Origin of the sequence: Anaerobiospirillum thomasii (assembly GCF_900445255.1) — a bacterium.
Classification (GTDB): Bacteria; Pseudomonadota; Gammaproteobacteria; order Enterobacterales; family Succinivibrionaceae; genus Anaerobiospirillum_A; species Anaerobiospirillum_A thomasii.
Window position 1 is genome coordinate 105,001 of the sequence record NZ_UAPU01000006.1, and the last position, 82,500, is coordinate 187,500.

Here is an 82,500-nt window from a genome sequence, read left to right on the forward strand (position 1 = left end):
TCTACAATTAAAACATCTATAGTTAACTTATTGTTTTCATTATATTTTGATTTACTGCTGCGCGGCATGACACCAATTAATGAGTGTATGGTGCAGGCCTCGGTTGGAATCTTGTCTATAAGAGTCAAAAGTGCACTGTCATCTTTAAAACTGTATTTTAAATAATTAAGACCTAAGACAATAGACTCTTTCATTCGTCCTGCTGCCTTGCCTGTAGGCGCACACAGACGTATATCAAGGTTCTGTCCCTGATTTAGATAAAGATGTAAAAATAAAAGTTTTAATACAGTTGTGGTTTTGCCGGTACCAGGTCCGCCTGAGATTATAGAAAAACCCTGATATATAGATAAAAGAGCACACAAAAGCTGATAGTTAAGCTCGCCTTCTCTTATATTAAAAAGCTTTGGCAGAATACCCTGAATTTTAGCTTCATCTATATATCTGTTTTTTTTCTTGGTGGCAATATACTGTGCAATATAGCTTTCATACAGATAATTGCGTCTTATATACAGGCGATTAAGACTTAAAATCAGAGGACATTCCTTATCTGTGCTGCTGTTATTATCCTCACAATCACGATCAACTGCTTTGAGGGCACTATCTTGTGTATCAGTGATGGCTTGTGTAGCTGCCATCTCTTTTATATTATCAGCAGCAGATGCAAAGCTTGCACTGTCTATAAGATTACTGTCTTTATATTCAATGCACTCAAGTAAAGAGTGACTTATTCTTTGTATATATCCCTCAAAGAGCTTTTTATCAAAATGCACAGCTCTAAAGTGTTTTTTATCCTGCGGGTAGGAGAGAGCGTAAAGTCTTATACTCTCCTTTTCATAGGCTTTGTAGGTATCAAGCACACCACCTGGTGTAAAAATGCTTTCAAGATTTAAACATACATCCTTGTTATCAAGATTGTGACAGAGCATTAAAATAAGGTAGATGGTATACAGACAGTCAAGCTCACGATCGCAAGCTACATGCTGCAACTTATTGTTATCAATAAGTTTTACATCGCAAAAGTACTTTTCATAGATAAAAGAGGCAATACATTTGGCACTGCCTGAGGCATAGCCAAAGTGTTTTTCTATCTGCTGTACATAATATAGTGTATTGTGCATTGTCTCTACTCCTTAGGATACAGCAGCTGTTCAATCTGCAGCACAAGATCATAATCAACTTTAGTATGAAAGACACCATGCTCATTATCATGGCCCATGCCTCTGACAAAGAGATATAAAACGCCTCCCATATGCCTGTCATAGTCATAATCCTTAAGGCGCAGCTTTAAATAACGATGCAAAACTACAGTATAGATAAGATACTGCACATCATAGCGATGATGTTCATTAAACATGACTCTGCCAATATTCTGCGCTCTGTAGTCAGACAAAGATGAGCCAAGATAATTTGACTTGTAGTCAAGCACAAAGTATTTGTATTCATTATCAATTTTAAAGCGCAGCACAAGATCCAGTGATCCGTTTAAATAACCGTCTATTATCTGTTTTTGCAAAGCCATGCCCTCAATAAAGGACTTGTCAGGGCAATCTTTGAATACCCTTAAGGCTTCCTTTTGACACAATCTGTTAAAATCCTCAATATCAAAGGCACTGCAGGGCATCAAAAACTGCATTTCTGCTATATAATCCATCTCTTTAAGATCACAAAGAGCATAGCTTTTATCAGTGCGACACAGAAGATCCTGACGTATGGCCCTGTCAAACCATGTACTTATTGCCATAAGGCTATTGTGTGCATAAAAACGATAGTCCTCATCAGGACAGCCATAAAGCCAGCTTTTTTTTAGCTTTATGGCATTGCTGTCTCCCTCTTTTAACACAATATCAGCTACAGCCTGAGCTAAAGCTCCGCCATCTAATCTGTCAAAGGCCGTTTTTTCAAAAATATTGTGCATAATGGTGCCAAAGACAGCGCCTTTTGGATAGTTTAAATTATTAAAACACTGCTGCACATCAAGCCCAGAGTGCGCAAGAGATGGCAGAATGACACTTACATCTTTATCTGCCATTTCATCTGTAAACTCATCTGCCACATAGTTTTCATCATTTTTTAAAAGAGCAGCCCTGTAGCTCTCAGCAAGCATGGCATTTTTGGTAATAGCAGAGTATGAGGTAAAGACAAAACGTCTGTCTATGGATTCAGGAAAAAAGATGCCTAACTCAAACTCATCATAATCATGTATCTCGCGCCTGTAGGTGTACTCTCTCTCACCAGTGTGCAGCACCTGTCCATCTTTTACTGTCAGTTCATGCAGGTGCATAGAGTCAGAGACAGAGCTAAAGGCATGTAAATTGTCATTTGTTATCTCAAATGAGCCTTTGCGTTCACTGCGCCCTGAGAGCAGAGCATTGACAGGACTTTGTTCATAGCCACGCACATGCTGTGTATCTACAGCATACATATAATTGGCATAGCGTGCCCTGGTCACAGCCACATATAAAAGACGTCTGTTTTCACAGCCTGAAGCCAGATCGCGGCTGTTTTTTGAAGCTGTGGCATTAAAGCCAATGACATAGGCGCCCTCATTTTCATCATAATAAGGAATAACTCTCTGATCGGCCATCTCCTTTTTTTGCGCCTTGAACCATAAAAATGGCATGATAACAATTGGAAACTCTAAACCCTTGGATTTGTGGATGGTTAAAACCTTGACCTGATCTCTTTGTGTATCAAGTCTTTTTTCAAAGGTACTGTCATCGGCAATTAGTGTACTATCCTGCGATTCAATAAGATCTATAAAATAACGCAGCTGTGCCATAACACCGCTTATGGAGTTGTGCACACCCTGTATGAGCTCTGCAATCTGATAGAGATTGGATATGCGCCTTAAGCCACCATGCTCTGACAGGCGGCGTCTTAGACAGTCATGGCTACCATCAAGATACCAGGTGGCAAAGGCTGATAAAAAGCCGTCTCTCTCCCAGACAAGACGGCATTTATTTAAAAGCTCAATTTCATGCTCATAGTGCTCATCAGAGCGCAGTGCATCAAACTCTTTGCCATTAAGACCTAAAAGTCTGCTGCCCAAAAGACGGTTTAGAGTAGATCTGCGTGTAGGCTCCATCATAGCCTGCATCAGATAGATGATGTTTTTGGCATCCTCACTTGGTTTTTCACCAGAGGCATCCTTTAGTACCGACTGTCTGTCAGAGTAATAGACAGATGGGATATTAAGCTTTTCAAGCTCCTCTGCTATATACTCATTTTCACTGCCAGAGCTTACTAAAACAGCTATGTCACCTGGACGTATTTCACACTCCACCCCATCCTTGACAATGCGTCCATGACTTAAAAGATGCACAATATCAAGCGCAGCTCTGCGTGCCACCATAAGCCTAAGTTCGGCTGCCTTATATTTATTAATTGTGTCGATGATGCTCACAGTAGTGCCGTTTTGGGCAAGAGATAATGAGTCTGTATCCTTTAAATAACTGTCCTTTGTAACATGACCTACCTTAAGATATTTTATATTGTCACTAATAAAGGCATTTTTATCGCTTTTGCCAATATCTGAGCTGAACATGGCATTGACAGACTCAATAATGGTCCTATCCGATCTGTAATTGGTATCTAAGGTTAAAATACCGACGCCGCCGGCTCTTTGCTGCAGCTTTTCAATAAGATTGCGGGCCTTTAGATAGGAGTTGATATCAGAGCCACGAAATTCATAGATTGACTGTTTTGGATCGCCAATTAGATAACAGGCAGCGCCGTTATCCTGAGCCTCTTCATTTAAATACAGCTTTTTAAAGATATTAAACTGTATAGGATCGGTATCCTGAAACTCATCAATCATGGCTACTCTGTAGCGCTGACGCAAAAGTCTGGCCAGAGCATCGCCACTCTCTTTGGTATTTAAAATATAAAAGAGTCTGGTTAAAACATCATTGGAGTAGATAACCTTATCTCTTTTACACAACAGCTCCACGCGCTCTCTGATGCAGATAACTGTCACCAGATTTATCAAAAGCACTATATCTGTAAATTCATTTAAAAGCTCACTACACTCAAGGGCAAATTCATAAAAGTATTTGCAGCTCTCTGCAAGCAGATTTGAATCAGCCACACTTGCAGACGTCAGTGAGCGTATACGCGAGCCATCTACAAAGTATTTATAAGGCTCATCAAAATCATTGCCAACAATGGCATCCACTGCCTCCTGCACCTGCGTAAGATCAAGGTTATCAATATCATCAATGGCCTGGTTTACAAGCTTTAAAAATAATAGACCGCGCTTTTGTGACAGCAGAGATTTATCGCTGCTTTTAAAGGCAAAGCCGTTGCCATTGCCTGACTTTGGATTATACAGAGCATAGAGTCTGTTCTTTATGCAATTGACACTGTCCTGGTCACAAAGACGTCTTTTAAAGATATCCCCAAGACTTGTTAAAGAATCATGTATTTTTACATAGGCTACAAGCTCATCTAAAGCCTCAACAGCGCTGGTAGCTTTTAGCTTTAGAGGCAGATTTATAATGTTATAGCCTAAAAAGCCTTGCTTTTTATCAGGCAGCACCACCTTTTCAAGATAACTGTTGTATTTATTAAAGAGTGTATAGCCATCTGTGCTTTCAAGATAATTGTCCTCAATGAGTTTTAATCTGTCAGATTCAGGGTAGAAAAGATAGCGCCACATGCTCTGTGCCGCCTCTTTTTGATATTTGCCAATATCTATGACAAATTCATTTTCAAAAGCCTCACCTGTCTCAAAGGCATAAATACGGTTCAATGCCTTGTTGCAAAAAGAATGTATAGTGTAGATGGATGCAGTATCCACAGATCTTTCAGCTCTTTTTAAAATCTGCAGCGCCCCAGAGAGAGTTTTTAGATTGTCATCCTCAAACTCTTCAATAATCTCAACTAGCTGTGTCTCATATTGAGTTTTATCAAAGTGTTCCCTGTCCTTTAAATATTTTTCAAAGCCAAGGCGCGCATAACGTATTTTCTCTCTGACCCTAGCCTTTAAATCAGCTGTGGCCTTTTCTGTAAAGGTTACAATAAGAATATTCTCAAGATTTAAAGGTCCATCCTTATGCGCTGTATTGTTATGCATGCCAGAGCCTAAAAGCAGTCTTATAACAAGATAGCTTATAGTATAGGTCTTGCCCGTGCCGGCACTGGCCTCAATAAGTGATGAGAGTTTAAGATCAAAGTTTTTGATTACAAGTGTATTTGAGCTCATAACTTCTACTCACTCCCTGCACCAAAGTGCTGTAAAATATATTCTGTATAAAACTCAAAAAAATCATGTAAATTGGACAATAATATCCCATGCTCAAGTACAGTAGGCACATCATTGAACACATAGTCAAAAGAGGCATTGCCACTTTCTTTTAGCTGTATACTTGCAATAAATTCCTCAAAGTCATGCTCTTTACCAAAATCAAGTGTGCCTATAAGTCTGTCACACCATGGCTGCGGCCGTCTTAGACCAAAGATCATAAAACTTAAAACCTCATTCATAAAACTCTCTGCCTCATCGTGGGTAAACCCATTAAAGCACAAGGTGCTGCCAACAGAGTCAATGGCATAGAAAGTTGAGTCAAAACCATTTAGAGCATTAAAGGCACTGTACAGAGCACAGCTTACAGCCACCTTATATGGCACCTTACCCATCTCAAAGGTGTTAAAGGCAAAGATTTTATAATTACACTGCCTGTGCGCACTTCTTAGCTCTATCTTATGCATCATACGCCCCGATGGTGCATACTCATCCACCATAAACTCAAAAACACTGCTGCTATCTTTATCAAAAACCTCAAGTGTGTCTTTGGCTATAGCGCATATAGCCTTACACAAAGCGCAGAATTTTAATTTAAGCTCAGCTATGACCTCCTGTGCAAAAACACCATAAGGTATACTGCCATCACGTCTTTTATCTTCAATAAAGCTCTCTAATGCCTTGTAGACAGATGGGGGCAGATTATAACTTGTGCCCTGCACCGTAACTCTTACCAATGAGTTTTCATCAGTTACACCAAAGAGATCATCTATAAGATTTTTACCCACAAAGAGCGATTCAATCAAATCATTAAACAGCAGATTTATATCAAAAGATCCCAAGGCAAAACTTTCATGATCGGCAAGTGACATGGCCCTTACATCAGAGACATAGATATCAAGCACTCTTTTTAAAAAGAAGCGGCAGGGACATCTTAAAAAATCCTCAACCTCCGACAGATCAAAAAACAGATTCTGTGCAATTTCATTGGAAAAGCTCTCAAAACCAAGATATGGCATATAGTCAAGTTCCTTGACTTCATAGATACACTGATAAAAATAGTCACGGTTAAATGAAGGATGATAGAGTACATGCTGCTGACCATTATCCTCTAAAAAATTATCTGCATCATAACCATGCAGTCTCTCCTCTTTTATAAGGCGTGACAATATGGACTTTTCATCACAGCTACCGTTTTCAAGTACAAGACTGTCTGACAGATAATCTAAAAGCTCAGAGAGTACAATTGATGGATTACGCACTGAATTGTCAACAGCATCACGGCCTATATAGGATAAATACAGTGACTGTCTTGCTGAAATTATGGCCTCTAAAAATAAAAATCTGTCCTCAGCTGATGCAGATCTGTCACCGCGACGTATAAGATCTGGCACTGACATTAAATTAAAGTTTAAAAGCACATCCTGACGCGGAAATTCACCATCATTAAGGCCCAGCACAAAAACATGCTCAAAAGGTACTGCTCGCATTGGCACTAGTGAGCAGAAGTTAATCTTGTCACGCAAAAATGGCGAGAACTCATTGCTCTTGCTAAATTCACTCTCAAGCATGGATCTGAATGTGGCAAGAGTGATTTTAGGCTTTTGCTTTAAATCGCCAATTATAGCTGCAATATCATCAAGAGCAGCAGCAATAATAGCTATAACCTCCTGACAGGCGACATCCTGCGTATCAAAAAAGTCGGCTATAAGCTTATTTATCATGCTCTGCCAGCTGCTGTTGTGCTCATCCTTGATCTCAAGAGCAAGACTTGGAATAAAGGTCTGCTTTAAATTGGCCACTTTATAGATAAAGCTGTACACAGATGAGAGTGTTTTTAAATCAGAGCCCTCAATATCAAGATAGACATCATCCTTTACAGAGCTACCAAGCAGTGTACCCTCCACCATGCGCTTTAACCCATGACCAAAGGTAAAAGGCAGATGCTCACCAAGCTCTAGTGCCTCATTACCATCACAGTCAAATAAAAAGGCTGTATCATCAATACCCCAGAGCACATTGTTGTCATTAAACCAGCGCCCTATAAGCTCAAGATCATCTGAGCTAATATCAAATTTAGAGGCAATGGCAGGAATGGTAAGCATATCTAAAATAAAATTGCTTGTTATTCTTTTTTTATCTATGCTAAGCAGACTTATAAGCGCATCAGCCACAGCATTTTCCTGACCTGATGATCTGTCTGATATGGCATAGGGCAAAGATATCTCATCTTTAATATCAGGGGAGAAGACACTTTGAATATATGGAGCATAGGCATTGATGGCAGGAACCATAACCACAATATCACGCGGTCTTAATTTTTGTCCCCTGATCCTGTAGGAGTTAAAGAGCTCTAAAATTTTGTCCTTTAAAACCTCAACCTCACGCATCTTTGTATGACAGGAGTGAATCTCAAGCGATCTGTCATTATTCCGTAGCACATATCTTGTCTCATCTGTACTCTCATCAAGCTCTAAAAGACGTCTTTTTATTTCAGATAAAAGGCAGGTGCCCTCAATGTCGGCAAAGGCTGAGATGAAGTTTACACTCTCGTCATACTCCATGAGCAAGGATAGATTATCCCTACCCTGCCTGCCAAGAGATAAAAGCAGAGCATTACCCTCCTGTCTTATGCCATCTGTATAATCCTCACTTGCATAGTTAAAATTCTTAACCTCATAGTTTTTACGCTGATAAGGCAGGGAGAGCATATTATCTTTGGCATATTTTCTTGCAAGCAGCTTTTTAAAATCCTCAAACTTTTCTACATAGCTGTCTTTAATATCTCCCCAGTAATGCGCGCAGGGATTTAAAAGCATGATAAAAACCTGACTTATGGTGGAGAGTGCCTGCAGTATTTCAATAACAGCCACAGGTAGTGAGGATACACCAAAAACAAAGATACGCTGTGGTACAAGATCACTAAGTTCCCTGTTGTTTTTAAGCGCTCTCTTTAGCGCATCTAGCATCTGCGCTCTGTCAGCCATAACACTTAAACAGGCTGTATCATAATCCTCACTTTGTGTCTCAACGGCCTTTAAATCAAGATTTTCACGCAAAAGACACCACAGCCTTATCTGCCAGATATTCTCCTCAAGATTGGTTTTAATGCGCAGATAGGCACTATTTGAACGCACCCTGCCGCCTGCTGTATACTTAGCCACCCTCTCAATCCAGGCACCAATGGCTCCTGACTCAGAGCTGTCTGTCATATAGTAGGCAAAATCATCTTTTGTGAACTTATTCCACTCAAGAATATAATCAGTTCTGTACATCTGATACTGATCAAAGATATCGGCAATCCTGCCTGAGAGCTCATAAGCCTTATCGCCTGTCACATCATATTGTGTATAGTCTGCAAGTTTATGAAAGTAAAAGGCATACTCACCCTCATCCTGCTCCCATATATGGCGCAAAGAGAAAATATTAAGTCTTAAATAATCAGAGGAAAATGGATTTCTGGTTTCTGTAAGATTATGAATGGATTTGTAAATCTCCCATATAATCTGCCAGACATGTACATAGCGACAGTTAGCCTGTACGCCTGAGTAATTGGCAAGCTCCTGACTTAAATAGGTTTTCATACCACTGTTCATAACCAGTATGCTCTCACGCATAAATGGATCAGGCAGCGGGTTTTCACTAATAATACGGGCACAGATCTGAGATAGAACCTGCAGATCATTGGAATTGACAATATTGAGGGTATCAGTATGCATAGGCCTGCTTCTTTTTTTAAGACTACTTATGCCTATACAATAGCAAAAATCTATTCCACATTTCAGAAAAAGCACAAAATAATTTGTACTTTTTTAAACACGCTCTGATATAAGCCATAAGAGGCATAAAAGCTATATTGACCCATTAGAGGATAATCTTGTAAATAATGTTTTATAAAGGCTTTGAGTAACAATAATGCAGCCAGCTTGGGTTAAATGCACCAAGATTATAAGCTTTAGTGAATGGAGCTGACCTGAGCAAGTAAAACAGATCTGAGATTTTAGTGTAGAAAAATAATATGGTGTACAGATGAAAAGAGCCGGATATCCGGCCCTTTTCATGGTTATAAGAAGAATTACTTCTTGTAACGACGAGCCAGGTTGTCAAGACGCTCGTTAGCACGGGCGGCATCTGACTTAACGAAAGCAACATCGTTAGCCAGCTTTGACTGCTGGGTCTTTAAAGCATCAACGTCGGCAGCAATAGCGTCAACCTTTGCATTTAACTGGTCTAAAGCTGGTGATGTGCAGCCTACTAATGCAGTTGCGCCGAGTGCTAAAGCACCTAATAATGCTGAATACTTAGTCATGTTATTCTCCAATACTGTTTAAACAGACAAAATACAACTTTAAGTTGTTATAGCCATTCTAATACACTTTTGCAAAAGTGGCGCATTTTTGAGTAAAAATTTTTATTAATTTTTATAAAGCCAGTTGATGTATTGCTCTAAAGCGTGATCTATAGTAGATAATCCGCTTTCATGCTGAAAGCCCTGCCTGATTGCCGATCCGCTGAGTGTTACCTCGTTGACCATCTGATAGGACATGGCATCATACATGCTAAGTTTGACCACAATATTCTGACTCTCAAAAGTCTTCTCTGCCCAGTATATAATCTGTGGATGCACTAAAATATTACAGCCTTTTGCCTGCACTTCGGCCCTGGCTGAATGTTCATCATAGCTCTGCAGCAGATAGGTGGCCGGCGAGTGCTGGGCAAATTTGTCATAGGTTATCTTCTGAATATAGGCACCTGACTGTCTGTAAAGTATATTGCCATTGCGCTCATCATAGGCCTTTATCACACATATACTGTCGGAGACTCTGACAAAGCGGTTGTGTTTGGTCATGGCAATGTGCTTTGAGCCTACACTTGCAGGAATCTGATTTTTATAACTGTCAGACTGTGTCTGAGACGGAGGCATCTGACAGCCTGCAAACAGCAAAGCTGAGGTTAGTGTTCCAAGGAGAAAAAGCAGTTTTATTTTTATCATGGTTAAAATCCCTTATACTCTTTTACTACTGCAACTAAATCATCAAAGACTTCTATATTGTCTATCTTGCCCTGCTCCTCTTGTATATGCTCTCCTACAAGCAACAGTTTTTTGACGCCGGCCCTACGCGCTGCAATAAGATCGCCTGCATGATCGCCAATCATAATTGAGGCGCTAAGATTGAGGTTAAGATCCTCCTTGGCCTGCAAAAACATGCCTGGCTTTGGCTTTCTGCACTCACAGTCACATCTGTAGCTCTCAAGCGTGGCCTCAGGATGATGCGGGCAGAAATAAATGGCATCAAACAAAGCATAATTATACTCAAGGCTCTCCTGCATATAATCGCAAAGCTCCCAGAAATCATCCTCTGAATAATAACCCCTGCCAATACCTGACTGATTGGTGACTAAAATCAGTCTATAGCCTTTCATGCGTATGGCATATAAAGCCTCAGGCACACCCTCTATAAAATGAAAATCTTCAATTTTTCCAACATAGCCGCTATCTACATTGATAACGCCGTCTCTGTCAAAAAAGACTGCCTTGTCCATAGTTAACATAATCAGTATAAATTACACTTTAAAAGCTGCTGTTTATAATTGTCAGACATTCTTTTGACACTCTGTGCAATACGCAGCAGAGAATCCTTGCCCTTGTAGCTGCCGCTGGCATAGCCACCCCAGCCTTCATGATAGTTTAAATACTGTCTGTAGGCATCGGTCAGAGGTACATTGTTGATCTTTTTACTCTTGGTCATGTACCAGCCAATAAAATCAAGGGCATCATCAAAGTCATCACGATCAGAAAAATAGGAGCCCTGCTCTTCAAGATATTCGCTCCATACTGCATCCTGAGCCTGCGCATAGCCATAGGCTGATGAGCCTCTACCATAAGGTATGAATAAAAACCAGCGCATAGGAGGCTTGGCATCGTCCACAAAGCCCGATTCATGAAACATTATGGACATAGCCACATTTATAGGCACACCATATTTCTTATGTACTTTATGAGCTGCCACATACCAGCTGTCCTTTTCCTGAAATATAGAGCACAGATCGCGTGGATTTGCTGGTGGTGTAGTGGAGCAGGCACTTAAAACAAAGGCACTTATTCCAAGGCACAGGGCTGTAACTTTAGTCCACGTCTTTTTTTGCATTGCTCTCTCCTGATATAAAAAAGGTACAGCTATATTTTAACAGCTGTACCTTCAAAAAAGTATACGCACGTTTTATTTAGATGGCGTCCTCGCCTTCCTCGCCAGTACGGATTCTGATTACACGCTCAACATTTGACACAAAGATCTTGCCATCGCCGATTTTACCGGTGTGCGCACCTTTTATGATAGCCTCAATGCATGCATCTACATCATCATCTTTTACAACAAGTTCAAGTTTGGCCTTAGGTAGAAAATCCACTACATATTCGGCACCACGATAGAGCTCGGTATGACCTTTCTGACGGCCAAAGCCTTTTACCTCAGACACTGTCATACCTGAAATACCCTTGGAGCTTAGTGCTTCGCGCACATCATCTAATTTAAAAGGTTTAATGATAGCTACAATCTTTTTCATGTACTTTTTCCGTTTTAAATACGGTCCTCTATAATATTCTTGTACAGTTTCTGCGCTGCACTGCTTTATAGCAGACAGCATCTGCTGATATGTGCCTATTATAAACACAATTTACTTTAATTAAGCACTTTGACTCTGTCACAATTCTGACATCATTTATTGATTTTATATTTAGTTTTTTGTCACATGGCTCTGAAAACAGCATTAACAAGCCATTTGTAAAATATGGCACACAATTTGCTCATAGGTGTTTATCCAAATTTAAAACATGATTTTTTTTACAGGAGCCTAAAAATGGATAGAAATTATTCACCTTTTGCATCATATTGGAGCTTAACCACTTTCATGGTCTGGTTATTTAGCATGACTGTTTTACTGCTTGTTCTTCCATTTGAGTTTGTATCACCGGATCTTGCAGCAAGCATTGACAGCCACAGACAGTTCCTGTACCTGGCGCTTATAGTGGAAATTTCAAACTTCATTGCCATTGGTGTACTTAAAGTGTACAACTCAGTACGCTCCAAGAAATACGCCAAGTATGTAGAAGAGAGCGTCAACACCGCCGTAGAAAGACTGGACTTTGCCGAGCGTGCTCTTTTGCGTGAATTTGTTCTGCAAAGAAAGTCAGTATTAAATCTGCCTCTGAGTGAGCCTACTGTAAGTTCACTTCTTGACAGCCATATTTTAGTTCAGACCTCAGGTGAGGATGGTTCTGGCCGTGCAGGTATCTGCATCTCCAAGGTAGCAAGACCACTTATCACCTACAAGGTAATAGGTCTGTCACGTACCAAGATGTCAGAGCAGATGTTAGATCAGATTATGTCAGCCCGCCCTGCCTTTGCCCGTGATGAGAACGAGCAGCCAAGAGCCTACAGAGGTATGCGCGCAGCTTAAAGATTTACAAACAAGGCTCGTTAAGGTGGCTTCGGCCACCTTTGCCGACACACAGCACCCAAACCTTTATCTACTCTTTATCTCCACCTAAACTGCCCTTTTACACAATCTTTTTTCCACTATATCCGCACAGATCTTTATATTAAGTATACCTGCCTAAAATACAGATCTATAATAGCTATAAATTTCATGCAAGCGGAGAGGCTATGTCATCACATTTAACCGATAAAAATATTGCACTTGATCTGGTACGCGTCACTGAGGCAGGAGCCCTGGCCGCCGCCAGATTTTTTGGAAGAGGCGACAAAAATGGCGCAGATGGCGCTGCTGTAAATGCCATGGCACAGGCCTTTGCCTCACTTAACATCAAAGGTACAGTGGTAATTGGCGAGGGTGAAAAAGATAAGGCGCCAATGTTTTATCATGGTCAGGAAGTCGGCACAGGCAGCGGTGTGGCCTTTGATATTGCCATTGATCCGGTTGAGGGTACCAATGCTGTAGCCTTTGGCAGACAAAATGCGCTGGCTGTTGTAGGTATCAGCCCAAGAGGCACTATGTTCAATCCAGGCAAGAGTTTTTACTGTAAAAAAATCTGTGCCGGCGCCGAGGCTGCCCAAGTCCTGGATATTGACGCACCAATTGAAGATACACTACAGAAAGTGGCTTTAGCTCTTGGCAAAGATATACGTGATGTCAATGTCTTTGTACTGGACAAACCGCGTCACAATGAACTTATAGAGCGTATACGCCTGGCAGGTGCCCGTGTACATCTGCACAGTGACGGCGATGTGGCTGGCTCACTTATGGCCGTAGATCCAAGATCGCCAATTGATCTTATGGTAGGCACAGGCGGTACTCCAGAGGGTATTATCTCAGCCTGCGCCATCAAAGGCTCTGGCGGTCAGATGCTTACCAAATTGGACCCTCAATCAGAAGGTGAGTACAAGGCTATTATTGATCAGGGCATTGATGTAAATATGGTGCGCTCTATTGACGATCTTATTACCTCAGATGAGTGCTACTTTGCAGCCACAGGCATATCTGAAGGTGAAATTTTAAGAGGCGTGCAGTATGAAGGTCTATATGCAGTAACCTCATCTCTGACCACACGTGGCAGAACGGGCACCATACGTTATATAGAAGCCTGGCACAACCGCGCTAAACTGGCCCGTATGTCAGGTCTTGATATCTAATTTATAAGCAGCTTTGGCTATTGCCCTAAAGTACATAGGCCATGATGGCAGCTAGCATGGCCTTTTGTTTATGTATCTTAAAAGAGTATGCAAGATCCTAAATTTAATCACCCGTATATAAAGATAATATAATAGGATGTAGAACTGATATTACCAATAAAACCCTTACAAACAATAAGTTATACAAGGTAATAGACTTTAGATCTCATAGCTTGCATTAGATTAAGTATATATTTGGTACAAAGGAAAATCTTTGGACTTTTTCATCTCTACAGTATTTTTGCCTTCATGCATCAAGATTTTTTAGGCATTGGCAAAGGCAATAGACTTACCCCTCAATGATTGGCAAAGCAACCCTTAATGGCGTGTCATTGACGGATCCTGCAACCTGTTTTAGCTTTTGCTCTCTTTTTTTAAAAGTGTCTGCTATTTGCCTCAATCTGCGTGGTACTGTGTCGTTTTTTTGGTGTATCAGAAGCGCCTACAGAGCTAACTTGCCGTGACTTTAGAGCAACATTCTCATCTAAGTCATTGTTTTTATGAATATTGTTCTGATACATTTCAGGCACAATGGGTTTAAACTTAAGTGTATCAGGCATATTTATACTCTAAGAAAGGTAGTATTGAGTGTTGCAAACTTACAGTCATCGGCAGTGGCTTTAGAGCTGCTATTCTCACTGTCAGAATAAAGCTGAGCCTCACCTATAATACAGTAGCTCCTTTTAGCGCCTGCAACCAATAACATAGGATTTTTAGCCTCGCTGGTCCTTATAGGAACGTAATTTATTTATTGCTATAGCCTACATAATTTGCAAAGCCGCGTTTAGAGACTGTCCTATGTTATTAAACTGCACTTTATCGCCACTTATTTGCTTATACCCTGCAATGATACTGCCTATGGTGCTGTCTAGGATGCAGTCTGCATGATTATTATCAGACACTGTCTAATCGTAGATGTGCAAATCTTTAAATTAGTCAGTCAAATACTGATGCTTATGCGGTTACGTAAAGATACAAAGCTTAAGATTAATGAAAACTTTATTACACAAAAAACTAGAAACATAATTTATGACAAAGAGTACAGCAGCTTTTATGAAATAAGCTTTGCTGGTCTTAGTACACATGATTATAGAGAAATAATTGAAGATAAGGTCATGATTTTAAGTTAACGCTTTAAAGAGCCTTTTAAAGGCTAATGCTATAGTCAGATATCTAGAGCTTTAAATATTGCAGACAATGCAGATCTGCTATAAATAAACGACCAAAATACTTAAGATTTTTAAAAAAGATCAAAAAAAACGATGCACTCTAAAGCCATTATAAGGTCATTTACAAATCAAGATAGCTTGCCTGAAAATGTACAAACTGTGTGCTCATAAATGCAAAAGGTCCGGATAAATCCGGACCTTTTTATTGAATATTAAACTTTTAAAAGTTTAAATTACTCAATGATCTCGCCTACAACGCCAGCACCTACAGTACGGCCACCCTCACGGATAGCGAAGCGCTCGCCCTTGGCCATAGCAACTGGGTGGATCAGAGAAACGATCATCTTGGTGTTGTCACCTGGCATAACCATCTCTACGCCCTCACCGAGGTCGATAGTGCCGGTGATGTCAGTTGTACGGAAGAAGAACTGTGGACGGTAGCCCTTGAAGAATGGGGTGTGACGGCCGCCTTCATCCTTTGACAGAACGTAAACCTCAGCATCGAACTTGGTGTGAGGAGTGATGGTGCCTGGCTGAGCCAGAACCTGACCACGCTCAACCTCATCACGCTTGGTACCACGGAGGAGAACACCAACGTTATCACCAGCCTGACCCTGGTCAAGTAACTTACGGAACATTTCAACGCCAGTAACGGTGGTCTTGGTTGTTGGACGGATACCAACGATTTCAACTTCATCACCAACAGTAACGATACCACGCTCAACACGGCCAGTTACTACAGTACCACGGCCTGAAATTGAGAATACGTCCTCGATTGGGAGGAGGAATGGGTGATCGATGTCACGCTTTGGCTCTGGGATGTATGAATCAAGAGCTGCTGCTAACTCGAGGATCTTCTCTTCCCACTTAGCTTCGCCATTTAAAGCGCCTAAAGCTGAACCACGGATAACTGGAGTGTCATCACCTGGGAAGTCGTACTGTGAAAGAAGCTCACGTACGTCCATCTCTACTAACTCTAAGAGCTCCTCGTCGTCAACCATGTCGCACTTGTTTAAGAATACAATGATGTATGGTACGCCTACCTGACGAGCAAGAAGGATGTGCTCACGGGTCTGTGGCATTGGGCCGTCAGTAGCGGCACAAACTAAGATAGCGCCGTCCATCTGAGCAGCACCGGTAATCATGTTCTTAACGTAGTCAGCGTGGCCTGGGCAGTCAACGTGAGCGTAGTGACGGGTCTCGGTGTCGTACTCTACGTGTGAAGAGTTAATGGTAATACCACGTGCCTTCTCTTCTGGAGCGTTATCGATCTGATCGAAAGCTCTAACCTCACCGCCAAACTTCTCTGACAGAACCTTGGTCAGAGCTGCAGTTAAGGTGGTCTTACCGTGGTCAACGTGGCCGATAGTACCTACGTTTACGTGTGGTTTAGAACGTACAAACTTTTCCTTTGCCATTTTTAATATTCCTATTTTAAGGTGTGGCAGGCTTAGTGCCTGTCACACGTTTGAAACAAAATTACTTGGTTTGACGAGCAGCGATAACTGCATCGGCAATATTCTTTGGAGCCTCAGCGTAATGGCCAAATTCCATTACATATGAAGCACGGCCTTGGGTCTGAGAACGCAGGTCAGTTGCATAACCAAACATCTCAGCAAGAGGTACCATAGCACGAACAATCTTGCCAGTTGGACCATCTTCCATGCCCTCAACGATGCCACGACGACGGTTTAAGTCACCGATAACATCACCCATGTACTCCTCAGGAGTATCTACCTCAACCTTCATTAAAGGCTCAAGCAGAACTGGGGTTGCCTTCATGAAGCCTGCCTTAAAGGCCATAGAAGCTGCAATCTTGAAGGCCATTTCTGATGAGTCAACTTCGTGGTAAGAACCGTCATATACGGTTACCTTTACGTCGACGATAGGATAGCCGGCCAGAACACCGTTGGCGATCTGCTCCTGAACACCCTTGTCAACTGCAGGGATATATTCCTTAGGAATAACACCACCTACAACCTCGTTGCCGAACTCATAGCCCTTGCCAGGCTCTAAAGGCTCAATACGTAACCAGCAGTGACCGAACTGACCGCGACCACCTGACTGACGTACGAATTTGCCTTCCTGCTCAACCTGTGAACGAATTGTCTCACGATATGCTACCTGTGGCTTGCCGACATTGCAGTCAACAGAGAACTCACGACGCATACGGTCAACAATAATGTCAAGGTGAAGCTCACCCATGCCAGAGATAATAGTCTGGCCAGACTCTTCATCAGTGTGAACACGGAATGAAGGATCTTCCTGAGCTAAGCGGTTAAGAGCAATACCCATCTTCTCCTGATCGGACTTGGTCTTTGGCTCTACCGCAACAGAAATAACTGGATCTGGGAACTCCATACGCTCAAGGATGATTGGAGCTGACTCAACACACAGAGTATCACCAGTGGTGGTCTCCTTTAAGCCGATGGCAGCTACGATATCGCCGGCGTAGATTTCCTTAATTTCATTTCTTGAGTTAGCGTGCATCTGAACCAGACGTCCAAAACGCTCACGCTTCTGCTTAACTGAGTTTAATACAGTGTCACCAGAGTTAATTACACCTGAATATGAACGCAGGAAGGTTAAGTTACCTACGAATGGATCAGTTGCAATCTTGAATGCTAAAGCTGAGAATGGCTCCTTATCAGAGGCTTTACGCTCATCTGGAGTACCATCAAGCTTCTCACCCTTAACAGGTGGAATATCAATTGGTGAAGGCAGGTACATAACAACAGCGTCAAGCATAGCCTGAACACCCTTGTTCTTGAAAGCACTGCCGCAGCACATTGGAATAATTTCGTTGCGAAGTGTACGGGCACGGATACCTTTAATGATTTCCTCTTCGGTGAGCTCTTCACCACCGAAGTATTTATCCATTAAAGTCTCATCGGCCTCAGCAGCGGCTTCAACAAGCTTTGAACGCCACTCTTCAACTTCTTCAACCATATCAGCTGGAATATCTGTGTACTCAAAGGTTAAACCCTGATCTTTCTCATTCCAGTCAATGGCTTTGCGCTTTAATAAGTCAACGATACCAACAAATGAATCTTCCTTACCGATTGGAAGCATGAGTGGAACAGGGTTGCCCTTTAAGCGGGTTCTGATCTGCTCTACTACACGTAGGAAGTTAGCACCGGTACGGTCCATCTTGTTTACGAAGGCGATACGTGGTACCTGGTACTTGTTGGCCTGACGCCATACAGTCTCTGACTGTGGCTGTACACCACCTACTGCACAGTAAACCATAACGGCACCGTCAAGAACACGCATTGAACGCTCTACCTCGATGGTAAAGTCTACGTGTCCTGGGGTGTCAATAATGTTAAAACGGTACTGCTTAGGGAACTGACCTGCCATACCCTTCCAGAAACAGGTGGTGGCTGCAGAGGTAATGGTAATACCACGCTCCTGCTCTTGGGCCATCCAGTCCATGGTGGCGGCGCCATCATGTACTTCACCTAACTTGTGGCTTTTACCGGTATAGAACAGAATACGCTCGGTAGTAGTGGTCTTACCTGCATCAATGTGTGCACTGATACCGATATTGCGGTATAACTCAATTGGAGTAGTACGTGCCATTTATATAAAACCTCTTTATTACCAGCGGAAGTGAGCAAAGGCCTTGTTAGCCTCAGCCATACGGTGAACGTCTTCACGCTTCTTAACTGCTGAGCCCTTGTTCTCTGAGGCATCCATCATCTCACCGGCTAAGCGGAGAGCCATGGTCTTCTCATGACGTGAACGGGCAGCGTCAACTAACCAGCGCATTGCTAAAGCATTGCCACGGGCAGGACGAACCTCAACAGGAACCTGATAGGTGGAACCACCTACACGGCGAGACTTAACCTCTACTGCTGGACGAATGTGCTCCAGAGCCTCCTCGAACAGGGCGAGGTGCTCCTTGCCGCTCTTCTGGGAAATGGTGTCTAATGCGCCATATACAATGCTCTCTGCAATTGATTTCTTACCATCAAGCATAACAACATTGATGAATTTTGCTAACAGTTCTGAACCGAACTTTGGATCAGGTAAAATCTTACGCTGACCTACAACACGACGTCTTGGCATTTATAAATCCTCGTTACTTCAGGGTTATCCAAAACTAAAATTTTAAAACTAGCACTACTGCTGTTTGGCCTTACTCTAGCGGGGATGTCTATTAAGCCTTAGGCTTCTTGACACCATACTTTGAGCGACCCTGCTTGCGATCTTTAACACCTGAGCAGTCCAGTGAACCGCGAACAGTGTGATAACGAACACCTGGTAAATCCTTAACACGACCGCCACGGATCATTACAACAGAGTGTTCCTGCAGATTGTGTCCTTCACCGCCAATGTATGAAGTTACTTCAAAACCATTGGTTAAGCGAACACGGCAAACCTTACGCATAGCTGAGTTTGGCTTTTTAGGCGTAGTTGCGTAAACGCGAGTACATACACCACGCTTCTGTGGGCAGGCTTCCAAGGCTGGAACCTTGTTCTTAGCAACTACCTTAACACGTGGCTTACGTACTAACTGATTAATAGTAGCCATTAAATAAAATCTCCTGTTAGTCCTTAATGGACAGACTTTACTCTCCCTTGAATATTCAAGGGGCACCGTATTTTATAACTTTTATTTGCTCTTTTGCAACAAAAATAAAGGCAAGTGATAAATTATTTTTTTGGTCGCATTATCACAAAGTAGGTGTTTTCTTATAATACAGGTATTGACTATGTCATAAATCACTTAAAATCAAGCACATGTGTTAATTTTTGCTTTCTAGCCTATTCGTATTCATCAAAAAAATCTGTATCTATTTTTTTGATAAAATATGTTTTCTCCACCGAAACTCCAAAATTGTACTCAATCATTAGCTTTGCAAGCTTCCTTCCATCTATAAGAACCATCTTTTTACCTGTTTTTTCTAGCGAACTTGCAAACTCAACAGCATCAGCTGTAAATTCAGATGTAGTTATAAAAATCATTTTTGCATCGTTGTTGTAGCACGCTCCTAAAAAACTCTGTAACACTGGTCTGCCTATCTTATTGTTACTGTGCCATTTTTTAACCTGTATGTATATTCTATCGAGTCCAAGCTTGTCAGATGAAATGATGCCGTCAATGCCTGCGTCTTTTGATTTTTGTGTGACTGCGTTTTTATTGTACTGAAATTCTCCATATCCCATATGTATAAGCAGTCTTATAGCAAGCTTTTCAAATTCATAATCTGATACTTTCTTCTGTATCATTTCAAGCAACCTGGTAGCAAGTTCATCATTAAGCGTTGTGACTGCTCGTTCAAGCTGCTCTGTAGGAGTGAACTCCAATATTTCGACTTCTTTAGTGTTGATTTCTGATGACCCGCAGCCATTCTTTCTATTTAGAAAACTTTGAAATGCTGGATACTCAAGCAAATCTTTTGGGCTAATTTCTTTTTTAGTGGATATTAAATCTGATCCTTCATCAGTTATCTGATAAATACCACGTCTTTTACTTTTAATTATACCAGCCTGTTTTAAATATGTTCTTGCCCATCCCACTCGGTCTTTCAAACGACTAGAGCCACTTGTCAGTTTCTCATTTATGTCATCTTCACTTAAAGCATAATATCTAATACAGTACTCTATGGTCTCTTTTATAGAATACTCTTTACCATCACTAAGACACAGGAGAACTGGAGTTAAAAACTTATCGAATTTAGGAACTGCCATTTACCCCCCTTTACCTGTTTCTTTGCACAATCGTTCTAATTAGATTAATCACAGCCAACATTTAATAATTCTTTTTATTAATTAAAAGTTTCCCAAAAATCTGTACTATTAAACGGCTTCAATATTTGACGCTATCATAAAGGAAAGTTGTTCCACTCAAGAAGCCGTTTAAATAATAGCATATTTAAGTGTCTATGAACTCTTTTTGGGCCTGCCAACCGGTCTTTTAATCTTGTCAGTTTTTTCAATTTTAGGTCTGCCAGGTTTTCTTTTGGGTCCAATAAATTCAGGCTTTTTCTTTGGTCTTCCTCTTGGTTTGGGCTCAGATGTAACTCCTTGCGAGTCCACTTCTTTTTTCTCTTTATGAGGTCGACCAGCTTTAGCTTTTCTAAGTTTTTCAGGTGCCTGCTTATTGGTACAAAGTCCAAGTTTAATTAATGCCTCAAAGCTCGATTTAACCCCCACTTCCCAGTATCCATCATCTAAATCAGGTATGCCTTCAATAGGTGGATCAGTTCTTCTCCATACGGCATTGAGATCTTCCATAAGCTCTCCATATGTTATGCCGTTTAGTACATTATTTTCCTCAAGCTTGTTTAGAATCCTTGATGTAATCAAGGTTGATATGAAGTTTATAAACTCAAGACCCTGCACAGAAAAGTCATTGTGAACTCTTGTCTCATCAAAGTACTCTTCATTTTTATAGCGATTAAACATAAGCTCAAGAAGCCATCGCTCCTTGAATGTCTTATATACAGAAGATGGTTCTAGATCTAAATCTGACTCAAAAACAATCAATCCGGACTTTTCTTCTCTAGATTTATACTCCTGAGCGTCAAATGAGTTGTTTTTTATCGTTCTCATTATGTAGTTTGTATTTTCTTTTGCATAGCCTGATATATCTCTGAAAGAATACAGATAAAGACCGTCTTTTGTTACAACTTTCCTGCAAACTACTGCTTTTTCCTCATATCTGATGGCACTGTCAAACTCTAAAAGAGAATACTCACTGATTCGTACATCATTGCGCCTTATTGGGGTTATATAGTGAAGATCTTTGTGCTCAGCGAGCTCCTGTCTAATTTTATTTGGTGGAAAGCCTTTGTCGGTTACTATAATTCCTTTTTCTATATTATTGTTCCTAATAAAGGCTCTATAAGCAGAGGCATCTATAATGTTTCCAGGTAAAATCATAGAGCATAATGGCTCCATGGTTTCTATTACATAAGCATAGATAATAGAGACATCTCTGCAACCTTTGACACGAGACTTCCTTGAAAAGTTAGACAAATCGTTAACTATACTTGTATTCTGCTTAAGAGTTCCATCTATAGCAATATGACAAGAAGGCAGGAGTCTGTCTATACGTCTTGCATAAAAATCATGCATCAATTGAGAATTTGAGCCAAGGTGGTAGATGAACTTTGCTACTGTATTCTTGCTAAGGCCCACATAAGGTATAAATTTTGAAATAAAACAATGCTCATAGGCGGACTTCAATCTTGTATTTGTAACTCTAGGTCTTATTACCCTTAGCAAGGCCATAGCGAGAATTGTATCCACATCCCCGCACTCATACACGGCCCTCAAATCGTCTTTTATATCGCCGACTACCGAGAAAGCAAGAGCACTGGCTCCATAAGACAATTTATCTGGCATTACTCCCTGAGATACAATTTTAGTCTCTTTGGCAACATAACGACCATCAATAATATGACCAATAATAGCTCCATTGATAGGCTGGGCCTTTCCTTTGGCATCATACTTAGTACCAGATCTTTGACGAACAGCGTACCTATATCTGCCAGTTCCAGATAGAACTACGACAGTATTTGTAGGTCTTGGGACGGCTCTTATATTCTCAGGTATAGACATAACTAAAACCCTCAAAATATTATCTATTAATTAAGATATAACTGTACATATTATATCATATATGTACAGTTAAAATAATATATTTATAGTATTTTTTTATGGATTTTATTAATAATGTCACAATAATAGAGCAAAGAAGAATCTGTTGTTAACAAAGGATTTATGTAATTATTTGGTAAGATTAGGGAGATAGTGAATATGATATAATGAGCTTAAAGTAAATCCCCATTAGTACAGTTTATGGGGAATCTTTTAATTAATGTCGTAGTTCTTTAAAATTTGCGATTTTTTACATAGATATTTTGACACATGATCTTGAATATTACATCGCATGATCGGGTAGCCCTTTCGGGCTCCCACACCACCCACCGTACCGTTCGGTAGTAGGGCGGTTCCTAACAAGCGCTAGAGATCCTTGAATGCAGGGTCTCTAGCTCCGCGGTTATAGTTGTCCAGCCCTCGTTTATCAGTATCTGATTGTTAAGTGCTCTGTGGATCCCTTGGTTTTTCGATAATTTCCAATAACTGTTTGAGCTGTATGCCATAGTGCCATCTCCGATGGCGGGGGCTTTTGACCATCTCAGCTTGAACTGTCTGTAGCGGTTTTGTGGGGTCTTCCATTGTTTCCATAGGAGTTGCCTGACGCGTCTTCTGATCCAAGCATCGATTTTCCTTGCCCATGATGTTGGTATGGCTTCACCAAAGTAGTTTACCCACCCTCTGAGTAGATACTTCAGCTTAGCTTTGACGACAGCAATGCCGCCTTTACACCTTCTATCTAGTATGAGCTTTACCTTTTCCTTGAGTTTCTTCCTCTTTTTGTCGTGCACAGTTGTGAAATATTGATCCTTTGGCTTTGCCTGCTTTCTTGTCTTTGAGACACATCTAGCGCTTAGAAATGCAAAACCTAGGAATTGCATATCCTTGCCGACATGCACTATTTTGGTTTTCTCTCTGTTCACCTTGAGGAATAGCTTGTCCTCTATATACCGTGTTACCCACTCTAAAACTCTCTCTGCACTTTTCCTGCTACTGCAGAATATGCACATGTCGTCGGCGTATCTGACAAATTTCCTGTCTCTGGCGTCCAACAGTTGATCAAGTTCGTTGAGGAGTATGTTTGCAAGTACCGGACTACACACAGCCCCTTATGTAGATATAGATATTATGCCAAGTTAGTATAGTTTTTAAATTGATTTTTATAAACTTTCATTTTTTTAACTTGGCATAAATATTATTATTTAAGAGAGTTCAAAAATTGCATTAGATCTTGATCTTTATTCCAGTCTTGATATGTTGCTGACTCTGTAATAAGAGGTGCCAGCTTGCTAATTGCCTCATTTTTAAGCCTATTGTCAGCTCTGACGTATATCATTGTTGTTGAAATATCTTCATGACCTAAAAAATCTCTAATATAGACTATATTAATGCCAGCCTCCAACATGTGCATAGCTTTTGAATGTCTAAACATATGACAATGAACATGCTTAGGAAAAGAAGCATCTTGTCTACTAATAATACCAGCATATTTTTTAACAATATACGATATTCCATCTCGATTTATAGAATGGTTAAATCTGTTTGTAATCAAAAAATCAGTTCCTATAGCGTATTGGCGGTATCTTTTGATGTAATTGCGTATAATAGATGCAGTTTCATCAGATATTACTACTGTTCGAATTTTATTTCCTTTTCCATGCAGTGTAACTGTAGAAATTGGCTCCAAAGATATATCTGCAATTTTAATATTGCAAAGTTCCTGTACCCTGCAGCCACTGTCATACATCAGTGCTAAGATCATTCTATGTCTTAAACCTACGGCTGTATTAACATCTGGACTGTTTATAAGTTTAGCCATTTGCTCAGTGTTTAGGTAGGATATATCTTTCTGTGCAGATTTTTTAGATTTAATTCCTGCGATATTTTGTAAAGGCTCAATGTATTCAATTTTTTCAAGCTGTGCGAAATCACTAAATGCTTTTATAGCGGCAAGACGTTGATTGGCTGCAGATATGCTTGCTCCGGTACCTCTGTACCACTCTAAAAAATTTATTACGAGATCACGATTAAAATCCTTCATATAAAAAGAGTTGACCGACATATTTTTTTCTTCCTTGATGAATTTTAAAAACAGTTTTAGAGTGTCTCTATAGCTTAGGATTGTATTTTTAGAATAACATCTATGGCATGGTAGATACTCTGTTAAAAATTTTGTAACAATCTTTGCAAAATCAGTAGAATTCGCCATCATCTGCATCTACCTCCCTAATTAAATCTGGAAATGATTGTTTCATTCTGTCTTTGATATAAGGAAACCTTTCTGATGTTAACTTAACGTAGTACGCAGTTTCATGAAAAGTTTCATGCCCAAGCATTGTGCGCAAATACGGCAGGTAGGCCATTAGATCTTTTCCTTCATTAACCCATTTTCTCAAAATATTTACGCAATATGTATGACGAAAATCATGAACACGAGGGCCTTCGCCTGTATGGGGTATACCTGCCTTCTCTAAGTACCGCCGAAAATTATGGTATACATTAACCAAAGACATTGCGACTCCTGGTCGTATCATAAAAAAATACTCTTCGTCGTTTGAGTTGGTATGGATCTTTGCTTTTAAATCTCTGCATTTCTCTAAAAGCTTTGGATGGATTGGCACTAATCTTTCTTTTTTATTTTTTGCATTTAAAATAGTTAAGACTCCGTCCTGTAAATTTATATTTTTTATTTTTATTAGCCGTAACTCTGAGACACGCAAACCACTTGTATATAGAACTCTAAAAAAATAGGCATTACATCTTTACGGAAAGGGCATATGTCTTGTACAGAGTTACTTTGATCAACGTAGAAAAAGAATTTCTTAATTTCTTCATCTGAATAAATATGTGGCTCATATTTTTTCACTTTGCTCATTTTAACTTTTGGAGAAATATATGCCTTTATACCAATATCATTTAGATACTTACAAAATACGCGCAGACAACTAATTCTTTTTAATTGGTTTGAAACTTTTTCATAATCTCTTTTCTTAGACCAAAGGTCACTTAACTCCTTTGTTATAACTTTGTCAGATAGATTATTTTCAATAAAAAAAGCATCAAGTTGTAAAAATGCTTCTTCATTATGGTTATATAAATAGCCAGAAGCTCTCTTTAATTCAACAAGATCTGCAAACTCTTGTTTAAAAACGCTTTTATAGGATTTTTTATTCATTTCTAAAATCCTCCGGCTCTAGAGTACATTCAGCAAGTTTTTTTATATCTGTTTTAAGATATATAGCTGTAACATCTGGATCGGTGTGCCCAAGTATTTGTGTTATTACTGGCAAAGGTGTTTCAATCTCTAGCAGCAGAGAGCCAACGGAGTGCCGTAGAGAATGAAATCCAGATCTTTTTTTGGAGCGACTATCAATTTTAGCCTTGCGCATATATTTAGTGACTATGTTTTGTAAATGACTATCATCGCTAAAAGGATCAAATGGTGGCATATGTTTTATAAAAACTACATCTGATTTATATGCTTTTGGCCTCGCATTTTTTATATAATCTATCACCGCCCATCCAATATAATCTGGGATTGGTAAGGATAGAGGCTTTTTTGTTTTATGTTGTATAATTGAGAGCTTTTTTTCTTCCCAATTAAAATTATTAAAGCGCAGTCTTTTTATATCACCAACTCTTAACCCCAGAGTACAGGCAATTAAGATCATTGCATAATCTCTCTTACCTATAGGATTATTTCTATCTATGGCGGATAGCATCTTTTTAAGATCGTCTAAATCCCAGGAAGATGGAATATTTGCAGTCTTTGAAATATTTGGCACGTGTATCTTGTCAATGAAGTTTTCAACAATCATTCCAGATGAATGAAGAAAGCGTAAAAAGTGCCTTATACCACAGACTTGTTGCTCAACTGTTTTAAATTGAAAACCCGCAAATGTTTTAATGAAGTCGTGGCATGTTTTTGTCGTAATATCTTGTATACCGGCAACTTTCCGTTGGGTAATGAAATCTAAAAAAACTTGCGATGTTTTTTTATAATGATTTATAGTCGATACAGACAGATCTGTATTTGACAAGAAAGAAGAGTATTTAGAAAATATATCTGACATGCTGTCATTTAATTTAATTGGATTTTTTGAGGCATAATATCTTCTAGTAAGAACCCTATGAAGTCTGTAATCCTCTAACATATGGACAACACGTAGAAGTTGAACTCTTTGCTGAGAAAGTACTTTATTTTCATATTTCTGAATAAAACTGTATTTGACCTCAAGATATTTTAGCCCTCTCTCCATATTGTATTCGGTGCTACCATATTCTTGTTTTAGAAAGTCATTTATTTTTCTCCACTCTTTTTTATAGAATTCAATAGTTCCTGATGAATAGTGATTTTCTGTAAGAAGTTGGTTTAAGCCTTCTGTAATCATTTCTAGTTTCATAGTGATAACTCCTATGTAGTGAAATGATTTCAGATTAGCAAATGGTCAATAATATAAAATTATGTAGAGTTGAAAAAATTAAAATTTATATAATTCAATTTGATAAATATGCTAACTTGGCATAATATCTATATCTACATAAGGGGCTTTATGCCGAGCTCGGCATAAAGCCCCCTGAGGGGTGCCCTTTGTGGTCTTATGACCAACTTTGCCGTTTTCACTGATTGGGGCTCTCATGAACCTATGTATCAGCGATATGACTCTTCCGTCCTTGATATTATTGCTTAAGACTTGGAGAAGCTTGCTGTGGTTCACAGTATCAAAGAATTTGCTTAGATCCAAATCGATTACCCATTCTAGACCTTGGTTTACATACTCGCTTGCTTTCGCAATCGCGTCTTTGCAACCTCTGCCCGGGCGGAATCCGAAGCTATTGTCTGAGAATACCTTTTCATACTCCTCGCTTAGTACTTGCGCTATAGCCTGCTGTACAAAGCGATCTCGTACTGTTGGTATTCCCAAGGGTCGCTTCTCTCCATTATCTTTTGGAATGTAGACTCTCAGAATTGGTTGTGGTCTGTATTTGCCGTTCCTAATCGCCTCAGTGATTTCACCTGGGTGTGATTGTAAATACTCACAGAGTTCATCTGTGCGCATTCTATCGACGCCCGCACTGCCTTTGTTTCTCAGCACACTGTGCAGAGCTCTTTTAAGGTTAGTGTAGTCGAGCACTCTCTCTAAGGTTATAGGTTCAATTTGCGATATATTACTCATAGGTCTATATTATCCGGCAGAACTCTTCCTACCCTCCGCAACTTGATTTACGTCCAAGCCTTGGCCAGTAGCTACAGTCAATTGCCTGCTTTTGCAGAAGACTGCTTTTTCAGAGCCATTTTTTTTTAACCGGCTAATTCCTCCGATTTTCATATCTGTTAGGTTCTGTCCTTCCCTTGTGCTCTCAAGGTACTATGACGTCTGCTGACTTCCGTATATTCGTTGTTACTACGGTTTCCCGCTATACGGATCTCCCCCGGTAAGTACGGTTTCTTTCTCTCCATATAACGCTCAGTCTTTACATATACCGCTACGACTAGATTTCGGACTTCGTCATATTTAGCAGACTTATCCGCGGTACATGCCTATAAACTGTTTCTGTTCGTAGGTCCGGAGATTTGCCTTCAGCTTCCTTCAGCCATAGTGTTACCACTATAACCTTGCTTTTAGCTATACACTTCCCTCTAGTGGGGCGTGTTGGGGACTTTCACCCGTTAGAAACGCGCACATGCAGGGCGCACTAAAAACAAAGATGGACTTTGCCATCTTTGTTTATGTGTGATTTAAATATTAAATACCGGGACTTCTATCTGCTTTTGACCAAGGTATGTTGCAATCTGATTGGTCAGATACTGATGATCTCTTAAATGAGGCAGTCCTGATACCAAGGCTATGCCTCTGAACAGGCCGTTTACAACAATAGGGAAGCCACCGCCTACTAAAGCATAGTGATCCTCATCATCATGCCATGGCTCATCTTCAATCATTTTAAGATGACGCAGTACAGCTACATGCAGTGAGGCCATCTGAGTTCTTTTAACAGTATTGGTCTTGCGCATCAGCCATCTGTTGTTGACCTCGTTGGTGCCCTGCTTGAAGCAGGCAAAAACCTCAAGATCATCAAAAATAATTTTGGTAGCTATAGGTCTATCCAGATCTTTTGAGTTTTCAATGATTAAACTGCCAAGTTCAATAGCAGCAGTATGATCAAAGGTCTTGAATTTATAAAGTTGTTCCTGCTCTACAATAGCATCAAGTGTTTCCTGTCTGTACATACAATCTCCTAAAGCAATGTCCTGCTATATAATACAATGATTTGCCAAAAAAAGAATAATGCTTTGCTCTCTTACAAAGGCAGGTCACAAAATTACAGCAGTGAAACTACTTGGCCTTTATAGTTACTTATAAAGATAGCAGCTTCCCTTGCTTTTACTCTGTAACATATCAATTTAGAAGATATAGCGCTGTTCTCTTCTCCTTTATTGTTTTTTTTCCTCTCAATGAAGAAGTTACTGTCAACAATTCTTATGCTCTCACACTTGTCACATAGACTCAGCACTATACTTTCGTCTATATCCTCTTCTTTAAAAACAACCACACTGTCTGTTCTTTCTATAATCTCTCGACATTGTAGTAAAGATGAGTTTGAATTTAACATGTATAACATTAAAATGTTACCACCTTTTCTGACTGCTCAATACATTTACGAAACTCAGTTTTATCTATCATCTTTATAAACATATATTCATCTTTTAATGAACCATTTCCTAAAGCGTATGTAGGTACATTAAATAACTCTAGTTGTCTTATTTTTTTTACTCTATCTAAACTGCTATTCTTAATTGTATCTAGAATCTCTGGCATAATCATAAACATGCATTCAATGTCCATATCAGCCATTGTCAAAGTCAATTCTAGAGCGTGCTCAAAGTCGTTTGTTTCTATACTACTGTTTAAGATAATTAAAATCATTTAAAAACTTATAACCTTTTCTGCCTGTGCTATACAAATAGCTAGTTCTGTATATCCAGATATCTCTACTCCAACCAATTGCTCTTTTTCTATGTTCTGCTCTTCAGTAGCTCTGCCGCATACCAAGAGTCTTACATCATAGATATCAGCTTTATTTTTATATTGTTTCAACAGGTCTGCATTTATATTCTTAAACAATGAAGCAGAGTTACCTGTAAAAAATATAACATCAAGTTCGAATTGATAAGATTCCATCAACTCAAGAATAGTTTGATGTATATTTTCTTTATCCGCATCCTGTTTAACTATTATCATATACTTCATCGTTGATAGACTCTTCTATAAGCTTTCAGATATTTTTGCGCTAGCAGCGTTTAACTTTCTAATTAAACTATCACGTTGTACTCCTTTTATTTCTATGGAGTTGCCATATATGCCGATAGCTCCAATTGGATAGTGCATAGAATCATATACTCCTACGGCTATATCCATAATATTTTCACAAAAGGTCCCATCACAGACAGCAACATTTTTATCCCTAATCTGCTCTATTTTCTTTTCAAGAACACTCCAAGAAACAATAGTATCATCTGTGACTTTTGAGAGCTCACTTCCCTTTATTGTCTGCAGTTCTGAATCAGACATATGTGCCAAAATACACTGTCCAATTGCTAGGCTATGTGCTGGTACTATCAATCCTGCACTAATATTATTTACAACACTTTTTATCTCTCTACAAGCAGTAGTATAAATGATAATTATTTCTTGCTCACGATCAGAAGATAAGAAAGGAATGGCTAGATAAAAACTTTGTTTAAAATACTCACTTAGTGGTGATAGCGCTTTTTGAGCAGCTACGCAAAGAGGGAGACGCGACTGAACCTCTGCACCCACAAAATAAAACTTAAGACCTAGCCCATACGCTTTAGTTTGAGAATTCTGAAAGATAAAGCCCCTATCTTTTAAGGTATTGAGAATTCTGAATGTCCCGCTTTTAACAAGATTAAGTCTTCTACTTATCTCTGTTACGCCCATTTCACGCTTTTCATTGGTAAGAAGCTCAATGATGTCCATGGCTTTATGTAGCAGATTTATATTTGAAGAGTCTTTCATGCTTTGTGCATATCCCTCTTTTTTGTTTTTTTTATTTTATTACAAAAACAACATTTTCAACAAAAATACTTCATGTTCCACAGAATAGAACAAAATCAGACAAATACTAAAAATAGGCCAAAAATTATTTGTGACACATAACTCATTTTTTGTTTTTTCAATTTGTAAACCTTTCTTTCAAGACTAATATTAATATTGTTCCACTGAGTAGAACAATATTAGGAGTTTTGAATTATGAATAGTTTTTTTAAGCGCACCTTAGTTGGTGCAGGACTCATGGCTAGTGCAACAATGTTTTCTTGTGCTTTTGCCCTGCAGGCTCCAACATTTACCCAGAACAAAGCACCGGCTCAAGCTACAAATGCCGAATTTACTATGAATATTGGTCACGTAGCAGGTGCTGAACATCCTGTAAATATTTCACTCAAACAGTTTAAAACCAATGTTGAACAAAGAACTGGTGGCAAGCTTGCAATTAACATATATGACAGCGGATCTTTAGGCGGAGAGCTCGAAATGCTCGAGCAAATGAATATAGGCACTCTAGAGTCATCTGTAATCATGTCAGGATCTTTTTGGGAACGTTATGATACTGCCGCAAATGTTTCTTTAATTCCATTCCTATTTGATACTTTAGAAGGAGCAAGAAAGGCCTGGAATGGAGAGTTTGGTGCAAAATTTGCTAAAGATATTATCGAACCAAACGGAGCCTACGTTTTATCCTATTGGGAGTCTGGATATAGACACCTTTCCTGCAACGAAAAACCTATAAATGTGCCTGCAGATATGAAAGGAATTAAATTTAGAACATCAGAAAATGACATGAAGGTACAGATGTTCAAGGCTCTTGACTCAAATGTTGTGATGCTCCCATTCTCTGAATTATTTACAGCATTACAGCAAGGAACTGTTTCTGGTCAAGAGAACCCTGCTGCTAACATTCTTGCCTCATCATTATTTGAGGTTCAAAAGTATATGTCATTAACTGGACATATGTATGATAACTGCGTCTTTGGTGTAAACAAACAATGGTTTGACAAACTTCCTGAAGATTTTAAAGTAATCGTAAAAGAAGAAGCCGCTAAAGCCCGCCTACTTGATCTTGAATTATCTGATGAAGCTAAGTTCATTGCTAAGCTGAAAGAGAAAGGCATGATCATTAATGAAGTAGATAAGGAAGCCTTTAGAAAGCAGATCAAGCCTATCTGGGACAAATTCACAAAAGAACACGGTCCAGAGTGGATTGAGCTTGCCATTAAATCTCAGAAATAAATTTAAGGGGTAAGCGCTATGAAATTGATTGATATTGTAAAAAAACTTGTAACCTGGGCCTGCAGTTTTGCTTTGGCACTTATGGCTACTATAGTTTTTATTCAAGTTATAAATCGCAATATTTTTGGTGGTTCATTTAAGTGGGTTGAAGAGATGGCATCCATGTGTATGGTTTGGATTACATTTTTTGGTGCAGCCCTTGCTACAACCTTAAATGCTCATACTCGCATCGAGTTATTCGTGTCACTTCTACCAAAGCGCTTATCCAGAACAATTTTTGCTTTAGGAGATTTAGTATGCGCCGCCTTTTCAACAGCTTTATGTTGCTACAGCTATCCTCTTATTATGGCAAATCTGCATACTATGTCTCCTGCAATGAAGCTTCCTCTTGCTATTAACTATATAGTTTTCTTTATCGCAGCTCTTTTAATTACTTTCTTTATGATATTAAGAGCGGTAGAAGATTTTAAAGACAAAGAGCAGAAAAAGGAGAATTAAGATATGGATCCTATTGCACTTATTTTTATTGCTCTTGCTGTATGCCTAATTCTTGGTATACCTGTGGCCTTTTCAATAGGTATCAGTGTTCTCTCTTTTTTACTATATCAGGGATACCCTTCTCCTATTGTGATGGCTCAAAGAATGGTAGATGGTGCCCGTTCATATACTATGATGGCCCTTCCTATGTTTATTTTCGCAGGCGCCCTTATGGCATACGGCAGCACTCCAAGACTAATGAGACTTGCCAATATGTTAGTTAGCAAAGTTCCAGGCGGTCTCGGCGCTGCAACTCTTGTAACCTGTGGCTTCTTTGGAGCAGTGTCAGGATCCGGAGTTGCATCCACAGCTGCAATAGGCGGAATTGTAGGCAAAGAAATGCTAAAACAAGGCTATGGGCTTGGAATCACTGCAGGCATTTTAGCCGGTGGCGGTGTAATGGCTACTCTCATTCCCCCATCTCTTGTAATGGTCATATATGCAGCAAGCACAGGCGTATCCGTAGGAGATATGTTTGTTGCAGGTATTGGTCCTGGCGTATTTATCATTCTGCTTCTTATATTAATGAACTGTATAATTGCCAAAAGACGCAATATTGGCAGTGGTGAAATTATCACTTATACAGCTGGTGATAGAATAAAAATAATAGCAGATGCACTTCTCCCTCTTTTTTTACCAGTGCTTATTATTGGTGGCGTGATATCTGGAGTTCTTACACCGACAGAGTCATCAGTAATAGCTACTGTTTATGCTCTATTCCTCGCTGTTTTTGTTTATAAAGAGTTAACCTTTGCTAAATTTATAAAAGCAACATCTGAGTCAGTAATTACATCTGCAATTATCCTCTTTATTATCTCATCAGCCACTCCTTTTGGCTGGTTGATGGCGACTCAGAATGTCCCACAGATATTTACTCAATCAATAATAAATATAACGACAAATCCATACATGATAATGGCAATTTTCTTCTGCCTGCTATGGGTTCTCGGCTGTTTCATGGAGACTATATGCATAATTATTCTAATTACGCCAATACTGTTCCCTATAGTAACCTCTATGGGAGTTGATCCTATTCATTTTGGTGTAGGAATGATGGCTAACCTTGCTGTAGGCGGCATTACACCTCCTCTATCAGTCGGACTATTTACAGCTTGTCGTATTTTAAACTGCAAAATTGAGCAAACATTCCCAGATGTTCTCTATATTGTTGCTGTAATTACTGTAGGTGCCATAATCACATTCATGGTCCCAGAGTTCTCTCTTTTCCTTGTAGATTTGCTAAAGTAGGTTTAAATTATGAGTATTGAACAACTATCACAAGAAATAATTTCAGTTTGTAGGCTCTTAAGACAAAACAAGCTTGTTAATGCCACACATGGAAATATCTCCGCAAGATATGGCGATATTATGCTTATAACTCCAACTGGTAGTGACTTTTATACAATTGAACAGGAAGACCTTGTTCAAATGAATATCATATCAGGAGAAATTATTTCAAAAGGACACCCTTCAAAAGAATACGATTTACACCTTCTGGCATACAGAAAACGCCCCGATATAAATGCTGTTATTCATGCTCATAGTCCAAACTCTGTGGCAGTAAGCTGTCACAAAGAAGTTACTAATTTGGATAGTATTGTCCCAGCATACACTCTTTCTTTTGCTATTTATACAAAACACCTGCCAATGGTGGGTTACTTTAAAGCAGGCTCTATGGAGCTAGCAGAAAAAGCGACTGACAAATTAATAGGCAATAATGCTGTAGTTCTGCAGCATCACGGCATAATAGTTGTATCTGACTCTGTTATGAAAGGTCTTTATAGACTTGAGGAAATTGAAGAGAACAGCGAAATTGCACTAAAAATAGGTTTTGACAGCAAGTCCATGGATCCTGACTCTTTATAGTTTAAATAAAGTTAAGAGAGTTTATTGTGAATAAAACTATATACAAAGATCTGCTTCTTGGAATAGATATTGGAACTACAGGAACCAAGTGTACTTTTTACAACTTCAAGGGGCAGAAGGTATCCTCAGGATATCAAGAATACAGAATGATTCATCCACAAGATGGGTGGACAGAACAAGATCCTAGCAGGTGGTGGAGAGCTGTAAAGGAAAATATTCAGCTTTGCATCGATGTAGATAATATTGATACTGGTCGTGTTGCATGCATAGCTGTAAGCTCTACAAATGCAGTGATGCTAATGGGAAAATCTAAAATTATCTATAATGGAGTAGGTCTTCATGATCAAAGAGCTACTCAACAAGAGCAATGGCTAAAACAAAATGTTGGTGATGATTATATATTTAATATAACCGGAAATAACATTGTAAAAGGCTCTTTTGCCTTGCCGACTCTTAGATGGTTTATAGATAATAGACCAGATTTAATAGAGGAAACAGAAAAGTTCTTAATACCAAATGGCTTTATTATAAAGAAACTGACAGATGAGTATTCTGTAGACAAACCTCGTAGTGGTCTAACATTAATGAACGACTTGAAAAAAGGATGTTGGTCAGATGAAATTATAAATAAAGCACAGATCCCTTCATCTATTCTTCCCCCTATTTTTAAATCTACAGATATTGTGGGCGAGGTTACAAAAAAAGCAGCAAAATCAACGGGACTTAAAGAAGGAACTCCTGTTTGTGCTGGAGCTATCGATACTATATCAGCTACTTTGGCCACCGGAGCAATTAATCCTCAGGATATTGCTATTACCATTGGCAGTAGTGGTCGAGTATGTCAAATTGACAATGAGCCATTTTTTAAACCTCATGTTCTTTCTACACCTTATGCCTTTGATAATATTTTTGCATCGGTTCAAACAACAGATAATGCAGGAATTTCATTAAAATGGTTTAGAGACACATTTGGTAAAGTAGTTTTTCAAGATGCTCTTAATGCAGGTATCAGCATATATGAGCAAATGAACAGACTCTGTTCTAAATCACAGCCAAACTCGTCTCTTATTTTTTTACCTTATTTATCAGGCGAAAAAAGCCCTATATGGGATCCAAGTGCTAGAGGAGTTTTCTTTGGCGTCGGCTTAAACTCAAACTACAGTGATTTTATAAGAGCGATTATGGAAGGCGTTGCTTTTTCTATAAAGCACTGCATTCACAATCTTTTACAAGGAAAGGCTAATTCATCATCTGCTCCTATTCCTATAGGAGGTGGCATAGCCAACAGTGATATTTGGTGTCAGATTTTTGCGGATATACTACAAAGACCAATAATTCAACTGTGCTATGAGGAAACCGAAACTCTCGGAGATATCATTATTGCAGCACAAGCAGTTGGTATAAATGATATAACGCCAGATTTTGGAAAAAAACTTACAGCAAAGGGGAAAATTAAGGCACCATCAAAAGATCTGAGTGACTTATATAACGAAAAGTTTGAAAAATATCTTAAGCTATATAATTCTGTAAAAGAGCTATATTAAAATTATATTTAACAGCTGCTATTTATAACATAGCAGCTGTAAGTGATCTATTTACGTAAATCAACAACCACTTCAATCTCGCACAGTGCTCCTTTTGGAAGTTCGGCTACTGCCACGCATGATCTGGCAGGATATGGTGCTTTTAAATAGGAGGCGTAGATTTCATTAAAAACTGCAAAATCAGACATATTCTTTAAAAAACATGTGGTCTTTACAATCTTTGAGACATCAGCACCTGCTGCCTCAACTAAAGCCACTACATTCTGCATGGCCTGATGAGTCTGTTCACTGATATCGCCTTTAAGCTCTCCTGTCTTTGGATTTATAGCAACCTGACCTGAGGCAAAAAGTAAATTTCCAACAATACGTCCCTGTGAATATGGGCCAATAGCCTGTGGGGCTTTGTCTGTTGATAAGACCTGTGACATAAATATCTCCTTTAAAACAATAAAATTTATTGTAGCAAAATTATAGGGCTCATACAGATCTGGCCATAACAGTGCACAAGGCGCCCTTTTAAGAGCTCTTTTGATGCTAATAACAAGGCTCTTTACAGTAAAAAGGGCCTTTAGCACTTAAGACTTAGACAAAGCCTATACGCATAAGCCTTTGAGTGCATTTTATTTTTTTATCCCTTAAAGATTTAACACACCCCACATACCCTGATTTATAAAGACCGTGTACCAGCACTTTGTATGGCACCTGAAGAAAGAGCAGCCTCAGGCTGCTCTTTATATGTCAATGGAGTTTATATTACTTTAATAGATTTGGCAGAAGCATTGAGATCTGCGGGATGAAGGTTATCATCATCAGTGTGGTAATCATTACCAGGATGAATGGCAAGATACCCTTTAATACAACCTCAAGCTTTGAGTTGGACACTCGCGCCGCCACAAACAGAGCCATACCCAGAGGCGGTGTGATAAAGCCAATGGCAAGGTTTGCAACCATGATAATGCCAAAGTGTACAGGATCGACACCAATTGATTTGGCTACAGGCAGAAGAATTGGAGATAAAATCAATATTGCAGGAGTCTGATCCATTACACAGCCAATAATAAGCAGCAGAATATTGATTAAAATCAGCAGCAGTATCTTGTTTTGTGTAATGTCCATCAGAGTCTCTGTAACAAGTACAGGGATCTGCTGAATGGTCAGTACCTTGGAGAAGGCAGTAGCACAGGCTAAAATTACCATTACAGTACCTGTAGTACAGCATGATGTGGCAATAGCCTCTACTAGCTTTTTAAAGTTGAGCTCTTTGTGGATAAATGAGCCACAGATAAAAGCATAGATAGCAGCTACAGCCGCAGCCTCGGTTGGAGTAAAGATACCTGCATAGATACCGCCTAAAATAATGACTGGGTTGATTAAGGCCCACTTGGCCTCCCAGATGGCGCCCCAGGCCTTTGACCACTCAAAAGGATCGGTCTGCACCTGGAATTTATTTATCCTGCAGTAAAAATATGAGTATGCAATCAAGGCTGCACCAATTAAAAAGCCTGGCAGAATACCGCCCATAAACAATGAGGTAACAGAGGCACCTGTGGAGACGCCATAGAGCACCATAGGAATTGACGGAGGAATAATTACGCCAATGGTACCTGCAGTGGCTACCAGTGCCAGGGCAAATGATCTTTTATAGCCAAGCTCAATCATGGTAGGAATAACCATTGAGCCTACAGCTGCCACAGTGGCAGGACCTGAGCCTGAGACAGCAGCAAAGAACATACATACAAGCACAGTTACAATAGCTACACCGCCTGTAATACGGCCAAAGAAGATATTGCAGACATTTAAAATACGGCGCGATACACCGCCAGCTCCCATCAGATCGCCTGCCAGAATGAACAGTGGCACAGCAAGAATAGGAAATGAGTCACAGGCAACAACCATTGCCTGAGGAATAGATGTCAATGTAAGACCTGCACCTGAGAGCAGTGCTGCCAGTGTGGACAAACCAATGGCTATACCTACAGGCACATTGAGAATTAAAAAAACTATAAGTGATATGAGTAAAACTATTGATGCCATATAACCACTTCCTACTGCTGCTCTTCATCCTGAGTCTCTTTACCTATGTTCTTTATATAGTAGGTAATAGACTGTACAAGACGGATAGAGGTTAATGAAAAGCCAACTAGTGGTGCTGAATAGACCAGCCACATTGGAATACGCATTGCAGGTGAAAGCTGACCTATCATCATCTGTTTTTTAACCAGCTGCCAATCAAGATAAATTACAGTCAGAGCAAAGGCTAAAAATAATAATTCACCTAAAATTACTACATATGGTCTCAAGGCTTTTGGAAAGCAGTATAGACCTGCATCAATCTTGATATGACGCATCATGCGGGCACCGTAGCTTATGCCCATAAAAACCAGCCACACAAAAATGTAACGTGAAAGTTCCTCTGACCAGCCAAGAGAAGCATGCATCACATAACGCATAAATACCTGTGTACCTAATATCAGCGCTAAAGCCGACATCAATACCACACAGATAGACATTTCAAGCTTGTCATCTAAAAATTTCAATATGCTCATGTCACTTTCCTATATGCGGCAGGTGCACCCTGCCGCCACATTAAAGTATGTATTAATATTTCTTGTTTAAAACAGCATCAAGATACTCTGGGTGATCCATCTTCTCTTTAACAAGATCGTACACACCGCCGTCTACTGCCATCTTTTTCCACTGATCTCTGTCAGCATCGCTAAGCTCGATAACCTCGCAGCCTGCCTGCTTGAACTTCTCTACAGCGGCAGCATCAAGCTCTTTAGATCTCTGAACCTGAGTCTCAACAAAGGCCTTAACTGCCTTATCAAGAGCCTTTTGCAGATCTGGGCCTAATGACTCATACTTCTCCTGATTCATAATGAGGATCTGTGGGCTATACTGATGGCCTGTCAGTGAAATGTAGTGCTGAACTTCATAAAGCTTGTTGGCATCAATAATAGCTACAGGGTTTTCCTGTGCATCAATAGTGCCCTGCTGCAGAGCTGGCAGCACCTCGGCAAATGCCATAGGTGTTGGGTTGGCACCCCATGCCTGCCACTGAGCCATCTGAATCTCTGACTCAATTACACGTACCTTGGCGCCTTTAACATCGGCAGGAACCTTAACTGCAACCTTGTTGTTAGTGTAGTTTCTAAAGCCGTTGCCAACCATAGCCAGATACTTAAGGCCCTTGCTCTCAACCTGTGAATTTACCTTGTTGGCAATCTCGCCGTTAAAACAGGCACGGGCATCCTCAGCTGAGCTGAATAAGAATGGAGCATCCCAGATAAAGAAGTCAGAAACCATTGAGGTTAATACTGATGGCTGAGTCAGTACCAGATCTATATCACCCATAATGGTTGACTCGGTGGCAACACGGTCATCACCTAACATGTTGTCAGGGAAATGTTTGATATCAAGAACGCCGCCTGACTCTTTGGCAGCTACATCAATCATAACCAGGGCAGCATCTTTGGCAGCCTGATTGGTAGCATTGGAAAATCTCAGTTCAATCTTGTCTGCAGCCTGAGCAGATACGCTAACTGCACTTAATACGGCCACAGCCATAACACTTTTAACAAATGATTTAAGTTTCATAACAAACTCCTAAAAAATGAACTTAATTTAAATTGTCTGCAACAGTTTTAACAATATCGTCGGCGCTTAGGTGATACAGCTCAAAGAGCTCTTTGGCGCTGCCTGAACGGCCAAAGCTGTCATCAACACCCATACGAATGACACGGCATGGGCTCTTTTCACAGCACACTTCACACACTGCAGCTCCAAGACCACCTGCTCTTTGATGATCCTCGCATGTCACTATAAGTCCGGTCATAGCTGCTCTGACAATGGCCTCTTCATCAATTGGCTTGATGCTGTACATGTCAATAACACCAACATTGATGTTTCTCTCAGCCTTTAGTTTCTCTGCTGCCTCTAAAGCTGCATGCACACGGCTGCCACAGGCTATGATATAGGCATCAGTGCCTTCCTTTAGAGTATGGCTGCCACCAAGCTTAAACTTGGTTGTATCGCTGTAAAGATCTGGCATCTTGTCACGGCCCACGCGCATATAGGCAGGACCGTCATGCTCTGCCATAAGATAGACAAGCTCTCTTGTTGCAACAGGATCGGCTGGCACTAAAACAACATTGCCAGGCATGGTGCGCATAACTGCAAGATCCTCAAGTGCCTGATGGGTGGCACCGTCAGCTCCGCACTCTATGCCGGCATGAGTTGCCACAACCTTGACATTAAGGTGTGGATAGCACACTGAATTTCTAAACTGCTCTGAGGCTCTTAAACTTGCAAATACAGCAAAGGTACTTACAAATGGAACAAGACCAGTAGTGGCTAGACCTGCAGCCACACCCATCATGTTCTGCTCGGCAATACCGCAGTCGATAAATCTGTCACCATGCGCCTTTCTAAAGGTATCTGTAAAGGTGGCCTTGGCCAGATCGGCATCAAGCACTACAATGTTTTTATTCTTCTCATATAAAGAAACAAGAGCCAGGCCGTAAGCTTCACGATTTGCTATCATATTAAACTCCCAATTCCTCTTTTGCCTGTAGAAGCTCCTGCTCACTTGGAGCCTTGCCATGCCATCCAACCTGATTTTCCATAAATGAAACACCCTTGCCCTTTATAGTGTTGGCAAGAATTACTGTAGGTCTGTTCTCGCACTCACGCGCTCTGGCAAAAGCCTGTAAAATCTGCTCATAGTCATGACCGTCAATCTCAATTGTGTTAAGGTCAAATGCTTCAAGCTTTGCCTTGATATTCTTTAAAGACATAACCTCATCATTGCTGCCGTCGATCTGCAGACCGTTGTGATCAACAATGACAGTAAGATTGGAAAGGCTGTTGTGGCTTGCAAACATTAAAGCCTCCCAGACCTCACCCTCATTCATCTCACCATCACCAAGTACGGTATAGACTCTGTAGTTAGAAGCTGTAAGTTTAGCTGCCATGGCCATACCGCAGGCTGCTGATATGCCCTGACCTAATGAACCTGTTGACATATCCACACCTGCTGTGTGCTTCATATCAGGATGGCCCTGCAGGAAACTGTCAACATGACGCAGTTTTAAAAGCTCATTTCTGTCAAAAAAGCCCTTTTTGGCTAAAGCTGCATATAAAATAGGACTGGCATGGCCTTTAGAGAGCACAAAACGATCTCTGTCTGCCTTTTTTGGATCTTTAGGATCAACCTGCATGACATCAAAATAGAGAACAGACATAATATCTGCCAGTGACAATGAACCGCCAGGATGGCCTGAGCCACCTTTGACAATAGCCTCAAGGGCCATATAGCGTAATTCATCAGCAATTTGCTTTAATTGAGAAGCGCTTTGCATATAAACCTCAGGTAAAATATTTAAATATGATAATAATTATTTGATTTAACTTTATTATATTTACACAAACGTTTGATTAATGTGTTTGAGTTCACATAAATCAAAGTATTTGTTAATTTTGCGTTAAAAACACGCATCTTACTGATATTACAAGAAATATTATGGGTTTTTAATTGCGCTCCATACTAAAAGTATTTGCGCAAAAACAGATAAGAATTTGAATATAAAGAATTTTTTTTGAAAATAGAAGGAAAAGACAGTTGAGGGATAAGAGCAAAGCCTATGTAAAACTTTGCTCAAAATTCAGACTACTGTTTTTCTCCAAGTGAGGCTCTTACCACGAGCTTTGGAGTTAAAACTATTTTAATTGGATCCTGAGCATTCTCAATCTCCTGCAGCAAAAGCTCGGCAGCCTTTTTGCCAAGGAAGATCTTGCGCTGATGCACTGTGGTCAAAGGCACGCTTATCATGCTGCTGATTTCAAGATCATCATAGCCTGCAACCTTGATATCATCAGGTATTTTAATGCCATGATCCTGACAGTATTTAATGGCACCAAGGGCCACTGAATCATTAATGGCAAAGATTGAATCAATACCTTTGCCAAGCAGTCCCTTGGTCTTTTTATATCCGTTTTCAAAGGTTGCATCCGTATAGATTATATTGTGCTCATTAAACTCAATTGCATTCTCTTCCATAACCTGCTTGAAGGCGCGCAGTCGGTCTATAGTAGTTTTAGATCTTTTATTGCCAAGGATAAGACCTATATTTTTACAACCCTGATGGATCATGTGCCTGAAGAGCTGCAGTGCCCCTGTATAGTTGTCATTGATAACAGAGGAGATACTATCAGAGAGCTCAACGTCGGCCGCTACTACCTGTATGCCGCTATCCTTTATAGCCTTGATATCACTTTCACTGGCTGTGACAGAGACCATGATTATGCCTTCAACTCTCTGCCTTTTTAGAAACTGAATATTATCCTTTTCAATATGCTCATCGCGGTTGCAGTCGCACAGCAGCACATTATAGCCCTGAGAGCGCAGATATTCGTTAACACCTTTGGCAATAGAGGCATAATAGGTCGATACCAGATCGGGAATAATAAGACCTATAAGTTTACTCTCTTTGGTAATAAGAGTACGCGCCACCTCATTTGGCGCATAATTAAGCTCAATACAGGCCTGTTTGATTTTCTGTCTTAAACTCTCAGACACACCGGCCTTATTGTTTAAAGCCCTTGAAACTGAAGAAGGTGTTACACCGCAGTGGCGTGCCACGTCTACAATACTTACCATATTATGCCCTAAGGGCCGCATAAAGGCGGCCCTGCATGTGTATTAAAGTGATTTTAAGAAAGCTGCAATCTCATCATCCTGACAGTTTGGATAGAACATCTCTGCAAACTTAGGATCATCAATAGTGCCCTTGACAAAGTCCTTATCAAGATCTTTTAGAATGTCGATAAGTGGTCTGTGGGTAATGGTCTTAACATGATCTAAGATCTTCTTGTTAGCCTGCTCAGCCTCAGCTCTCTCCTTTGGATAGCCGCCGCCAAATGGACTTACAAACAGCTTTTCAAAGGTGTAGCGCAGATTTAACTCACCGCCCCAGCCAAAGTTCTGGGCATATGGCAGAGATATGGCATTGCCACCGTTAACCTGAGTAAAGAGGTAGGCATCAGTTGGGTTGGTTACATGACCGCACTGTACATTAGGGAAAGCATTGCAGGCAAGACATGCACCTTCACCGGTACCACAGCCTGTTACAACAAAATCTACAGCCTTGGTTGATAGAAGAATAGAGGCTAAAAGACCATTTCTTACATAGGTTAAAAATCTCTTGTCTTCAGCGCTGTACATACCATAGTTGAATACTTCATGGCCGTGAGCTGATGCAACATCGTTGAGCTCTTTGAAAATAAGAGCGTTCTTAGGGGCCTGTGAGTTTTCAAGAACTAGTGCAATTTTCATTTTTTATTTCCTTTTAAACAAAAAACTATAATTCCATTATACACAATTAACAAACGTTTGCTAAAAATTTTGCTATATTTGCGCAAATTATTTGAGTGTTTTTGCTTTAGTAGAAATGATGGATTTGCTGTTGTTATTTATATTTACTTTGGTACAGATATTAAAGCATATTCCTACAGCTAAATCCCATGTATAAGCGATAAAATTTAATGACAAGATTGTGTGTCTTTTAAGTTGTGAGCAAAATGTCACTGCTAAATGAGAATGACGCATTTTAGCTAAGTCATTTTGTCATGCCTTTAAAGCATTTTGTTCTAATTGTATTAAATAACCTCAAATAGCACATAAAAAAAATGATCCCATATAGGGACCATTTTCGTGTATTATCCTTCTTGTATTATCTTCTTTATCCCAAACACATGTTTGGTGGCAGTTCTCTTTCAATGACAGCTCTAACAAGATCTTCATTGATCACAGACTGTCTGCATTTAGCTGCATAGATCAGAGAATGTGTGCAGATTTTGTTGATAACTCTAGGCACGCCAGCTGAGGCGTTACTTATCATCTCTATAGCGGCCGATGAAATTATGGTGTCATCGGTTCCTGCATATTTGAGATGTGTCTCTATGTACTGAGCAACCTGCCAGTTATCCAGAGCCGGAATCTTGCAGATCTGATCTATGCGCTGAATAATAGCCTTATGATCTTTATGTGCTATCAAGTCCCATAACTCGTTCTGGCCAGAGAGGATTAGACTCAGAGGATTGCCAGAATCAAATTCGCAATTGAGCATAAATCTAATTTCCTGCAGAGTGCTACGATTATTGTGATGATCTACCAGGTGAGCCTCATCTACAATTATGACTACATTCTTGCCCTTGACCTCCATTTCCTTATAGAGCATATCCTGGAGCTGTATACGTGCATCTTTGGTATCCTAAATTCTGCATGCCCTATAGTATACAAGATCTTAGAGAACGCATGGTTTAAACCAGCTCTATAGCCGACAGATCAACTCCTAATGCACCTAGGATGATTTTTTGGGTTTTTGTCAGTGCTTTGGTCAGAAAAATATCTGATTTCGAGCGTTTAATACTTATATCATCAAGCTCTCTTAGTAGTTTCTCATAGGTCATTTTAATAAAGCGTTTTGGCTCTTCGACCTTTAGCTTATTTATAACTTCCTGTATAAAGCTGTGTACAACTAGAGCCATAAAAATCACAAACATTTTACCTCTTGCAGTATTAGAGTTATGAATTTTTAATCTATCGCAGTCTAAAGTGTTCTTGGCAGTATCAAAGATCTTTTCCTGCACATCTTTGTGCCTGTAGGCAGACAGTACATCAGCGCCACTAAGATCAGAGTTAGTAGTAAACAGTGCAAAAAAGCCAAGCAGCTTCTGAGCTTTTATTATTTTATCTTCATCCTCTTTAAATACGTATCCACAAGGGTTACTGTCATCTTTTATGCAATTGTGAAACTTGCACAGAGACTTAGCTTTTCTTTGTGTTATTGGCATACCATCATCATTAACTTCCTTGATTTTTTCAATCTCAGCGGCAACTTCTTGACTGAGTATTTTATTATCTTCATAACACTTATTCATATCATGGTAAATATGCAGGACACCTTTTACATCTTCTATTGTATGCTCTATACGATGGCCGTAAATTCCTGGGTATTCAGACAATTCATATTTTGGCAACCTATATGCCTGGGAGTTAGACAGAGCCTCAATAACCTCAAGGGCTTGCTTATACCTGCTAAGAGAAACACCAACAATGATTTTTAGCCCCGCATTGTCAAGAAAAGTAATGCCTTTTTGGCTAAAGAAACCTCTGTCAAAGGTACAGACATTGCGCGTGCTGATACCAAGACGCTTGGCATCATTGATTACGTATGGTAGTTGCGTAGAATCATTCAGAGAGCCATTGTACATTGAATAATACAGTGGCTTTTTACTTTTTATACTTGAGAACATGCCAAGATTAACCTGTGGCAAATCCTCTTTATCTCTGTTATAACCAAACTCAGCATGCTGTATCTCTTGTGCATATGAGGAAAATGAAGTTACGTCGTAACATATTGCTTCATTCAGATCCATATGTTTTTTCAGCCATAATTCGAAAAATGAATCTATATCTTCCTGTTCACAAAGAGAAAACAGCCTTGATATTGTTGAATCACTAACAGAGCCAATCTCAGGCTCATCAAAGACAAATGTCTTTGAAAAGTCATCAATATTACTCATGGTTGAATCACCAGAGGCTATAAGACATGCTGTTGCAGTTAAATAGTCAGACTCTTTTTTATCAAAGATCTTTTTTATACAGTCGCTCAAACCTGTATTTTCAAAAATCTTTTTTAATATCAGAGAGCTGCCTTTAACAACATCACCATTAACCACAGGTACACCATGAGAAATAGATGTAATCTTTGAACCTCTTTTTTGCTTTTTAGCTTTACGCTCTTCCTTTTTATCTAATACCACCTGAGGGATGGCCGCACCGGTAATAGCAAAATATTTGTCATTAGGGTGAAACAGTGTTGGATCAGTCTCACTGACTCGACCAACGATAACAGACTTATTGCGGGACTGTCCTTTTTCATTTCTAAAAAAGGAAGTGTACATATACAGATATTTAATAGGCCTGCCACCACGTATTTCAGACTGTGTATAGCACCTGCTTTGAGGAACAGCATATGTTATTTCGTAATAAATCATGAAAAGCCCCCTAAAATCACTACTATACAAATAACTAAACTAGCAATATATAGTATACACAAAAACAATAAAAAAGCAATGAGTCTTACTAAAAAAAATCATTGCTAACAGTAAATTATTTAAAAAATGATCAGTAAATATAAATGGCTGGGCAAACTACTATATATTGCATGAAAAATTTAGGTGGTATGGAACTTGGCTTCATAGCCCATTTTTGTCAGAGGTATTGCATAGAGCCAGCGGGCAGAGAGATTACTGTCAGATACATAGAGAATAGTGTACTTGTCATCATCAAGTTCGGCACTAAGAGCTCTTAGCAGAGTACTTTTACCACAGCCAGGGGCTGCTGTAAGTACAGCAAATTGCTTGTTTTTGGCAGCATAGAGCAGACGCCCCATGCTGTCTAGAAACTGCTCTGACTGATAGAGGGCCTCGACAGGTATATTCTGCGTAAATGGGGTAGATGACATATTGAAAAAAGCCTTAAAATCCAGGTTTGGCAGATTCTCGTACATAATTTATATCCTATAAAGTGTTGTTATCATTGTTGATTTTGCTTTGAACAGCATATGGAGATGCCACCTCTGGGCCTCTTGCCATATTTCTGCTCTCAGTGCTCTTATAAAACTTACTGTTAAAATCTCGGACAAACTCATCCTCAGTAGTATAGGTGCCATCCCGTCTGGCTTTGTCTCGTGACAGAGCCATACAGTAGCGGGGTGGGCATGTGTTGACCTCATCAGGGCGCTGTTTATGTCCCTGTCCTTTACCTCTAGTCTTTGCAGGTTTGTCACAGGCATTGTCTGCAGGTGCCTTATTATCTGTATCTGTTTTATAATCTGGCTGAGGGCAGCTCTTGAGATTTAAAGGCTCAATGACTCTTATATCTTTAACATCCAGGACCTGATAAACAATGCCTTTTTCATCTATCATGAATTCTGCAGAGTCATTGACATAAATACCTTTAGAGGAATCCACAATAGCTTTATAGCTTATGTTATTGATACTCACAGTACCGTCCTTGCCTATAACGCGTGTTTTAGTAATTCTAAAAGCAGTATTGATGATGTCAGGAGTAGTAAAGCGCCTTGGAAACGTGTCTGCATCAAACACCTGATTTGGCGTCTTGTTGTCCAGGGTTGAGTGTGATCTGTTGTTATGCTCATTAACCCATATCTCCACAATCTCCCTGAGACCTTCAATACTTATGTTTTTCAGATGTTTAATGTCATTCTCAATTTCATTAAGATCCAGATTTACTCTCTCAACCATACCCTTGGACTCTGCTGCATATGGACGGCAGTAATGCAGCTTCATATCAAGCAGATAAGCAGCTCTGGCCAGTATTTTGCTGCGATATATAGAGCCATTGTCCAGAACCAGTGTTTTAGGTATACCCAGATTGCAGACCAGTGATTTAATTGAGTCTGTCACCAGCTGTACCTTCTGCTCTGTCGACACAGCAAATGAAATGATTTTTCTTGAGTGATTGTCCACGCAGAGCTGTATATAGGCATTGCAGCTGATACCACTGTCGTCTGTAATCAGACCTTTAGGCAGCTCCTTTACGTCACACTGCACAGAATCAAGCACATGCTTTTTGCGGTAGCGCAGATAAATCTCTCTGTAATCGCAGGTGTCCTTTTTAATCTGTGTTCTGTTGCAGTTGTTGCGCTTGAGATATAACTGCACTGTAGAGCGTTTTAGCAAACCGACAAAATCAGGGAACTCACTTTCAACTACACGTAAAAGCTGAGGCACAGTTAAAGTCATATTTTCTTTGCGATATGCAATGACAATCTTAATAGCAGCGTCAAAGAGCCTATTGGTCTTTGCCTTTGGCTCTGAGCCTTTATAGGATGGCTTTAAAGCCTGAATATCTTTACCATTATTAATGTATCGCTCCAGCCAACGCTGCAATGTCCTGACCGAGCATCCTGCATTCGCAGCTGCCATTTTTATCATGGCAGTAAAGGTAGTGCCGTCAGTGCATCCTGTATTTTTGGCAATGATAAGCGCTGACAGAATGCGTAATCTGGCGTCTAAATCGACAATATATTTTTTCTTTCTTATGGTCATAACAGACCCCTCCCTTTAAAAAGTAGGCTCTTGCCTTAGGATGAGTCTATTTTCATATCTAACAGTCCTTCTAGCCATAACAGATGTGTTGATACATTAGGAAAATGGTGGGTGAGCAGGGCCTGCAGCCTGTAGGCTGCAGATGTATGCTGTTTTAAAAAATCACTGCAATCTTCAGGAACAAAATCAGAGCTTTCTTTAACACCGCCAGCCTTTTGCGATTTATCATGCTCCTTTTGCGCACTTAAGCCTGAGTTAAGCATCCTTGATATGTTGTTATACACTTTGAATATCAATTTGGCTGTAGGCTCGAGCAAAAGCGCTTGTAGATACAGCGCTATGCTCTGTACTCTCTCATCGTTGACCGCATTTTTCTCAAGCTGCAAACACTTTCTGATATGCCGATAGACAGCTTTAATGTCATTATCATTTTTTAATATTATCAAAGCCTCTACAGTATCTAATGACAAAGCTGTAAATGGAAAAGATATAGGGCTTAAAACCAAATGTGTAGGCCTGTGCTTCTGAGTATGAGCGACAAGTACTATTGGCTTCTTTTTCTTTGCTTTTTTGTTATCAGTTGCTTTAGCATGCCCACACTGCACCTGTGTACCATCCTGCTCCTTACTTTCATTAGGTTGGTTACTATCCTGAGTTTTGGATATTCTTAATCTTGTTTTACCTCTGCAGTCATGGTTGGTGCACTGCATTCTGTTGCACTTTAGGTAATAGACGTTGTTGCTATCCATGACAGCATAAAGACACTCGTTAAGCTCATCTTTAAAGGCTTTGTAGTGATAACCAAAGAAGTTTAAAGGATGGCCACAGTAAGGACATACAGCCTTGTATCTTTGAGCCTCACCTATGGTGCAGTCAATAACCCTGGCCTTAAAGTCGGTCTGACCGTCAACAAGTGAGGCTCTATCAGAAAAGCGTGCAAATGAAGCAGGAATAATTTGTTCTTTATATATTTTATTGCGTGAGTTTTGATGACAAAGTTGTGATATAATCATACTGCTTTTTGAGCAGGCTACAGCTGATGTCGTCCAAAACAGTGCAGCTGTAGCCCTTATAAAATCTAACTCTATAAGAAACCCACCTAATTTTAATTAAAAATCACATAAAAACAAAGAGCACAGGTAAGCATATGCAACCCTGATCTTTGTGCACACTCTATTCCAAATTTTCAGATCACATGCATGTAGATAAAAATAATGTATGAAAAAATAGCTGACACAATAAAAATAAGTATGACAAACTGATTTAGCTATAATTGGTCATACTCATATGTCATAGACACAAAACACGAAATCAAATAACTGTCTTCCATATCTAAAATTTAATAAATTTTTCTGTGATTTTTAAAAGATTTAAGTGGTATTTGCGCTCATCCTAATAGTCTGTATTTGATCAACAACACATAAAGGAGTTAGAAGATAAGATTTAAGCACCTCCTTTACTCATACTATTTGCGCAAATCATAGCTTTCCTTAAAGTCTCTAAATTACAGTTCTTAAAGCACAGCTTACACAAATCCTCGTGGTTTTTTTATCCTTTAAGCTACAACACTCACAACCCCTGAAGGACATCCTCCATACCTCAAAGACAAGCATCATAAAAAAGCTATATATAACAATAAAATACGTACAGTTGGCTGTTCAAGGAGGCTAAGATTTTTTTAATTAATTTGCGCTGCAGATCTGGCAGATATGCTATCTATGCTTTAGATGGAAAAATGATCTTTAAGATTTAATAAATGTAGACATGGAAGTATAAAAAAGAGCTGAAATTGCTTTAAAAGTAGCAGCTTCAGCCCCTTGTTCAAGCTCTGTTATGCAAGCAGTTTGGCAGGATTTAGCCTTAAGAGCTTGTCAACAGTTGCCAGGCTTACTCCCTTTTGCATTAAGAGTGATACAAAGACAGTTGGCACAAATATAAAGCCATTGCCACCGTTTTTAGTCCACATCTGTTTTAAAAACACATCATGTGACAGAACAATCTGATCTTCATATCCCTGCTTTATAAGATTGTATACATTGTTTACAGTCTCAGGCACACTAGGACCAACTCCCTCTTTAGGGAAGGATATGTCCTGGGCAATCATATCAAACTCTATATAAATGCCTCTATCTAAAAGCCTCTTCTGATAATCAAAGTCCTCTCCTGAAGGATCAGAATGAGCTAAAGATATTTTTTCAGGATTGGCCCCCATTTCGTCGATCATAATGTCAAGCACTTCATCGCCAAAACGCATCCAGCCTGGCATATGAATATTAACACTGACACTTGGATTTAATTGCTGAGCAATTGCACCGGCTCTTAAATTATTCTTTTCACCTGGTGTAAATCTTGGAGATACACCAAGCTCACCAATAAGACCGGCTTTAATGTCAGTGCCATCTATACCTATATTAAGATCATTATCGTATTCCTTGGCAATAATCTCAGGCTTACGCAGAAGTTTTTCCTCTGTCTCAAACTTAGATAGATAATATCCGGTTGAGGCTATAACATTAATGTTTTTAGCTACAGCAACTTCGTGAATTTTCTTAATATTGCGGCCAATAGAGGCAGATCCTGTTGCCTCGACAATTGTTCTGCCTCCAATTTCAATGAACTTTTCAACTTCATCACAGACGTCAGCAACATCCTTTTCAGACATATTGTCTTTATTGCAGTAAGGATCATAACGTAATCCGTAGGCAATATCAGGACTTACCTTTTTGTCGGCAATAAACTTTGAATATGGGTAGAAAGGCTCATCTACACATCCTGACAAGTCATTGAAAAAGTGCTCATGAACCAGACAGATACCAAGACTGTCATTTTTTACCTTTCCTGTAACAGTTTGTACGCAATCTTTCATATACATGACCTCACTTTTATCTGTGCAACGTTAGTTGGCGCTCTGACGCTCTGACTTAGATGGAATTGCTGTAACAATAGCACCGGCAAGAGCAAATAAGGTACCAACAATGGTTAAGAAGTACACTGTGTTGCCAAGAGCAGGAATGGCAAGATCAATAAGCACAGAGCCTAATAACTGACCTGCAGTTGATGCAACGCCCAGCAGTAACAGACCAATACCTCTTACCAGAATAGCCATCAGAGCAATAGAGGCCAGACCTAATGGGCCACCAAGGTACATCCACCACTCAGTTGGCAGATCAAAGCTTACATAACCTAAGGCCATACGTATTGCCAGAGCAATAGATAAAACGGTGAAGCCGACAATAAAGTTCCAGGTGATGGATACCAACATAGAGCCTGTAGCCTCGCCTACAGCTGAGTTACCAGCTGGCTGCCAGCCTGCAAGCAGACCTGCCAGAAATGGAAGAATGGCAAGGATTAACAGATGTGGTGACTCCCACTGTGGCATTACTACAAAGACTGTTGCAACGATAGCTAAAAGAGCACCTGTAATACGCTGGAAGGTAAAAGGCTTTTTCTCCTTAACGCCAATACCAAATCTGTCACACAGCAGACCTGATAAAATCAGTGCTGAAATTAAAGCAGTCTGGAAGGTTGCCACACCAAGATCACTTGCTGATGCACCCTCTGAGAAAACCACCATGGCTCCGCACAGACCTGCAAACCAGTTCCACAGAGGAATGGTTCTGTTTTTTATCAGACGTGGAATAGAAGCAAATTGCTCTCTTGTAGATTTTCTTGCAATAATAATGAAAAACATTACTACAAGACCGCTGGCAAATGAAATAACAGCACAGGCGTTGCCGTCACCTAAAAATTTACCTAGCTGGCCGTTTACAGCTGACTGCATTGGAGACAGCATACCTGCCAGCACAGTTGCCAGCATGAACAAAGGAACAGATACTTTATTCATAATAGTTATCCTTTTTTAGCAAATATGATCCATTATTTTTTGGCAATATGTTTTAATGAATTTACCCAGAGATCGGTATAGTGCTTCCAGTTCATGAATTCATGACAACCCCAGTGTGGAGAGCAGTCAGACATGAAACAGGCAGTCTTGCCTTTCTTATATGTACCAAAGACTAAAAGAGGATCATCACCTACAGACATAACAGTTTGAGCTCCCTGACGGGCTTTTACTCTGTTGTAGCCTAAGAATAATGGCTCGCCTTCAAAACCCTTTACAGTTTCATGCTCTGGATCTGTATAGCTTGCTCTGATTCCCTCAGGCACTTCAACACGATCATCTCCATCTAGCATTTCAACAGGGAAGACTTCATCTAAAACTGTATTTTTATAATTAGCTTTACCTTCAATACCCATAAATGACAGGTAGCCGCCAATCATCATAAAGCCACCGCCGTTTGCTACATAGTCTTTTAGCTTAACTAAGGCATTTGGCACAGTTTTTAGGTTATAGAATGTGCTATTCTGTAATAAGAAGGTGTTACTGCCGATATCACTGATAATTACTGCATCGTAGTTATCAAAATTTACGTCAAAGCCAGTTTGAATTTGATGAGCGGGAAAATAATCAACTTCAATGTCTTTGGCACGTAACTGTGAAATCAGATAGGTAGCACCTTCTTCATACTTAGTTGAGGTAAAACTGTCAAAGCCCTTAGAGTGAATCATATGAATGCTCCAGGACTCACCTATTAATAAAATTTTCATATATATTTTTCTCCTTTAAATAGAAACAATTTAAGCTTGATATCAAAGATAGTGCATTTTTTGGTGTAAAAATATCATTATCAAAGATAAAATAATATAATTAACGCTATAATCTTGGTATTTTGAGTCTTTTTTCAAAAATATTTAAATTCATATATGGATGATATTTCTTCAGTAAAAAAGAGTGATGCTTTCTACCTCGAGACCCTCTCACACATCACGTCCCTGCCTATTTTAATGATTAATACAAAAGGCGACATTTTGTTGAATTTAGGTGGATGGCGCGATGAGGATCATGCTGTCTGTCAGGATAAAGTCCTAAACGATGAGATCATCGCCAAGGTTAACGAGAAAAATATTTTTATATACTACGATATTTTTTATATCCACTTTGGCGTGGTTAAGTGGTTTGACGACAAGATTATAATCATAGGTCCATTTACAGATTTTGACTTATCACCAGGCGCCGTCAGAGCCTTTTCCATCAAGCACAATACCAATTTAAAACCAATATCCAAATATGACTTTGTAAAGCTTGCTGCTGTGCTGATTCAGATAAACTTTCTTGTCACAGGAGAGGAGCTTATGGTAAATGATGTAATTGGCACTCTTGAGGTTAAAGACAGACTCAATCATGAAATTAATAATCAGATAGAAAATGTTTTAAAACGCCATATTGAAATAAGCGCTCCGCATAATGACGGATCATGGGAGGTTATACGCAGAAAGTGCATTATGCAGGCTGATGTTAAAGGGCTAAACCGCCATATAAATGCACCATTTTCAGGTAAAAGAGGCGTTATTGCCAATAATCCTATAAGAAATCTTAAAAATCTGGCTATTGTCGATGTTACTGTTTCATCACGCGCAGCTTTAGATGCCGGCCTTGATTCTGAAACAGTCTATACCATATCAGATGGCTATATTCTACAGATTGAAGAATGTAAGACACAAAGTGACATTGAATCAATTGCCAATCTGGCGGCCAATGAGTTTTGCCAGCTGGTCAAAAAGATCAAGGACAGTGGCGTGAAGTTTTCTATCAATACGCCAGAGGTGCTAGTTAATGCCTATAACTACATATTAAGAAATCTCAATCAGAAACTCAATGTAACTGAGATAGCTCACAAGGTAGGCATCAGCCATGATTATCTTGAAAAACTATTTAAAAGAGAACTTGGCAGCACTGTGGGCAACTTTATTCTCTCATCTCGTGTTAAAAACAGTCAGAATCTGCTTAAAAACTCGAATATGTCTATATCTGAAATAGCCATGGTCATGGGTTTTTCAAGCTCAAGTCATTATATAAAAGCCTATAAAAGCATTTTTAATATAACACCATCAAAACACAGAATAAGATTTAAGAACAGATATTTACCCGATGAAATTAAATAGAAGTTTTCCCCACTTAAAATGGCAGGCCACTCCGGGACTAGCTTAGATTCTACCCAAAAGGCACTTTTTAAGATCTCAGCAAAAAAAAATGGCCCAGCGGGCCATTTTTTTTTGATTCAAGATCTTAATCTCTGTCAAAGCCGAAGCTGTCGGCAGCCTCAAGAGCTGCACCAAGCTGCTTAGAAATGTCATCAGTTGAAGCCTGTGTCTGCTCGCTGGCAGCTGGCAGATCAAACTCCATCTTAGAGCGCAGAATCTCTTCGCGTCTTTGCTGATGATACTTAAAGCCGGTACCTGCAGGAATAAGTCTTCCCACAATAACATTCTCTTTAAGACCACGCAGATCATCGGTTCTGCCGGCAACAGAGGCTTCGGTAAGCACTCTGGTTGTCTCCTGGAAGGAGGCGGCAGAGATGAATGACTCTGTGCTTAATGAGGCCTTGGTCAGACCCATGAGCACATGGCGATAGAGTACAGGTCTCTTGCCCTGAGAGAGCAGTCTTTCGTTAACCAGACGTACCTGGGCAACTTCTGCCTGCTCGCCCTGCAGGAATTCGGTGCTGTCACCGGCATCAAGAACTTCACACTTGCGAAGCATCTGACGTACGATAACCTCAATGTGCTTGTCATTGATCTTTACACCCTGCAGACGGTATACATCCTGAACTTCATTAACAATGTAGTTGGCCACTGCATTGACACCACGCAGACGCAGAATGTCATGTGGTGACTCAGGACCTTCGGCAATCATTTCGCCCTTTTGTACCTTCTCACCCTCAAATACGTTGAGGTTGCGTGACAGAGCAATCATTTCCTCGTGCTCTGGGACTAATGCTCCGTTCTCATCTACAGTACCCTCGGCTGGAGTGATAACCAGACGACGCTTGCTCTTAGTCTCCTTACCAAATGATACAGTACCTGAAATCTCAGCCAGAATTGCAGGCTCCTTAGGAGCACGGGCCTCAAACAGGTCAGCAACACGTGGCAGACCACCGGTAATATCCTTGGTACCGCCGGCCTTCTGAGGAATACGGGCAATAATATCACCGATATTAACCTCAGCACCGTCCTGCAGCTGCACAATGGCTTTAGCCTGCAGCAGATACTGAGCGGCAACTGTAGTGCCAGGAATAAGAACATCATTACCTTCCTTGTCAATAATCTTAACAGAAGGTCTCTTCTCCTTACCCTGTGTTGGACGGGCAGCAATTTCACGTACTTCGATAGAGGCAATACCTAAAGACTCATCCTCTTTCTTATCTACGGTTACACCCTCGATAATATCGGTGTACTTAATTCTACCCTGCACCTCGGAAATAATTGGGTGAGTGTGCGGATCCCAGCGTGCAACTGTGGCACCGCTCTTGACTGTATCGCCGTCCTTGACATCAAGTACAGCACCGTAAGGGATCTTGTGGCTCTCTTTTGATACACCAAAATCATCCATAACAGTAAGTTCAGTCTGACGTGAAGTAACAACTTCCTTGCCGTCAGTATTGATTACAGTCTTGGCATTTAAAATACGTACAATACCGCTGTTTCTTACTGTAGCGCCAGATTCAGCTACAGCACGTGATGCAGCACCACCGATGTGGAAGGTACGCATGGTCAGCTGTGTGCCTGGCTCACCGATTGACTGAGCAGCAATAACACCCACAGCCTCACCGGCATTGACAATATGACCACGGGCCAGATCACGGCCATAGCACTTGGCGCAGACACCAAAGAGAGTCTTACAGGTAATAGGTGAACGTACCTTGACTCTGTCAATCTTGGCATCTTCAAGTACAGAACAGGTCTTCTCATCAAGCACAGTGCCGGCAGGAAGCAGAACTTCCTTGGTGCCAGGACGCAGAACATCATTGGCAAGAGTACGGCCAAGTACACGATCACGCAATGTCTCAATTACGTCACCGCCGCTTACATGAGGTGTAATCTCAAGACCATCTGATGTGCCGCAGTCATACTCTGTAATTACAAGATCCTGTGCCACATCAACTAAACGACGTGTCAGGTAACCTGAGTTAGCAGTCTTAAGAGCAGTATCGGCAAGACCCTTACGTGCACCATGGGTTGAAATAAAGTACTGCTGTACGTTCAGACCTTCACGGAAGTTTGCAGTAATTGGGGTCTCAATAATAGAGCCATCAGGTGTAGCCATCAGACCACGCATACCTGCAAGCTGACGAATCTGGGCTGGTGAACCACGGGCGCCAGAGTCAGCCATCATATAGATGCTGTTGAATGAGGCCTGCTTCTCTTCCTGACCTAAAATATTTACAGCGCTCTCAACTGAGAGGTTGGACATCATGGCCTTCATAACCTTGTCGTTGGCATTTGACCATACGTCGATAACCTTGTTATATCTCTCACCTGGAGTGATCTGTCCGTTCTCATACTGAGTCTGAATTGACAGAACTTCTTTCTGAGCTGAGGCAATAATTGACTGCTTCTCCTTAGGAATGAGCATATCATCCACACATACGGATGAACCGGAGATAGCGGCGTTCTTAAAGCCTGTGTACATAATGTGGTCTGCAAACATAACAGTGTCTTTAAGACCCAGAAGTCTATAGCAGCTGTTGAGCAGAGCAGCAATCTTCTTCTTGCCAAGAGGTACGTTTGATACCATGGTGAACCAGTCCTTGTGGGCCAGGATTTCACTTATAGTATCCTCATTTACGCCGTCAACCTTAGGATCGATAAGATCATAAGACAGACCCTTTGGCAGAATCAGAGATAAAATAGCACGACCTACAGTGGTCAGACGTAATTCATTCTTCTCTACAAACTCACCTGTATCTGGATTCTTGTCGTAGTAGTGAATACGGCATGCAATACGGGCCTGCATATCAGCCAGACCTGACTTGTACACGCGCTCAGCCTCATAGGCGTCAGAGAGTATCATACCCTCACCGCGGGCACCGACCTTCATACGAGTCATGTAGTACAGACCTAATACCACGTCCTGTGCAGGTACAATAATAGGATCTCCAGAGGCTGGAGAGAGAATATTATTGGTTGACATCATAAGAGCACGGGCTTCAAGCTGTGCCTCAAGTGTCAGCGGAATGTGCACAGCCATCTGGTCACCGTCGAAGTCGGCGTTAAAGGCTGGACATACCAGAGGGTGCAGACGGATAGCCTTACCCTCAATAAGAATTGGCTCAAAAGCCTGAATACCTAAACGGTGCAGTGTAGGAGCACGGTTTAATAATACAGGATGCTCACGGATAACCTCATCGAGCACATCCCATACCACAGCATCCTCACGCTCTACCATCTTCTTGGCAGCTTTGATGGTGGTGGCAAGACCGCGCAGCTCTAAACGGCCATAGATAAATGGCTTGAAGAGCTCAAGAGCCATCTTCTTAGGTAAACCGCACTGATGCAGACGCAGATTAGGTCCGCAGGTAATTACAGAACGGCCAGAGTAGTCTACACGCTTACCTAGGAGGTTCTGACGGAAACGACCCTGCTTACCCTTAATCATGTCAGCAAGTGACTTTAAGGCTCTCTTGTTTGAACCTGTAATAGCTCTGCCGCGACGACCATTGTCCATCAGGGCATCTACAGACTCCTGCAGCATACGCTTTTCATTGCGTACGATGATATCAGGAGCAATAAGATCTAAAAGTCTCTTTAAACGGTTGTTTCTGTTAATTACACGTCTGTAGAGATCATTAAGATCTGATGTAGCAAAACGACCGCCGTCAAGTGGCACCAGAGGACGCAGATCAGGTGGCAGAACTGGCAGTACAGTTAAAATCATCCACTCAGGCTTGTTGCCAGAGGTGATAAATGACTCAATGAGCTTTAATCTCTTTGAGAACTTCTTGCGGTTGCTCTCAGAAGTGGTGGTCTCAAGAGCCTCTCTTAAAGAGCGGGCCTCTAGCTCAAGATCCATGCGCTGCAGGATCTCTAAAATAGCCTCGGCACCCATCTTGGCAGTAAAGTCATCACCATACTGCTCAAGAGCATCCATATACTGCTCTTCAGTTAAAAGCTGACGATCAGTAAGCTCTGTCATGCCAGGATCGGTCACAACATAGCTTTCAAAATAAAGTACTGATTCAATGTCACGCAGCTTCATATCGAGAATAAGACCGATACGTGATGGCAGTGACTTTAAGAACCAGATATGGGCAACAGGAGCTGCAAGCTCAATATGACCCATACGCTCACGACGTACTTTAGCCTGTGTTACTTCAACACCGCACTTGTCACAGATTGTGCCGCGGTGCTTTAAACGCTTATACTTGCCGCAAAGACACTCGTAATCTTTGGTTGGACCGAAAATCTTGGCACAGAATAAGCCGTCACGCTCAGGCTTGAATGTACGGTAATTGATGGTCTCTGGTTTTTTAACCTCGCCGTATGACCATGAACGGATCATTTCAGGTGAGGCAAGACCTATCTTAATTGCATCAAAATCTTCAAGACGCTGCTTTGACATGTTATTGCTGCTCTTGGCAAATTTGCCAAGGCTTTCACTCAGACCAAGATCAAGTGATAACTCATCACCTGCACCCATAGCCTGTGTGCCAGAGGCACCAAATTCTGCATTGTCATCAGCATTTAGTGCATTTAGTACGTCAAATTCTTGATTGCTCACAACAGTTTCTCCTGCTTACGTGGCTTTAAAAGGGGAGCTGCCTCCCCTATCTGAATTTTAGTCCTTGCGAACAAGATCAATATTGATACCTAAAGAACGTATCTCGCGTAACAATACGTTGAATGACTCAGGAATACCTGCATCCATACGATAGGCACCATCTACAATGTTCTTGTACATCTTGGTTCTGCCGTTGACGTCATCTGACTTGACAGTGAGCATCTCACGCAGGGTGTAGGCAGCACCGTAGGCCTCAAGGGCCCAGACTTCCATTTCACCAAAGCGCTGGCCACCAAACTGTGCCTTACCGCCAAGAGGCTGCTGAGTTACTAATGAGTATGAACCTGTAGAACGGGCATGCATCTTGTCGTCAACTAAGTGGTTGAGTTTTAACATGTACATGTAGCCTACGGTTACAGGACGCTCAAAGGCCTTGCCTGTGGTGCCGTCAAACAGTGTCATCTGACCTGTCTCTGGCAGACCTGCAAGCTTTAACAGCTCCTTGATACAGTTTTCATCGGCACCGTCAAATACAGGTGTGGCCACTGTCATACCATCGCGCAGGTTGTTGGCAAGTACCATAACCTCATTGTCTGACATGGAGGCAATATCCACCTGCTGTGATGTTTCGCCTAAATCGTAAATCTTCTGCAGCAGTGTTCTTAATTCAGCTATGGCCTTCTGATCATTGAGCATGCGGTTGATCATCTCACCCACACCCTTAGCTGCAAGACCTAAATGTACCTCAAGCACCTGACCGATGTTCATTCGTGAAGGCACACCAAGAGGATTTAACACGATATCTACAGGACGACCTGTCTCATCGTATGGCATATCCTCAATTGGGCAGATCTTGGAGATAACACCCTTGTTACCGTGACGGCCGGCCATCTTGTCGCCTGGCTGAATACGGCGTTTTACTGCAAGGTAGACCTTGACAATCTTAAGCACGCCAGGAGTTAAATCGTCGCCTTCTGTAATCTTTCTTGAGGCAACCTCAAACTTCTCCTGATACTCCTTGCGGTAAACCTCAAGACGCTCGGCGAAGATCTCAAGCTGACGCTGTGCGGTATCGTCCTTTAATCTCTGCTTTAGAAGCTCGGCATCAGCAATGGCATCAACAGCCTCCTGTGTCATACCGCTCTTGACAAGCAGAGTACGGACCTGACCTAAAAGACCGCGGCTTAGGAATGAGAACTCTTCATCAAGATCCTTTTTAGCCTTGGCAATATGCATCTGCTCAATTTCACGGGCACGTGAGTCCTTCTCTACACCTTCACGGGTGAAGATCTGAACATCAACTACAGTACCTGAAGTACCGTTTGGTACACGCATTGAGGAATCTTTAACCTCAGAGGCCTTCTCACCAAAGATGGCACGCAGCAGTTTTTCCTCAGGGGTAAGCTGTGTCTCACCCTTTGGTGTGACCTTACCTACAAGAATATCACCACCTACAACCTCGGCGCCAACATAGACAATACCTGACTCATCAAGCTTGGATAAGGCACTCTCACCTACATTAGGAATATCAGCTGTGATCTCCTCAGGGCCTAACTTGGTATCACGGGCCACACAGGAGAGCTCCTGAATATGAATAGTAGTCAGTCTGTCCTTGGCAGCTACGCGCTCTGATACTAAGATAGAGTCCTCATAGTTATAACCGTTCCAAGGCATGAAGGCTACGCGCAGGTTCTGACCTAATGCAAGCTCACCTAAATCAGTAGATGAACCGTCGGCTAATACGTCACCTGCCTTGACCTTTTCATACAGTGAAACGCAAGGGCGCTGATTGATACAGGTATTCTGATTTGACCTTGTATATTTGATAAGGTTGTAGATATCAATGCCAGCATCATCCATACCGGTAATTTCATCGGCATTGACACGAACCACAATACGGCCGCCGTCAACGTGATCAATCACACCGCCACGTTTGGCAATAATAGTAACGCCTGAGTCTACAGCTACAGCACGCTCCATGCCGGTACCGACAAATGGCTTCTCAGAACGTACAGTAGGTACGGCCTGACGCTGCATGTTTGCACCCATCAGCGCACGGTTGGCGTCGTCATGCTCAAGGAATGGAATCAGAGCAGCAGCAACAGAAATAACCTGCTGTGGAGATACGTCCATAAACTGAACATCTGCCTTTCTGCGTACTACAGACTCACCCTTGTAACGGCACTGTACGAACTCATCAATAATATTGCCGTTCTCATCAAGATCGGTATTGGCCTGGGCAATTACGTACTGACCCTCGTCAATAGCTGAGAGGTATTCAAAGTCCTCAGAGACAAGACCGTTTTTAACCTGACGGTACGGAGTCTCAAGGAAGCCGTAATCATTGCATCTTGAGAACACAGCCAGTGAGTTGATAAGACCGATGTTCGGACCTTCTGGGGTCTCAATAGGACACAGACGACCGTAGTGGGTCGGATGTACGTCTCGCACCTCAAAGCCGGCACGCTCACGGGTTAAACCACCAGGACCAAGAGCAGAAATACGTCTCTTGTGTGTCACCTCAGACAGTGGATTGTTCTGATCCATAAACTGTGAGAGCTGAGATGAACCAAAGAATTCCTTGATAGCAGCAGAAATTGGTTTGGCGTTGATAAGCTCCTGTGGAGTAATATTGTCAAGATCGCCAGATGACAGTCTCTCGCGCACAGCACGCTCTACACGCACCAGGCCGATTCTGAACTGATTTTCTGCCATTTCACCGACAGAGCGGATACGACGGTTGCCTAAGTGATCAATATCGTCGATAGTCTCTTTGCCGTTTCTGATCTTGATTAAGTAGCGTATTACCTTAATGATGTCATTATGAGATAAAACGCCTGAAATGCTGTCAGCCTCGGCAGGGGCAACAATGGTAAGCTCCTTGCCCTTAAGATCGGTTACAGTACCGTCAATCTCCTCAACCTTGGCTTTAAGATTGAGTGCTGACATAGGAATAATAATGGCACGGTTGAGCTCAATGTCGCCATCCTTTGATGCAATCTTTACCTTGTGGATAAAGCGATCGTGGGCAGTAATCTTAGGATCATCCTTGGCCTTTAGAATAAAGCCGTCAAGGAAGTCTAAAAGCTTGTCGGCACACTTGTCAGGAGTGGTGCTTGGCATGCACTCGATCTCACCCTGATCAAGGTATTTCTTGACAAGGTCAACCACCTGTGGGTACTGTGCATAGACATAGCCGTTGGCAAGTACAATACCAGACTCCTGTGTATTGAAGACATTGTTGCTGTCTGCAAAGGCTCTCTCTAAACCTGCCTTGAAGTGTTTGATCTCAACAAAGCGTGAGTCAAACTTCATTCTGCCTACAGATGAAAGATCGTATCTGTCTTCTGCAAAGAACAGATTGTTAAACAGTCCCTCGGCTGCCTCTGTTGTAGGCTGCTCACCAGGACGCATCATCTTGTAGATTTCAAACAGAGCTGCCATGCGGTCAGCTTCATCTGAGGTCAGATCGCGTGTTGAATCATTACGCAGAGTATCGGCAATGAATGGACCCTCATCTACCTGAGAGGTATAAAGTACGTCAAATTTCTTGATGCCATTCTCGGCAAGAGCTATAAGGCTCTGCTCGGTTAATACAGTATTGGCAGCAACGATGATCTCGCCCTGCTTGTTTTTGTAATCCTTGGCAACAATCTTATCTAATAGGTACTCTGGCGGAACGTCAATTGATGTCTTGCCTGCCTTCTTAAGCTCACGTATGTGACGGGCAGTAATCTTCTTGCCCTTTTCAACGAGCACTTTCTTGTCAACGACAATATCAAATGAGGCAGTCTCGCCGCGCAGTCTTTCTGGTACCAGCTCCATGTTGATCTTGTTTGACTTAAATTCAATGGTTACTGTGTCAAAGAAAAGATCAAGGATCTGCTCTGTTGTATAGCCAAGAGCTCTTAAAAGTACTGTAGCTGGCAATTTACGGCGACGGTCGATACGCACGAACATATTGTCGCGGTGATCAAATTCAAAATCAAGCCATGAGCCGCGGTATGGAATAATACGGGCGCTAAACAGAATACGGCCAGGATGGGTTTTACCCCTGTCATTGTCGAAGAATACACCAGGACTTCTGTGCAGCTGTGATACTACAACACGCTCGGTTCCGTTGACTACAAAGGTACCATTGTCAGTCATGAGTGGAATTTCACCCATGTAGACATCCTGCTCTATACGCTCCTTGACAGTCTTTGGAGCATCCTTTTCATAGCGGACAAGGCTTAATTTAACCTTTAACGGAGCAGAATAAGTTGTACCACGGATCATACATTCGCGGACATCGAATTTTGGCTCGCCAAGATGGAAACTGTTATAGCAAAGCTCTGCATTTCCTGAATAGCTCTTTATAGGAAATACACTTTTAAATGTAGCAACCAAACCATTTTCACTATCTGGATCGGAGCTAATAAACTGTTTGAATGAATCTAGCTGAACTGCAAGTAGATAAGGGGTATCTAATACCTTTGTTCTCTTACCAAAATCCTTGCGGATACGCTTTTGCTCAGTGTACGAGTAGACCATGGATTGGGAGTCCTCAGGTTGATCTGTTTCGCGAAGAGAGCATTATAATCATGCTCTTTTATCAGGCACCGAACCCGAACCCTCTTTCGAGAGCTCGGGTTTAGTATTTTCGATATAAATATCGTCTAGCGCACGGTGCTGTGCACCAGTCTTAAAGAAGGAAGGAGATAATTACTCAACCTTAACCTTAGCACCAGCCTCTTCAAAGGCCTTCTTGATTGTCTCGGCTTCTTCCTTAGCAATGCCTTCCTTGATCTTAGCAGGAGCTGACTCAACTAAGTCCTTAGCTTCCTTCAGGCCCAGACCGGTAGCGGTACGAACAGCCTTAATAACGGCAATCTTGTTAGAACCAACGTCCTCTAAGGTTACGTCGAACTCGGTCTTCTCCTCAGCGGCGGCAGCACCACCGGCAGCAGGGCCTGCAACAACAGCAGCAGCTGCAGTAACACCGAACTTCTCTTCCATTGCCTTTACTAACTCAACAACGTCCATTACGCTCATCTCAGCGATTGCATTGATGATATCATCCTTTGAAATTGCCATTTCAATTTTCCTTTATAAACTTCAGCCTTTGGCTGTAAAAAATCATTAAATACAGTATGTTAAAGAATTAAGCAGCTTCGCCGCCTTCGTTTAACTTCTTCTCTAAAGCAGCAAGAGTACGTACGAGCTTGCCAGCTGCGGCTTCCTTCATAGTAGCCATTAACTGAGCAACACCCTCATCAAATGTAGGTAATGAAGCTAATACGTCGATATCTTTGCCTTCGTAGAACTTGCCTTCAAAAGCAAGTGCCTTTACTTCAAAGTTAGCATTTGTCTTTGCAAAATCCTTGAAAAGACGGGCAGCTGCGCCTGGATGGTCAAGAGAGAAACCGATTAAGGTTGGACCCTTGAATGAATCCTTCATGCACTCAAACTCAGTGCCTTCTACAGCACGGGCTAAAAGAGTGTTACGAACAACGTGCAGGTACACATTATTGTCACGGGCCTCTTTACGGAGTTTGGTCATCTGTGCAACTTCGATGCCGCAAGAATCTGCAACAACTGCTGACAATGCTTTCTTGGCTACTTCGCTGACACCGGCTACGATTGCCTTCTTGTCTTCGATATTTAATGCCATTTTTAGCATGACTCCTGGAATGTACTTAAGTACTTAAAGCCCCCTTGGGGGCACCACCGGAAATCGTTCTAAAGGAAAAACCTTTAAGAGCTATTCCGCCTGCGCAGGATGATTAAGGATACTACCCCCTGCGGTCTTTGGTGAGAGACTAGCTCCCGGCCAAAATCTTTTATAAAGGTGCCGTATCCTGGCACCTGTCACCTGTTAATTAGGCAGAAGCTGACTGATCAGCCTTTAAAGTGGTCTTATCAACAGTGATGCCGCCGCCCATAGTGGTGGAGATGCATACCTTCTTGATATAAGTACCCTTGGCTGCAGATGGCTTGGCCTTGGTGATAGCACCTAAAAGTGCATTTAAATTATCTGTAAGCTGAGCTGGGGTAAAGGTTACCTTGCCGATTGAAGCCTGGATTACACCAGTCTTGTCATTACGGTAGCGAACCTGACCTGCCTTGGCATTCTTAACAGCTGTAACAACATCAGGAGTTACAGTGCCAACCTTAGGGTTAGGCATTAAGCCACGTGGACCTAAAACCTGACCTAACTGGCCTACAACACGCATAGCATCTGGAGAAGCGATAACTACGTCAAAGTCCATCATGCCGCGCTTGATGTCAGCTGCAAGCTCATCCATACCTACAAGATCAGCACCGGCTGCCTTGGCCTGCTCGGCCTTCTCGCCCTGGGTAAATACACAGACGCGAACAGACTTACCTGTACCGTGTGGCAGAACAGCTGCACCACGTACGTTCTGATCTGACTTGGTAGGATCGATACCAAGCTGAATAGCTACGTCAACGCTCTCAACGAACTTGGCCTTGGCGCACTTGATTAAAGTGTCAAAACCCTCATTTACGTCATACTCACGGTTCTTGTCAATGATGGAACGGATTTCCTTCATGCGCTTTGATAATTTAGCCATGTCTTAGTCCTCCACATTGATGCCCATTGAGCGAGCAGTACCGCCGATTGAGCGAGCTGAAGCTTCTAAGTCAGCACCGGTCATATCAGGCTCTTTAATCTTGGCTATCTCAAGTAACTGAGCGTGTGAAATCTTACCGGCAACTTCCTTACCTGGCTTGTGAGAAGCACTCTGAATGTTCAGGGCCTTCTTGATGAGGAAGGATGCAGGTGGAGTCTTGGTAATGAAGGTGAATGATTTATCCTGGTATACAGTAATAACTACAGGAACTGGAGCACCTTTCTCAAGCTTTGCTGTGTGAGCGTTAAAAGCCTTGCAGAACTCCATGATATTTACACCGTGCTGACCTAAAGCAGGACCAACTGGTGGAGCTGGATTGGCATTGCCTGCGCCAACCTGCAGCTTAATATAGGCAGAAACTTTCTTTGCCATTTATAATTACCTTTTAAAAGTGGGTATTTTCGCGCCTAGCGCTTCCCTATCCATATATCTCTGGATCCGAGTGTCTATTGATAAGACAATAAACCTAATAAGTATATCACACTTTTATGGCTTTGATCAAATTTTTTTAAAAAATTATCATACCCATGAACTTAAGCCTTGATTGTAACATCAATTTTGTGCGGTATTAAAAAGTCTTTCGTCATATGGTGTGTATTGTAAATTTTATCGACCAGGAGGCTTACGTCCTTTTTAAGATCTATATCCCTTTGTGATGGTTTAGTTCGCATCATAGAATCTAAAAGACCTTCAAACTTGCTGATCTCATTGTATATTGTAGACTTAGCGCCTTTGACCATGGCTTTTAACAATGGTCCTATATCTCTGATAGAGGAAGCCATCTTTAACAGAGATATTTCCCGTTTTTTACGTTGGTCATCTCTTTTCTTTTTCTGAAGCTGTTTTGCTATAAGCTTTTTGATGAGGTATGAGCCAATACTTGCATAAATAAAGAGCAGGATAATTTCTTTGATGGACGAATTGATAGAGCAGAGGCTGTTGCTACTTTTAAGTGCTTTAAACATGATCTCGCAGGACCAGCGCGTCCTGTAAGTATCAGCTATAACTGATGCTGCTACACGGCTTGCATCTATGTTGGTGATGAAATAATTAAATTTATCATCAACAGGATTATAGATACGAATCATCCTTAAAACGGTATCATCGTTAACCTGCACAGCCATATCAACCAGAGGATATTTGCTGCCATTTAAGTGCTGACATGGTTTGCATCCTTCAAATTCATGTAACGTGGCTCCGTTGCCATCCATTGCATGAATAATCTTATAGGCGCAATTCTCCTTGCCTCTGAATATAAAATAATGCCCCTTGGATATAAGTAGCAAATATAAAGCTTCAGATACATATCCCCTGTCGCACAGATATAACACCTGCTCATAGATATCTGGTGACAGGTGCTCTCTTTCATTGGCTACAGCCTCCGTAATATCAATATGTGTAGGCATATTGTTTACAATAGAAAACCCCGTATGCAGTTTAATAGCGGCAGATTTTTTATCAGGGTTGGTCTTGTCAGGATTACGTGTTTTAGCCTTGCAGCTAAAGTTGTCATAGGCTGAGTATCTAAGGGAGATTTCAGAGCCGTCCACCATGATAATATCATTAACACCGACACTCTGCCTGTAAGCCTCAAGCAGTTTCAGACCAGTTTCATTAGTATCGTCTTTAACAAGCATAGAGAGGTTTTCTATAGTATTCTTCATAACTTCAAGCAGTCCCTCTGAACGCAGACGGTTGTGAAGAGCCTTTGAAGATATATCAATGCCAAACATGTCAGAATAGCACTTATGAAATCCATTTAAAGTAAAGGTTATATTGTTAGAGTTTTGGTTAGTAGAGGCATATGTTAAAAGAGCTGAGAGAAGTTCAGCTATTGCAACTTTTCTTTGCCTTTTGAGTGTGCCATTTTTTCTGGCAAAATTATTAATAAGCTCTTTGCTGAAGACGGTTAAAATATTTAAGAGTTCAGCTCTTTGAATATAGAGATTAATTTGAGATAATAAAGACATAGCAAGTTTTCCTTTGTTTGGTTTGGTTTGGTATATTATACCATGGAAACTTGCTATACCCCATAAAAATCCTTTATAAAACAATCTGTTAGATCGTTTTTAATACTTCTAACAACCTCTTTTTGTATCAGAATTGTATGTTTCCAAAAAAATCAAACAAAAAACCCGCATCGAGGTCTTTTGCACTAATTTTTAGCACGATAGAATGCGGGTTTGCGGAATGATTTTAAGCCAAAAACTTCTGGATTTTAATAAATGCTTAAAAATCAAAACTTTACTAAGATCCTAGGTATGAAAAATTATAGAGGCTCTTTGAAAAATTTCTTGAAATTTAACAAATATGGATTATAGGAGGGGGACAGACTGCCCTAGCAGTCTGTCTAATATATTAGAGATCTTTTTCTACCTGACCAAACTCAAGCTCAACCGGAGTGGCGCGGCCGAAGATGGCAATAGATACTGTAAGTCTGTTTTTCTCGTAGTCAACCTTCTCAACAGTGCCCACAAAGTCTTTAAAGGCACCGTCGATGGCACGTACTGACTCACCGACCTCAAACATGGTCTTAGGACGTGGAGATTCCTCAGACTCGCGCAGGCGTGAGAGGATCTTGTTGGCCTCGGCCTCGGTAATTGGCAGTGGTCTGTCAGGAGTTCCACCGATAAAGCCCAGCACTCTGTCTGTACGCTTTACAAGCTGCCATGAATCTGATGACATGCGCATCTGAATTAAAACATAGCCAGGGAAGAACTTGCGCTCAGACTCGCGCTTTTTGCCGTCCTTGATTTCCTTGACCTTCTCTTTTGGTACAAGTACTTCACCAAAATCATCCTGCATACCGTGTATGGCAATACGCTCACGCAGTGTGGCAGCTACTCTCTGCTCATAGCCGGAGAAGGCCTGCACTACATACCAGCGTAATGGTTTTTTCTCAAAGCTGGCCTGCTTGGCAGTCTCTTTGGCAGGAGATGCAGGCTTGACCTGCTCTTCCTTTTTCTCCTCTACTTCAGAGCTTTGTGGCAATATAACATCTTCAATACCAGGTAACTGTGCATTATCGAACTCTGACATGATAGCTCCAAAAATTAAAGGGTTATAGCACGAACAATCTGCAGGAATACAACATCACACAGATAGAGGAATAAGCTTACAAGGCTTACAGCCACAAAAACAATAATTGTAGTCTGCACAGCTTCAGGACGTGTAGGCCATACTACCTTTTTCAGCTCAATGTATGACTCTCTGGCAAATGACAGAAGCTTGTGGCCTTTGTTGGTAAAGAGCACAACACCTAAAGCTATAACGATAACTGCAATAACTATGGCAACACGGCCAAGACGCTGCAGTGATGACTCATCAATTACATAGTGCTGTGTGTAATAGAAGTTACCGCCTATTGCTGCAATTAAAAGAGCAAAAGAAAGCAGCCATAACAGCAGGTTAACAGGCTTTGATACAAAAAGCTCCTCACCCTTTTTAACCTCTGCGGCCTTGACATTGGCCTTAGGTGCCTTGGTGTTTACAACTTTAGTCTGTTTAGTCTTTGTCTTATTTTCACTCATAGTTTAGATCCTGTGGATTCTAAATCTGTGCCTGAATTTCAGGCCCTTCCATAGTCAACGGGACTTACCCTTTATATAGCAGCAGATGCTGCGATAAAAATTGTGTATAACACAATGTTATGCTTTATAAAATAAAAACGCCTGTGGCGCCACGCATGACATTTAACACACAAAAATTTAAAAATACCGCCGGGGTATTTTATGCGATGTACATTCTAACTTATCCTAATAGATTTTTTAATCTAAATTTATACAATATTTATAAAAAAGATTTAAAAAACTTAAGGGAGATAGAGATGGAGCGGGCAGCGGGAATCGAACCCGTATCACAAGCTTGGAAGGCTTGGGTAATAACCATTATACGATGCCCGCGACATGAAAGCATGTCGGATGACATAAAGTTGGGCGCAAAGTGAAATGTCTATTAGATGGTGGAGGGAGAAGGATTCGAACCTTCGAAGGCAGAGCCGGCAGATTTACAGTCTGATCCCTTTGGCCACTCGGGAACCCCTCCATTGCGCTAGCCATTACATCAGGCCAACTACTTAAAACGTTTTATCGTCGAAAGCGGAGCCCATTTTAAGGTATTGTTTTTACCTTTGCAAGCTTTTTTTTAATTTTTTTTTAAATTTTTCTCATAAAAATTAGTAAACTAGCGCTAATTTTAATATAACATACTGATTTTAAAGGATTATTTACAAATAATAATTTTATATATTTTTACTTAAATTTTTGTAATACAGCGTCATCAGACGAACACCCCTTCATAGTATTTATACAAATGTTAAATTTAAATTGTTTTTATTTTTGAGTATTAAATACTGTATCTGTGTATAACACGTTTAATTTTAGATCTTTTGTGTGTATCATGATGTGAATTTTATACTGTACTTATAAACAGGATATGGAGTTTTTATGCAAGATACCAAGCAACCATCACCCTATTTTGAATTCAGTCCCGAACAGTGGACCGAATTCTCGCATAAAAAAGAGCGCATCAATCTTACCAATGAAGAATTGCAAAAGTGTCTTGCCTATAACGACAATCTGTCTTTAGAGCAGGTTGAAAAAGTCTATATGCCTCTCTCGCGCCTTTTATATCTTTACTACAGATCGCGCCATGAAAGATCAACAGTTATTGAGCAGTTTCTAGGCAAGTCCATAGAATCAGCCCCTTTTATTATCTCAATTTCAGGCTCAGTCTCTGTTGGTAAGACTACAACAGCAAGATTATTACATCATCTTTTAAGCTCCTGGCCATCACAGCCAAAAGTCAGTCTCATCACCACAGACGGCTATCTCTACCCTAATGCCATATTAGAGGAAAAAGGCATTTTAAATAAAAAAGGCTTTCCAATATCCTATGATGTACATCGTCTGATGCAGTTTTTAATCGATGTCAAAAATGGTGTCAGAGATCTTAAAGTACCTGTGTACTCCCATCTTAGCTATGATGTCATACCTAATGAATTCACTGTAGTGGACAGACCTGACATTCTTATTATTGAAGGAGTCAATGTGCTGCAGAACGGTGCTGACTATCCTGAGATCAGAAACAGTACCTTTATTTCAGATTTTATTGATTTTTCCATCTATGTAGATGCAAGCGAAGACAATTTAATTACCTGGTACATTGACAGATTTTTAAAACTAAGAGAGAGCACCTTTAATAAAAAAGAGAGCTTTTTCCACCGCTTTGCCGCCATACCTGAGGCCGAGGCCATCTCCCTTGCCAAACTTACCTGGCAGAGCATCAATCATGTCAATCTTGTAGAAAATATTCTGCCCTGCCGCAACAGAGCCAACCTCATAATACGCAAGGGCGACAGACATGCTATAGAAAAAATCTATCTGCGTAAATAAAAAGCTAAGATACACAACAGACAATGACACAAAAGAGCATCTTGACAACAACCTATAACAATTACGGACTTAATCTGTATTTAGGGCAGTTAGATGATGCTCTTTGTCTTTGTGTCTTTGACAATGAACGCTCACGTGGCAACCTGCAGCAACTAAGAACAAAATACAGGCTTGAAACTAAGGAGTGTGAAAGCAGACTGCTCTTTGAGGCTAAAGCTCAGCTTGATGAATATCTGTGCCACAGACGTACAGCCTTTGATATAAAACTTTTAAAGACAGGCTCGCCCTTTGCTCTTGCTGTTTTAGATGCAGTATCTACCCTTGCCTATGGCACATGCGCAAGCTATGGCGATATTGCCCGCATCGTCGCCACTGCAGCACATGCCCGCGCCGTAGCCTCGGTACTTAGGCACAATACACTTAATATCTTTATACCCTGCCACAGGGTGATCTCCTGTAATGCAAGGCCTGGCGGCTATCAGGGTGGTGAGATGATTAAAAACTTTTTATTAAAGCTTGAGTATGAGCATCTAGTCAATCTGCAGAATATGCCCTGACTTTACCTCAACTATCTGAGCATTTTCATCCTTTAAAAGCAGATAGCCCTTGGTACTTAAACCACAGGCCCGACCCTGCAGTATCATATCTCCGCTTTTAATGCTTATATGGCGCGAGAGAAGATAGTCATGCTTTTTATAAACCTTAAGGAAAAAAGGCATACCCTCTTCCTCAAAACGTTTTACATATTTTTTAAGCTTATTGATAAGATCAGCTGCAATCTCTGTACGGTTGAGTATACGGCCAGAGGCATCTTTTAGCTCATAGCCCTTACTTTGTAAAAAAGCATCAAGCGCTGTGGCATTAATCTTGTCATCCTTATAGCTTTTACTATAGACATTAAGACCTATGCCAATAATGGCCAGAATATCTTTTCTGCGAGGCACAGACTCAATTAAAATACCTGAAATTTTATGACCTTTGACATAAACATCATTAGGCCACTTTAAAGCCACCTCAAGACCATAGCTCTCAAGAACACGGCATATAGTTACAGCAGCCACAAGCGACAGACCAAAGGTATCCTTTATTTTTTTAAAACTAAAGGCACCAGATAAAGTAAGATCGCTGCCTATAGATGTATGCCAGACATGATCATAGCGGCCACGGCCTTTAGTCTGAATTTCAGCGACAAGAAAATCACCGTTTACAGCATTGTCCTTGTTTCTTACAAACTCAAGATTGGTAGAATCAACTACATCAATGACAAAGCTGCGGCCACGGCCTAAAGACTTGTGATACAAAAGACCGCTGTCAAGCAGATCCAATCGTCGTGTCAGAGTAATAACGTCATCTTTAATTTTTAGAAGATCATCAAAGAGGCGGATATTCTCCACAAGGCATGAGACCTGATCTGCAGTACAGCCAAGACGCTCTGCCATATTATCAAGTGACAGCGTATAATCATCTCTTGCATTTAATATGCTCAAAAGAGATACTGCCCGCTCTAGAGATCGCTCCAAGAAAGCTCTCCTTTTCTGCCATAGATTCTAACCTCAGGCTCCAAATCTATATCAAAAGTATTTTTTACCTGTGTACATATGTATTTGCCAAGAGCCACAATTTCAAGAGGCTTGGCATTGCCTCTGTTGACAATAACCAGAGCCTGATGCTCCCAGGTGCCTGCATTGCCGTGGGTTATACCCCTGCACCCTGCTCTGTCAATAAGATAGGCTGCAGGTATTTTATAATCACCATTATCCTCAACATAATAAGGCATGTCGCTAAAGGACTTTAACAGACACTCAAGAGTGTTTTTATCCACCTTTGGATTTTTAAAAAATGAGCCGGCATTGCCCACAAGCTTTGGATCAGGCAGTTTCATAGCCCTAAGGCCTATGATTTTATTTCTGACATCCTGTGCAGTACTTACCACATGCTCAGATAAACCCTTGTAGTTAAGGCGTGGGGTAAACTCTCTAAAGAGATTTAAATGCACCTTGGTAATAAAGAGTTTTCTGTCCTTGTTATCCTTAAAGTATGAATGTCTGTAATCAAAATTACACTCATCGTGTGACATGTTGTAGATAAGGCGGTACTTAAGATCATAGACCTCAAGCGAATTTATAAACTGACCGATCTCCACACCATAGGCCCCCACATTCTGTATAGGAGCTGCACCTACAGTGCCTGGCACAGCAGAGAGATTCTCAAGACCATAGAGATTGGCCTCTAGCAGTCTTACAATAAGATCATCTAGCACATAGCCGCCGCCGACATGCACTGAAACTGTGTCACCTTTGTCTTCAATATTAAGATCAAGCAGTCTGTTGATAAGTACAGTGCCGTCAAAATCCTCTGTAAACAGAACATCTGAGCCTGTACCTAAAATAATGCAGCACTCATCCTCAATCGTGGCAAGCTTTGAAACATCACTTACGATAATGCCGTCTTTAGCCTTTACCGCAAGTCCAAAAGTATTGTACAGCTTTAAATCAAACATACTTTTATTCTTTTATACGCTCTATGATGCCGCCTATGCCTGCAAACTTGGTCTCAATGTGCTCATAGCCTCTGTCCATATGATAGATTCTATCAACTATGGTAGTACCTTCTGCTACAAGTCCTGCAATCACAAGACAGGCAGATGCTCTAAGATCGGTGGCCATAACCTGTGCACCCTTAAGCTTGTCAGTGCCGCGGCATACTACTGTATTACCCTCAATCTTAAGCTTGGCCCCCATACGTATAAGCTCAGGCACATGCATAAAACGGTTTTCAAAAATAGTCTCAGTGACAAGTGAGCTGCCGCTGGCAAGTACATTGAGCACAGTAAACTGAGCCTGCATATCTGTAGGCAGTCCAGGATGCGGAGCTGTGACAATATCAACAGGTTTTATCTCGCGGTTACGCATATCAAGAGTAATGTCTGTGCCATCAACCTCAATCAGAGCTCCTGCCTGACGTAATTTTAACAGCACTGCCTCAAGATCATGCGGCAGACATTTATGACAGGTAATATAGCCATGGGTTGCCATAGCTGCAATAAGATAGGTGCCTGTCTCAATACGGTCAGCTACAATCTCATGCTCGCCGCCGTGCAGTTTCTCCACACCCTCAATTACAACAGTTGAGCTGCCATCACCTGAAACCTTAGCGCCCATCATGCGCAGGAAATTGGCCAGATCTACAACCTCAGGCTCTCTGGCTGCATTTTCAATAACAGTGGTACCATCGGCTAAAGCTGCGGCCATCATCAGATTTTCAGTGCCTGTTACTGACACCTTGTCCATAACAATCTTGGCCCCATGCAGTCTGCCGCCTATGGCCTGAGCTGCAATGTAGCCCTCATCAAGATTGATATTCGCTCCCATCTCCATAAGACCTTTGACATGCAGATCAACAGGTCTTGCACCAATGGCGCAGCCTCCTGGCAGTGATACTTCAGCCTCTCCTAAAAAGGCAGTGAGCGGACCTAGTGCCATAATAGAGGCACGCATGGTTTTAACCAGATCATAAGGAGCAACCTTGGAGGTTACAGCTCCATCAATGATGTATTCATTATCTGCACTTTTAATGCATGTTTTGCCCAGAATATTCAACAGCTTGATACAGGTATTTACATCTCTAAGATCAGGTACATTCTTAAGTACAATTTTCTCACTGGTAAGCATAGTGCCCAATAGAATTGGCAGAGCTGCATTTTTAGCTCCTGAAATATTTACCTCTCCTGCCAGTGCCTTGCCGCCTGTGATTTTAAACTTATCCACTTTAGTTAAACTTCCAATAAATTCTGATACAAAAACAGCCATATTTTAGCGTTTATATGCGCCTGTGTCACTTAAAAAAGGCCTGGCCGAGGCCAAATAATTATGCCCTTAAGATCAAATACATATAAATAACATACTGATTTATATTATTTTTTATTTATATACAAATATAAACTTTACTGATAGACTGTAAACATATCACGTATAGATACTATACGCATATCAATTAAAATATAAGGAAAACAATATGTATTTAACAAATACCAGTCTCAAATCCGGAGTTGACACCTCTGTTCTTATAACTATTGAAAAGCATAAAACCTCTATAGCTGTTGATGCCGCTATCAGCCGCGAGCATAAATACTACAACATACCGTGGGGCATAAACCGCATTGTCAGCAATATAGAAAAAAGCGGATATTCAAAGGAGGATGTGCACTCAATTATGTGCTATGGACAGCAAGGCGGCAAAATGGAGTGCGAGCTCATCAATGTACAGCTGAGCACTCTTTTTTATCAGATACAGCAGTATATAGCGCCTTTTCTGTCAAACTCACACAAGACCCGTATTAAAATTACAGGCTGTCTTTTTAGTGACATCAAAAACTGCTTTCACAGCTGCCTTAAAGATTATGACAGCAAGATGCTGGTCAATGTACTGCCGCCTATTGCGTGTTAAATGAGTATGGAGTCTCCTGATAGACATAATAGTTAAGCCAGTTTGCAAAAAGCATACTGCCATGTGAGCGCCATGTGCAAAGTGGCGGCAGCTGAGGATTATTGTGCGGATAGTAATTGCATGGCGGATCAATACTCATGCCATTGCCTATATCACGTCTGTACTCACTGTCCAGAGTTAATGTGTCATACTCAGGATGGCCCGTAACAAAGACCTGACGCATATCCTTGCTTGAGGCAAGATACACGCCTGTATCCTTAGATGAGGCCAGCACGCTGATTGCATCAATAGCCTCAAATTTTTCAACAGGAAAATCAATAAAGCGCGACTGCGGAGCATAAAAGACATCATCAAAGCCGCGGATGAGAGGATCATGGCTGTCTGCTCTTTGATGCAGATAGACTCCAGAGAGTTTTTCTTGCCTGTGATAGAGCGGCATGGAGTAGAAAATCTGCATGGCAGCTGCCACACCCCAGCATGAAAATAGTGTTGAGGTAACATGTTCATGACCCCATGAGAGTATTTTCTCAAGGCTTTTGAAATAATTTACATCTGAAAAATCAATGCGATCCAGAGGAGCACCGCTAACAATCATACCGTCATAGTGTCTGTCGCAGATCTGAGCAAAATCCTTGTAGAAGGTTTCAAGATGCTCAACAGGCGTATTTTTGGGAGCATGCGAATCAATACGCAGTAAATCTATGTTGACCTGCAGCGGAGTATTGGAGAGATTGCGCATATACTGCAGCTCTGTGGCTATCTTGTTGGGCATTAAATTTAAAAATAAAAGCTCTAGCGGTCTTATATCCTGATGCTCGGCACGCTCCTGAGTCATCACAAATATGTTTTCATCCTGCAAAGCCAAAGCTGCCGGCAGTTCATTTGGTATATTGATTGGCATTATTCAAACCTCAGATAGCGTCATGCGCTATAGTTTTTTGAACCCTACAACACTCTAATACATTTTAAGATGTGCATGCAAGAGCTTAGCAGGCATTGCCTGCATATGGGGCCTTTTTATGATTTTTTATCATATAGTCAAAGAGGATCATTGAAAAAATGGCATTTAGTCATACAATTATTTAATTGCACAACTTTGAGAGGACAAGGTATGCAGCTTGAAATCATATCTACAGGTGATGAAGTAATCACAGGTTTTATTAATGATACCAATGCCTCATGGCTGTCACAGGAGCTTTTAGCGCTGGGCATTCAGCCTGTGCGTCGCCACACTGTAGGTGACAGACTTGAAGATATTAGAGATCTGATAAAAGAAAGATCGCTTGTTTGTGATCTTATTTTAGTCAACGGTGGCTTAGGTCCCACATCAGATGACAATACCACACAGGCTGCGGCCATGGCAGCTAATGTTAGACAGGTTCTCAATGAAGAGTGGCTAAGACGTATTGAGCAGTGGCACATAAAACGCGGTCGTACCATGCCACAGACCAATGTCAAACAGGCTATGCTGCCAGAACACGCTCAGATAATTGACAACAAACGAGGTACAGCCTGTGGCTTTATGCTGCAAATCAATAAAGCCATGTGTATTTTCACACCAGGCGTTCCATCTGAGTTTTATCAGATGTATAACGATGATATTCTGCCTTATATAAAAGAAAATTTTGCAGAAAATGCCAATACCGAGGTCAAGCGTTTCTTTCTCTTTGGTGTCTCAGAGTCCCGTCTTGGTGCTCTTATTGAAAAACATGATATACCAGAGAGTACTGTTATAGGCTACAGGGCTGACTATCCTCTGCTTGAACTTAAGATCATCTCCAACAATGCCACGCTAGATGAAAAGGTCTTTACGCTCAACACCATAAAACAGATAGTAAAACCTTATCTTATAATGAAAGATACCTTCAATCTTGACAGTGAAATTGCTAGACTGCTTGAGGGCAAGGTACTTAATGTCTTTGATTCATGCACCAGAGGCCAGGTAGGACATGATCTGGCTATGACCGTGAATATGAAAAGAGCTACAGTCATCAATCCTCTTGATGAGCATGGCACCATAGTAAAAGAAAGTGCACAGAGCTTTGAGCATGAGCTGCGCTCTTTGTTGCCAGATACAAATCATGTCTGTCTTAGCGTACTGCTGCTTGCCATCAATGATGCAGATATTGAATTTGCTGTCATCTATACTGATGAAAAGCGTGCTGAGCATAAGATGCATGCCAGACTGTCACTGACCTTAAAGGAAAAGAAAATTGCAACTATAAGTCTTATTGCCAGAACCTTTTTATACAAGCATTTAAGACATAAGGATATGATCGAGCCTGACTCAATGGAGCTTTTAGATACTCCAATTTTTGCTCACTAAATAAAATATCCCACGTAAATGTGGGATATTTTTTATGTACCTTTATTTATATGACAAAGCTTAATTATTAAGACTTTGACGATATACACTTAAGTATTCACTTGCCATATATGGAGACTCACGGCTGTGGGCCATGGCAGCACCGTTGGCCACCATATGGCGGACCAGACCCTCATCGCCTTTGACTCGCATAATGGCATCTGCAAGAGCCTCTGGATCTTTTGGTCTGACTAAAATACCTGTCTCTTCATTCACAATGATATCGCTTATACTGCCAACATTAGATGCAATAATTGGCACACTCTGATCAAGAACATCAAGTAAAATAGAGGTATTGCCCTCATAATTTACAGGGTAGACAAAAAGATCAAGAGCTGCAATATAATCTACCATATGTTTAGGACGGCCCAGGAACTTTACGTTTGGCAGTTCACGGGCTTTGTCACGCAGCAGGGCCATATCATCGCCTGTGCCTATAAAGAAGATTACAGCATGAGGCAGTTTGGTCTTGATAAGCTCATAGGCCTCAAGCAGTGTGGTCTGACCGTACAGACGGTTAATCAGATCGCCAACCATACCAATTAAATAGCGTCCTTTGTAAGCTTCTCTTAGACCATCAACATTAGGTTTGTAAGGCACAAGATTGTCGGTACACTCTTTAATGGTTTTAGCCTGCACATGAAAATCATTTTTTAGCATCTCATTGGTCAGAGTCTGCGTGGTAATTACAGCACTGGCCCAGTTAAAAAGAGTTTTATTAAACAAAGTGTCGTCATATTTGTCTCTGCCCCTGACATTTAATACATATGGGACACCGAACATGACATTATGCACCAGGGCCCAGTTGGCACCGTGCTGATCGTGGGCATGAACGATAGTGGCCTTGCGCATCAGCTTAAAATGACATGAAAAGCGCGGATCGACAATACCATGTACTTTAATAATTTTTATATTAGATTTTAGGACCTTGAGTCTTTTTGTTAAAGGACTGTCATCTCTGCAGATGAGATATTGAAAAGGACCCAGTGCTCCAAGTGCCTTGATAAGCAACTCTGTCTGACGGTGGGCATGTGAATACCCTCTAGCCAGGCAGACATGTGCAATTGAAAAATATCCTTTAGCCATAAGCATCTCTTTTAATATTTAATTCTTATTCAGTATACATAAATTATTAATAATTTCTGTAAGTGAATAGACAAAATAGCTAAAATAAAATAACAATTTGTGTTTTTAAACTACAGCTGTATAAATTAATAAGACACCTGATAATATAGCTACAGTCGAAAAGCAAAGTCGAACCAGCTTGACATTAAGTCTTATCAAAAGTGCTGTTCCAAGATAGGATCCTAAGAATGTGGCAGTGATAAGCACGGGGACCCAGTGCCAGTGTATGGAGGTCAGTGCTCCTACAGTAAAGGCACCTACAGCATTCCATATAGTTGCCACATAGAGCATGGTATGCATGATGGCCCTTTTAAGATCCATACCAAAAACCATAACCAGAGTAAGTGTGGAGAACAGACCTGCCCCAGATGAAAGTGATCCTGATAGGAGACCTATAAGTATCATTAAAAACGTACCTATAATGACACGGGTTTTTGATCTGTGCTCAAGATTGCTACCACCAAAATTCTTTTTATACAGGGTGTATATACCTGAGGCAACAGTTAAAAGACCTACTGAGATCGATGCAATATCAGCAGGAATGGATATGACAATAACTGTACCTGCAACAACTGCAGGACAGCCTATAAAGAGCATTATAAGGCTAAGCTGCCTGTCCAGATTAAATGAGCCGTGATCTTTGAACTTTTTTGACAGTGCCCCTACGCCTAAAAAGACTACAGCCACTTTATGGGTTCCTAAAGCTGTGGCAAATGGCAAACCCATAAGAATTAGCAGAGGAAGCTGCACAAAGCCAGCTCCTCCGCCTGAGACTGAGGCAAAAAGGTTGGCAATAAAAGATACGGCAAATAATATAGCCTGTGAGACTATTTCATCGTACATAACAAAATCCCGGTGATTTATGGATTTTGCATAATTTTATAATCTGCATAAATTTTAAAATTATACAAAAGACAAGGTATTGTAGTACCCTAAAGCGCCTAGAGCAAAGCTAACCTTGATTCTTGATAAAGATTTTTAGACTTGTATTATTTAGGGGCGTGTAAACAAAAAAAGCACCAAATGGTGCCTTAGTTGTAAGTGGCGGAACGGACGGGAATCGAACCCGCGACCTCCTGCGTGACAGGCAGGCATTCTAACCGGCTGAACTACCGCTCCGCATTATAGGGTAAGCCTGGCGATGACCTACTCTCGCACAATCGTACGTTGCACTACCATCGGCGTAACTGCATTTCACTTCTGTGTTCGGAAAGGGAACAGGTGGTTCTACAGCACTATGGTCGCCAGACAAATTCTGTAAAAAACTTATAACAAACTGATTTAACTCTTGAGTATTAAGAGGTCTTTAAATGTCCATGCCCTCCGGGGTTGTATGGCCAAGCCTCACGGTTAATTAGTACTGGCAAGCTTCACACATCACTGCGCTTCCACATCCAGCCTATCAACGTCGTAGTCTGCAACGAACCTTTAGGAGCTTAAAGCTCAGGGATGACTCATCTTGGGGCCTGCTTCCCGCTTAGATGCTTTCAGCGGTTATCAGTTCCGCGCTTGGCTGCCGGGCCGTGCCATTGGCATGACAACCCGTAAACCAGAGGCGCGTTCACTCCGGTCCTCTCGTACTAGGAGCAATCCCCCTCAATCATCCAACGCCCGCGGTAGATAGGGACCAAACTGTCTCACGACGTTTTGAACCCAGCTCGCGTACCACTTTAAATGGCGAACAGCCATACCCTTGGGACCAACTTCAGCCCCAGGATGTGATGAGCCGACATCGAGGTGCCAAACACCGCCGTCGATATGAACTCTTGGGCGGTATCAGCCTGTTATCCCCAGAGTACCTTTTATCCGTTGAGCGATGGCCCGTCCATGTGGAACCACCGGATCACTATGACCTGCTTTCGCACCTGCTCGAGATGTGCCTCTCGCAGTCAAGCCAGCTTATGCCATTGCACTGACCTCACGATGTCCGACCGTGATCAGCTGACCTTCGTGCTCCTCCGTTACCCTTTGGGAGGAGACCGCCCCAGTCAAACTGCCTACCAGACACTGTCCTCGTATGTGTTGTACTTAGTTAGAACCTCAAACATGTCAGGGCGGTATTTCAAGGTTGACTCCATAAAAGCTGGCGCTTCTACTTCAATGTCTCCCGCCTATCCTGCACAAACAGGTTCAAGGTTCAGTGTCAAGCTGCAGTAAAGGTTCACGGGGTCTTTCCGTCTAGCCGCGGGTACACTGCATCTTCACAGCGATTTCGGTTTCACTGGGTCCCGGGTGGAGACAGCGTGGCCATGGTTACACCATTCGTGCAGGTCGGAACTTGCCCGACAAGGAATTTCGCTACCTTAGGACCGTTATAGTTACGGCCGCCGTTTACCGGGGCTTCACTCAAGGGCTTCAACTTGCGTCTGACCCCATCATTTAACCTTCCGGCACCGGGCAGGTGTCACACCCTATACTTCCCCTTTCAGGTTCGCAGAGTGCTGTGTTTTTGTTAAACAGTCCCAGCCACCATTTATCTGCGGCTGTGTGCAGCTTCATCTGTGCAGATTGCACCGCTCACAGCGTACCTTCTCCCGAAGTTACGGTACATTTTTGCCTAGTTCCTTCACCCGGGTTCTCCCAAGCGCCTTGGTATCCTCTACCCGACCACCTGTGTCGGTTTGGGGTACGGCCACATATAACCTGAAGCTTAGAGGCTTTTCCTGGAAGCCTGGTATCAGTTGCTTCATATCCGTAGATACTTCGTCTCAGCTCTCAGTTTTTCACACATGTCTTTTAACCCATATGCTCCCTACAGCCTTTCACAGAAACTACCGTTCTTCTGCCAACCTAACCTTCTCCGTCACCCCATCGCAGCTATATGCGGTACAGGAATATTAACCTGTTTCCCTTCGACTACGCTTCTCAGCCTCGCCTTAGGCACCGACTCACCCTGCCCCGATTAACGTTGGACAGGAACCCTTGGTCTTCCGGCGAACGGGTTTTTCACCCGTTTTATCGTTACTTGCGTCAGCATTCGCACTTCTGTTACCTCCAACTCGCCTCTCGACTCATCTTCGTCAGTTTACAGAACGCTCCCCTACCACTTGCAGTATTCTGCAAATCCGCAGCTTCGGTGTCTGATTTGAGCCCCGTTACATCTTCCGCGCAGGCCGACTCGACCAGTGAGCTATTACGCTTTCTTTAAATGATGGCTGCTTCTAAGCCAACATCCTGGCTGTCTTAGCCTTCCCACATCGTTTCCCACTTAATCAGAACTTTGGGACCTTAGCTGGCGGTCCGGGTTGTTTCCCTCTTCACGATGAACGTTAGCACCCACCGTGTGTCCCCTGCTTCCAACTGGACGGTATTCGTAGTTTGCAACGGTTTGGCAACCCGGGATGGGCCCCTTGCCGTAACAGTGCTCTACCCCCGTCCGTCCTCACAGGACGCTACCTAAATAGCTTTCGGGGAGAACCAGCTATCACTGGGTTTGATTGGCCTTTCACCCCTAGTCCCAGATCATCCCCTAACTTTGCAACGTTAGTGGGTTCGGCCCTCCGGCAGGTGTTACCCTGCTTTCAGCCTGTCCAGGACTAGATCACCCAGTTTCGGGTCTGCCTGTATCAACTGTTCGCCCTATTAAGACTCGGTTTCCCTACGGCTCCCTCATTAAAGTTAACCTCGCTAATACAGACAACTCGCTGACCCATTATACAAAAGGTACGCAGTCACACATACTTAACGTACATGCTCCCACTGCTTGTACGCACACGGTTTCAGGCTCTCTTTCACTCCCTTCACCAGGGTTCTTTTCGCCTTTCCCTCACGGTACTGGTTCACTATCGGTCGTCAGGTAGTATTTAG

General features: G+C 41.3%; 69 protein-coding genes, 3 tRNA genes and 2 rRNA genes (2 of these 74 cut by a window edge). 12 read left to right on the forward strand and 62 right to left on the reverse strand.

Features of this window, described 5'->3' with window-relative positions:
* From recD to DRZ93_RS06340, 8 genes are all read right to left on the reverse strand, one after another.
* Positions 1–1,118, reverse strand: partial view of an exodeoxyribonuclease V subunit alpha gene (gene recD, locus DRZ93_RS06305; protein WP_113746140.1) — the 5' end (the start) only. The gene continues 1,183 nt to the left of window position 1, outside the view; the window shows 1,118 of its 2,301 coding nt (coding positions 1–1,118); it begins with the start codon at positions 1,116–1,118; its stop codon lies beyond the left edge, outside the window.
* A gap of 5 nt (positions 1,119–1,123) precedes the next feature.
* Positions 1,124–5,203 (reverse strand): UvrD-helicase domain-containing protein, encoded by a 4,080-nt coding sequence (locus DRZ93_RS06310; protein ID WP_113746141.1) that lies wholly within the window; start codon positions 5,201–5,203, stop codon positions 1,124–1,126.
* 5 nt (positions 5,204–5,208) lie between these two features.
* A complete protein-coding gene (recC, locus tag DRZ93_RS06315; RefSeq protein WP_113743118.1) occupies positions 5,209–8,961 on the reverse strand; it encodes an exodeoxyribonuclease V subunit gamma in 3,753 nt (1,250 codons plus the stop codon).
* A 356-nt stretch (positions 8,962–9,317) separates the two neighbouring features.
* Positions 9,318–9,551, reverse strand: a complete 234-nt coding sequence (locus tag DRZ93_RS06320; RefSeq protein WP_113743119.1) for an LPP leucine zipper domain-containing protein — start codon at positions 9,549–9,551, stop codon at positions 9,318–9,320.
* Positions 9,552–9,656: 105 nt separating this feature from the next.
* Positions 9,657–10,235, reverse strand: a complete 579-nt coding sequence (locus DRZ93_RS06325) for a hypothetical protein (RefSeq protein WP_113743120.1) — start codon at positions 10,233–10,235, stop codon at positions 9,657–9,659.
* 2 nt (positions 10,236–10,237) lie between these two features.
* Entirely contained in the window at positions 10,238–10,795 is a 558-nt protein-coding gene (gene gmhB / locus DRZ93_RS06330) for a D-glycero-beta-D-manno-heptose 1,7-bisphosphate 7-phosphatase (protein ID WP_342767046.1), read from the reverse strand.
* Positions 10,796–10,797: 2 nt separating this feature from the next.
* Positions 10,798–11,391 carry a transglycosylase SLT domain-containing protein gene (locus tag DRZ93_RS06335; protein ID WP_113743121.1) on the reverse strand — a complete coding sequence of 198 codons (594 nt, stop codon included), beginning with the start codon at positions 11,389–11,391 and terminating at the stop codon, positions 10,798–10,800.
* 76 nt (positions 11,392–11,467) lie between these two features.
* The gene (locus DRZ93_RS06340) at positions 11,468–11,806 is read right to left on the reverse strand and encodes a P-II family nitrogen regulator (RefSeq protein ID WP_113743122.1); all 339 of its coding nucleotides are present in this window, start codon (positions 11,804–11,806) and stop codon (positions 11,468–11,470) included.
* A 294-nt stretch (positions 11,807–12,100) separates the two neighbouring features.
* On the opposite strand from DRZ93_RS06340, the gene DRZ93_RS06345 reads away from it, so the two are divergent.
* Complete coding sequence (locus tag DRZ93_RS06345) at positions 12,101–12,700, forward strand: super-infection exclusion protein B (RefSeq protein ID WP_172458096.1); 600 nt, start codon at positions 12,101–12,103, stop codon at positions 12,698–12,700.
* A gap of 206 nt (positions 12,701–12,906) precedes the next feature.
* Positions 12,907–13,893 carry a class II fructose-bisphosphatase gene (glpX, locus tag DRZ93_RS06350; protein ID WP_113743124.1) on the forward strand — a complete coding sequence of 329 codons (987 nt, stop codon included), beginning with the start codon at positions 12,907–12,909 and terminating at the stop codon, positions 13,891–13,893.
* 601 nt (positions 13,894–14,494) lie between these two features.
* On the opposite strand, the gene DRZ93_RS13535 is transcribed toward glpX, so the two are convergent.
* The 18 genes from DRZ93_RS13535 to DRZ93_RS06440 form a co-directional block, all read right to left on the reverse strand.
* A complete protein-coding gene (locus tag DRZ93_RS13535) occupies positions 14,495–14,638 on the reverse strand; it encodes a hypothetical protein (protein WP_172458098.1) in 144 nt (47 codons plus the stop codon).
* 696 nt (positions 14,639–15,334) lie between these two features.
* Complete coding sequence (tuf, locus tag DRZ93_RS06365; protein WP_113743125.1) at positions 15,335–16,519, reverse strand: elongation factor Tu; 1,185 nt, start codon at positions 16,517–16,519, stop codon at positions 15,335–15,337.
* Positions 16,520–16,580: 61 nt separating this feature from the next.
* Positions 16,581–18,683, reverse strand: coding sequence for an elongation factor G (gene fusA, locus DRZ93_RS06370; RefSeq protein WP_113743126.1), 2,103 nt, complete (start codon positions 18,681–18,683; stop codon positions 16,581–16,583).
* 18 nt (positions 18,684–18,701) lie between these two features.
* Complete coding sequence (gene rpsG / locus DRZ93_RS06375; RefSeq protein WP_113743127.1) at positions 18,702–19,172, reverse strand: 30S ribosomal protein S7; 471 nt, start codon at positions 19,170–19,172, stop codon at positions 18,702–18,704.
* A 91-nt stretch (positions 19,173–19,263) separates the two neighbouring features.
* Positions 19,264–19,638, reverse strand: a complete 375-nt coding sequence (rpsL, locus tag DRZ93_RS06380; protein ID WP_113746145.1) for a 30S ribosomal protein S12 — start codon at positions 19,636–19,638, stop codon at positions 19,264–19,266.
* A 233-nt stretch (positions 19,639–19,871) separates the two neighbouring features.
* Positions 19,872–20,798 (reverse strand): restriction endonuclease, encoded by a 927-nt coding sequence (locus DRZ93_RS06385; RefSeq protein ID WP_113746146.1) that lies wholly within the window; start codon positions 20,796–20,798, stop codon positions 19,872–19,874.
* A gap of 192 nt (positions 20,799–20,990) precedes the next feature.
* On the reverse strand, positions 20,991–22,673 hold the full coding sequence (locus DRZ93_RS06390) for a transposase (RefSeq protein ID WP_113745435.1): 1,683 nt from the start codon (positions 22,671–22,673) through the stop codon (positions 20,991–20,993).
* Positions 22,674–23,068: 395 nt separating this feature from the next.
* Positions 23,069–23,815, reverse strand: a complete 747-nt coding sequence (locus tag DRZ93_RS06395; RefSeq protein ID WP_113745613.1) for a reverse transcriptase domain-containing protein — start codon at positions 23,813–23,815, stop codon at positions 23,069–23,071.
* Positions 23,816–23,910: 95 nt separating this feature from the next.
* Positions 23,911–24,930: a tyrosine-type recombinase/integrase gene (locus DRZ93_RS06400; protein WP_245933760.1), complete on the reverse strand. Its 1,020-nt coding sequence runs from the start codon at positions 24,928–24,930 to the stop codon at positions 23,911–23,913.
* A complete protein-coding gene (locus DRZ93_RS13685; protein ID WP_218564273.1) occupies positions 24,905–25,432 on the reverse strand; it encodes a tyrosine-type recombinase/integrase in 528 nt (175 codons plus the stop codon). Before DRZ93_RS13685 ends, DRZ93_RS06400 begins: the two co-directional genes overlap by 26 nt.
* A complete protein-coding gene (locus tag DRZ93_RS13690) occupies positions 25,408–25,887 on the reverse strand; it encodes a hypothetical protein (RefSeq protein ID WP_218564274.1) in 480 nt (159 codons plus the stop codon). The genes DRZ93_RS13685 and DRZ93_RS13690 overlap by 25 nt, the downstream gene beginning before the upstream one ends.
* Entirely contained in the window at positions 25,880–27,115 is a 1,236-nt protein-coding gene (locus DRZ93_RS06410; protein WP_113745616.1) for a site-specific integrase, read from the reverse strand. Before DRZ93_RS06410 ends, DRZ93_RS13690 begins: the two co-directional genes overlap by 8 nt.
* 111 nt (positions 27,116–27,226) lie before the next feature.
* Positions 27,227–27,889 (reverse strand): reverse transcriptase domain-containing protein, encoded by a 663-nt coding sequence (locus tag DRZ93_RS13695; RefSeq protein WP_113746147.1) that lies wholly within the window; start codon positions 27,887–27,889, stop codon positions 27,227–27,229.
* 563 nt (positions 27,890–28,452) lie between these two features.
* Positions 28,453–28,944: a heme-binding protein gene (locus DRZ93_RS06420; protein WP_113743130.1), complete on the reverse strand. Its 492-nt coding sequence runs from the start codon at positions 28,942–28,944 to the stop codon at positions 28,453–28,455.
* A 92-nt stretch (positions 28,945–29,036) separates the two neighbouring features.
* Complete coding sequence (locus tag DRZ93_RS06425; protein ID WP_113743131.1) at positions 29,037–29,336, reverse strand: hypothetical protein; 300 nt, start codon at positions 29,334–29,336, stop codon at positions 29,037–29,039.
* Entirely contained in the window at positions 29,336–29,641 is a 306-nt protein-coding gene (locus DRZ93_RS06430; RefSeq protein WP_113743132.1) for a hypothetical protein, read from the reverse strand. The genes DRZ93_RS06425 and DRZ93_RS06430 overlap by 1 nt, the downstream gene beginning before the upstream one ends.
* Positions 29,642–29,965, reverse strand: a complete 324-nt coding sequence (locus DRZ93_RS06435; RefSeq protein WP_113743133.1) for a DsrE family protein — start codon at positions 29,963–29,965, stop codon at positions 29,642–29,644. It lies immediately after the preceding gene.
* 15 nt (positions 29,966–29,980) lie between these two features.
* Positions 29,981–30,754 carry an IclR family transcriptional regulator gene (locus DRZ93_RS06440; RefSeq protein WP_113746148.1) on the reverse strand — a complete coding sequence of 258 codons (774 nt, stop codon included), beginning with the start codon at positions 30,752–30,754 and terminating at the stop codon, positions 29,981–29,983.
* 234 nt (positions 30,755–30,988) lie between these two features.
* Here DRZ93_RS06440 and DRZ93_RS06445 point away from each other — a divergent pair, with 234 nt between their 5' ends.
* From DRZ93_RS06445 to DRZ93_RS06465, 5 genes are read left to right on the forward strand one after another with little or no spacing between them, the layout of a single operon-like run.
* On the forward strand, positions 30,989–32,026 hold the full coding sequence (locus tag DRZ93_RS06445) for a DctP family TRAP transporter solute-binding subunit (protein ID WP_113743135.1): 1,038 nt from the start codon (positions 30,989–30,991) through the stop codon (positions 32,024–32,026).
* A gap of 18 nt (positions 32,027–32,044) precedes the next feature.
* A complete protein-coding gene (locus tag DRZ93_RS06450) occupies positions 32,045–32,524 on the forward strand; it encodes a TRAP transporter small permease (RefSeq protein ID WP_113743136.1) in 480 nt (159 codons plus the stop codon).
* Positions 32,525–32,527: 3 nt separating this feature from the next.
* Positions 32,528–33,811 (forward strand): TRAP transporter large permease, encoded by a 1,284-nt coding sequence (locus tag DRZ93_RS06455; RefSeq protein WP_113743137.1) that lies wholly within the window; start codon positions 32,528–32,530, stop codon positions 33,809–33,811.
* A 9-nt stretch (positions 33,812–33,820) separates the two neighbouring features.
* Complete coding sequence (locus DRZ93_RS06460) at positions 33,821–34,429, forward strand: class II aldolase/adducin family protein (protein ID WP_113746149.1); 609 nt, start codon at positions 33,821–33,823, stop codon at positions 34,427–34,429.
* A gap of 26 nt (positions 34,430–34,455) precedes the next feature.
* Positions 34,456–35,973, forward strand: a complete 1,518-nt coding sequence (locus tag DRZ93_RS06465; protein ID WP_113743139.1) for a xylulokinase — start codon at positions 34,456–34,458, stop codon at positions 35,971–35,973.
* 47 nt (positions 35,974–36,020) lie between these two features.
* On the opposite strand, the gene DRZ93_RS06470 is transcribed toward DRZ93_RS06465, so the two are convergent.
* The 16 genes from DRZ93_RS06470 to DRZ93_RS06545 form a co-directional block, all read right to left on the reverse strand.
* On the reverse strand, positions 36,021–36,401 hold the full coding sequence (locus tag DRZ93_RS06470) for a RidA family protein (protein WP_113745052.1): 381 nt from the start codon (positions 36,399–36,401) through the stop codon (positions 36,021–36,023).
* Between the two features lie 325 nt (positions 36,402–36,726).
* Positions 36,727–38,007: a TRAP transporter large permease gene (locus DRZ93_RS06475; RefSeq protein ID WP_113743140.1), complete on the reverse strand. Its 1,281-nt coding sequence runs from the start codon at positions 38,005–38,007 to the stop codon at positions 36,727–36,729.
* 11 nt (positions 38,008–38,018) lie between these two features.
* Entirely contained in the window at positions 38,019–38,519 is a 501-nt protein-coding gene (locus DRZ93_RS06480) for a TRAP transporter small permease (protein WP_113743141.1), read from the reverse strand.
* Between the two features lie 52 nt (positions 38,520–38,571).
* Positions 38,572–39,570 (reverse strand): DctP family TRAP transporter solute-binding subunit, encoded by a 999-nt coding sequence (locus DRZ93_RS06485; protein ID WP_113746150.1) that lies wholly within the window; start codon positions 39,568–39,570, stop codon positions 38,572–38,574.
* 22 nt (positions 39,571–39,592) lie between these two features.
* The gene (locus DRZ93_RS06490) at positions 39,593–40,516 is read right to left on the reverse strand and encodes a transketolase family protein (RefSeq protein ID WP_113746151.1); all 924 of its coding nucleotides are present in this window, start codon (positions 40,514–40,516) and stop codon (positions 39,593–39,595) included.
* Position 40,517: 1 nt separating this feature from the next.
* Positions 40,518–41,333: a transketolase gene (locus DRZ93_RS06495; RefSeq protein WP_113743144.1), complete on the reverse strand. Its 816-nt coding sequence runs from the start codon at positions 41,331–41,333 to the stop codon at positions 40,518–40,520.
* A gap of 308 nt (positions 41,334–41,641) precedes the next feature.
* Entirely contained in the window at positions 41,642–42,631 is a 990-nt protein-coding gene (locus DRZ93_RS06500; RefSeq protein ID WP_172458099.1) for a LacI family DNA-binding transcriptional regulator, read from the reverse strand.
* A 42-nt stretch (positions 42,632–42,673) separates the two neighbouring features.
* Positions 42,674–43,306: an RpiB/LacA/LacB family sugar-phosphate isomerase gene (locus DRZ93_RS06505; RefSeq protein WP_113743146.1), complete on the reverse strand. Its 633-nt coding sequence runs from the start codon at positions 43,304–43,306 to the stop codon at positions 42,674–42,676.
* A gap of 406 nt (positions 43,307–43,712) precedes the next feature.
* Positions 43,713–44,210, reverse strand: coding sequence for an ExeA family protein (locus tag DRZ93_RS06510; protein WP_113744424.1), 498 nt, complete (start codon positions 44,208–44,210; stop codon positions 43,713–43,715).
* Positions 44,211–44,292: 82 nt separating this feature from the next.
* The gene (locus DRZ93_RS06515) at positions 44,293–46,032 is read right to left on the reverse strand and encodes an IS1634 family transposase (protein ID WP_113746153.1); all 1,740 of its coding nucleotides are present in this window, start codon (positions 46,030–46,032) and stop codon (positions 44,293–44,295) included.
* 179 nt (positions 46,033–46,211) lie between these two features.
* Complete coding sequence (locus DRZ93_RS06520) at positions 46,212–46,547, reverse strand: hypothetical protein (RefSeq protein ID WP_113746154.1); 336 nt, start codon at positions 46,545–46,547, stop codon at positions 46,212–46,214.
* Positions 46,548–46,557: 10 nt separating this feature from the next.
* Complete coding sequence (locus DRZ93_RS06525; protein ID WP_113746155.1) at positions 46,558–48,111, reverse strand: DDE-type integrase/transposase/recombinase; 1,554 nt, start codon at positions 48,109–48,111, stop codon at positions 46,558–46,560.
* Positions 48,112–48,146: 35 nt separating this feature from the next.
* Positions 48,147–49,124 carry a hypothetical protein gene (locus DRZ93_RS06530; protein ID WP_113746156.1) on the reverse strand — a complete coding sequence of 326 codons (978 nt, stop codon included), beginning with the start codon at positions 49,122–49,124 and terminating at the stop codon, positions 48,147–48,149.
* An 818-nt stretch (positions 49,125–49,942) separates the two neighbouring features.
* Positions 49,943–50,977, reverse strand: a complete 1,035-nt coding sequence (locus DRZ93_RS06535; RefSeq protein ID WP_113746157.1) for a phosphotriesterase family protein — start codon at positions 50,975–50,977, stop codon at positions 49,943–49,945.
* A 30-nt stretch (positions 50,978–51,007) separates the two neighbouring features.
* Entirely contained in the window at positions 51,008–51,955 is a 948-nt protein-coding gene (locus DRZ93_RS06540; protein ID WP_113743148.1) for a DMT family transporter, read from the reverse strand.
* A 32-nt stretch (positions 51,956–51,987) separates the two neighbouring features.
* Complete coding sequence (locus tag DRZ93_RS06545; RefSeq protein ID WP_113743149.1) at positions 51,988–52,719, reverse strand: glutamine amidotransferase; 732 nt, start codon at positions 52,717–52,719, stop codon at positions 51,988–51,990.
* A gap of 261 nt (positions 52,720–52,980) precedes the next feature.
* Between DRZ93_RS06545 and DRZ93_RS06550 the strand changes: the two genes are divergently transcribed.
* Positions 52,981–54,114: a helix-turn-helix domain-containing protein gene (locus tag DRZ93_RS06550; protein WP_172458101.1), complete on the forward strand. Its 1,134-nt coding sequence runs from the start codon at positions 52,981–52,983 to the stop codon at positions 54,112–54,114.
* A 124-nt stretch (positions 54,115–54,238) separates the two neighbouring features.
* Here DRZ93_RS06550 and rpoC read toward each other — a convergent pair whose 3' ends face one another.
* The 11 genes from rpoC to DRZ93_RS06605 all read right to left on the reverse strand — a co-directional run bounded on the left by rpoC (position 54,239) and on the right by DRZ93_RS06605 (position 69,408).
* Positions 54,239–58,648, reverse strand: a complete 4,410-nt coding sequence (gene rpoC, locus DRZ93_RS06555; RefSeq protein WP_425450896.1) for a DNA-directed RNA polymerase subunit beta' — start codon at positions 58,646–58,648, stop codon at positions 54,239–54,241.
* 138 nt (positions 58,649–58,786) lie between these two features.
* A complete protein-coding gene (rpoB, locus tag DRZ93_RS06560; protein WP_113746159.1) occupies positions 58,787–63,262 on the reverse strand; it encodes a DNA-directed RNA polymerase subunit beta in 4,476 nt (1,491 codons plus the stop codon).
* A 171-nt stretch (positions 63,263–63,433) separates the two neighbouring features.
* Positions 63,434–63,805 (reverse strand): 50S ribosomal protein L7/L12, encoded by a 372-nt coding sequence (rplL, locus tag DRZ93_RS06565; protein ID WP_113743152.1) that lies wholly within the window; start codon positions 63,803–63,805, stop codon positions 63,434–63,436.
* 67 nt (positions 63,806–63,872) lie between these two features.
* Positions 63,873–64,382: a 50S ribosomal protein L10 gene (gene rplJ / locus DRZ93_RS06570; protein WP_113745054.1), complete on the reverse strand. Its 510-nt coding sequence runs from the start codon at positions 64,380–64,382 to the stop codon at positions 63,873–63,875.
* Between the two features lie 208 nt (positions 64,383–64,590).
* A complete protein-coding gene (gene rplA / locus DRZ93_RS06575) occupies positions 64,591–65,304 on the reverse strand; it encodes a 50S ribosomal protein L1 (RefSeq protein ID WP_113743153.1) in 714 nt (237 codons plus the stop codon).
* A gap of 3 nt (positions 65,305–65,307) precedes the next feature.
* Complete coding sequence (gene rplK, locus DRZ93_RS06580) at positions 65,308–65,736, reverse strand: 50S ribosomal protein L11 (RefSeq protein WP_113743154.1); 429 nt, start codon at positions 65,734–65,736, stop codon at positions 65,308–65,310.
* A gap of 161 nt (positions 65,737–65,897) precedes the next feature.
* Positions 65,898–67,334, reverse strand: coding sequence for an IS4 family transposase (locus DRZ93_RS06585; RefSeq protein WP_113746160.1), 1,437 nt, complete (start codon positions 67,332–67,334; stop codon positions 65,898–65,900).
* Positions 67,335–67,722: 388 nt separating this feature from the next.
* Positions 67,723–68,403 carry a transcription termination/antitermination protein NusG gene (gene nusG / locus DRZ93_RS06590; protein WP_113743155.1) on the reverse strand — a complete coding sequence of 227 codons (681 nt, stop codon included), beginning with the start codon at positions 68,401–68,403 and terminating at the stop codon, positions 67,723–67,725.
* A gap of 14 nt (positions 68,404–68,417) precedes the next feature.
* Positions 68,418–68,894: a preprotein translocase subunit SecE gene (gene secE / locus DRZ93_RS06595; protein ID WP_113743156.1), complete on the reverse strand. Its 477-nt coding sequence runs from the start codon at positions 68,892–68,894 to the stop codon at positions 68,418–68,420.
* A gap of 297 nt (positions 68,895–69,191) precedes the next feature.
* Positions 69,192–69,266 (reverse strand) — tRNA-Gly (locus DRZ93_RS06600).
* A gap of 57 nt (positions 69,267–69,323) precedes the next feature.
* A tRNA-Tyr gene (locus DRZ93_RS06605) sits at positions 69,324–69,408 on the reverse strand.
* A 401-nt stretch (positions 69,409–69,809) separates the two neighbouring features.
* On the opposite strand from DRZ93_RS06605, the gene coaA reads away from it, so the two are divergent.
* Complete coding sequence (gene coaA / locus DRZ93_RS06610) at positions 69,810–70,757, forward strand: type I pantothenate kinase (protein ID WP_113743157.1); 948 nt, start codon at positions 69,810–69,812, stop codon at positions 70,755–70,757.
* A 41-nt stretch (positions 70,758–70,798) separates the two neighbouring features.
* Positions 70,799–71,314, forward strand: a complete 516-nt coding sequence (locus tag DRZ93_RS06615) for a methylated-DNA--[protein]-cysteine S-methyltransferase (protein ID WP_172458103.1) — start codon at positions 70,799–70,801, stop codon at positions 71,312–71,314.
* Here the strand turns inward: DRZ93_RS06615 and DRZ93_RS06620 are convergent.
* From DRZ93_RS06620 to murA, 3 genes are read right to left on the reverse strand one after another with little or no spacing between them, the layout of a single operon-like run.
* Entirely contained in the window at positions 71,288–72,277 is a 990-nt protein-coding gene (locus tag DRZ93_RS06620) for a biotin--[acetyl-CoA-carboxylase] ligase (protein WP_113743159.1), read from the reverse strand. The genes DRZ93_RS06615 and DRZ93_RS06620 overlap by 27 nt on opposite strands.
* A complete protein-coding gene (gene murB, locus DRZ93_RS06625) occupies positions 72,262–73,257 on the reverse strand; it encodes a UDP-N-acetylmuramate dehydrogenase (RefSeq protein ID WP_113746161.1) in 996 nt (331 codons plus the stop codon). Before murB ends, DRZ93_RS06620 begins: the two co-directional genes overlap by 16 nt.
* Positions 73,258–73,261: 4 nt before the next feature.
* On the reverse strand, positions 73,262–74,524 hold the full coding sequence (gene murA, locus DRZ93_RS06630) for a UDP-N-acetylglucosamine 1-carboxyvinyltransferase (RefSeq protein ID WP_113745055.1): 1,263 nt from the start codon (positions 74,522–74,524) through the stop codon (positions 73,262–73,264).
* Between the two features lie 247 nt (positions 74,525–74,771).
* On the opposite strand from murA, the gene DRZ93_RS06635 reads away from it, so the two are divergent.
* On the forward strand, positions 74,772–75,203 hold the full coding sequence (locus DRZ93_RS06635) for a hypothetical protein (protein ID WP_113743161.1): 432 nt from the start codon (positions 74,772–74,774) through the stop codon (positions 75,201–75,203).
* Here DRZ93_RS06635 and DRZ93_RS06640 read toward each other — a convergent pair.
* Positions 75,190–76,104 carry a homoserine O-succinyltransferase gene (locus DRZ93_RS06640; protein ID WP_113746162.1) on the reverse strand — a complete coding sequence of 305 codons (915 nt, stop codon included), beginning with the start codon at positions 76,102–76,104 and terminating at the stop codon, positions 75,190–75,192. The genes DRZ93_RS06635 and DRZ93_RS06640 overlap by 14 nt on opposite strands.
* Positions 76,105–76,314: 210 nt before the next feature.
* Between DRZ93_RS06640 and DRZ93_RS06645 the strand changes: the two genes are divergently transcribed.
* On the forward strand, positions 76,315–77,529 hold the full coding sequence (locus DRZ93_RS06645; RefSeq protein WP_172458105.1) for a molybdopterin-binding protein: 1,215 nt from the start codon (positions 76,315–76,317) through the stop codon (positions 77,527–77,529).
* A 60-nt stretch (positions 77,530–77,589) separates the two neighbouring features.
* Here DRZ93_RS06645 and DRZ93_RS06650 read toward each other — a convergent pair whose 3' ends face one another.
* The 5 genes from DRZ93_RS06650 to DRZ93_RS06670 all read right to left on the reverse strand — a co-directional run.
* On the reverse strand, positions 77,590–78,654 hold the full coding sequence (locus DRZ93_RS06650; RefSeq protein WP_172458107.1) for a glycosyltransferase family 4 protein: 1,065 nt from the start codon (positions 78,652–78,654) through the stop codon (positions 77,590–77,592).
* A gap of 105 nt (positions 78,655–78,759) precedes the next feature.
* A complete protein-coding gene (locus DRZ93_RS06655; protein WP_113743165.1) occupies positions 78,760–79,536 on the reverse strand; it encodes a sulfite exporter TauE/SafE family protein in 777 nt (258 codons plus the stop codon).
* 199 nt (positions 79,537–79,735) lie between these two features.
* Positions 79,736–79,812 (reverse strand) — tRNA-Asp (locus DRZ93_RS06660).
* Between the two features lie 14 nt (positions 79,813–79,826).
* A 5S ribosomal RNA gene (rrf, locus tag DRZ93_RS06665) occupies positions 79,827–79,942 on the reverse strand.
* Between the two features lie 84 nt (positions 79,943–80,026).
* A 23S ribosomal RNA gene (locus tag DRZ93_RS06670) occupies positions 80,027–82,500 on the reverse strand (it continues 407 nt past the right edge of the window).

What these genes read in the sequence shown, in the direction of transcription:
- nusG (WP_113743155.1), bottom strand. Translation starts at nt 68,403, where the DNA reads ATGTCAGAGTTCGATAATGCACAGTTACCTGGTATTGAAGATGTTATA.
- DRZ93_RS06525 (WP_113746155.1), bottom strand. Translation starts at nt 48,111, where the DNA reads ATGACCATAAGAAAGAAAAAATATATTGTCGATTTAGACGCCAGATTA.
- DRZ93_RS06640 (WP_113746162.1), bottom strand. Translation starts at nt 76,104, where the DNA reads ATGCCAATCAATATACCAAATGAACTGCCGGCAGCTTTGGCTTTGCAG.
- fusA (WP_113743126.1), bottom strand. Translation starts at nt 18,683, where the DNA reads ATGGCACGTACTACTCCAATTGAGTTATACCGCAATATCGGTATCAGT.
- rpoC (WP_425450896.1), bottom strand. Translation starts at nt 58,648, where the DNA reads ATGGGTGCAGGTGATGAGTTATCACTTGATCTTGGTCTGAGTGAAAGC.
- rplK (WP_113743154.1), bottom strand. Translation starts at nt 65,736, where the DNA reads ATGGCAAAGAAAGTTTCTGCCTATATTAAGCTGCAGGTTGGCGCAGGC.
- DRZ93_RS06410 (WP_113745616.1), bottom strand. Translation starts at nt 27,115, where the DNA reads ATGAAACTAGAAATGATTACAGAAGGCTTAAACCAACTTCTTACAGAA.
- DRZ93_RS06310 (WP_113746141.1), bottom strand. Translation starts at nt 5,203, where the DNA reads ATGAGCTCAAATACACTTGTAATCAAAAACTTTGATCTTAAACTCTCA.
- coaA (WP_113743157.1), top strand. Translation starts at nt 69,810, where the DNA reads ATGCAAGATACCAAGCAACCATCACCCTATTTTGAATTCAGTCCCGAA.
- DRZ93_RS06390 (WP_113745435.1), bottom strand. Translation starts at nt 22,673, where the DNA reads ATGTCTATACCTGAGAATATAAGAGCCGTCCCAAGACCTACAAATACT.
- DRZ93_RS06430 (WP_113743132.1), bottom strand. Translation starts at nt 29,641, where the DNA reads ATGATTTTAATTATCTTAAACAGTAGTATAGAAACAAACGACTTTGAG.
- secE (WP_113743156.1), bottom strand. Translation starts at nt 68,894, where the DNA reads ATGAGTGAAAATAAGACAAAGACTAAACAGACTAAAGTTGTAAACACC.
- DRZ93_RS06495 (WP_113743144.1), bottom strand. Translation starts at nt 41,333, where the DNA reads ATGCAAAGCGCTTCTCAATTAAAGCAAATTGCTGATGAATTACGCTAT.
- DRZ93_RS06490 (WP_113746151.1), bottom strand. Translation starts at nt 40,516, where the DNA reads ATGATAGCAAATCGTGAAGCTTACGGCCTGGCTCTTGTTTCTTTATAT.
- DRZ93_RS06650 (WP_172458107.1), bottom strand. Translation starts at nt 78,654, where the DNA reads ATGGCTAAAGGATATTTTTCAATTGCACATGTCTGCCTGGCTAGAGGG.
- DRZ93_RS06485 (WP_113746150.1), bottom strand. Translation starts at nt 39,570, where the DNA reads ATGAAACTTAAATCATTTGTTAAAAGTGTTATGGCTGTGGCCGTATTA.
- DRZ93_RS06480 (WP_113743141.1), bottom strand. Translation starts at nt 38,519, where the DNA reads ATGAGCATATTGAAATTTTTAGATGACAAGCTTGAAATGTCTATCTGT.
- rplL (WP_113743152.1), bottom strand. Translation starts at nt 63,805, where the DNA reads ATGGCAATTTCAAAGGATGATATCATCAATGCAATCGCTGAGATGAGC.
- DRZ93_RS06500 (WP_172458099.1), bottom strand. Translation starts at nt 42,631, where the DNA reads ATGGTAAGTATTGTAGACGTGGCACGCCACTGCGGTGTAACACCTTCT.
- DRZ93_RS06635 (WP_113743161.1), top strand. Translation starts at nt 74,772, where the DNA reads ATGTATTTAACAAATACCAGTCTCAAATCCGGAGTTGACACCTCTGTT.
- rpsG (WP_113743127.1), bottom strand. Translation starts at nt 19,172, where the DNA reads ATGCCAAGACGTCGTGTTGTAGGTCAGCGTAAGATTTTACCTGATCCA.
- DRZ93_RS06385 (WP_113746146.1), bottom strand. Translation starts at nt 20,798, where the DNA reads ATGGCAGTTCCTAAATTCGATAAGTTTTTAACTCCAGTTCTCCTGTGT.
- DRZ93_RS06400 (WP_245933760.1), bottom strand. Translation starts at nt 24,930, where the DNA reads ATGCAGATGATGGCGAATTCTACTGATTTTGCAAAGATTGTTACAAAA.
- rplA (WP_113743153.1), bottom strand. Translation starts at nt 65,304, where the DNA reads ATGGCTAAATTATCAAAGCGCATGAAGGAAATCCGTTCCATCATTGAC.
- DRZ93_RS06470 (WP_113745052.1), bottom strand. Translation starts at nt 36,401, where the DNA reads ATGTCACAGGTCTTATCAACAGACAAAGCCCCACAGGCTATTGGCCCA.
- DRZ93_RS06530 (WP_113746156.1), bottom strand. Translation starts at nt 49,124, where the DNA reads ATGATTATATCACAACTTTGTCATCAAAACTCACGCAATAAAATATAT.
- DRZ93_RS06515 (WP_113746153.1), bottom strand. Translation starts at nt 46,032, where the DNA reads ATGATTTATTACGAAATAACATATGCTGTTCCTCAAAGCAGGTGCTAT.
- DRZ93_RS06435 (WP_113743133.1), bottom strand. Translation starts at nt 29,965, where the DNA reads ATGAAGTATATGATAATAGTTAAACAGGATGCGGATAAAGAAAATATA.
- DRZ93_RS06505 (WP_113743146.1), bottom strand. Translation starts at nt 43,306, where the DNA reads ATGAAAATTGCACTAGTTCTTGAAAACTCACAGGCCCCTAAGAACGCT.
- DRZ93_RS06545 (WP_113743149.1), bottom strand. Translation starts at nt 52,719, where the DNA reads ATGAAAATTTTATTAATAGGTGAGTCCTGGAGCATTCATATGATTCAC.
- DRZ93_RS06585 (WP_113746160.1), bottom strand. Translation starts at nt 67,334, where the DNA reads ATGTCTTTATTATCTCAAATTAATCTCTATATTCAAAGAGCTGAACTC.
- DRZ93_RS06540 (WP_113743148.1), bottom strand. Translation starts at nt 51,955, where the DNA reads ATGAATAAAGTATCTGTTCCTTTGTTCATGCTGGCAACTGTGCTGGCA.
- DRZ93_RS06440 (WP_113746148.1), bottom strand. Translation starts at nt 30,754, where the DNA reads ATGAAAGACTCTTCAAATATAAATCTGCTACATAAAGCCATGGACATC.
- DRZ93_RS06340 (WP_113743122.1), bottom strand. Translation starts at nt 11,806, where the DNA reads ATGAAAAAGATTGTAGCTATCATTAAACCTTTTAAATTAGATGATGTG.
- DRZ93_RS06455 (WP_113743137.1), top strand. Translation starts at nt 32,528, where the DNA reads ATGGATCCTATTGCACTTATTTTTATTGCTCTTGCTGTATGCCTAATT.
- glpX (WP_113743124.1), top strand. Translation starts at nt 12,907, where the DNA reads ATGTCATCACATTTAACCGATAAAAATATTGCACTTGATCTGGTACGC.
- DRZ93_RS06460 (WP_113746149.1), top strand. Translation starts at nt 33,821, where the DNA reads ATGAGTATTGAACAACTATCACAAGAAATAATTTCAGTTTGTAGGCTC.
- DRZ93_RS06450 (WP_113743136.1), top strand. Translation starts at nt 32,045, where the DNA reads ATGAAATTGATTGATATTGTAAAAAAACTTGTAACCTGGGCCTGCAGT.
- DRZ93_RS13695 (WP_113746147.1), bottom strand. Translation starts at nt 27,889, where the DNA reads ATGAGTAATATATCGCAAATTGAACCTATAACCTTAGAGAGAGTGCTC.
- rplJ (WP_113745054.1), bottom strand. Translation starts at nt 64,382, where the DNA reads ATGGCATTAAATATCGAAGACAAGAAGGCAATCGTAGCCGGTGTCAGC.
- DRZ93_RS06425 (WP_113743131.1), bottom strand. Translation starts at nt 29,336, where the DNA reads ATGTTATACATGTTAAATTCAAACTCATCTTTACTACAATGTCGAGAG.
- DRZ93_RS13535 (WP_172458098.1), bottom strand. Translation starts at nt 14,638, where the DNA reads ATGTTATTGGTTGCAGGCGCTAAAAGGAGCTACTGTATTATAGGTGAG.
- recC (WP_113743118.1), bottom strand. Translation starts at nt 8,961, where the DNA reads ATGCATACTGATACCCTCAATATTGTCAATTCCAATGATCTGCAGGTT.
- rpsL (WP_113746145.1), bottom strand. Translation starts at nt 19,638, where the DNA reads ATGGCTACTATTAATCAGTTAGTACGTAAGCCACGTGTTAAGGTAGTT.
- DRZ93_RS13690 (WP_218564274.1), bottom strand. Translation starts at nt 25,887, where the DNA reads ATGAATAAAAAATCCTATAAAAGCGTTTTTAAACAAGAGTTTGCAGAT.
- DRZ93_RS06520 (WP_113746154.1), bottom strand. Translation starts at nt 46,547, where the DNA reads ATGTACGAGAATCTGCCAAACCTGGATTTTAAGGCTTTTTTCAATATG.
- DRZ93_RS06420 (WP_113743130.1), bottom strand. Translation starts at nt 28,944, where the DNA reads ATGTACAGACAGGAAACACTTGATGCTATTGTAGAGCAGGAACAACTT.
- DRZ93_RS06510 (WP_113744424.1), bottom strand. Translation starts at nt 44,210, where the DNA reads ATGCTCTATAAGGAAATGGAGGTCAAGGGCAAGAATGTAGTCATAATT.
- DRZ93_RS06325 (WP_113743120.1), bottom strand. Translation starts at nt 10,235, where the DNA reads ATGATAAAAATAAAACTGCTTTTTCTCCTTGGAACACTAACCTCAGCT.
- murB (WP_113746161.1), bottom strand. Translation starts at nt 73,257, where the DNA reads ATGTTTGATTTAAAGCTGTACAATACTTTTGGACTTGCGGTAAAGGCT.
- gmhB (WP_342767046.1), bottom strand. Translation starts at nt 10,795, where the DNA reads ATGTTAACTATGGACAAGGCAGTCTTTTTTGACAGAGACGGCGTTATC.
- DRZ93_RS06445 (WP_113743135.1), top strand. Translation starts at nt 30,989, where the DNA reads ATGAATAGTTTTTTTAAGCGCACCTTAGTTGGTGCAGGACTCATGGCT.
- DRZ93_RS06335 (WP_113743121.1), bottom strand. Translation starts at nt 11,391, where the DNA reads ATGCAAAAAAAGACGTGGACTAAAGTTACAGCCCTGTGCCTTGGAATA.
- DRZ93_RS06655 (WP_113743165.1), bottom strand. Translation starts at nt 79,536, where the DNA reads ATGTACGATGAAATAGTCTCACAGGCTATATTATTTGCCGTATCTTTT.
- DRZ93_RS06475 (WP_113743140.1), bottom strand. Translation starts at nt 38,007, where the DNA reads ATGGCATCAATAGTTTTACTCATATCACTTATAGTTTTTTTAATTCTC.
- tuf (WP_113743125.1), bottom strand. Translation starts at nt 16,519, where the DNA reads ATGGCAAAGGAAAAGTTTGTACGTTCTAAACCACACGTAAACGTAGGT.
- rpoB (WP_113746159.1), bottom strand. Translation starts at nt 63,262, where the DNA reads ATGGTCTACTCGTACACTGAGCAAAAGCGTATCCGCAAGGATTTTGGT.
- DRZ93_RS06645 (WP_172458105.1), top strand. Translation starts at nt 76,315, where the DNA reads ATGCAGCTTGAAATCATATCTACAGGTGATGAAGTAATCACAGGTTTT.
- DRZ93_RS06345 (WP_172458096.1), top strand. Translation starts at nt 12,101, where the DNA reads ATGGATAGAAATTATTCACCTTTTGCATCATATTGGAGCTTAACCACT.
- DRZ93_RS06320 (WP_113743119.1), bottom strand. Translation starts at nt 9,551, where the DNA reads ATGACTAAGTATTCAGCATTATTAGGTGCTTTAGCACTCGGCGCAACT.
- DRZ93_RS06535 (WP_113746157.1), bottom strand. Translation starts at nt 50,977, where the DNA reads ATGAAAGATTGCGTACAAACTGTTACAGGAAAGGTAAAAAATGACAGT.